At 68.2% G+C, this 112217-nt stretch carries 107 protein-coding genes, 3 tRNA genes and 2 pseudogenes (2 of these 112 running past the window's edge); 68 read left to right on the top strand and 44 right to left on the bottom strand.

What is annotated here, in order from left to right:
* Positions 1-446, top strand: partial view of an ABC transporter permease gene (locus SL003B_RS02210; RefSeq protein WP_013651200.1) — the 3' end only. It extends 2134 nt beyond the left edge of the window; 446 of the gene's 2580 nt are visible here — the last part of the coding sequence; the start codon falls outside the window, past its left edge; it ends in the stop codon at positions 444-446.
* A 178-nt stretch (positions 447-624) separates the two neighbouring features.
* Positions 625-1377, top strand: a complete 753-nt coding sequence (locus SL003B_RS02205) for a Bax inhibitor-1/YccA family protein (RefSeq protein ID WP_013651199.1) — start codon at positions 625-627, stop codon at positions 1375-1377.
* Positions 1378-1455: 78 nt separating this feature from the next.
* Here the strand turns inward: SL003B_RS02205 and SL003B_RS02200 are convergent, their stop codons facing one another.
* On the bottom strand, positions 1456-1857 hold the full coding sequence (locus SL003B_RS02200) for a DUF2794 domain-containing protein (protein ID WP_013651198.1): 402 nt from the start codon (positions 1855-1857) through the stop codon (positions 1456-1458).
* Positions 1858-2268: 411 nt separating this feature from the next.
* Between SL003B_RS02200 and SL003B_RS02195 the strand changes: the two genes are divergently transcribed.
* Complete coding sequence (locus tag SL003B_RS02195) at positions 2269-2787, top strand: GNAT family N-acetyltransferase (protein ID WP_013651197.1); 519 nt, start codon at positions 2269-2271, stop codon at positions 2785-2787.
* Positions 2788-2810: 23 nt separating this feature from the next.
* Here the strand turns inward: SL003B_RS02195 and SL003B_RS02190 are convergent, their stop codons facing one another.
* Positions 2811-3371 (bottom strand): hypothetical protein, encoded by a 561-nt coding sequence (locus SL003B_RS02190; RefSeq protein ID WP_013651196.1) that lies wholly within the window; start codon positions 3369-3371, stop codon positions 2811-2813.
* Positions 3372-3508: 137 nt separating this feature from the next.
* Between SL003B_RS02190 and ppa the strand changes: the two genes are divergently transcribed.
* The gene (ppa, locus tag SL003B_RS02185; protein WP_013651195.1) at positions 3509-4048 is read left to right on the top strand and encodes an inorganic diphosphatase; all 540 of its coding nucleotides are present in this window, start codon (positions 3509-3511) and stop codon (positions 4046-4048) included.
* Between the two features lie 36 nt (positions 4049-4084).
* Here ppa and SL003B_RS02180 read toward each other — a convergent pair whose 3' ends face one another.
* Genes SL003B_RS02180 through SL003B_RS02165 form a run of 4 tightly spaced genes read right to left on the bottom strand, consistent with a single transcriptional unit; the run spans position 4085 to position 5954 of the window.
* The gene (locus SL003B_RS02180) at positions 4085-4543 is read right to left on the bottom strand and encodes a metallopeptidase family protein (protein ID WP_013651194.1); all 459 of its coding nucleotides are present in this window, start codon (positions 4541-4543) and stop codon (positions 4085-4087) included.
* A gap of 40 nt (positions 4544-4583) precedes the next feature.
* The gene (locus SL003B_RS02175) at positions 4584-4841 is read right to left on the bottom strand and encodes a hypothetical protein (protein ID WP_013651193.1); all 258 of its coding nucleotides are present in this window, start codon (positions 4839-4841) and stop codon (positions 4584-4586) included.
* An 18-nt stretch (positions 4842-4859) separates the two neighbouring features.
* Positions 4860-5360 (bottom strand): disulfide bond formation protein B, encoded by a 501-nt coding sequence (locus SL003B_RS02170; protein ID WP_013651192.1) that lies wholly within the window; start codon positions 5358-5360, stop codon positions 4860-4862.
* A gap of 15 nt (positions 5361-5375) precedes the next feature.
* A complete protein-coding gene (locus SL003B_RS02165) occupies positions 5376-5954 on the bottom strand; it encodes a YqaA family protein (RefSeq protein ID WP_013651191.1) in 579 nt (192 codons plus the stop codon).
* 152 nt (positions 5955-6106) lie between these two features.
* Between SL003B_RS02165 and SL003B_RS02160 the strand changes: the two genes are divergently transcribed.
* From SL003B_RS02160 to SL003B_RS02150, 3 genes are all read left to right on the top strand, one after another.
* Positions 6107-6193: transfer RNA gene (locus SL003B_RS02160), tRNA-Leu, on the top strand.
* 219 nt (positions 6194-6412) lie between these two features.
* Positions 6413-6910: a cupin domain-containing protein gene (locus tag SL003B_RS02155; protein WP_013651190.1), complete on the top strand. Its 498-nt coding sequence runs from the start codon at positions 6413-6415 to the stop codon at positions 6908-6910.
* A 79-nt stretch (positions 6911-6989) separates the two neighbouring features.
* Positions 6990-8549, top strand: coding sequence for a CYTH and CHAD domain-containing protein (locus SL003B_RS02150; RefSeq protein ID WP_013651189.1), 1560 nt, complete (start codon positions 6990-6992; stop codon positions 8547-8549).
* Between the two features lie 15 nt (positions 8550-8564).
* Here SL003B_RS02150 and phnF read toward each other — a convergent pair whose 3' ends face one another.
* Positions 8565-9299: a phosphonate metabolism transcriptional regulator PhnF gene (gene phnF, locus SL003B_RS02145; RefSeq protein WP_013651188.1), complete on the bottom strand. Its 735-nt coding sequence runs from the start codon at positions 9297-9299 to the stop codon at positions 8565-8567.
* A gap of 120 nt (positions 9300-9419) precedes the next feature.
* Between phnF and phnG the strand changes: the two genes are divergently transcribed.
* From phnG to phnN, 9 genes are all read left to right on the top strand, one after another.
* Positions 9420-9902 (top strand): phosphonate C-P lyase system protein PhnG, encoded by a 483-nt coding sequence (gene phnG, locus SL003B_RS02140; RefSeq protein WP_013651187.1) that lies wholly within the window; start codon positions 9420-9422, stop codon positions 9900-9902.
* Positions 9902-10528 carry a phosphonate C-P lyase system protein PhnH gene (gene phnH / locus SL003B_RS02135; RefSeq protein WP_013651186.1) on the top strand — a complete coding sequence of 209 codons (627 nt, stop codon included), beginning with the start codon at positions 9902-9904 and terminating at the stop codon, positions 10526-10528. The genes phnG and phnH overlap by 1 nt, the downstream gene beginning before the upstream one ends.
* A gap of 3 nt (positions 10529-10531) precedes the next feature.
* A complete protein-coding gene (locus SL003B_RS02130; protein ID WP_013651185.1) occupies positions 10532-11650 on the top strand; it encodes a carbon-phosphorus lyase complex subunit in 1119 nt (372 codons plus the stop codon).
* The gene (locus SL003B_RS02125) at positions 11647-12588 is read left to right on the top strand and encodes an alpha-D-ribose 1-methylphosphonate 5-phosphate C-P-lyase PhnJ (RefSeq protein WP_013651184.1); all 942 of its coding nucleotides are present in this window, start codon (positions 11647-11649) and stop codon (positions 12586-12588) included. The genes SL003B_RS02130 and SL003B_RS02125 overlap by 4 nt, the downstream gene beginning before the upstream one ends.
* On the top strand, positions 12585-13397 hold the full coding sequence (phnK, locus tag SL003B_RS02120) for a phosphonate C-P lyase system protein PhnK (protein WP_013651183.1): 813 nt from the start codon (positions 12585-12587) through the stop codon (positions 13395-13397). Before SL003B_RS02125 ends, phnK begins: the two co-directional genes overlap by 4 nt.
* Positions 13398-13406: 9 nt before the next feature.
* Entirely contained in the window at positions 13407-14111 is a 705-nt protein-coding gene (phnL, locus tag SL003B_RS02115) for a phosphonate C-P lyase system protein PhnL (protein WP_013651182.1), read from the top strand.
* A gap of 111 nt (positions 14112-14222) precedes the next feature.
* On the top strand, positions 14223-14942 hold the full coding sequence (locus SL003B_RS02110) for a DUF1045 domain-containing protein (protein ID WP_013651181.1): 720 nt from the start codon (positions 14223-14225) through the stop codon (positions 14940-14942).
* A gap of 10 nt (positions 14943-14952) precedes the next feature.
* The gene (locus tag SL003B_RS02105; protein ID WP_013651180.1) at positions 14953-16095 is read left to right on the top strand and encodes an alpha-D-ribose 1-methylphosphonate 5-triphosphate diphosphatase; all 1143 of its coding nucleotides are present in this window, start codon (positions 14953-14955) and stop codon (positions 16093-16095) included.
* A gap of 34 nt (positions 16096-16129) precedes the next feature.
* Positions 16130-16723 (top strand): phosphonate metabolism protein/1,5-bisphosphokinase (PRPP-forming) PhnN, encoded by a 594-nt coding sequence (gene phnN / locus SL003B_RS02100; protein WP_013651179.1) that lies wholly within the window; start codon positions 16130-16132, stop codon positions 16721-16723.
* A 23-nt stretch (positions 16724-16746) separates the two neighbouring features.
* Here phnN and SL003B_RS23060 read toward each other — a convergent pair whose 3' ends face one another.
* Complete coding sequence (locus tag SL003B_RS23060; RefSeq protein ID WP_013651178.1) at positions 16747-17886, bottom strand: AsmA-like C-terminal region-containing protein; 1140 nt, start codon at positions 17884-17886, stop codon at positions 16747-16749.
* A 5-nt stretch (positions 17887-17891) separates the two neighbouring features.
* On the opposite strand from SL003B_RS23060, the gene SL003B_RS23490 reads away from it, so the two are divergent.
* On the top strand, positions 17892-18710 hold the full coding sequence (locus tag SL003B_RS23490) for a hypothetical protein (protein ID WP_158306618.1): 819 nt from the start codon (positions 17892-17894) through the stop codon (positions 18708-18710).
* 24 nt (positions 18711-18734) lie between these two features.
* Positions 18735-19049 carry a hypothetical protein gene (locus SL003B_RS23485; protein ID WP_041375321.1) on the top strand — a complete coding sequence of 105 codons (315 nt, stop codon included), beginning with the start codon at positions 18735-18737 and terminating at the stop codon, positions 19047-19049.
* Between the two features lie 251 nt (positions 19050-19300).
* Here the strand turns inward: SL003B_RS23485 and SL003B_RS24085 are convergent.
* From SL003B_RS24085 to urtA, 6 genes and pseudogenes are all read right to left on the bottom strand, one after another.
* Positions 19301-19618, bottom strand: a pseudogene (locus SL003B_RS24085) (AsmA family protein); the annotation flags it as partial.
* A gap of 93 nt (positions 19619-19711) precedes the next feature.
* Positions 19712-20413 carry an urea ABC transporter ATP-binding subunit UrtE gene (gene urtE / locus SL003B_RS02075; RefSeq protein WP_013651176.1) on the bottom strand — a complete coding sequence of 234 codons (702 nt, stop codon included), beginning with the start codon at positions 20411-20413 and terminating at the stop codon, positions 19712-19714.
* Between the two features lie 5 nt (positions 20414-20418).
* Positions 20419-21165, bottom strand: a complete 747-nt coding sequence (urtD, locus tag SL003B_RS02070) for an urea ABC transporter ATP-binding protein UrtD (protein WP_013651175.1) — start codon at positions 21163-21165, stop codon at positions 20419-20421.
* Between the two features lie 3 nt (positions 21166-21168).
* Positions 21169-22407 (bottom strand): urea ABC transporter permease subunit UrtC, encoded by a 1239-nt coding sequence (gene urtC / locus SL003B_RS02065; protein ID WP_013651174.1) that lies wholly within the window; start codon positions 22405-22407, stop codon positions 21169-21171.
* Entirely contained in the window at positions 22407-24038 is a 1632-nt protein-coding gene (urtB, locus tag SL003B_RS02060) for an urea ABC transporter permease subunit UrtB (protein WP_013651173.1), read from the bottom strand. The genes urtC and urtB overlap by 1 nt, the downstream gene beginning before the upstream one ends.
* Before the next feature lie 173 nt (positions 24039-24211).
* Positions 24212-25510 carry an urea ABC transporter substrate-binding protein gene (urtA, locus tag SL003B_RS02055; RefSeq protein ID WP_013651172.1) on the bottom strand — a complete coding sequence of 433 codons (1299 nt, stop codon included), beginning with the start codon at positions 25508-25510 and terminating at the stop codon, positions 24212-24214.
* Positions 25511-25862: 352 nt separating this feature from the next.
* On the opposite strand from urtA, the gene SL003B_RS02050 reads away from it, so the two are divergent.
* Positions 25863-29285, top strand: a complete 3423-nt coding sequence (locus SL003B_RS02050; RefSeq protein WP_013651170.1) for a hybrid sensor histidine kinase/response regulator — start codon at positions 25863-25865, stop codon at positions 29283-29285.
* A complete protein-coding gene (locus SL003B_RS02045; protein WP_013651169.1) occupies positions 29266-30183 on the top strand; it encodes a response regulator transcription factor in 918 nt (305 codons plus the stop codon). The genes SL003B_RS02050 and SL003B_RS02045 overlap by 20 nt, the downstream gene beginning before the upstream one ends.
* A 30-nt stretch (positions 30184-30213) precedes the next feature.
* Here the strand turns inward: SL003B_RS02045 and SL003B_RS02040 are convergent, their stop codons facing one another.
* From SL003B_RS02040 to SL003B_RS02025, 4 genes are all read right to left on the bottom strand, one after another.
* Positions 30214-31371, bottom strand: coding sequence for a DUF1513 domain-containing protein (locus SL003B_RS02040; RefSeq protein ID WP_013651168.1), 1158 nt, complete (start codon positions 31369-31371; stop codon positions 30214-30216).
* Positions 31352-32428: an imelysin family protein gene (locus tag SL003B_RS02035; RefSeq protein WP_013651167.1), complete on the bottom strand. Its 1077-nt coding sequence runs from the start codon at positions 32426-32428 to the stop codon at positions 31352-31354. The genes SL003B_RS02040 and SL003B_RS02035 overlap by 20 nt, the downstream gene beginning before the upstream one ends.
* Positions 32428-33945, bottom strand: coding sequence for a di-heme oxidoreductase family protein (locus SL003B_RS02030; protein WP_041375319.1), 1518 nt, complete (start codon positions 33943-33945; stop codon positions 32428-32430). Before SL003B_RS02030 ends, SL003B_RS02035 begins: the two co-directional genes overlap by 1 nt.
* 123 nt (positions 33946-34068) lie before the next feature.
* Complete coding sequence (locus SL003B_RS02025; RefSeq protein ID WP_041375748.1) at positions 34069-35352, bottom strand: imelysin family protein; 1284 nt, start codon at positions 35350-35352, stop codon at positions 34069-34071.
* A 307-nt stretch (positions 35353-35659) separates the two neighbouring features.
* On the opposite strand from SL003B_RS02025, the gene SL003B_RS02020 reads away from it, so the two are divergent.
* The 3 genes from SL003B_RS02020 (at position 35660) to SL003B_RS02010 (ending at position 38305) form a co-directional block, all read left to right on the top strand.
* On the top strand, positions 35660-36124 hold the full coding sequence (locus tag SL003B_RS02020; RefSeq protein WP_013651164.1) for a tellurite resistance TerB family protein: 465 nt from the start codon (positions 35660-35662) through the stop codon (positions 36122-36124).
* A gap of 55 nt (positions 36125-36179) precedes the next feature.
* Entirely contained in the window at positions 36180-36935 is a 756-nt protein-coding gene (locus SL003B_RS02015; RefSeq protein ID WP_013651163.1) for a glutamine amidotransferase, read from the top strand.
* A 230-nt stretch (positions 36936-37165) separates the two neighbouring features.
* Complete coding sequence (locus tag SL003B_RS02010; RefSeq protein ID WP_013651162.1) at positions 37166-38305, top strand: Fic family protein; 1140 nt, start codon at positions 37166-37168, stop codon at positions 38303-38305.
* Positions 38306-38337: 32 nt separating this feature from the next.
* Here SL003B_RS02010 and pyc read toward each other — a convergent pair whose 3' ends face one another.
* Together pyc and SL003B_RS02000 are read right to left on the bottom strand one after the other, a co-directional pair.
* On the bottom strand, positions 38338-41781 hold the full coding sequence (gene pyc / locus SL003B_RS02005; protein WP_013651161.1) for a pyruvate carboxylase: 3444 nt from the start codon (positions 41779-41781) through the stop codon (positions 38338-38340).
* Between the two features lie 74 nt (positions 41782-41855).
* Complete coding sequence (locus tag SL003B_RS02000) at positions 41856-42575, bottom strand: helix-turn-helix transcriptional regulator (RefSeq protein ID WP_013651160.1); 720 nt, start codon at positions 42573-42575, stop codon at positions 41856-41858.
* A 719-nt stretch (positions 42576-43294) separates the two neighbouring features.
* Between SL003B_RS02000 and SL003B_RS01995 the strand changes: the two genes are divergently transcribed.
* The 5 genes from SL003B_RS01995 (at position 43295) to SL003B_RS01975 (ending at position 49360) form a co-directional block, all read left to right on the top strand.
* Positions 43295-46342: a helicase-related protein gene (locus SL003B_RS01995; RefSeq protein WP_041375318.1), complete on the top strand. Its 3048-nt coding sequence runs from the start codon at positions 43295-43297 to the stop codon at positions 46340-46342.
* Positions 46342-46761: an RNA-binding S4 domain-containing protein gene (locus tag SL003B_RS01990; protein ID WP_041375317.1), complete on the top strand. Its 420-nt coding sequence runs from the start codon at positions 46342-46344 to the stop codon at positions 46759-46761. The genes SL003B_RS01995 and SL003B_RS01990 overlap by 1 nt, the downstream gene beginning before the upstream one ends.
* A 169-nt stretch (positions 46762-46930) precedes the next feature.
* The gene (gene fdxA, locus SL003B_RS01985) at positions 46931-47269 is read left to right on the top strand and encodes a ferredoxin FdxA (RefSeq protein WP_013651156.1); all 339 of its coding nucleotides are present in this window, start codon (positions 46931-46933) and stop codon (positions 47267-47269) included.
* 402 nt (positions 47270-47671) lie between these two features.
* Positions 47672-48250 carry a CarD family transcriptional regulator gene (locus tag SL003B_RS01980; protein ID WP_013651155.1) on the top strand — a complete coding sequence of 193 codons (579 nt, stop codon included), beginning with the start codon at positions 47672-47674 and terminating at the stop codon, positions 48248-48250.
* A gap of 240 nt (positions 48251-48490) precedes the next feature.
* Positions 48491-49360, top strand: coding sequence for an RNA polymerase factor sigma-32 (locus SL003B_RS01975; protein ID WP_013651154.1), 870 nt, complete (start codon positions 48491-48493; stop codon positions 49358-49360).
* A gap of 57 nt (positions 49361-49417) precedes the next feature.
* On the opposite strand, the gene SL003B_RS01970 is transcribed toward SL003B_RS01975, so the two are convergent.
* Positions 49418-50878 (bottom strand): M48 family metalloprotease, encoded by a 1461-nt coding sequence (locus tag SL003B_RS01970; RefSeq protein ID WP_013651153.1) that lies wholly within the window; start codon positions 50876-50878, stop codon positions 49418-49420.
* Positions 50879-50922: 44 nt separating this feature from the next.
* On the bottom strand, positions 50923-51801 hold the full coding sequence (locus SL003B_RS01965; RefSeq protein WP_148259227.1) for a thermonuclease family protein: 879 nt from the start codon (positions 51799-51801) through the stop codon (positions 50923-50925).
* Between the two features lie 73 nt (positions 51802-51874).
* Between SL003B_RS01965 and SL003B_RS01960 the strand changes: the two genes are divergently transcribed.
* Positions 51875-51951, top strand: a tRNA-Arg gene (locus tag SL003B_RS01960).
* Between the two features lie 46 nt (positions 51952-51997).
* Here SL003B_RS01960 and SL003B_RS01955 read toward each other — a convergent pair.
* Positions 51998-52717, bottom strand: coding sequence for a hypothetical protein (locus SL003B_RS01955; protein ID WP_013651151.1), 720 nt, complete (start codon positions 52715-52717; stop codon positions 51998-52000).
* Between the two features lie 38 nt (positions 52718-52755).
* A protein-coding gene (locus SL003B_RS01950; RefSeq protein ID WP_085997565.1) for an IS630 family transposase occupies positions 52756-53705 on the bottom strand; the annotation gives its coding sequence in 2 pieces (ribosomal slippage) (positions 52756-53366 and positions 53366-53705; 951 coding nt in all).
* 498 nt (positions 53706-54203) lie between these two features.
* Here SL003B_RS01950 and acuI point away from each other — a divergent pair.
* Complete coding sequence (acuI, locus tag SL003B_RS01940) at positions 54204-55196, top strand: acryloyl-CoA reductase (RefSeq protein ID WP_013651148.1); 993 nt, start codon at positions 54204-54206, stop codon at positions 55194-55196.
* A 76-nt stretch (positions 55197-55272) separates the two neighbouring features.
* Here the strand turns inward: acuI and SL003B_RS01935 are convergent, their stop codons facing one another.
* Together SL003B_RS01935 and ppk2 are read right to left on the bottom strand one after the other, a co-directional pair.
* Positions 55273-56289 carry a Gfo/Idh/MocA family protein gene (locus SL003B_RS01935; RefSeq protein WP_013651147.1) on the bottom strand — a complete coding sequence of 339 codons (1017 nt, stop codon included), beginning with the start codon at positions 56287-56289 and terminating at the stop codon, positions 55273-55275.
* Positions 56290-56368: 79 nt separating this feature from the next.
* Complete coding sequence (ppk2, locus tag SL003B_RS01930) at positions 56369-57277, bottom strand: polyphosphate kinase 2 (protein WP_013651146.1); 909 nt, start codon at positions 57275-57277, stop codon at positions 56369-56371.
* Here ppk2 and SL003B_RS24045 point away from each other — a divergent pair.
* Positions 57165-57680, top strand: a pseudogene (locus SL003B_RS24045) (GIY-YIG nuclease family protein); the annotation flags it as partial. The gene ppk2 and the pseudogene SL003B_RS24045 overlap by 113 nt on opposite strands.
* Here SL003B_RS24045 and SL003B_RS23945 read toward each other — a convergent pair.
* The gene (locus SL003B_RS23945; protein WP_277914633.1) at positions 57665-57799 is read right to left on the bottom strand and encodes a hypothetical protein; all 135 of its coding nucleotides are present in this window, start codon (positions 57797-57799) and stop codon (positions 57665-57667) included. The pseudogene SL003B_RS24045 and the gene SL003B_RS23945 overlap by 16 nt on opposite strands.
* A 99-nt stretch (positions 57800-57898) precedes the next feature.
* Between SL003B_RS23945 and SL003B_RS01925 the strand changes: the two genes are divergently transcribed.
* From SL003B_RS01925 to SL003B_RS01900, 6 genes are read left to right on the top strand one after another with little or no spacing between them, the layout of a single operon-like run.
* On the top strand, positions 57899-58516 hold the full coding sequence (locus SL003B_RS01925; RefSeq protein WP_013651145.1) for a TetR/AcrR family transcriptional regulator: 618 nt from the start codon (positions 57899-57901) through the stop codon (positions 58514-58516).
* Position 58517: 1 nt separating this feature from the next.
* The gene (locus tag SL003B_RS01920; RefSeq protein ID WP_013651144.1) at positions 58518-60125 is read left to right on the top strand and encodes a carboxyl transferase domain-containing protein; all 1608 of its coding nucleotides are present in this window, start codon (positions 58518-58520) and stop codon (positions 60123-60125) included.
* Between the two features lie 10 nt (positions 60126-60135).
* Positions 60136-62127 carry an acetyl/propionyl/methylcrotonyl-CoA carboxylase subunit alpha gene (locus tag SL003B_RS01915; protein WP_013651143.1) on the top strand — a complete coding sequence of 664 codons (1992 nt, stop codon included), beginning with the start codon at positions 60136-60138 and terminating at the stop codon, positions 62125-62127.
* A complete protein-coding gene (locus SL003B_RS01910) occupies positions 62117-63754 on the top strand; it encodes an acyl-CoA synthetase (RefSeq protein ID WP_013651142.1) in 1638 nt (545 codons plus the stop codon). The genes SL003B_RS01915 and SL003B_RS01910 overlap by 11 nt, the downstream gene beginning before the upstream one ends.
* A gap of 3 nt (positions 63755-63757) precedes the next feature.
* Positions 63758-64615: a hydroxymethylglutaryl-CoA lyase gene (locus tag SL003B_RS01905; protein WP_013651141.1), complete on the top strand. Its 858-nt coding sequence runs from the start codon at positions 63758-63760 to the stop codon at positions 64613-64615.
* 3 nt (positions 64616-64618) lie between these two features.
* Entirely contained in the window at positions 64619-65407 is a 789-nt protein-coding gene (locus tag SL003B_RS01900; protein WP_013651140.1) for a crotonase/enoyl-CoA hydratase family protein, read from the top strand.
* A 3-nt stretch (positions 65408-65410) separates the two neighbouring features.
* Here the strand turns inward: SL003B_RS01900 and SL003B_RS01895 are convergent, their stop codons facing one another.
* From SL003B_RS01895 to hemC, 7 genes are all read right to left on the bottom strand, one after another.
* The gene (locus SL003B_RS01895; protein WP_013651139.1) at positions 65411-67186 is read right to left on the bottom strand and encodes an SLC13 family permease; all 1776 of its coding nucleotides are present in this window, start codon (positions 67184-67186) and stop codon (positions 65411-65413) included.
* A gap of 161 nt (positions 67187-67347) precedes the next feature.
* Positions 67348-68124, bottom strand: coding sequence for a hypothetical protein (locus SL003B_RS01890; RefSeq protein ID WP_013651138.1), 777 nt, complete (start codon positions 68122-68124; stop codon positions 67348-67350).
* A gap of 198 nt (positions 68125-68322) precedes the next feature.
* Positions 68323-68398, bottom strand: a tRNA-Thr gene (locus tag SL003B_RS01885).
* 188 nt (positions 68399-68586) lie between these two features.
* Positions 68587-70380: a heme biosynthesis protein HemY gene (locus SL003B_RS01880; RefSeq protein WP_013651137.1), complete on the bottom strand. Its 1794-nt coding sequence runs from the start codon at positions 70378-70380 to the stop codon at positions 68587-68589.
* 27 nt (positions 70381-70407) lie between these two features.
* Positions 70408-72123, bottom strand: a complete 1716-nt coding sequence (locus tag SL003B_RS01875) for a COG4223 family protein (protein ID WP_013651136.1) — start codon at positions 72121-72123, stop codon at positions 70408-70410.
* Positions 72124-72257: 134 nt separating this feature from the next.
* Positions 72258-72959: a uroporphyrinogen-III synthase gene (locus tag SL003B_RS01870; RefSeq protein WP_013651135.1), complete on the bottom strand. Its 702-nt coding sequence runs from the start codon at positions 72957-72959 to the stop codon at positions 72258-72260.
* A gap of 15 nt (positions 72960-72974) precedes the next feature.
* Positions 72975-73898 carry a hydroxymethylbilane synthase gene (hemC, locus tag SL003B_RS01865; protein ID WP_041375316.1) on the bottom strand — a complete coding sequence of 308 codons (924 nt, stop codon included), beginning with the start codon at positions 73896-73898 and terminating at the stop codon, positions 72975-72977.
* A 94-nt stretch (positions 73899-73992) separates the two neighbouring features.
* Between hemC and tsaD the strand changes: the two genes are divergently transcribed.
* The 18 genes from tsaD to pqqE all read left to right on the top strand — a co-directional run bounded on the left by tsaD (position 73993) and on the right by pqqE (position 90122).
* Complete coding sequence (gene tsaD, locus SL003B_RS01860) at positions 73993-75093, top strand: tRNA (adenosine(37)-N6)-threonylcarbamoyltransferase complex transferase subunit TsaD (protein ID WP_013651133.1); 1101 nt, start codon at positions 73993-73995, stop codon at positions 75091-75093.
* 79 nt (positions 75094-75172) lie between these two features.
* A complete protein-coding gene (locus SL003B_RS01855; protein WP_013651132.1) occupies positions 75173-75640 on the top strand; it encodes an NUDIX hydrolase in 468 nt (155 codons plus the stop codon).
* Positions 75637-76644, top strand: a complete 1008-nt coding sequence (locus SL003B_RS01850; protein WP_013651131.1) for an NAD(P)H-dependent glycerol-3-phosphate dehydrogenase — start codon at positions 75637-75639, stop codon at positions 76642-76644. Before SL003B_RS01855 ends, SL003B_RS01850 begins: the two co-directional genes overlap by 4 nt.
* 61 nt (positions 76645-76705) lie before the next feature.
* The gene (locus SL003B_RS01845) at positions 76706-76996 is read left to right on the top strand and encodes a YciI-like protein (RefSeq protein WP_013651130.1); all 291 of its coding nucleotides are present in this window, start codon (positions 76706-76708) and stop codon (positions 76994-76996) included.
* Positions 76997-77422: an EVE domain-containing protein gene (locus SL003B_RS01840; protein WP_013651129.1), complete on the top strand. Its 426-nt coding sequence runs from the start codon at positions 76997-76999 to the stop codon at positions 77420-77422.
* Complete coding sequence (locus SL003B_RS01835; protein WP_083812022.1) at positions 77377-78126, top strand: class I SAM-dependent methyltransferase; 750 nt, start codon at positions 77377-77379, stop codon at positions 78124-78126. Before SL003B_RS01840 ends, SL003B_RS01835 begins: the two co-directional genes overlap by 46 nt.
* A gap of 111 nt (positions 78127-78237) precedes the next feature.
* Positions 78238-79410: a M20 aminoacylase family protein gene (locus tag SL003B_RS01830; protein ID WP_013651127.1), complete on the top strand. Its 1173-nt coding sequence runs from the start codon at positions 78238-78240 to the stop codon at positions 79408-79410.
* Between the two features lie 219 nt (positions 79411-79629).
* Positions 79630-81516, top strand: coding sequence for a bifunctional diguanylate cyclase/phosphodiesterase (locus tag SL003B_RS01825; protein ID WP_148259226.1), 1887 nt, complete (start codon positions 79630-79632; stop codon positions 81514-81516).
* Between the two features lie 124 nt (positions 81517-81640).
* The gene (locus SL003B_RS01820) at positions 81641-82417 is read left to right on the top strand and encodes a sulfite exporter TauE/SafE family protein (protein ID WP_013651125.1); all 777 of its coding nucleotides are present in this window, start codon (positions 81641-81643) and stop codon (positions 82415-82417) included.
* Positions 82418-82610: 193 nt separating this feature from the next.
* Positions 82611-83723 carry a 3-isopropylmalate dehydrogenase gene (leuB, locus tag SL003B_RS01815; RefSeq protein ID WP_013651124.1) on the top strand — a complete coding sequence of 371 codons (1113 nt, stop codon included), beginning with the start codon at positions 82611-82613 and terminating at the stop codon, positions 83721-83723.
* Positions 83724-83798: 75 nt separating this feature from the next.
* Positions 83799-84215 (top strand): hypothetical protein, encoded by a 417-nt coding sequence (locus SL003B_RS01810; RefSeq protein WP_013651123.1) that lies wholly within the window; start codon positions 83799-83801, stop codon positions 84213-84215.
* A 328-nt stretch (positions 84216-84543) separates the two neighbouring features.
* A complete protein-coding gene (locus SL003B_RS01805; RefSeq protein ID WP_013651122.1) occupies positions 84544-85578 on the top strand; it encodes an aspartate-semialdehyde dehydrogenase in 1035 nt (344 codons plus the stop codon).
* Positions 85579-85702: 124 nt separating this feature from the next.
* A complete protein-coding gene (locus tag SL003B_RS01800; RefSeq protein WP_013651121.1) occupies positions 85703-86596 on the top strand; it encodes a DMT family transporter in 894 nt (297 codons plus the stop codon).
* A 228-nt stretch (positions 86597-86824) separates the two neighbouring features.
* Complete coding sequence (pqqA, locus tag SL003B_RS01795; protein ID WP_041375315.1) at positions 86825-86926, top strand: pyrroloquinoline quinone precursor peptide PqqA; 102 nt, start codon at positions 86825-86827, stop codon at positions 86924-86926.
* A 27-nt stretch (positions 86927-86953) separates the two neighbouring features.
* Positions 86954-87889, top strand: a complete 936-nt coding sequence (gene pqqB, locus SL003B_RS01790) for a pyrroloquinoline quinone biosynthesis protein PqqB (protein WP_013651120.1) — start codon at positions 86954-86956, stop codon at positions 87887-87889.
* Positions 87886-88725 carry a pyrroloquinoline-quinone synthase PqqC gene (gene pqqC / locus SL003B_RS01785; protein ID WP_339325435.1) on the top strand — a complete coding sequence of 280 codons (840 nt, stop codon included), beginning with the start codon at positions 87886-87888 and terminating at the stop codon, positions 88723-88725. Before pqqB ends, pqqC begins: the two co-directional genes overlap by 4 nt.
* Positions 88726-88728: 3 nt before the next feature.
* Positions 88729-89040: a pyrroloquinoline quinone biosynthesis peptide chaperone PqqD gene (pqqD, locus tag SL003B_RS01780; RefSeq protein WP_013651118.1), complete on the top strand. Its 312-nt coding sequence runs from the start codon at positions 88729-88731 to the stop codon at positions 89038-89040.
* Positions 89037-90122: a pyrroloquinoline quinone biosynthesis protein PqqE gene (gene pqqE / locus SL003B_RS01775; protein ID WP_013651117.1), complete on the top strand. Its 1086-nt coding sequence runs from the start codon at positions 89037-89039 to the stop codon at positions 90120-90122. Before pqqD ends, pqqE begins: the two co-directional genes overlap by 4 nt.
* A gap of 13 nt (positions 90123-90135) precedes the next feature.
* On the opposite strand, the gene SL003B_RS01770 is transcribed toward pqqE, so the two are convergent.
* On the bottom strand, positions 90136-92118 hold the full coding sequence (locus SL003B_RS01770) for a protein meaA (protein ID WP_013651116.1): 1983 nt from the start codon (positions 92116-92118) through the stop codon (positions 90136-90138).
* Between the two features lie 347 nt (positions 92119-92465).
* Between SL003B_RS01770 and ccrA the strand changes: the two genes are divergently transcribed.
* Positions 92466-93761 (top strand): crotonyl-CoA carboxylase/reductase, encoded by a 1296-nt coding sequence (gene ccrA / locus SL003B_RS01765; protein ID WP_013651114.1) that lies wholly within the window; start codon positions 92466-92468, stop codon positions 93759-93761.
* Positions 93762-93816: 55 nt separating this feature from the next.
* Here ccrA and SL003B_RS01760 read toward each other — a convergent pair whose 3' ends face one another.
* Complete coding sequence (locus tag SL003B_RS01760) at positions 93817-94617, bottom strand: response regulator (protein ID WP_277914615.1); 801 nt, start codon at positions 94615-94617, stop codon at positions 93817-93819.
* Between the two features lie 239 nt (positions 94618-94856).
* Here SL003B_RS01760 and SL003B_RS01755 point away from each other — a divergent pair, with 239 nt between their 5' ends.
* Entirely contained in the window at positions 94857-95399 is a 543-nt protein-coding gene (locus SL003B_RS01755) for a CAP domain-containing protein (RefSeq protein WP_148259224.1), read from the top strand.
* A gap of 33 nt (positions 95400-95432) precedes the next feature.
* Here the strand turns inward: SL003B_RS01755 and SL003B_RS01750 are convergent, their stop codons facing one another.
* The 3 genes from SL003B_RS01750 to SL003B_RS01740 all read right to left on the bottom strand — a co-directional run bounded on the left by SL003B_RS01750 (position 95433) and on the right by SL003B_RS01740 (position 97538).
* A complete protein-coding gene (locus SL003B_RS01750) occupies positions 95433-96095 on the bottom strand; it encodes a carbonic anhydrase (protein WP_013651111.1) in 663 nt (220 codons plus the stop codon).
* 127 nt (positions 96096-96222) lie between these two features.
* Complete coding sequence (locus SL003B_RS01745; RefSeq protein WP_013651110.1) at positions 96223-96534, bottom strand: P-II family nitrogen regulator; 312 nt, start codon at positions 96532-96534, stop codon at positions 96223-96225.
* Positions 96535-96536: 2 nt separating this feature from the next.
* The gene (locus SL003B_RS01740) at positions 96537-97538 is read right to left on the bottom strand and encodes a sodium-dependent bicarbonate transport family permease (RefSeq protein WP_013651109.1); all 1002 of its coding nucleotides are present in this window, start codon (positions 97536-97538) and stop codon (positions 96537-96539) included.
* A 212-nt stretch (positions 97539-97750) separates the two neighbouring features.
* On the opposite strand from SL003B_RS01740, the gene SL003B_RS01735 reads away from it, so the two are divergent.
* Positions 97751-98803: a MaoC family dehydratase gene (locus SL003B_RS01735; protein ID WP_013651108.1), complete on the top strand. Its 1053-nt coding sequence runs from the start codon at positions 97751-97753 to the stop codon at positions 98801-98803.
* A gap of 31 nt (positions 98804-98834) precedes the next feature.
* On the opposite strand, the gene SL003B_RS01730 is transcribed toward SL003B_RS01735, so the two are convergent.
* On the bottom strand, positions 98835-99761 hold the full coding sequence (locus SL003B_RS01730) for a site-specific tyrosine recombinase XerD (protein ID WP_013651107.1): 927 nt from the start codon (positions 99759-99761) through the stop codon (positions 98835-98837).
* A gap of 10 nt (positions 99762-99771) precedes the next feature.
* The gene (locus tag SL003B_RS23605; protein WP_169313677.1) at positions 99772-99915 is read right to left on the bottom strand and encodes a hypothetical protein; all 144 of its coding nucleotides are present in this window, start codon (positions 99913-99915) and stop codon (positions 99772-99774) included.
* Between the two features lie 157 nt (positions 99916-100072).
* Here SL003B_RS23605 and SL003B_RS01725 point away from each other — a divergent pair, with 157 nt between their 5' ends.
* From SL003B_RS01725 to SL003B_RS01715, 3 genes are read left to right on the top strand one after another with little or no spacing between them, the layout of a single operon-like run.
* Positions 100073-100702, top strand: a complete 630-nt coding sequence (locus SL003B_RS01725; protein ID WP_013651106.1) for a shikimate kinase — start codon at positions 100073-100075, stop codon at positions 100700-100702.
* Positions 100686-101822, top strand: coding sequence for a 3-dehydroquinate synthase (gene aroB, locus SL003B_RS01720; RefSeq protein WP_041375314.1), 1137 nt, complete (start codon positions 100686-100688; stop codon positions 101820-101822). Before SL003B_RS01725 ends, aroB begins: the two co-directional genes overlap by 17 nt.
* A complete protein-coding gene (locus SL003B_RS01715; protein WP_013651104.1) occupies positions 101819-103132 on the top strand; it encodes an HlyC/CorC family transporter in 1314 nt (437 codons plus the stop codon). Before aroB ends, SL003B_RS01715 begins: the two co-directional genes overlap by 4 nt.
* A 13-nt stretch (positions 103133-103145) precedes the next feature.
* Here SL003B_RS01715 and SL003B_RS01710 read toward each other — a convergent pair whose 3' ends face one another.
* A complete protein-coding gene (locus tag SL003B_RS01710) occupies positions 103146-103439 on the bottom strand; it encodes a BolA family protein (protein WP_013651103.1) in 294 nt (97 codons plus the stop codon).
* Between the two features lie 41 nt (positions 103440-103480).
* Here SL003B_RS01710 and SL003B_RS01705 point away from each other — a divergent pair, with 41 nt between their 5' ends.
* From SL003B_RS01705 to SL003B_RS01690, 4 genes are all read left to right on the top strand, one after another.
* Positions 103481-104182: a J domain-containing protein gene (locus tag SL003B_RS01705; protein ID WP_242390312.1), complete on the top strand. Its 702-nt coding sequence runs from the start codon at positions 103481-103483 to the stop codon at positions 104180-104182.
* A 67-nt stretch (positions 104183-104249) separates the two neighbouring features.
* On the top strand, positions 104250-105236 hold the full coding sequence (gene cobS / locus SL003B_RS01700; protein WP_013651101.1) for a cobaltochelatase subunit CobS: 987 nt from the start codon (positions 104250-104252) through the stop codon (positions 105234-105236).
* A gap of 6 nt (positions 105237-105242) precedes the next feature.
* Positions 105243-107147 carry a cobaltochelatase subunit CobT gene (gene cobT, locus SL003B_RS01695; protein WP_013651100.1) on the top strand — a complete coding sequence of 635 codons (1905 nt, stop codon included), beginning with the start codon at positions 105243-105245 and terminating at the stop codon, positions 107145-107147.
* Positions 107144-108181, top strand: a complete 1038-nt coding sequence (locus tag SL003B_RS01690; protein ID WP_013651099.1) for an esterase-like activity of phytase family protein — start codon at positions 107144-107146, stop codon at positions 108179-108181. The genes cobT and SL003B_RS01690 overlap by 4 nt, the downstream gene beginning before the upstream one ends.
* Before the next feature lie 72 nt (positions 108182-108253).
* Here the strand turns inward: SL003B_RS01690 and SL003B_RS01685 are convergent, their stop codons facing one another.
* Together SL003B_RS01685 and rpmB are read right to left on the bottom strand one after the other, a co-directional pair.
* On the bottom strand, positions 108254-108907 hold the full coding sequence (locus SL003B_RS01685; protein WP_049792537.1) for a queuosine precursor transporter: 654 nt from the start codon (positions 108905-108907) through the stop codon (positions 108254-108256).
* Positions 108908-108929: 22 nt separating this feature from the next.
* Positions 108930-109220, bottom strand: a complete 291-nt coding sequence (gene rpmB, locus SL003B_RS01680) for a 50S ribosomal protein L28 (RefSeq protein WP_013651097.1) — start codon at positions 109218-109220, stop codon at positions 108930-108932.
* 319 nt (positions 109221-109539) lie between these two features.
* Between rpmB and SL003B_RS01675 the strand changes: the two genes are divergently transcribed.
* From SL003B_RS01675 to SL003B_RS01665, 3 genes are all read left to right on the top strand, one after another.
* Entirely contained in the window at positions 109540-110370 is an 831-nt protein-coding gene (locus SL003B_RS01675; protein WP_013651096.1) for a DUF3108 domain-containing protein, read from the top strand.
* A gap of 170 nt (positions 110371-110540) precedes the next feature.
* On the top strand, positions 110541-111494 hold the full coding sequence (locus tag SL003B_RS01670; protein WP_013651095.1) for an acetyl-CoA carboxylase carboxyltransferase subunit alpha: 954 nt from the start codon (positions 110541-110543) through the stop codon (positions 111492-111494).
* A gap of 183 nt (positions 111495-111677) precedes the next feature.
* Positions 111678-112217, top strand: partial view of a L,D-transpeptidase family protein gene (locus SL003B_RS01665; RefSeq protein ID WP_013651094.1) — the 5' portion only. It continues 819 nt past the right edge of the window; the window shows 540 of its 1359 coding nt (coding positions 1-540); the start codon lies at positions 111678-111680; the stop codon falls past the right edge of the window.

The following is a 112217-nucleotide window of genomic DNA, read 5'->3' as shown; positions in this document are numbered from 1 at the left end:
CCGTCACCGCGGTACGCGTGAAGGATGCCATCGCCCAGGTCAACGCCCTGGTCGAACAGCTCGCCTGGGCGGTCCGCGGCGCGTCCTCGGTGACGCTGATCGCCAGCGTGCTGGTTCTGGCCGGCGCACTCGCCGCCGGGCATCGCAACCGGATCTACGACGCCGTCATCCTCAAGACGCTCGGCGCAACACGGGGGCGGCTTATCCGGGCCTATGCCTGCGAATACGCCCTGCTCGGCCTGGCCACCGCCCTGTTCGGGCTGATTGCCGGCGGCCTGGCGGCCTGGTTCGTGATCACACAGGTGATGAACGGCAGTTTCGCGCTTATGCCGATGACCGCCGTCGCCGCGGCCGGCGTGGCGCTCGTCCTGACGGTGGGCTTCGGCCTGATCGGCACCTGGAAGGTGCTCGGAGAAAAGCCTGCGCCCGTGCTGCGCAACCTGTGACCGGACCGGAGGCGGAACCGGCGCTGACCGGGCCGGCCAGGACCGCCCAACATGAACGAACCGTAATGGTTTTTTCGCGCGGCTTGTCTTGTTCTGGAAACCTCTTTCTCCCATATTCTGGGCGACGTCTGTCCAGCGAGCGTATGCTCCAGCGAAAACCGACAAAGGGGAATAACGAATGTCGACTTTCGACCGCAACAACCAGGTGCCTTACGCCACGGCCGGAAGCTACGCCGATGCCGGGATCGATCAGGGCCTGCGTGCCTACATGCTCGGCGTCTACAACTATATGACGCTGGGGCTTGCCATCACCGGCCTGGTCGCCATGGCGACGGTCTATTTCGCCATCGACACCGCCACCGGCGGCCTGACCACCTTCGGCCTGGCAATCTATGCCAGCCCGCTGAAGTGGGTGATCATGCTCGCGCCGCTGGCGATGGTGTTCTTCTTGAGCTTCCGCATCCAGTCGATGAGTGCGTCCGCGGCCCAGACGACGTTCTGGATCTACGCCGCGCTGATGGGCGCCTCGCTGTCGTCGATCTTCCTGGTCTATACCGGCGGATCGATCGCCCGCGTGTTCTTCATCACCGCAGCCTCCTTCGGTGCGCTCAGCCTGTTCGGCTACACCACCAAGAAGGACCTGTCGGCCTGGGGCTCGTTCCTGTTCATGGGCCTGATCGGCATCGTGCTGGCCTCGCTGGTGAACATCTTCCTCGCCTCCTCGGCCCTGCAGTTCGCCGTCTCGGTGATCGGCGTGCTGGTGTTCGCCGGCCTGACCGCCTACGACACCCAGCAGATCAAGGAAATGTACTACGAGGGCGACGGCCACGAGGCCACCACCAAGAAGTCCGTCATGGGCGCCCTGCGGCTCTATCTGGACTTCATCAACATGTTCCTGATGCTGCTGCAGCTGTTCGGCAACCGCGAATAAGCGACGCCGAAAGGATCAAAGACGAAAGCCCGGCCACCGCGCCGGGCTTTTTGCTGCGGACGCGGCACAGCATTCCTTTCAGGCGTCGACCAGACGCAGGTGCCTCTTCTTTTCCAGCACCCTGAGCACGCTCGCCAGTTCGTGGCCGCGCTTGAGAATCAGGCCGCCGGCGGCGACGACGCTGTAGGCGCCCTGGCGACGGGCAAGCTTGGGATCCTTCTCGATCCGGTACATCGGCATTTCGCTGGTGCGCCGGAAGACGGAGAACACCGCCTTGTCCTTCAACAGATCGATAGCATAGTCGCGCCATTCTCCATCGGCGACCATGCGGCCGTAGAGCCTGAGGATCTGGTCGAGTTCGCGTCGGTCGAACGAGACAACAGGACGAGGCGCCCCCGCGGCAGGGGCGTCGGGAGCGAGCGCAGCGACCGGAGCCCCTCCGACGCTGCGCTCGGACGCGTTTTCGTCAGTCTCGCTCATGGCGCCTCCTGGTTCGTTTGCCGAGCCAGCCCGGCACCGGGCCGGCAATGCGGCTTCGTCATCTGATTGTCATGATGCTCCGGTCCCGCCCAGCTTGGCAAGGCCGAAGGGGCAGGCAGGCCCCTGATACCATCGTCAAGCGGTGCGAAAAATCACCGTTTTGCCTCATTCCAGCCCTTGGAAGGCCGTTTTGACCCTCCATATAATCATCAACCCCGTTCGGTTCGACCGGGACTGGCCTTCGGAACGCATTAGCCCCCCAGCCCCCCGGGGATCAGGCCGGTTCGGACCCTTTGTTTGCGTAACGATAGAACGGGGCACCTGAAGGGCCGGCATTGTTGCCGGCCCTTTTCATGTCCGCTCCGCAGAAGCTTCTTTCGAACCGCGCCGCTCGTCCTGTATCATCCGGTCATGACGACGCATCTCACCGAAGTGCGGCCGGCCCGCCCCGAAGACGCCGAAGCCCTCAGCGGCATCCACGCCGCAGCCTGGCGCGGTGCCTACCGCGGCCTTCTGGACGGCATCGACCTGGAGCGTCTGGTGTCGCGGCGAACGCCTTCATGGTGGTGCGATGCCCTCACCAAGGGCGTTCTCATCGAAGTTCTCGAGATCGGCGGCGAGGCCGCCGGCTATGCCTCCTACGGCTCCTGCCGGATGCCCGCCCTGCGCTGCGACGGCGAGATCTACGAAATCTACCTGAAGCCCGAGTGCCAAGGCCTCGGCTTCGGCCGTCAGTTATTCGAGACCGCCCGCAAGGCCCTCCAGAGCCGGGGGCTGAACGGCCTCGCGGTCCGCGTGCTGAGCGACAACGGACCGGCCTGCGCCTTCTACCGGGCGCTCGGCGGGCGACTGGCGGCCAGGACCTGGCACGAGACCGGCGGCAGGCGCCTGGAACTGTCGGTCTTCGTCTGGGCCGCCCGGCGGGTCTGAGAGAGCCCGAGGAAGGGCCGGAATCAGTAGTTCAGCACGCCCGGCAGGCCGATCACCCGTGCCGGCTGGCTGCAGTCGTGCAAGCCGGCGAGGTCGTCCGCCGCCTGGCGCGCCAGGTCGTTGGCCCTGGCGTTGGCACGCGCGTCGACATAGGCGACATGGCAGACCGCGCCCGGCACCAGTTGCGTCACCACCAACACCTCGTCCCGCAGCCCGGCCGCCTCGTTGTCCAGGAACCAGCGCAGGATGGTGGCGAACGGCCGGCCGCCGCGCAGGCGCCATTCGAGGGTCTCGTTGAGGGTGTTGAAGGCCGGAAAGGTCTGCATCGCCGCCGGCTCGTCCGGCGCGCCGGGGCCGAAGGACACGAACATCCTCAGGTCGCCCTCGGCCACGTGAACATCGATGCCCTGATGGCCCCTGCACGTCCAGGCGCCGCCGAAGGTGCCCTCCTCTGCCGCCGGCTCGACAAGACGGCACCGATCGAGATCGATCTTGGTATAGGCGCTGGTTTCGGCGGCTCGGGCCGGGGCCGCGCCGCCAGCGGCCAGCGTCGCGGCAAGGAGGATTGCGACGGATCGGGACATTCAAGCGTTCCTCGGCATCGACCGGTGTCACCGCGGAGCGACGCGCCTCATCATTTCGCTGCAATGCAAAATTTGACCCTTGCACTGGCTCCGCCAGACTGTAATAGACCTCGCAACGACCAACAGGAGTCAAGCCCATGCGTATCGATGCGGTGCCGATCGGCAAGAACCCGCCCGAGGACATCAACGTCATTATCGAGGTCTCGGTCGGCGGCGAGCCGATCAAGTACGAGATGGACAAGGCTGCCGGCGCCATGTACGTCGACCGCTTCCTCTACACGCCGATGCGTTATCCGGGCAATTACGGCTTCGTGCCGCATACCCTGTGCGGCGACGGCGATCCGATCGACGTAGTCGTGGTCAACCAGCGTCCGGTCGTGCCAGGCGCGATCATGAACTGCCGCCCGATCGGCGTGCTGCTGATGGAAGACGAGTCCGGGCAGGATGAGAAGATCATCGCCGTGCCGAGCCACAAGCTGACCAAGCGCTACGACCGGATCAACTCGGTCGCCGACCTGCCGGAAATAACCATGAGCCAGGTCAAGCACTTCTTCGAGCACTACAAGGACCTGGAACCCGGCAAGTGGGTCAAGATCCTCGGCGTCGAGGGACCTGACTTTGCCCGCAAGCTGATCGTGGACTCGATCGAGCGCGCCCGCGCCGAAGCGGCCGAATAGGCGTCCATACGATCCGATGACGGAGGCCGCGCCGGCTCAGCCGGCCGCGGCCTCTATGGTTTCCATGTCCTCGTCGGAAAGGCCGAAGTGGTGGCCGATCTCGTGGATCAGGACATGGGAGATGACGGCCCCGAGGCTCTCCTCGTAGGCGGCCCAGTAGTCGAGGATCGGACGGCGGAACAGCCAGATCCGGTTCGGCCGCTGGCCGGTCGCCAGATCGGCCCCGCCCTGCGCGAAGCCGATGCCCTCGAACAGGCCGAGCAGGTCGAAGGGGTCCTCCGCCTCCACGCTGTCCAGCATGTCGTCGCTCGGGAACTCGTCCACCGTGATCACGAGATCGGCGCACAGGCTGCGGAAGGCCTCCGGCAGCGCCGCGAACGCCTCCGTCGCCAGGGCCTCGAATGTCTCCAGATCCGGAGCCGTGCTATTTCGCCACCGACCGAGGAGATCGTCCGGTCGCGCCCGATCCGCCGCGTCGTTCATGCGATCCGCCATGTCTTTTCCGCGCCGTCCCTATGGGTGTCGAAAGCCGCTATCACAGGAGATAGGTCCACACGAGGTGGATGACGAGACCGATGGCGAACACCAGGCCGGCCGCTCGCCCGATGCGCGATCCCCACACCTCGGCGGCATCTGACTTCTCCTTGTCGGCGGCGGAAAAATGCGTCTGCGCCTTGTTCGCCATGCGCACGAAGGTCGAGCCCAGCAGCGTCTCGCTCTCGGCCTCGACCCTCTTCAGCGCGCGGCGGGCCTCTTCCTCGCGTTCCCGGGCGCGTTCCTCATGGCCCGCCATTGCCGTCGCTCCTTCTCCTCAGCTCTTGCGGGAGAAGTAGGCCCCGATCAGGGCGACGAGGGCAAGCCCTACCGACGCAACGACGTTCCAGCCGGCGAAGGACAGCCCGAACATCCGCCAGCTCGCCTCGGTGCAGCTGACCACGCGGGTCGCCTTCAGCGCGGACAGCATGTCGGCGGCCGAAGCCGGCCCCGCTCCGCCGCCGCCGCAGTCGGTCGGCCCGGCCCAGAAGCCCCACTCCGCGCCCGCCTGGTAGGTGCCCAGGCCGGCGCCGTAGACGAAGACGGCCGCGACCGCGAGGAGCAGGACCGCCCTCAGCCAGGGCCGAGACGGAACGAGCAGGGCGATCAGGACGAGCGGCAGTCCGGCGTAATAGGGAATCCGCTGCTCCAGGCACAGCTTGCAGGGAAGATAGCCGCCGATCAGCTGAAACCCCCAGGCGGTCGCGATCACCGCCAGGCCGCCGAGCAGGACGACAAGGGTGGCCAGTTTCGCCTTGGCGGCATCGGTCATGGTCATGGTCTGGCTCACGGTTCAGAGCAGCTTGATCAGCGCGAAGCCGCCGAACAGGAGCACCACGAACAGGGTGAACATCAACGCCAGGCGCTGTTCGATGAAATCGCGGATCGGCGGGCCGAAAAGATACAGCAATCCGGCGACGACGAAAAACCGGATACCGCGCGACACGACGCTCGCGACCAGAAATACCGGCATGCTGAGGCCGGTCGCGCCCGCGGCGATGGTGATCACCTTGTAGGGGAACGGCGTCAAGCCGGCGAAGAAGACGAACCACCAGCCCCAGGCGTTGAAGATCTCGCTGAACTGCTCGAACTTGTCCATGTAGCCGTAGAAGGCAAGGATCGGCTCAGCCACCTGCACGAACAGGAAGGCGCCGATGAAATAGCCGAGCAGGCCGCCGAGCACGGACGTGACCGTGCACAGGGAGGCGTACCACCAGGCCTGTTCCCGGCGGGCGATGACCATCGGGATGAGCAGGAGATCCGGCGGGATCGGGAATACCGAACTCTCGATGAACGAGACGGTGCCGAGCGCGGTCGGGGCGCGGGGTCCGGCGGCGAGGGACAGGGTCCAGTCGTATAAGCGGCGCAGCATGGCCCTTCCATAGCCGTCGCCCGCATTTTTGTCACGCCTTCCGTAAAGCCTCTCGCGGGATGGCGCGCGCGGGCCGGATCCTTCTGGAGATCGGCCCGAAGAAGGATTGACGACGCCCAGCGCCCCGCTATGATCGCGCCACCTTTGACGCTGCCCCTGTGGCGGAACTGGTAGACGCGACGGATTCAAAATCCGTTTCCCGTGAGGGAGTGCCCGTTCGATTCGGGCCAGGGGCACCACCAACCGCTCGGCAGTCAACCGGGCCCGTCGCATTCTGTCGCCGGGCAGGCCGGGTCGTGGTCGTTTACCATCCGTTCACCCTGCCCACACCTTGCCGGTTGCCCGACGACACACGGCCGACCCGAACCGTGGCATAAACGGAGTTGCAACCCGGCACGGCGTATGACTCCCCGGAGACGCCGGCACGCGCCGGACCCGGCCCGACAGCGGAGGACACCGTGGCTATCGTTTCAAGGAATCTTGCCGGCCTGTTCGTCGGACTCGGCTTCACTCCGGTGGCCGAAGACGTCGACGCGTCGGCGCAGGCGTCCCGGTTCCCGTTCACCGAACTCGACAAGGCGAAGCTGAAGCCCGCACCGATCCGGCCGGAATGGATCCTCGAAGGGGAGCCGCAGGCGCGCGCCGCCTCCCTGTCGGTCGGCACCAACGGCTGGGCCGGCACGGATCACTGGGACTGCACCGCAGGACGTTTCCGCTGGCATTTCGGCTGGGACGAGACGGTCCTCTTCCTCGAAGGCTGCGTGGTCATTACCGGCGACGATGGCACCGTCTACCAAGGCAAGCCCGGCGTCAGCATACTGTTTCCGGCAGGAACGCGGGCGACCTGGCACGTCCCGACCTATGTCCGCAAGATCGCGTTCAATCGCCGGCCCATGCCCAAGCTCGTATCCCTAGCCCTGAAAGTTCAAAGCCGGCTCGACCGCCTGCGGGGCTGATCCGGACACAAGATCGCACCCTAGGCGCACTGATTGCGTGTCCGTGGACAAGTCATGCCGGCTTGGATAAAACGGCTGCATGGCCAAGCCCAACCAGGAAATCGAGTTGAAGCTCGAGCTCTCTGCAGAAGATTGTCCTGCTGTCGCGACAGCCGGGACGCCGCATGGCTTCACCGCCGGCAGGCCGACCACGCGGCTCCTTCGATCGATCTATTTTGATACGCCCGACCAGGCGCTGCGCAGGGCCGGGCTGTCGGCGCGGGTGCGCAAGGACGGCAGGAACTGGATCCAGACCATCAAGCTGGGCACCCACGTGTCGGCCGGCTTGTCGACGCCGAAGGAAGCGGAATGCCGAGTCGCCGGTCCGGCCCTGGACCTTGGCCTCGTCGACGCGCCGGCCGCCGTCGAGGCCCTGACGGCTGCGCTCGGCGGACAGGCGCTCGAACCTGCATTCGAAACCGTCCTGCGCCGCAAGACGCGCGAATTCGCCGCTGACGACGGCACCCGCATCGAGATGGCCCTCGATTCGGGAGAGATCGTTGCCGGCGACCGCCGCGTGCCGCTGCACGAACTCGAACTCGAACTGAAGGCCGGCCCGATCGGCGCCCTGTTCCAGGTCGCCCGGAACCTCGTCGGCACGACACCCTTCCGCTTCTCGCCCTGCAGCAAGGCCGAGCGAGGCTACCGGATCGCTGCAGGCGACGTGGCGGACCCGGTTCGGCCCGCAACCGCCGATCCAATCCTCCTGTCGGGCTCGGAAACCGCCGAACAGGCTCTGCACGCCGTGCTGCGCTCGTGCCTGGACCAGATCGCCCACAATCGCGTCTCGACCTTGCTCGGCGAGGACCCGGAAGGCCCGCACCAGTTGCGGGTCGGCCTGCGCCGCCTGCGCAGCGCCTTGCGCCTGTTCCGGCCGCTGATCGGGCGGGCGTCGACTGCGTCCCTCGACGCAGCCTCACGTCAACTCGCCGCCGAGGTCGGCGAACTGCGCGATCTCGACGTGCTCGCCGACGAGATCGTCGCGCCGCTTGCCGCCAATGCGCCGGAGGGAATCGGCATCGCCGCCCTGCTCGACCACCTGCACGACACGCGCAGGACCGTCCGGACCGACCTGGCGACCGCTCTGGCCGGAGCGGACGTGAATGCACTGGTATTCGATCTCGGCGCCTTTGCGGAAACGCGCGGCTGGCTCGATCCCGGCGACTTTGGCCAGTCGGCGCTGCTGGCCACGCCCGTGACCGAGTTCTCCCGCCAGGCGCTCGACCGGCAGTGGAAGAAGGTCGCGCGATACGGCCGCAAGCTGGACGAACTGACCGTCGCCGAGCGCCATGACATGCGCAAGGCGCTGAAGAAGCTGCGCTACGGCATCGAGTTCTTCGCCAGCCTCTATCCGGACAGCGATCTCAAGCCGTTCCTGAAGCGGATGAAGGGCCTTCAGGACGTCTTCGGCTATCTGAACGACGTCGCCACCGCACACAAGCTTCTTGACCTGCCGGCGGTATCCGGAGATGACCCGGCCGGACTGGCGCGCGCCGCCGGTTTCGTCATCGGCTGGCACGAGGCCAAGGCCGTCCATGCCTGGGAACGGGCCCGGGATTGCTGGGACGAGGCCGCCAGGGCGCCGAAATTCTGGCGCTGACGGCAGCGGGGCGGGTCAGTTCTCGACGACGAGCTGGACACGGTCGGCGGCAACCCGGCCACGCGTATACTGAACCGGACGGCCGTCCGGATCGAGGTTGACGCTTTCGACCACCAGGACCGGCTGCCCGGCTGCCACCTCCAGCAGGCGCGCGTCCTCGGCATCGACGAGTTCGGCGGCAATGCGCGTCTCCTTGCGCCGGTAGTCAGCAAGGCCGGCCCGCTCCAGCGCGGCGGTGAACGAGCCCGTCTCGGCATAGTCCTTGACCAGCGAGGGAAAGCGCGCCTGCTCGAACCAGCTGGTCCCGACCAGGATCGGCACGCCATCCGCGACCCGCAGTGTTTCGATCCGCAGCAGCAACGTGCCCACCGGCACGTCCAGCCATGCCGCCAGCAGCGCGTCGGCCTCTTCCGTGCCCGATCCGATCAGCCGGCCGCTCGGCGCGCGCGCCTGATTGGCGACGATGTCGGAAAAGCGCGTCCGCGCGGAAATCGGGTAGGAGATCGGCGCGGCCGCGACGAAGGTACCGCGCCCCTGATCCGCACGCAGGAGTCCGTCGGCTGCGAGCGCCGCAATTGCCCGGCGCACGGTGTGGCGGTTGACGCCGAAGCGCGCTGCAATCTCGGCTTCCGTCGGCAGGCGGCTGCCCGGTTCGAAGTGGCCCGCGCCGACCTCCGCACGCAGCCATTCTGCGATCTGACGCCAGATCGCGATCCCCGCACCCCGGTCAATGTTCACCCGCTTTGTCATGCACCCGTCATCAAAGTTCGATACCCGTCGAGCACGGAGATTATTTGTCTACACAAATAGACAAATATAACCTACATGTCCAGAGACACCGCCGCCCTCAGATCGACCGGGACACCGAGGATGACAGACCTTTCGGCCCAAGCGGGCCCCGACCAGTCAGCGCAGACCGCGAGAAGACAGCACGTCATCGCACTCCTTGCCGCCGCCGCCCCCGAACGGCTTTCGCAGGCCTACGAGGCATTCGGTGCCAGCATCGAACACGATCTCGTCCGTCCGCCCGAGACCGGCCTCGTGATGGTGCGCGGGCGCATGGGCGGCACCGGCGCGCCGTTCAACCTCGGCGAGGTCACCGTCACCCGTTGCGTCGTTCGGCTTGCCTCCGGCATCGCCGGCTACTCCTACGTGCTCGGCCGGGACAAGCGGAAGGCTCTCCATGCAGCCGTCTTCGACGCCCTGTGGCAGTCGCCGGAGCATGAGGCCCGTGTCGAATCGGAGGTGATCGCGCCCCTGCAGGCCGCGGAAGCCTCCGATGACGCGACCGTCCGCGCGGAAACCGCCGCGACGCGGGTCGATTTCTTCACCATGGTCAGGGGAGAGGACTGATGACCACCGGCACCCTTGCCGCCCGGACGGCCCCGAGACCCGGCTTCGCCGATCCCGTCCACGACGCCCAGCGCGTGTTCCGAACCGTCATGACCGCCCTGTCGCGACCCGGCCTGATCCGGAGCCTGGACAGCGCCGGCCTGCAGCCGCCGGCGCCGCTGACGCCGACCGCGGCCGCCCTCGCCCTGACCCTGCTCGACTACGACACGCCGCTGTGGCTCGACGGCCCGCTGGCCCGCAGCCGCGATGTCTGCGCCTGGCTGAAGTTCCACACCGGGGCGCCGGTGGTGGCCCAGCCGCTCGAGGCCGCCTTCGCGCTTGTGTCCGATCCCGAGCATATGCCCGGCCTCGGCAACTTTCCCGCCGGAACGGCGGAATACCCCGACCGCTCCGCAACCCTGATCCTCCAGGTCAGGCAGATCGCGGACCGCCCCGGCGTCATTCTCTCGGGTCCCGGCATTGCCTCCGAACAGCCGTTCTCAGCTGCGCCCCTGTCGCCACTGTTCTGGGACCAGGCGCGCGAGAACCGCCGCCTGTTCCCGCGCGGCGCCGACATCCTGTTCGCCGCCGATGGCCGCATCGCCGGGTTGCCGCGCTCCACGACGATCTGCAAGCAGGAGGCCTGAGCCATGTATGTTGCCGTCAAGGGCGGGGAAAAGGCGATCCGCAACGCCCATCGCCTGCTCGCGCACCGGCGCCGCGGCGACCGAAGCGTGCCGACGCTGACGCTCGACCAGATCGCCGGCCAACTCGCCATCGCCGTTTCCCGGGTCATGGGCGAAGGCTCGCTCTACGACGAGACGCTAGCCGCCCTGGCGATCCGCCAGGCGCGCGGCGACCTGATCGAGGCCATCTTCCTGCTGCGCGCCTACCGCACGACCCTGCCGCGCTTCGGTTACAGCCAGCCTGTCGATACCGCCCGCATGCTGGTCGAGCGACGCATCTCGGCGACCTTCAAGGACCTGCCCGGCGGTCAGTTGCTCGGCCCGACCTTCGACTACACGCATCGGCTGCTCGATTTCGTCGAAGCCGCCGATGCTGACCTTCCCGAGCCGGTCCGCGCCGAGACGCACGACGAGCGGATGCCGCGCGTCACCGACCTGCTCGGCGACGAGGGGCTGATGGAACCGGACGCCCCGTGTGCCGCGGACGGCGCCGTCGGCGACCTGACCCGCGAGCCGCTGGCCTTTCCGGCCGACCGCGACCTGCGCCTGCAGAACCTCGCCCGCGGCGACGAGGGCTTCCTGCTGGCGCTGGCCTATTCGACTCAGCGCGGCTACGGCCGCACCCACCCCTTTGCCGGCGAGATCCGCTACGGCGCGGTCGAGGTCGAGTTCTTCGCCGAGGAACTCGGCTTTGCCGTCACCCTCGGCCGCATCAAGGTCACAGAGTGCCAGATGGTCAACCAGTTCAAGGGTTCGGCCAAGGCACCGCCACAGTTCACGCGCGGCTACGGTCTCGTCTTCGGCCAGCTCGAGCGCAAGGCCATGTCCATGGCGCTGGTCGACCGTTCGCTGCGCGCCGGAGAACTGGGCGAGGACCGGGTCGCGCCGGCGCAGGACGAGGAATTCGTCCTGTCGCATTCCGACAACGTCCAGGCGACCGGCTTCGTCGAACACCTCAAGCTGCCGCATTACGTCGATTTCCAGGCCGAACTCGACCTCGTCCGGCGCATGCGCGACGAATGGCAGCGCCGCCGCGCGGCCGACGCCGCCGAGGCCGCAACCCGCAAGGAGGCCGCCGAATGACCACCCCGCTCCCCGCTCCCGATGCTGCAGACTACAACTTCGCCTATCTCGACGAACAGACCAAGCGCATGATTCGACGGGCGATTTTGAAGGCGATTGCGATTCCCGGCTACCAGGTGCCGTTCGCCTCGCGCGAGATGCCGATGCCCTACGGCTGGGGCACGGGCGGCGTCCAGGTGACCGCCGCCGTGCTTGGCCGAGACGATGTCCTCAAGGTCATCGACCAGGGTTCCGACGACACCACCAACGCGGTCGCGATCCGCGGCTTCTTCGAGAAGACGGCCCGGGTCAGGACCACGACCGTGACCGCCGAGGCGAGCGTGATCCAGACCCGACACCGGATTCCCGAGCGGGAACTGACGGAGGATCAGATCCTCGTCTTCCAGGTGCCTATTCCCGAGCCGCTGCGCTTCCTGGAGCCGCGCGAGACTGAGACCCGCAAGATGCATGCCCTTGAAGAATATGGGCTCATGCACGTGAAGCTGTACGAGGACATCGCCCGCCACGGCCATATCGCGACGACTTATGCCTATCCGGTCAAGGTCGAGGGACGCTATGTCATGGACCCCTCGCCGACGCCGAAGTTCGACAACCCGAAGCTCGACAACATGAAGGCGCTGCAGCTCTACGGCGCCGGCCGCGAGAAGCGCATCTATGCCGTGCCGCCCTATACCCGGGTCGTCAGTCTTGACTTCGAGGACTATCCTTTCGAGGTGCAACGCTTTGAAAAACCTTGCGCCTTGTGCGGCGCGGAGGGTGTCTACCTGGACGAGGTCGTGCTCGACGACCGCGGCGGACGCATGTTCGTCTGCTCAGACAGCGACCATTGCGAGGAGCGCCGCGCGGCCGGCCACCGCGGCGAGATGGCGGCCGATCCGGCCTTTGCGAACGAGTCCGAGAATCCTCCCACTTCCGTCCTGAAGGAGTCCGGAGAATGACCGACCACCCGATCGCCCGCCCGCTCGCCTCCCTGTCCGACGAGCCTCTGCTGCGCGCCAGCGGCGTCACCCGCTTCTACGGCGACCGCATCGGCTGCCGGAACGTCTCCTTCGAGCTGTGGCCCGGCGAGGTGCTCGCCATCGTCGGCGAGAGCGGCTCAGGCAAGACCACCCTGCTCAACTGCCTGGCGACCCGCCTGGCGCCGACCGCCGGCGTCGTCGAGTACCGCATGCGCGACGGCGCCATGCGCGACCTCTATCAGCTGACCGAGGCCGAACGCCGGCTGCTGATGCGCACCGACTGGGGTTTCGTGCACCAGAACGCCGCCGACGGCCTGCGCATGACGGTCTCGGCCGGCGCCAACGTCGGCGAGCGGCTGATGGCCGTCGGCGCGCGCCACTACGGCGACATCCGCGCCAGGGCCTCCGACTGGCTGGAGCGCGTCGAGATCGAGACCGGGCGCATCGACGACGACCCGCGCGCCTTCTCCGGCGGCATGCGCCAGCGGCTGCAGATCGCCCGCAACCTGGTTACCCATCCGCGCCTGGTGTTCATGGACGAGCCGACCGGCGGGCTGGACGTGTCGGTGCAGGCGCGCCTGCTCGACCTGCTGCGCGGGCTGGTCGCCGACCTCGGCCTCTCGGTGGTGATCGTCACCCACGACCTCGCGGTCGCCCGGCTGCTGTCGCACCGCATGATGGTCATGCGCCACGGCGAGGTGATCGAGACCGGCCTGACCGACCAGGTCCTCGACGACCCGCAGGCGCCCTACACCCAGCTTCTCGTCTCGTCCATCCTGCAGGTCTGAGGAACTCCCATGCGCACCCGCCTGTGTCTCAACGACGTTGCCAAGAACTTCACGATGCACCTGCAGGACGGCATCCGTATCCCGGTCGTCGCCGGCGTCGACTTCGCCGTCGAGGCCGGCGAATGCGTCGTCCTCGGCGGTCCGTCCGGCGCCGGCAAGAGCTCGATCCTGAAGATGATCTACGGCAACTACCGCTGCGAGCGCGGCCAGATCCTGGTCACCGAGGGCGAGACCATCGTCAACGTCGCCAGGGCTGAGCCGCGCCGGATCCTGCAGCTGCGCAAGTCGACGATCGGCTATGTCAGCCAGTTCCTGCGCGTCATCCCGCGCGTGCCGGCGGTCGCCGTGGTCGCCGAACCGCTCGTCGCCCAGGGCACGCCGGAGGACGCAGCCCTCGCCATAGCGCGCGACCTGCTCGCCCGGCTGAACGTGCCCGAGGCGCTGTGGCGCCTGCCGCCGGCGACCTTCTCCGGCGGCGAGCAGCAGCGCGTCAACATCGCGCGCGGCTTCATCGCGCACTACCCGCTGCTGCTTCTGGACGAGCCGACCGCCTCGCTCGACGCCGCCAACCGCGCCGTGGTGGTGGATCTGGTCAGGGAGAAGAAGCGCGCCGGCGTCGCCATGCTCGGTATCCTGCACGACACTGACGTGCGCGAGCGCATCGCCGACCGCATCGTCGACGTCACAGCCTTCTCGGCGGCCGCGGCGGCCTGAACGCAGCCTGAGCGCGGCGGACGACGTCGCCGCTGTCACAGGAAAGACACTTCCCGCGCTTACTTCGGACACCTGTCCGGTGATTCTGCCTCGACCCGTCCGACCCAGACCATGCGCTACGCCCTCTACTACACCGCCCCGCACGATGACGGCCTGACCCGGTCCGGCGCCGCCTGGCTCGGCCGCGACGCCGTTTCGGGCGTAGCCCTGCCCCTGCCGCCGATCCACGGCCTGACCGCCGACCGCGTCGCGGAACTGACCGCCGAGCCGCGCCGCTACGGCTTCCACGCCACGCTGAAACCGCCGTTTGCGCTGGCCGAAGGCAGCACGGAGGCACAGTTGCGGCAGGCCTTCGCATCCTTTGCCGCCCGCACGGCGCCGTTCGAGATCCCCGGCCTCGCCGTCTCCCGGCTCGGCAGCTTCCTGGCCTTGACGCCCGTCGCCTCCGCGCCGGCGCTGGACGCGCTGGCGGCCGGCTGCGTGCGCGCCTTCGAACCGTTCCGCGCACCGCTTTCGGACGCCGACATCGCCCGTCGCCGCGCCTCGGGCCTGAGCCCGCGCCAGGACGATTACCTGCGTGCCTGGGGATACCCTTACGTGTTCGAGGACTTCCGCTTCCACATGACCCTGAGCGGCCGGCTCGAAGACCCCGGCGAGGCGGCTGTGCTCCACGTCGCCGCCGACCGCCATTTTGCCGCCCTGACTGGCCGACCGAGGACGATCGACAGTCTCGGCCTGTTCGTCGAACCCGAGCGCGGCGCACCGTTCCGGGTCCTCGAAATCCTGTCCCTGACCGGCAGCGCCGACGCGCCGGTTGACTCCAATGCCTGAAGGACCATCAATGAGCGACCTGTCCTCCGTCTTCCGGAATGCCCGCCTGGTGCTTCCCGACGCCGTCGTGGACGGCAGCCTCTCGGTCCGCAACGGGCGCATCGAGACCATCGCCGAAGGACCCTCCGCCCTCGGCCACGACTGCGAGGGCGACTACCTGTTGCCCGGTCTGGTCGAGTTGCATACCGACCACCTGGAGACCCACTATGCGCCGCGGCCGCGCGTGCGCTGGAACCCGGTCTCCTCAGTCCAGGCCCACGACGCCCAGATCGCCTGTTCGGGCATCACCACCGTGTTCGACGCCCTGCGCATCGGCATGGACGAGGACGCCGACCTCAAGGCCGACGACATGCGCGCCCTGGCCGACGCAATCGAGACCAGCCAGCGCGAGAACCGGCTGCGCGCCGACCATTACATCCACCTGCGCTGCGAGGTGTCGGCGCCCGACGTCATGGACGGCTACGAGGTGTTCGCCGACGACGATCGCGTGCGGCTGATCTCGCTGATGGACCATACGCCCGGCCAGCGCCAGTTCGTCTCGCTGGACGCCTACAAGGTCTATTACCAGTCGAAGAAGGGCTTTTCCGACGAGGAGATGGCCGCCTTCATCGCCAAGCGCCGGGCCCGTGCCGACGACATCGCGCCGCGCCACCGCAGGCTGCTGGCGGATGCCGCCCGCGCACGCGGCATCATCGTCGCCAGCCACGACGACGCCACCGAGGCCCATGTCGACGAGGCCATCGCGCTCGATACCCGCATCGCCGAGTTCCCGACCACGATCGAGGCCGCCCGCGCCTCGCACGCCGCCGGCATGGGCGTGCTGATGGGCGGACCGAACGTGGTGCGCGGCGGCTCGCATTCGGGCAACGTCTCCGCCCGCGAACTCGCCGAGGCCGGCGTCCTCGATATCCTGTCTTCGGACTACGTTCCCGTGTCGCTGATCCAGGCCGCGTTCCAGCTCGCCGAGGAGATCGAGACGGTCTCCCTGCCGCAAGCGGTCGCCATGGTCACCAGCACGCCCGCCGCCCTGGTCGGCCTGACCGACCGCGGGCAGATCGCCGACGGCCGGCGCGCCGACCTCGTCCAGGTCCGCCTCGTCGGCAACGTGCCGATCATCCGCGGCGTCTGGCGCGAAGGCCGGCGCGTGGCGTAAGCCCGACATCCTCGAAAAGGGGCCCAGGAAAGCCATGACCGACAGCGCGACAGATCATCGGCGGGTGCCAGCCGCGGACGGACGGATCGGTCCGGGCCGGCTGGTGCTCGTCGTCGGCCCGAGCGGCGCCGGCAAGGACACGCTGATGACCGCGCTGCGCGCGCATCTCGCCGGCGATCCGCGTTACATGTTCGCCCGCCGGCTCATCACCCGCACGCCCGACGCTGCCGCCGAGGACCACGACACCCTGTCGTCCGAGGACTTCGAGCGCCTGGTCGCCGCCGGCGACGTCGGCCTCGCCTGGCGCGCGCATGGGCTCGGCTACGTCCTGCCGCGGACCATCGACGCGACGATCCTGGCCGGCGGCACCGTGATCGCCAACGGCTCGCGCGGCGTGCTGTCGCAGGCCTTCACCAAATACGCCGACGTGCGCGTGCTGCTGGTCACCGCGCCGCGGTCGGTGCTGGCCGAACGCCTCGCCGCCCGCGGCCGCGAGAGCCGCGAGGAGATCGAACGCCGGCTCGACCGCGCAGATCTCGACCTTCCCGACGTGCCCCATGTGGCGCGCGTGGACAACACCGGCACGATCGCCGACGGCGTCGCCCGCATGATCGCCGCGCTCGACTGAACAGGCGGCGGCTCCTGCCGGCCTCAGTCCTTCTTCTTGCCGAGGCCGAAGGAGCCAAGCAGTCCCTGCGGCAGGCCGAAGCCTTCCTCTACCGCCTTCAACACGTCCTGGTCGTTGACCTCGCCCTCGAGCACCTTCTGCACGTCGATCTGCGTCCTGCCGCCGGTCGCCTGCTCGATCGCCTTGCCGGCGGCGGTGGCGAGCGCCTCGTCCGGCTTGGCCTTGAGGATCTTGACGAGATCGCCGCCGATCGCCTCCAGCTTCCTGTAGGCCGCTTCGGGGTTGTCCAGGATGCCCTCGATGTCGGGATAGATCGCCGGGTTCGCCCACGACCCCCGGATCACGATCGGCACGCCGAGCCCGGCGAGGTCGCGCGTCTCGCCCTTCTTGCGCGGGGCCGGCGCCTGGCCTTCGAGCGTCGGCACCACTTCCGGCTCGACGCGCCAGTCGAGCGTGCGCGCCGGCATGTCGGTGGTGCCGCGCCCACTCATGCGCACCAGCGGCCCGGCGAGCGCCAGGTCGGTGGTCTCGGCGATGCCGTTGCGGATGCGGAACGAAGCGCCGAGCGAGCTGAAGTCGGTCTTTTCCACCTCGACGCTGTGCCAGCCGAGCAGCGTCTCGATCGACAGGCCGCGCACCATCTTCGGGATGTTGATGCCGCGGATCGCGCCGTCGGCGAAGTCGAGCCGCGCCGTGCCGTCGAGCGCGCCGATCATCTGCGCCTGCGAGGCGCCGGCCGTGGTCAGGTCGAGGTCCGCAGCGGCGACACCTTCCAGCCACTTGAAGTCCGCCGCATCGGTCAGGAACGGATGGGCGTCGAGGCCCGACAAGCGGAAACCGGCCTTGACCGCCGGCACCGCGCCGGCCGCATCGATCTCGACGCTGCCGCTGCCCGAGCCGCCGTAGAGCGCCATGCGGGAGAGATCCGCCTTCAGCACGCCGCCGGCGAGGGTCACCGCGAGCGCGCTGTCGCCGACCTGGATGCGGTCCCAGCGGGCCGTCCGGGCGGTCAGCGACAGGTCCGCGTTGATCGTCTTGAGGCCCGACAGGTCGATGGGATCGGTGCTCCAGCCCGCGCCGCCGACCCCGCCCCGGGCCGGCCCGCCGCCACCCGCGCCGCCGGCCGCCGGCCCAGAGCCGCCGCCGAGATAGGGGTCGAGCACCAGGGGTGTCGAGCGCCAGACGCGCGCTCAGCGCGGGCACCGCGCCGAGGGCCAGCCGGCCCTCGCCCCTGCCCTTGATGCCGTCGAGCGAAAACGTGGTGTCGCTGAAGGCGAAGGCACCGGTCTCCGCCGAGAAGACGCCGGATGCCGAGAAGGCCTTCAGCCCGTCGCCGGGCGGCAGCGGCCGGCCGAGCCAGGCGAGCAGGCCGCGCAGGTCCGCCGTCTCCACCGTCACGCCACCGTCGAGCGTCCCGGCGGTGTCGGCGCGGCCGTCGAAGCCGACGGCGACGCGCGTCCCCGACAGGCGCACCATCACCGGTGCGGCCAGTCCGGCGAGCATCGGCGCGGGCGTGGCGCTGCCGGCGACGGCGAACCGCTCGCCGCGCCAGGCCAGCCGGCCGTCGAGCGCAACCGGCTTGTCCAGACTGTCGAACGTCAGCGCGAGGTCGAGGTCTTCGATCCGGTCCGCTGCCGGATCGCCGCCGATCGCCGCCGCAAGCCCGAGACCGGCGACCGACCCACCGGTAAGCGCGACGCGCCCCGAAAGCGTCAGCGAGGCAAGCAGCGCCGGCGCATCCGTGCCGCTGGCCGCGAAGGACACGTCGCCGCCGAGCGTGCCCGACGCCGGCAGCGGTCGGCTGGCCAGCGCCAGCAGGTCCTCCAACCGGCCGCCCGTCGACGCGAGGCGCCCCGTCAGCCGCGGCCGCTCGCCGGCGAGGTCCGCCTTCGCCTCGCCGGTCAGCACGAGGCCGCCGAGGCGCGCGTCGAGAGCGGACACTGTGACCGCCGTCTCGTCTGCCGCGATTCGCGCCGACAGCACGTAAGCGCCGGGATCCCTAGGCAGCGCCATGCCGGCCAGCGCCGCCAGCGAAGCCAGCGACGCCCCCTCGCCGGAGACCGCGAGGTCGGCGCGCGCCGGTATGGCCGCCGCCGTGCCCGAAACGATCAACTTCTCCGTGCCGCTTCCGATCTCGGCCTCGATCCGGCCGGCCTCGCCGCGGGCGAGCGCCAGCGGGCTGTCGAGGCGCGCGACCAGCGCGACCGGCACGCCACGCCAGGAAAAATCGCCCTCCAGCCGGGCGGCGGCGTCGAGCGCGGGCACGGACAGGCGGGCTTTGAGCGCTGTGACTTCATGGCGGACGCCGCCGGCGCGGTCGGCGTAGACCACCCGGCCGTCGACTATGCGCAGGTCGTCGACGCCGATCCGGGTCAACACGGCGAGGTTGCGCGGGACAGCGGCGCCGGCAGGGTCGCGCGCCAAGTCGCGCTCTGGCGCCGGAGCCGGCCGTACAGGCGCGGCGGCAGCATCGAACTGGTCGAAGACGCTGTCGATGCGCGCCAGCGGCCGGCGCGGCGCCCAGCTGGTGCGCCCGGCGCCATCAGTTTCGAGCAGGATCTCCGGGCCTTCCAGGGTCAGGCCGGTGACCCGCACGGCGCCGCCGAACAGCGCGTCCCAGGCGAGCGAGAAATCGACGCGGCGCGCCCTGGCGAATTCCACGCCGTCCGCCCCTGCCTCGCCGGACAGGCCGACGTCCTGCGTTTCCAGGCGGAAGTCGGGCAGCAGGGCGATCGACACCGGCCCGTCGAGACGCAGCCGCCAGCCGGTCGCCGCCTCGACCTCTTCGACCACGCGCGCCTTGATCGCGTCCCTGGGCAGCAGGAGCGGCACGACGAAGGCCGTCGTGGCGACGACGAGCGCGATGGCGCCCAGTCCGACCAGCAGTCGCTTCATCCTGTCCTCCGCGGCTCGAATCGACCCCAGTTTAGGACAAAGCGTGTCAACACCGTGACCCGGAAATGACCCTGCGTGCGACGCCGGCGCGGCTCAGACGGTCAGGTGGCGGCGTATCTCGACCTCGGCGGCGGCCATGTCCGCGCGCTCGCCGGTCATCACCACCTCGCCGCGGTCCATCACGGCGAAGCGGTCGGCGAGGTCGCGGGCGAACTCGAAATACTGCTCGACCAGCACGATCGCCATGGTGCCCTGGTCGCGCAGCCACTCGATCGCCCGGCCGATGTCCTTGATGATCGACGGCTGGATGCCTTCCGTCGGCTCGTCGAGGACGAGCAGCTTCGGGCGGGTGACAAGCGCGCGGGCGATGGCCAGTTGCTGCTGCTGCCCGCCGGACAGGTCGCCGCCGCGCCGGCCGAGCATGTCCTTCAGCACCGGGAACAGCTCGAACACGGCCTCGGGCACGAAGCGGTCCCGACGTGCGACCGGCGCGTAGCCGGTCTCCAGGTTCTCCCTCACGCTCAGCAGCGGGAAGATCTCGCGCCCCTGCGGCACCACGGCGATGCCGCGCCGGGCGCGCGCGTGCGGCGCCAGCCGCGACACGTCCTCGCCGTTCCAGACGATCCGGCCGCGGCTGACCGGATGCTGGCCGACGATGGCGCGCAGGGTCGAGGTCTTGCCGACGCCGTTGCGGCCCATCAGGCAGGTCACTTTGCCGGTCTCGGCCGTCAGCGACACGCCCTTCAGCGCCTGCGCGGCGCCGTAGTGCAGATCGATTTCCTCAACGCTCAGCATGATTTTCACCGTCCCAGATAGACCTCGACCACGCGCTCGTCGGCCGAGACGTGGTCGAGCGAGCCTTCGGCGAGCACGGCCCCCTCGTGCAGCACGGTGACCTTGACGCCGAGCGCGCGCACGAAGGTCATGTCGTGCTCGACGACCACGACCGAATGGGTCCTGTTGATGTCCTTCAGCAGGTCCGCCGTCTCCGCCGTCTCGGCGTCGGTCATGCCGGCGGCCGGCTCGTCGACCAGGAGCAGCTTAGGGTCCTGGGCGAGCAGCATGCCGATCTCCAGCCACTGCTTCTGGCCGTGGCTGAGGTTCGCGGCCAGGTCGTCGCGCCGGGCCGACAGCCGGATCAGCGCCAGCAGGTCCTCGATCCGCGCCCGTTCGGCGCGCGACACTACATGGAACAGGGTCGAGAACGGTCCGCGCGGGCCCTTGAGCGCCAGTTCCAGGTTATCCCACACGGTGTGGCTCTCGAACACCGTCGGCTTCTGGAACTTGCGGCCGATGCCGAGTTCGGCGATGTCGGCCTCGTCGCGGGCGGTCAGGTCGATCTCGCCGCCGAAATAGACCTCGCCGGCGTCGGGCCGGGTCTTGCCGGTGATGACGTCCATCATGGTCGTCTTGCCGGCCCCGTTCGGTCCGATGATGGCACGCATCTCGCCGGGTGCGATCACCAGCGACAGGCCGTTGAGGGCGCGGAAGCCGTCGAAGGACACCGAGACGCCGTCGAGATAGAGCAGGCTGGACTGGCGGGCCATGGCTTACTCCGCGGGCTGGGGTTCGGCCCCGGCGGGGACCTTGACCGGCGTCGGGCCGGCCGGCTTCGGCGCGGCGGTCGCCGCGGGGCTGTTCGGCGGCAGCGACGGCGGCTCGTCCGCACCGGCTTCCGCAGCGGCCGAGGCCCTGCGCTGGCGCAGCGCGCTCCAGCCCTGGCCGAGCGTGCCGACGATGCCTCTGGGCAGGAACAGCGTGACCACCACGAACAGCCCACCGAGCGCGAACAGCCAGACGTCCGGCAGCGCGGCGGTGAACCAGGTCTTGCCGAAATTGACCGCCACGGCGCCGATCACCGGCCCGACCAGCGTGCCGCGCCCGCCGACGGCGACCCAGATGACGGCCTCGATGGAATTGGCCGGGGCGAATTCGCCCGGGTTGATGATGCCGACCTGCGGCACGTAGAGCGCGCCGGCAAGGCCGGCCATCATCGCCGACAGGGTCCACACGAACAGCTTGTAGTGTTCGACCCGGTAGCCGAGGAAGCGGGCGCGGCTTTCCGCGTCGCGCACCGCGACCAGCACCTTGCCAAGCTTGGAACGCGTCACCGCCCTGCAGACCAGGAAGCAGAGCATCAGCGCGATGCCGGAGGCGGCAAACAGGCCGGCGCGGGTCGTGTCGGCCTGGATGCTGAAGCCGAGGATGTCCTTGAAGTCGGTCAGGCCGTTGTTGCCGCCGAAGCCCATGTCGTTGCGGAAGAAGGCGAGCAGCAGGGCGTAGGTCAGCGCCTGGGTGATGATCGACAGATAGACGCCGGTGACGCGGGATCGGAACGCGAACCAGCCAAACACGAAGGCGAGCACACCCGGCACGACCAGCACCATGAGCGCGGCGAACCAGAACATGTCGAAGCCGTGCCAGTACCAGGGCAGTTCCTTCCAGTTCAGGAACACCATGAAGTCGGGCAGGAGCGGATCGCCGTACACCCCGCGGCTGCCGATCTGGCGCATCAGGTACATGCCCATGGCGTAGCCGCCGAGCGCGAAGAAGGCGCCGTGGCCGAGCGAGAGGATGCCGCAGTAGCCCCAGACCAGGTCGACCGACAGCGCCAGCAGCGCATAGGTCAGGTACTTGCCCATCAGCGTGACCGCATAGGTCGGCACGTGGAACGGGCTCGACGGCGGCACCAGCAGGTTGAGCGCCGGCACGGCGATCGTGATCGCCAGCAGGACGGCGAGGAACAGGCCCGCCCGCCTGTCCAGGGCACGGAACAGGAATGAGGTCATCATGCTTCCACTGCCCGGCCCTTGAGGGCGAACAGCCCGCGCGGACGCTTCTGGATGAACAGGATGATGAAGACGAGCACCAGGATCTTGCCGAGCACGGCGCCGGCATAGGGCTCGAGGAACTTGTTCACCACCCCGAGCGTTATGGCGCCGACCAGCGTGCCCCACAGGTTGCCGACGCCGCCGAACACCACGACCATGAAGCTGTCGATGATGTAGCCCTGGCCGAGGTTGGGCGAGACGTTGTCGATCTGGGACAGCGCCACGCCGGCAATGCCTGCAATGCCGGAGCCGAGGCCGAAGGTGAAGGCGTCGATCCACGGCGTGCGGATGCCCATGGACGCCGCCATGCGCCGGTTCTGCGTCACCGCCCGCATGGAGAGGCCGAAGGACGTCTTCTTCAGCACCAGGATCAGCCCGGCGAACACCACCAGCGCGAAGACGACGATCCACATCCGGTTGTAGGTGATGGTCAGCTGGCCGATATCGAAGGCCCCCGACATGAAGGAAGGGTTGCCGACCTCGCGGTTGGTCGGCCCGAACAGCGACCGCACCGCCTGTTGCAGGATCAGCGACAGGCCCCAGGTGGCGAGCAGCGTCTCCAGCGGCCGGCCGTAGAGAAAGCGGATGATGCCGCGCTCGATGCCGATGCCGACCGCGCCGGCGACCAGGAAGGCCAGCGGCAGGGCGATGAGCAGCGAATAGTCGAACAAGCCCGGCGCCGAGCCGCGGATGACCTCCTGGACCACGAAGGTGACATAGGCGCCGATCATCACCATCTCGCCGTGCGCCATGTTGATCACGCCCATGACGCCGAAGGTGATGGCGAGGCCGATGGCAGCGAGCAACAGCACCGAGCCGAGCGACAGCCCGTACCAGACGTTCTGCGCCGCGTCCCACATGACCAGCGACTTGTTGATGCGCGTCACCGCCGTGTCGGCCGCATCGCGCAACGCTCCCTCCGCCGAGGCGGACAGGCCGATCAGCAGCGACAGCGCGTCGCGGTCGCCGCGCGCCGCCAGCACGTCGACGGCAGCGCGCTTCTCGTCCTCGGCCCGGTCGGAGGCCAGCACCGCGGCCGCCCGCGCCTGCTCCATCAGCCGGCGCACGCCGGCGTCGGTCTCCGCGGCGATGGCCTCGTCCAGCGCCTCGACCGCCTCCGCATCGCGGGCCTTGAACACCGCCTCGGCCGCCTGCCGGCGCACCGCCGGATCCTTCGCCATCAGCGTCAGGGCGCCGAGTGCGGAGCGGATAACCCGGCGCAGGCTGTTGTTGACCTTGATCTTGGCGAGGTCCCGGCTTGCCGCCTCGCCCAGCGCCGCGCCGCTCAGCGGGTCGGTAAGCGCCATATCCCGGGCCATGTCCCTGCCGGCCTTGACGGCGATGACGACGGCACCGTCGGACTTGCGCTCGTAGAGATTGCCCTCGGCCAGCGCCTCGAGCGCCGGCGCCACCGCCGGGTTGCCGGTCGCCGCCAGCGCGCCGACCTGGGCCTCCGTCTCCTTGAAGCCGCCCCTGGCGAGCGCGTCGATCAGCGGGCGCAGGCCCGCAAGGTCGCCCTGGGCCTGCACGGGAGCGAGCGCAGGAAGGAGACTTCCAAGAATGAAAATCAAGGTTCTGAGAAGCGGCATGGCTTGCTTCCGGTTCCGTGGGGCCCTCGTCAAGCCGATTTCAAACCGGCACCCCATCCGGAGAAAAAGGCTGTTCCCTTGTTGTCGTCCCGGATCGCGTTCCGCTCGTCCGGGACGACAAGTGGGAAAGAGGAGGCGGGCCGATCCAGCCGCCTCCCCGATGGTCCGCGTGCTTACGACCCCGAGCCGCCGCACTTGCCGGTCTTGACGTTGAAGTTCCCGCACGACAGCGGCGCGCGCCAGTCGGCGATCAGGTCCTTGGAGCCGTCCAGGTAGTCGGACCATTCGTCGCCGACGACGAGGCCGGTGGTCTCCCAGACGGTCTCGAACTGGCCGTCTTCCTGGATCTCGCCGATCAGCACCGGCTTGGTGATGTGGTGGTTCGGCATCATGGCCGAGTAACCGCCGGTCAGGTTGGGCACGCTGACGCCGATGAGCGCGTCGATGACCGCGTCCGTATCCGTGGTGCCAGCCTTCTCGACCGCCTTCACCCACATGTTGAAGCCGATGAAATGGGCCTCCATCGGATCGTTGGTGACGCGCTTGTCGTCCTTGATGAAGGCGCGCCAGGTGTCGATGAACTCGGCATTGATCTCGGTGTCGGCGGACTGGAAGTAGTTCCAGGCGGCGAGGTGGCCGACCAGCGGCGCGGTGTCGAGGCCGGCGAGTTCCTCCTCGCCGACGGAGAAGGCGACCACCGGGATGTCCTCGGCCTTGATGCCGGCGTTGCCCAGTTCCTTGTAGAACGGCACGTTGGCGTCGCCGTTGATGGTCGAGACCACGGCGGTCTTCTTGCCGGCCGAACCGAAAGCCTTGATGTCGGACACGATCGTCTGCCAGTCGGAATGCCCGAACGGCGTGTAGTTGATCATGATGTCCTCTTCGGCCACGCCCTTGGACTTCAGGTAGGCCTCGAGGATCTTGTTGGTCGTGCGCGGATAGACGTAGTCGGTGCCGGCCAGCACCCAGCGCTCGACTCCTTCCTCGTTCATCAGGTAGTCGACCGCCGGGATCGCCTGTTGGTTGGGCGCCGCGCCGGTGTAGAACACGTTGCGCTGGCTCTCCTCGCCCTCGTACTGGACCGGATAGAACAGGATCGAGTTCAGTTCCTCGAACACCGGCAGGACGGACTTGCGCGACACCGAGGTCCAGCAGCCGAACACGGCCGAGACCTTGTTGACCGAGATCAGCTCGCGCGCCTTCTCCGCGAACAGCGGCCAGTCGGAGGCCGGGTCGACGACCACGGCCTCGAGCTTCTTGCCGAGCAGGCCGCCCTTCTTGTTCTGCTCCTCGATGAGCATCAGCATGACGTCCTTGAGGGTCGTCTCGGAGATCGCCATCGTGCCCGACAGCGAATGCAGGATGCCGACCTTGATGGTGTCCTCCTGCGCCATGGCACCGGTCATGATCGTCGACGCCATCAGGCTAGCCAGAACCAGGCCCGCCGAGCGGGCCGCCAGCTTGTTGTTCATGATGTTCCCCTTTCCCTGGACCGTGCGGTCGGTCTGCGGCCTGCCGTCGGGCGGCCGTCGCAGGGATCGTCGGACGGAATGCTGCACCGCCATATACGTCGATTGACGTAAGCCGCCTGCGCCATTCGCGCAGACGACGCCGCCATCGTCCGCCGCGCAGGTCGCGGCTGGGCAAGAAACCGGCACGATCCGTGCAAAACGACCGGCAAGCGATCCGGCAAGCGATCCGGCACAAAGGTGGCGAAGCGGGCCGGGAGGCGGCGGTGGCTTGAGGTTTTCCTCTGCGGCGCGTCGAGCGCCGCCGGGCGCCTGATCGCAATTTAGGCAGTTGCCTAGGAACAAGGCGGTTTGAATGACGGCGCGTCAGCGCATCCTGCCGGTGCGGCGACAGTACAACCAGTGGGTCAACAACCAGACCCTGGAGGACTATGCGCTGCGCTTCACCGCCAAGAGCGCGCGCCGCTTCTCCTCCGCCCGCATCTCGCAGACCGCCATCGGCGCCATCTCCTTCCTCGCGCTGGAGGCCATCGGCGGCGCCATCACGCTGTCCTACGGCACGGCCAACGCCTTCGTCGCCATCCTCGCCGGCAGCCTCGTGCTGCTCGTCGTCGGCCTGCCGATCGCGCGCACCGCCATGCGCCACGGCGTCGACATCGACCTGCTCACCCGCGGCGCCGGCTTCGGCTACATCGGCTCGACCGTCACCTCGCTGATCTATGCCAGCTTCACCTTCATCCTGTTCGCCATCGAGGCCTCGATCATGTCGAGCGCGCTCGAATACGCCTTCGGCCTGCCGCTGTGGATCGGCTACATCGTCAGCGCGCTGGCCGTCATCCCGCTGGTCACCCACGGCATCGCGCTGATCAGCCGGTTCCAGCTGGTCACCCAGCCGTTCTGGATCGTGCTCAACATCGCCCCCTTCGCCTTCATCGCCGCCGCCGACTGGCAGGCCTTCGGCGCCTGGCTCGACTTCGCCGGCATCGACCCGGCAACCGGCACGCTCCGACCGGAGGGCAGCAACCCCATCGACCTGCTGCAGTTCGGCGCCGCCGCCGCAGTGATCCTGGCGCTGATGGCGCAGATCGGCGAACAGGTCGACTTCCTGCGCTTCCTGCCCGAGCAGGAACCGTTGCGCAGGCGTCATCGGCTGGCGCTGTTCCTCGCCGGCCCGGGCTGGGTCGTGCTCGGCGCGCCGAAGATGCTCGCCGGCTCGTTCCTCGCCGTGCTCGTGCTGTCCGCCGGCATCCCGGTCGAGCATGCCGACGAGCCCTCGCGCATGTTCGCCGTCGCCTTCGGCTACATGCTGCCGTCCGAGCAGGCCGCACTGCTGCTGATGGCCGCCTTCGTGGTGGTGTCGCAGCTCAAGATCAACGTCATGAACGCCTATGCCGGCTCGCTCGCCTGGTCGAACTTCTTCTCCCGCCTGACCCACAGCCATCCGGGCCGGGTCGTCTGGCTGGTGTTCAATGTCGGCATCGCACTGCTGCTGATGGAACTCGGCATCTACCGGCTGCTGGAGGAGACGCTCGGCGTCTTCTCAATCGTCGCCATGGCCTGGCTGTCGGCGATCTCGGCGGACCTGTTCGTCAACAAGCCGCTCGGCCTGTCGCCGCCGGGCATCGAGTTCAAGCGCGCCCATCTCCATGACGTCAACCCGGTCGGCACCGGCGCCATGGTGCTGGCCGCGACGGTCGCCCTCGTCGCCCATTACGGCTGGTTCGGCCGCGAGGCGGCCGCGCTTGCCACCTTCCTCGCCATGGCGATCGCCTTTCTTGCCGCGCCGGCCATCGCCGCGCTGACCAGGGGCCGCTACTACCTCGCGCGCAAGCCGCGCCGGCACTGGCAGTCAAAGCTGGCGATCACCTGCTCGATCTGCGAGAACCCGTTCGAGCCAGAGGACATGGCCTACTGCCCCGCCTACCAAGCGCCGATCTGCTCGTTGTGCTGCTCGCTCGACGCCCGCTGCCACGACCTGTGCAAGCCGAAGGCGCGCGTCGCCCACCAGGTCGGCAGCCTGGCCGAGCGCGTGCTGCCGGCGCCGGTGCTCGCCCGTCTGCGCACCCGCCTCGGCCGCTATCTCGTCACCTCGACGCTGGCCATCGCCGCGATCGGTCTCGCCCTGCTGGTCATCTACCATCAGGCCGCCGTCTATCGGCCCGACGACAGCGGCGTCGTCGGCCAGACCGTCGCGCTGATCTTCTTCGTCTTCGCCATCTTGGCCGGCATCGCCGCCTGGTTCCTGGTGCTCGCCCACGACACCCGCCACGTGGCGGAGGAGGAATCGGCGCGCCAGACGGCGCTGCTGCTGAAGGAGATCGAGGCCCACCGGCGGACCGATGCCGCGCTGCAGAAGGCGAAGGAAGCCGCCGAGGCAGCGAACCTCGCCAAGAGCCGCTACGTCGTCGGCCTGTCGCACGAACTGCGCACGCCGCTCAACGCCGTGCTCGGCTATGCCCAGGTATTGGAGCGCGACGAAGCGATCCCGCGCGAGCGCAAGGCCTCGATCAACGTCATCCGCCGCTCGGCCGAGCATCTCTCCGGCCTGATCGACGGCCTGCTCGACATCTCGCGCATCGAGGCCGGCCGGCTGCAGGTCTATTCCAACGAGATCAACATCCACGACTTCCTCGACCAGATCGTCGCCATGTTCCGCCTGCAGGCCCAGGCCAAGGGCCTCGGCTTCTCCTTCGCGCGTGCCGACAACCTGCCTGCCGTCGTGCGCACCGACGAGAAGCGGCTGCGCCAGATCCTGGTCAACCTGTTGTCAAACGCGCTGAAATTCACCGACACCGGCGCGATCGGCCTGGAGGTCGGCTACCGCTCGCAGGTGGCGACCTTCCGCGTCACCGACACCGGCCGCGGCATCGCCCCGGTCGACCTGCCGCGCATCTTCGAGGCCTTCGGCCGCGGCGAGGAGGACCGGCTGAAGAAGACCCCCGGCCTCGGCCTCGGCCTGACCATCACCAAGCTCCTGGCCGAGACGCTCGGCGGCGCCATACGGGTCGACAGCGCACCGGGCTGCGGCAGTACCTTCGAGGTGCGCCTGATGCTTGCCGCCGTCGCCGACCCGAAGCCGGCCGCGGCGCTGGAGCGCCGGCCGACCGGATACGCAGGACCGCGCCGCACGGTGCTGGTCGTCGACGACAACCTCGACCACCGCGAGCTGATGACCGAGATCCTCGCCCCGCTCGGCTTCGTCGTGCTCACCGCCGAGGACGGCCCGCGCTGCCTCGCCCTTGTCGCCGAGGTCGTCCCGGACCTGTTCCTGGTCGACATTTCCATGCCCGGCATGACCGGCTGGGAGCTTGTCGCCCGCCTGCGGGCGGTCGGTCATGCGGCGCCGGTGATCATGCTGTCGGCCAACATCGGCGACGGTGCCTCGCGGCCAACCGGCGAGGCGCTGCACAACGACACGCTGGCCAAGCCCTTCGACCTGCGCCAGCTGCTCGACAAGCTGGAGAAACACCTCGGCCTGGAATGGACCTTCACGAACGCCGCCGATGGCAAGGTCGACGCCGCGCCCGCGCCGGCGGTTGCTGCCGGCGGCGCGCCGATCCGCTTCAAGAGCCCGGGCGCCGCCCATGTGCGCGACCTGATCAGCCTCGGCGAGATCGGCTATGTTCACGGCATTGAGGCCAAGCTCAGCCAACTGGCCGAGGAGCCGGACAATGCCGCCGTGGTCGCCGCCTTGCGCGGCCACATCGAGAAGTTCGACTTCGCCGGCTACCGGGCGGTGCTGAAAGGATTGGGCGAGGATGACCAACGGGGTTCCTGAGCGCGACATCGTGCTCGTCGTCGACGACAGCCCGGAGACGCTCGGCTTCCTGACCCAGGCGCTGGAACGCTCCGGCGTCACCGTGCTGGTCGCCACCAGCGGCCAGGCCGCGCTGTCCGTCGCCGAGCGGGTGACGCCCGACATGGTGCTGATGGACGCGGTGATGCCCGAGATGGACGGCTTCGAGACCTGCCGGCGCATCAAGACCCGGCCGGCCCTGCAGCACGTGCCGGTGATCTTCATGACTGGCCTGAGCGAGACCGAGCATGTCGTCCATGCGCTGGAGTCTGGCGGAGTGGACTTCCTGACCAAGCCGATCAACATCGACGAGTTACAGGCGCGCATCCGCGTGCATCTTGCCAACGCCCGCCAGGTGCAGAGCGCGCGCATCGCGCTCGACGCCGCCGGCCGCCACCTGATCGCCGTCTCTGCCGCCGGCCTGCCGGTCTGGTCGACCCCGCAGACCCGCCAGGCGCTGGACGCGGCTCTCGCCCAGACCGGCGGCGAGACCCTGCTGACCGCCCGCCTCGCCTCCTGGCTGGCTACCGACGCGCCGGCCCCGCGCGCTGCCTCCTTCGCGCTCGACCTCGCGCCCGGCGTCGCCTTGCAGATGCACTATCTCGGACCGATCGGGCCGGACGAATTTCTGTTCCGTCTGACCACCGCCGACCATCCCAATCAGGACGAGACCCTGCGCCGACATTTCGGTCTCACCGCGCGCGAGGCGGAGGTTCTGCTGTGGATCGCCAAGGGCAAGGCCAATCGCGACATAGGCGACATTCTCGGTCTCAGCCCCCGCACGGTGAACAAGCACCTGGAACAGATCTACGCCAAGCTCGGCGTCGAGAACCGCGCCTCCGCCGCCGTGCGCGCCGCCCAGGTGCTGCACGAGTTGTAAGGCCCGCAAGGGTCGCGTCCTGGGACGGGCCTACAGCGCCGCCATGTGGTTGTCCCAGGCGACGCCGGCCGGGCGGCCGAGGACTTCCGGCCGGGCGGTCGGGTCGGGCACGTAGCTGAGCGCGCCGAAACCATCCGAAACGAGGAAGCCAGTCTCGTCGATCGGGGCGAGGCCGCAGCCGTCGGCGATATCCTGCGCGCCGAGCAGCGCGCCGCTCGCTGCGTCCCAGTAGAGCACGCGCCCGCCGCGCGGGCAGGAAGTGGCGACCACGTCGCCGGCCACGTTGACTGCGACCGACCCGACGTAGTTGTGCAGGCTGCGCGCGACCGCCGCCGGCGCCCCGAGCACGAGCGGCGCCTCGTCCCGCGCAAGGCGGGCGACCAGCGGCGGCGTCAGGCCCGGATCGCCCTCGAACTGGCCGCCGACCCAGACGCGCCCTCGCGCGTCGAGGCCCATGTGGCGCAGCGACAGTTGGTGCAGATCGTCCGACAACCTGTGCTCGGCGAGCAGCGTGCCACTCGCGGCGTCGAGGAACACGACGGAGGGCCGCATGGTGTCGAGGTTGAGCTTGTCGCGCCCGTGGTCCGGATGGGTTTCGATGCCGCCGTTGGCGACGACCAGCGTCCGGCCGCCGTCGGCGAACAGCAGGTCGTGCGGACCGACGCCAAAGGTGTCGATCTCCCCCAGCCGGCGCACCGCCGGCCCGCTGACGTCGTAGAGGCCGACGACGCCGCGCGCCGCTTCGAAGTCGTTTTCCACCGCAAGGACCAGCCGCCCGTCGGGCGAGAAGGCACCGTGGCCGTAGAAATGCCGGCCCGCCGGCGAGGCGATCACCTGCGGCGCGCTCCGCCCGTCGCGGTCGAACAACACGGCGAACGTGCCCGGCCGGCGCGCGAAGGCCATCAGCCGGCGCCGGTCCGGCGACACCGCAATGCCGTGACCGCGGCCGGGCAGCGGCACCTCGATCAGGTCGCGACCGTCCGCCGTCATGACCGCGACGGCATGCCGGCCATCGGCGTTGCGGCGCGCGCTGGCGAACAGCGGCTCCTCGGGATCGGCCCCAATCAGCAGCTCGACGGCATAAGCCGTGCGGGGGTCGAGCGCCAATGCACCGGCCGTGGCCCCGCCCAGGGCGGCCAGAAAGCCGCGTCGGTCGAGGCGTGTGCGCTCAGTCGCCGTCCAGCGCATTGAACCCTCCGGTCATGCCGAGCGAGCCTGCAAGGTTAAGCGCCATCATGTCCCGCAGGCTGTTCAGGACAAGGACGAGATAGGCGAGCCTGTCATAGGTCGCGGGATCGGCCATCGACCGGCGCACCGGGGCGGGGACGCCGGCGAGCGCCTTCAGCGCGTTGGCGAATTCAAAGGCGAGCGAGGCCGGGATCCAGGCGCCTTCGGCGTCGAGGTCGCGCTCGTAGCCGGCGGCCAGCCAGGCGTCGTGCAAGCCCTCGATCTCCGCCGTCAGATAGGCGACGCCGTCGCCGCTGCGCGAGAACGGGATGCGGTTCGCCCTGGCGCTGTCGACGCCCTTGCCGAGCGCCGGCAGAAGGTCCTGGTCCTTGACCACGATGAGCCCGGTCACCAGCGCGTTGAAGATCTGTTCGGCCGCATCCTTCGGCGAGCGCAGCACGGGCGCATCGGGCGCCGGCTCAAGCAGCGTCCGGCTGTAGCCGGCCGGATCCGCCCAGCCCGAGGCCACCTCCGCGCCGATGCGCCCGACGTTGTCCGTGATCGCTGCCGCATAGCCGCACAGGAAGGCGGCCTCCTCGCCGTCGCCGCCGAGCACAACCGCTCCGGCGTCGTCGAAGGCAACAATCTGCAGCGCGGTCAGTCCCTGCACGGCGACGCTCTTGGCCGCGAGCTGGGCGGTATCGAGCGCGGAAGGATCGCGGTCGGCGACCAGCTTACGGATCTGGCGCTGGCCGATGCCGCGCGGATCGGGCAGGAAGGCGAGCCGTTCCAGCCGGTGACTCTCGGCCAGCGGCCCGAAACGCAGGAAACCGATGCGACCGAGCGCGCGGATGGTGGCGGAATTGACCTCGGCGAAGGTCCGGCGTGTCGTCTCCGATGGTGCCGCGCAGACGCTTCGCACCGCCGGCGCCAGATCGGCCGCTGTGTCCGCGAAGGCCTGCGTCGCCGGGCGGATAAAGCCCGTAAGCCCGGCCTCGACGAAACCCGCGTAGTCGACTGCAGCGGCCGGCCCGACAAGCCCCGCAAGCAGTCCGAAGGCGGCGAGCAGGCGGCGCATCACAGCGACTCCAGGAAGCGGATCAGGGCGGCGCGCTGCTCCGGTTCCAGCGCGACGACGGCCTCGCGCGCGGCCTGCGCTTCGCCGCCGTGCCACAGCACCGCCTCCAGGAGGTTGCGCGCGCGCCCGTCGTGCAGGAAGCGGGTGTGGCCGCTGACCGTCTCGGTCAGGCCGATGCCCCACAGCGGCGCGGTGCGCCATTCCGTGCCCGAGGCATCGCCGACCGGACGATGGTCGGCCAGCCCCTCGCCCATGTCGTGCAGCAGCAGGTCGGTATAGGGCCAGATCAGCTGGAACCGGTGCGCTTCGGTGTCGGCGTCGCGGCGGGTCACGTAGGTCGGCCGGTGGCAGGAGGCGCAGCCGATCGCGTGGAAGATCTCCTTGCCGGCGAGCACGGTCGGGTCGTCGGCATTGCGCCGTGCCGGTACGGCGAGGTTCTGCGAGTAGAAGGTGACCAGATCCATCACCGGATCGGGCGCTTCCGTGTCGCCGAGTCGTTCCTGCACACCGGTCGGCATCGCCCGGCAGGCGGTCTGGGCGGCGGTGCAGTCGCCATAGGGGTCGGGATGGCCAGGCGTCGAGATGCCGATATCGCCGGAAAAGGCGCCGGCGCTCTGCTCGCGCACGCTCGGCGTCGAGGCCTTCCAGCCGAAGCGGCCGAGCACGACCGCGCCCGTGTCCGGATCGCGCACGAAGCTCGGTCGGCCGGAGATGCCGTCGCCGTCGGCGTCCTCCGGGTCGGCCATGGCGAGGATGTCGCCGGAATGGATCGCCTCCAGCAGGCCGAGACCGATCATCTGCGGCGCGACGCGCGGCGAAATCATCGTCTCCGGGTCCATCGGGCCGTAGCCGAGCGAGTGGATCCGGTAGACCGGTTTCTGCAGCACCGCGGTCTCGCCACCGGCGAGCGCCACCTCGATCTCCTCGACCTCGATGTCGAAGCGGCCTTCGCCGGCAAGCCCCGGCACGCCGAACAGTTGCAGCTGGGTGCCGTAGGTCGGCTCGGGGATATGAGACAGCCGACGCTCTGCCAGTGCTTGACGCTCGGCCTCGCTGCGCGGCGGCACCGACAGGCGCAGAAACATGGACACTGCGTCTGCGCCCGGCGCCGGCGGGCTTCCGCGGCCGTCCTTCAGGTGGCAGCCTTGGCAGGAGCGAGCGTTGTAGAGCGGGCCGAGCCCGTCGGAGGCCTGGGTCGAGGACGGCGCCGACACCCACATCTTGCGGAAGATGCCGTTGCCGACCCGGAAGGTCTGCTGCTGCTCGAAGCTAAGATTGGCGGACGGGTGGGAAAACGCGTCGCGGTTGATCCGCTTGCGCGAGGTTGCCGCGCCGCCGCTCATCGCCTCGAACGGCTCGGCCTTTGAGTAGTCGACCGGCGGCGCCAGCACCGCCTCGACCCTGGCGCGGTCGGCCTGCGTGAGATCGTCGCGGTGGGCGAGCGGTTCGCCCGCGGCGGACGGCAGGGCGACCATCGCGCCCAGCAGCGCGGGCGCGAGCAATCGGGACAGCTTCATGTTCACGCAGACCACCTGTTTCGCGTCCGTGGCTCCTGCGGCAGGCGCCCCAAGCCTGTCGTCTTGTCGGGCAGGGAGCCCGGGGCCGCTCTCCGTCCGCGGCTCCAGGCAATCGTCATCGTCTTACTGGAACACCGCCGAGGGATTGTCGAGGCTGTCGGACCCCTCGAAGGCGATCGCCTCCAGGCCGAGTACGGCGACCACCCGCTCGATCGAGCGGGTCTGGTCGACCAGCGCGTCGACGGCCGCCTGCACCACTGCGTTCCCCTCGGCGTTGCCCTCGCCGATCATCTGGTCGTAGGCCTCGACCGTCTCGGCGCGCGTCTTCAGCGCCTCGAAGGCGGCCAGCGTGGCGTCGAGCCTGGCCTTCATCTCCTCGGCCAGCGCCGGGTCCCGCGCGGCGACCATGTCGGCCAGCGATGCGCCTTCGACCTTGCTACCGTCGACGCGGGCGTATTCGCCGAAATAGACGTTCCGGATGCCGACGACATCGTAGTAGTGCGACAGGTGCGTGTTGTCGGAGAAGCAGTCGTGCTCCTCCTCCGGATCGTGCAGCATCAGACCGAGCTTCATGCGCTCGCCGGCCAGTTCGCCGTAGGACAGCGAGCCCATGCCGGTGAGGATGGTGGCCAGCCCGCCGCCCTCGCCCTTGGCGGCCAGTTCCGCGCGCGCCGCCCCGCCCGGCGCCCAGGCCACGGCCATCTCCTCCAGGTCGGCGATCAGCAGGTCGGTCACCGCCCGCAGATAGGCGATGCGGCGGTCGCAGTTGCCGCCGGTGCAGTTGGCGGTGTCGTAGTCGCTTGCCGGACGCGCGCCCGCGCCCGCGTCGGTGCCGTTCAGGTCCTGGCCCCAGAGCAGGAACTCGATGGCGTGGTAGCCGGTCGCCACGTTGGCCTCGATCTCGCCGGCCTCCTGCAGCGTCTCGGACAGCAGCGCCGGGGTGATCTCGCTGGCGTCGATCTCCTCGCCGGCGACCGTCAGCTTCGGGTTGGCGATGACGTTGGCGGCGTAGAACGGATTCTCCTCGGAGCTGTCGCCGTAGGCAGTGTCGACATAGTCGATCAGGCCCTCGTCCAGCGGCCAGGCGTTCACCTTGCCCTCCCAATCGTCGACGATGGCGTTGCCGAAGCGGAACGCCTCGGTCTGCTGGTAGGGAACGCGCGCCGCCAGCCAGGCCTGGCGGGCAGCCGCCAGCGTGTCGTCCGACGGACTGGCGACCAGCGCCTCGACGGCCGCCTTGAGCGCACGAGCCGTCGCCAGGCTGTCCTCGTAGCCGGCCTGGGCGACGTCGCCGTAGGTCGCCAGCACGTCGGCTGGCTTCGGGGCATCGGCCAGAGCCGACCCGGTCACAACGGCCCCGGCCACGATGGCCGTGGCGGCCAGGAGCATCAGTCTGAGAGAGCGCATGTCCGACACCTCGTTCGGTTGGCAGTCAAGGGCCATGGACCCCGTTCGGGGCGGACGGCAGCAGCCCCGGGCGCTCGGGCTTGCCGGCGGATCCCGCGCCATTCGCAGGCAAACAACATTTCATGAGGCCATTTGTCAAGTTATAAATCTTGATAAATCAATATATTAGAAGAATTCAAAACTGAAACATGCCGCCAGGCAGGTCGGACATGGCCGGGATTTCGCGGATCTGCCCGCATCGGGCATTGCCCGGCACTGCCCGATTGCATACCCTGAACCCTTCCAAGGCAGGAACCGGACCGACCGCATGCTCACGGCCTTCAAGCGCTTCATCAGGGACGTCACTTTCGGAGAGAGCGAGAAGCTGACCTTTGCCGCCGACGATCACCGCCTCGCAGCGGCAGCCCTGCTGTTCCATGTCACCGGTGTCGACGGCGTGGTCGACGAGGCCGAGAGCCGCAAGCTGCGCGCCATCCTGCAGAGCCACTATGGCCTGTCCGACGCCGATACCGATGAGCTGATCAAGCTGGCCGGCGACCGCGACAACGAGGCAGTCGACCTCTACGGCTTCACCTCGGTGCTCAAGCGCAAGACCGACGCCGAGGAGCGGCTGAAGATCGTCGAGATGATGTGGGAGATCGTCTACGCCGACGGCCATGTCCACGAATTCGAGGACAACACCATCTGGCGTGTCGCCGAACTGCTCGGCGTATCCTCGCGCGACCGCCTCGCGCTGCGCCAGAAAGTGGCGCGGGATCAGGCCGAAAGCTGATTTTTCTGCACTGCGAAGGCTCGACCGCGCTCGCTGCGCCGGTTATCCTTTGCCCATGAGATTCCAGAGCCTGGAGCAGCCGGCCCGGCCGCGCGTGCTCGTCGTCCTGCATCAGGAGAATTCCTCGCCCGGACGCGTCGGGCAGGAACTGGTCAAGCGCGGCTTCGCCCTCGACATCCGCAAGCCACGCTTCGGCGACAGCCTGCCCCGCACGCTGGCCGATCACGCCGGCGCCGTCATCTTCGGCGGACCGATGAGCGCCAACGACAGCGACGCCTTCGTTCAGCGCGAGATCGACTGGATCGGCGTGCCGCTGAAGGAGAAGAAGCCATTTCTCGGCATCTGCCTCGGCGCCCAGATGATGGTGCGCTACCTCGGCGGCAAGGTCTGCTGCCACAACGACGGTCTGGTCGAGATCGGCTATTACCCCCTTCGCCCGACCGACAGCGGCAGGGCGCTGATGAAATGGCCGGGGCGGGTCTACCAGTGGCACCGCGAGGGCTTCGACCTGCCCGCCGGCTGCGAGTTGCTGGCCGAGGGCGAAACCTACCGCAACCAGGCAATCCGCTACGGCCCGGCCGCCTACGGCATCCAGTTCCACCCCGAGCTGACCCACGCCATGATGGTGCGCTGGACCACCAAGGGCGCACCGCGCATGGCCCTGCCCGGCGCCCAGCAGCGCCACGATCATTTCGCCGGGCGCTACATCTTCGATGGCGCCGTCCGTGCCTGGCTGCACGAATTTCTGGACCTGTGGATCGGCCACGCCGACGACCACCGCCAGACCTGCCTCGCCGCAGCGGCCGAATAGCAGGGGGAAGCCGACGGCCGCGGCCTTCGGGTCGCCAGCCCCCGATGCAGCCCGGGTTTGTCTCTCGGATCACGCCGATCTGCGCCACGAAAGACCTTGCGTGTCATCTGTGCGAGTCAAACGCATTTGTGTCGCATGAAACGCGAAATATGAGAGACAAATGCTCTTGTCTCGCATAAGTTCACATCGAGTGGCGTTGCGTATCACTTTCTGCGAAATATGAGAGACAAATGATCCAAGGTATGGACGACTTGGCGGCCGATGGTGCGGTCACCTATCACTATGGGCGATTCCCGCCCGAAAGTCTCGACTATGCCGCCTTGATCAAGCCGTTGGCGAGGGCATCCGCTGCGCTCGCTCGCTATGACCAGATGCTGAAGAACATGCACAACAGCCAGATCCTTCTGGCTCCGCTCAGAAGGCAGGAGGCCGTGGTCTCGTCGAGAATCGAGGGGACGGTTAGCACGCTCGACGAGGTGCTCCGCTACGAGGCCGACCAGGAAGGGGATGACGGTCACGACGACGCCCGATACCGAAGCGAGGCGATAGAGGTCTTTCTCTACTCCAGAGCCCTCAGGCAGGCACAAAACAGTCTCGAAGACGGCGCACCGCTCTCCAAATGGCTCATACGATCGGCGCACAAGGTTCTGCTCGGTTTCGGCCGGGGTGCGCAGCTGTCGCCCGGCGAATTCAAGAAGGAGCAGAATTACCTCGTCGACAGGACCAAAAAGAAGATAATGTTCATACCCATTTCTCCGGAACAGCTGGAATCCGGACTGGACACCCTCTTCGGATATATCGAATCCGACCCATCTGAAGAACTTATCAAGACCGCGATCGCCCATCTGGAATTCGAAGCCCTCCATCCCTTCAAGGATGGCAACGGGCGAATTGGCCGGATGCTGATCACCTTGATGCTGTGGAAGAGCAGCCTGATCTCCGCACCGCATTTCTATATCAGCGGCTACTTCGAGAAAAATCGCGACGACTATATCGACAAGATGCGCGCGGTATCCGGCAGTGACGAATGGACGTCATGGATACTGTTCTTCCTCGACGCCCTTGAACAACAGGCTCAGGAGAATCTGCTGATCGCGGAGCAAATCCGAACGCTTTACGAAGAGATGAAGGATCGCTTCAGGCTCACACTGTCTTCGCAGTGGAGCACCACTGCTCTCGACTTCGTCTTTTCACGGCCGATCTTCAGGAACAACGTCTTCACCAGCAAGTCCGGTATTCCTTCCCCAACGGCGCAACGGTTCACCAGAGCCCTGGTCGATGCCGGTTTGCTCCAGACGCTGGAATCGCCTGCCGGGCGGCGCTCGGGCCTGTACGCCTTCGAACCCCTGCTGTCGCTGGTCAGGGCCTGAGACCGGACGCCCGGCGCGCAGGCGTTCGCGGACTATGCCTGGAACACCACCAGCAGGTCCTTGGCGTCGATCTGGCTGCCCGGCGTCACCAGCACCTCGGCGATGGTGCCGTCGCGTTCGGCGTGCAGCGCCGTCTCCATCTTCATCGCCTCGATCGACACCAGCACGTCGCCGGCCTTGACCGCCTGGCCGGCGCTGACCGCGACGCCCGAGACGACCCCCGGCATCGGCGCGCCGACATGGGTCTCGTTGCCGCTCTCCGCCTTGCGCCGCACCGCCGTGCCCGCCGCGCCGTGGGCACGGTCCGGCACCTTGACGATGCGCGGCTGGCCGTTCAGCTCGAAGAACACCTTCTTCTCGCCCCGCTCGTCCGTCTCGCCGAACGCCTGGCAGCGCACCACCAGGGTCTTGCCGGGTTCCAGGTCGACCAGGATCTCCTCGCCCGGCTCCAGGCCGTAGAAATAGACCGGCGTCGGCAGCACCGAGGTCGGACCGTATTGCGCCTGGGCCCTGGCGAAGTCGGTGAACACCTTCGGATACATGAGATAGGACGCGAGCGCGGCATCGTCGATCGCAAGCCCGGTCTTCTCCGCCGCCTCGGCGCGCCGCGCCTCCAGGTTCTCCTCCGCGAGCAGCGAGCCCGGCCGCACCGTGATCGGCGCCATCGCCTTCAGCACCTTCTCCTGCAGTGCCGCAGGCCAGCCGCCCGGCGGCTGGCCGAGGTCGCCGCGCAGCATCTGCAGGACGGAGTCCGGGAAGGCCACGTCCTTGTCCGGGTTCTCCACGTCCGCCACGGTCAGCCCCTGGCTCACCATCATCAGCGCCATGTCGCCGACCACCTTGGACGACGGCGTCACCTTGACGATGTCGCCGAACATCATGTTCGCGTCGGCATAGGCCTGGGCGACCTCATGCCAACGCGTCTCCAGCCCGAGCGAGCGCGCCTGTTCCTTGAGGTTGGTGAACTGGCCACCCGGCATCTCGTGCAGGTAGACCTCGGAGGCGCCGGCCCGCAGGTCGCTCTCGAAGGCGCGGTATTGCGTGCGCACCGCTTCCCAGTAGAACGAGATCCGGCGGATCGCCTGCGGATCGAGGCCGGGGTCGCGGTCGCCGCCGCGCAACGCCTCGACGACCGAGCCGAGGCAGGGCTGCGACGTCAGGCCCGACAGCGCGTCCATGGCCGCGTCGACCGCATCCGCGCCGGCTTCCACGGCGGCAAGCACGCTGGCCGCCGAGAGGCCCGAGGTGTCGTGGGTGTGGAAGTGGATCGGCAGGCCGGTCTCCTCCTTCAGCGCCCGGACCAGCAGGCGCGCGGCCGCCGGCTTGAGCAGACCGGCCATGTCCTTGATGCCGAGGATGTGTGCGCCGGCAGCCTCCAGTTCGCGGGCGAGGCCGACATAATATTTCAGGTCGTATTTCGGCCGGGCGCTGTCGGTGAGGTCGCCGGTGTAGCACAGCGCGCCCTCGCACAGCTTGCCGGCTTCCTGCACCGCGTCCATGGCGACGCGCATGTTGTCGACCCAGTTCAGGCAGTCGAACACGCGGAACAGGTCGACGCCGGTGTCGGCCGCCTGCTTGACGAAGAATCGCACCACGTTGTCGGGATAGTTGGTGTAGCCGACGCCGTTCGAGCCGCGCAGCAGCATCTGCAAAAGGATGTTGGGCGCCTTGTGCCGGATCAGCCGAAGCCGCTCCCACGGATCCTCGGTGAGGAAGCGCATGGCGACGTCGAAGGTCGCCCCGCCCCAGCATTCCAGCGACAACAGCTGCGGCAGGGCGGCCGCGTAGGCGTCGGCAATCGCCACAATGTCGTGGCTGCGCATGCGGGTGGCAAGCAGCGACTGATGCGCGTCGCGCATCGTCGTGTCGGTCACCAGAACCTGCTTCTGCGCCTTCATCCAGTCGGCGAAGCCCTTCGGACTGAGTTCCTGCAGCAACTGTCGCGTTCCCGCCGGCTTGACGGTGCCGAAGTCCGGCGCCTCGGGACGCGGCGCGTCCTGCGGCGGGCGGATGCGCGCGCGGGTCTCCGGATGGCCGTTGACGGAGACGTCGGCGATGTAGGTCAAGAGCTTGGTCGCCCGGTCCTGGCGCCTGACCTGGGCGAACAGCTCCGGTGTCTCGTCGATGAAGCGGGTCGTGTAGTCGTTGGCGCGGAAGCTCGGGTGGCCAACGATGTTCTCCAGGAACGCCAGGTTGGTCGCCACGCCACGGATGCGGAACTCGCGCAGCGCCCGGTCCATGCGCCGGCAGGCCTCCTCTGCCGTCGGCGCCCAGGCCGTGACCTTCTCCAGCAGCGGATCGTAGTAGCGGGTGATCACCGCGCCGGAATAGGCCGTTCCGCCGTCGAGGCGGATGCCGAAGCCGGTCGCGCCCCGGTAGGCCGTGATGCGGCCATAGTCGGGGATGAAGGCCTGTTCCGGATCCTCCGTCGTAATCCGGCACTGCAGGGCGTGGCCGTTGAGGCGGATGTCGTCCTGGACCGGCACGCCGCTGTCCGGGCTGCCGATCCGCGCCCCGCCGGCAATGCGGATCTGCGCCTTGACGATGTCGATGCCGGTGACTTCCTCGGTCACCGTGTGCTCGACCTGGATGCGCGGGTTGACCTCGATGAAGTAGATGGCGCCGGTGTCGGCATCCATCAGGAACTCGACCGTGCCGGCGCCGCGGTAGCTTACCGATTCGCAGATCGCCAGCGCATATCCGGCGAGTTTCCGGCGGTCCTCCGGCACCAGATAGGGGGCCGGCGCGCGCTCCACCACCTTCTGGTGACGACGCTGGATCGAGCAGTCGCGCTCGTAGAGATGGACGAGGTTTCCATGGCCGTCGCCGAGGATCTGGACCTCGACGTGGCGGGCGCGCTCGACCAGCTTTTCCAGGTAGATCTCGTCCTTGCCGAACGCTGCCCTGGCCTCGCGCTTGGCGGCAACCACTTCTTTCAGAAGGGATTTCTCGTCTGGGATGACGCGCATGCCGCGCCCGCCGCCGCCCCAGGATGCCTTCAGCATGAGCGGATAGCCGATCGCCGCCGCCTGCGCGGCGATCTCCGGCAACGCGTCCGGCAGCGGTTCCGTCGCCGGCATTACCGGCACGCCGGCCTCGATCGCCAGGTTGCGCGCCGCCACCTTGTTGCCGAGCCGGCGCATGGTGTCCGGCCTGGGGCCGATGAAGACGATCCCCTCCCGTTCGCAAGCCTCTGCAAATTCAGGACTTTCCGACAAGAATCCGTAGCCGGGATGGATCGCGTCGACCTCCGCCAGGCGGGCCACGCGCAGGATCTCGTCGATCGACAGATAGGCCTCGATCGGCCCCAGCCCCCGGCCGACCTGATAGGCCTCGTCCGCCTTGAACCGGTGCAAGGCGAGCTTGTCCTGCTCGGCAAACACCGCCACCGTGCGCAGGCCCAGCTCATTGGCGGCCCGGAACACCCGGATGGCGATTTCGGAGCGGTTGGCAACGAGAATCTTGCGAATGGCCAAGGACGAGCCCTCCGGAGGAATGACAAGAAACGTTCTAGCCGGCGCCGTAGCGTAAGGAAAGCCGGCCGGCAGCCTCAGCCGATCATCGCGCGGCGAAATGCCTCGGCGACCGCATGGGTTCGGTTGGCCGCGCCGAGCTTGCGCACCGCTTCGGCCAGATACCAGTCAGCTGTATGGCGGGAAATGCCGAGAACCTGACTGATTTCCCAACTCGTCTTGCCCGCCGCGACCCATTTCAGGCATTCCAGTTCGCGCGGCGTCAGAGTGCCCGCCGACCAGGCCGGATCGCCCTGGCTGAGCGCGCGCACATGGTCGTAGGCGTAGAGCCCGACCAGATGCAGGGCCTTAAGCTCCTCGGCGCCGACGTCGACGCGTTCGCCGCCGAGCGAAAGGCCACCCTCCAGACCTTTCGGCCCGTAGACCGGGATGAAGACGCCGTCGCAGAGGCGGAACGCGCGCGCCTCGTCGAAGACGCGCACGCCCCTCGGCGTCACCCAGGGCTCGTTGAGGGCGTCCGACCACCTGAACGGCATGGATGCAAGCGTCGCGCGCACCACCACCGGATCGTCGACCGCATACTGGTTGACCAGATAGCGCTCCTGCCATTCTTGCGCCCAGCCGGCCGCCAGGATTCGGGGTTCGGCCACCGTGCCGGGGCCCTGGAAGCTGGCAAGCACATGGGCATGGAACCCATAGTCGCGCGCAAGTGCCCCGAGGCGCGCCGAGACATCCTGCGCTGTTTCGAGGCGGCCGATCTGCTCGGCAAGGTCGAGCGCTTCGGTGAGGCGACTCATACGATCCTTTGGCGATTCTCTGGCGAGTGGCTGCGTCTGCCGGGCGGGCGTTCCCATAACGCACGGCTTTCGCTCCCGTTTCAATATGGCGGTGACGATATTCCTGCTCCGATTTGGCACACAGGCCTTAACCGCCGGATCACACCGCCTGGAGGAGACGGCCAGCATCAAGCGAGATGTTGTGCCTGCCAGGTTTGCATGCACCATATCCGGCATGAACAGAACGGAAACCCGCCTCGACAAGTGATTCGTGCCCGCTGCGTTCGCCGCTGTTCCGCAATCTTGCCGATGCGGGTGCGAAATTCGATGCACACGTTAACCGCTTCTCGACGATTGCTGCGGAACGCACCAAGTTCCGCGCCGACGCCGGATCCAGGCTAAATATTTGGCGCGATTCAGGATTTTGTGGCTTCAAAGACCCAGGAGACTAGATCTCGTACAGAACGAATCCTGAATCGTGCCGAGTCAGCGATTCGGTCGGCCTTTGTTCCAGAGTCGTTCTTTTACGCCTCGAATCTTAGGACCAATCCGCATGGCATCACGCCCGACCGGCTTTCCTTTTTCCGTCTTGCGGGGCGCGCCCGACCCCGCTTGCGGCGGGAAAAAGATGCGGGACAGAGCGGAGCGGCCTGTGCTAGACAGCCAGCCGAGAGAACCCGGGCCCGTTCACCAGCAAGGCTGCAACGAAGCTTTCCTCCGCGATGCCTCCACGACAGAACATGCCGCTCCCGCCTGCGGCACGGTCGAAGACCGTGACCGCGGTTCTGGGCCCGACCAACACCGGCAAGACCCATCTGGCGATCGAACGCATGATCGCCCAGCCGTCGGGTCTCATCGGCCTGCCGCTGCGCCTGCTCGCACGCGAGGTCTATGGCCGGCTGGTGGCGCGGGCGGGCGAGGCCGCCGTCGCCCTGATCACCGGCGAGGAGAAGATTATTCCGGCGGCGCCGCGGTTCTGGGTCTCCACCGTCGAGGCGATGCCGCTCGACCTCGATACCGAGTTCGTTGCCATCGACGAGGTGCAACTGGCCGGCGATCTGGAGCGCGGCCATGTCTTCACGAACCGTATCCTGAACCTGCGCGGACGCTCCGAAACATTGCTGTTGGGTGCCGCGACGGCGCGGCCGCTGCTGGAGAAGCTGATCCCCGGCCTCAACGTCGTCACCCGGCCGCGCATGTCGGTGCTGAGCTATTCCGGCTCGAAGAAGATTTCCCGCCTGCCGACCCGCTCCGCGGTTGTCGCCTTCTCGTCCGGAGAGGTCTATGCCATTGCCGAACTGATCCGGCGCCAGCGCGGCGGTGCCGCGGTCGTGCTCGGCTCGCTCAGCCCGCGTACCCGCAACGCCCAGGTGGAGCTGTTCCAGAATGGCGACGTCGACTATCTGGTTGCAACCGACGCCATCGGCATGGGGCTCAACCTCGACGTCGACCACATCGCCTTCGCGGGCAACCGCAAGTTCGACGGCTATCAGTACCGGGCACTGTCGCCCGCCGAGATGGGCCAGATCGCCGGCCGTGCCGGCCGCCATACGCGCGACGGCAGCTTCGGCGTCACCGGCCGGGTCGACCCGCTGGCTGACGACCTGGTCGAGACCATCGAAAGCCACCGCTTCGATGCCCTGAAAGTATTCCAGTGGCGGAACAGCCTGCTGGACTTTTCGTCCCTGGCCGCGCTGCGAAACGCGCTCGACTTGCCACCGCGCGAGGATGGCCTGACCCGCGCCCCGCCCGGCGACGACATCATGGCGCTCGACCATGCCGCCCGTGACGACGAGATCCGCGCACTGGCGACGACGCCGGCACGGATCGAATTGCTGTGGGACGTCTGCCAGGTTCCGGACTATCGCAAGATTGCGCCGGCGAACCACGCGGATCTGCTGACGCATCTCTACACCCATCTCGTCCGCCACGGCGCCATCGACGAGGACTGGTTTCAGCGTCAATTGGCTTTCGCGGACCGCACAGATGGTGATATCGACACTCTGGCGAACCGGATCGCCCATATTCGTACCTGGACGTTCGTCGCCAATCGGGCCGACTGGCTGAAGGATCCCGCCCATTGGCAGGGTGTCACCCGCGGGATCGAAGACAAGTTGTCGGACGCCCTGCACGACCGGTTGACCCAACGGTTCGTCGACAGACGGACCAGCGTTTTGATGCGACGTTTGAGAGAGAACGCCATGCTGGAAGCGGAAATCACGCCGAGTGGAGACGTCCTCGTCGAGGGACAGCACATTGGCCACCTCCAGGGTTTCCGCTTCGCGCCCGACGCGGCTGCGGACGGACCGGAAGGCAAGGCCGTGCGCGCTGCCGCCCAGAAGGCGCTGGCAAGCGAGATCGAAAGCCGTGCCGACCGGCTGTCGCGCGCCGGCAACGAGGACTTCATCCTGGCCACCGACGGCACCCTGCGCTGGCAGGGCGAGCCGGTCGCGCGCCTGACCGCCGGCGACACCGCGCTCACGCCGCACTTCCTGCTGCTCGCCGACGACCAGTTGACCGGGCCGGCGCGTGAGAAGGTCCAGGCCCGCATCGACTTGTGGATCAAGGCACATGTCGGCACGCTGCTCAAACCGCTTGAGGACCTGCGCCAGGCCGAGGGACTGGAAGGCCTCGCCCGCGGCGTTGCCTACCGCATCTACGAACAGCTCGGCATCCTGGAGCGGCAGGAGGCGGCCAACGAGGTCCGTCAGCTCGACCAGGGCATGCGCGCCTCGCTGCGCAAGCTGGGCGTCCGCTTCGGCGCCTACAACATCTATATCCCGGCCCTGTTGAAGCCCGCGCCGAGCCAGCTGCTCGCCCAGTTGTGGGCGCTCAAGCATGGCACGCCGGACATGCCTGGTCTGGCCGAACTGCCGCAGCTTTCGGCCTCGGGCCGCACGTCGATCCCGGTCGACCCGCAGATCGACAAGGCGCTCTACAAGGTGGTTGGATTCCGGGTCTGCGGCCCGCGCGCCGTGCGCATCGATATCCTCGAACGCCTTGCAGACCTGATCAGACCTCTGATTGCCTGGAAGCCGCTCGACAAGGAGGTCGCGCCTCCGGACGGCGCCATCGCGCAGGGCGGCGGCTTCACCGTGACCGTCGCCATGACGTCGCTGCTCGGCTGCGCCGGCGAGGATTTCTCCGCGATCCTCAAGTCGCTCGGCTACCGGCTGGAGCGGCGCGAAGTGGATCTTCCGCCCGCGCCCGCTGTTGTGCCTGTCGCCGAGGCGGGCGCCGCAGGCGAAAGCGGCACGGAGGCCGCCCCGGCCACGGACGACGCACCCGCTCCGACACAAGCGGATGCGGATGCCGGCACGGCGAAGACAGAGGCGCAAGCTGCCACCGAGCCAGCAGCCGACTTGGCTGACGCATCCGAGTTGGCCGCCGCGGACGAGCCAACCGCATCCGGACAACCTGAGCCCCAGGCGCAGGGCGAAACGGAAGCCAGCACAACCGTCGTCATCGAGATCTGGCGCCCCGGCCGTCCCGAGCGGCCTGGCCGGTCGCAGGGCGACGGCGAGCAGCGCGGCGAGCGCAAGGGTCGCGGCGACAAGCGTCCGCACGGCCCACGCCGCGGCAAGGACACCCAGGGCGGCGAGCACCGCAAGGAGGCCGACCAACGCCACAAGAGCAGCGGACCGGATCGGCGGGAAGAGCGCCGGAACGCCGGCAAGCCGGCTGGCCAGCGCGACAAGGCGCCCCGGCGCGACAAGCCGGTCGACCCGGATTCGCCCTTCGCCGCCCTGATGGCACTCAAGGCCTCGATGGAGAAAGGCGAGAAGTAATTTCCGGGACGGCACCCGCAGCGCCGGGGCAAGCTACCCAGCGCATCGACAAATGGCTCTGGTTCGCCCGGGTGGCGAAATCGCGCACTCTCGCCCAGAAGCTTGCGCTTGCCGGACAAGTCCGGCTCAACCGGGAGAAGATCGCCTCTGCCAGCAAGGCGGTCCGGATCGGCGATGTGCTGACGATCACGCTCGACCGGAAGGTCCTGGTCCTGAAGATCGCCGCGCTCGGATCCCGGCGCGGGCCTGCTCCCGAGGCCAGGGCCCTGTACGAGGACCTGTCTCCTCCCCCGCCGGACAACCCAGTGCCCGGCGACCTGCCGCAAGGCCAGCGCGAACAGGGGTCGGGACGGCCGACCAAGCGGGAACGGCGACAATTGGACGCCCTTCGACAGCAGGATGGAAAGAACGGCTACTGAGGGCCGATTTCCCGAACAGGCATTCCTGTTTCGCGGCCCTGCGCTGCCTGAGCGTGCTTGCTTCGCACCGTCAAAAGGGCTACCCAACGGCGTTGGAACGGGACGCCAAATCCCAGAACGCCGCAAGGTCTCCCGGCGGCTTCGGAAGGCTGCCATCAAGAGGATCGCAATGACCTACGTCGTCACTGACAATTGCATCAAGTGCAAGTACACGGACTGCGTCGAAGTCTGTCCCGTCGACTGCTTCTACGAAGGCGAGAACATGCTCGTCATCAATCCGGACGAATGCATCGACTGCGGCGTATGCGAACCCGAATGCCCTGCCGAAGCGATTCTCCCCGATACCGAGCCCGGCCTGGAGAAGTGGATCGAGATCAACGCCGAGTATGCCGCAAAATGGCCGAACATCACGGTCAAGAAGGATCCCCTGCCCGAGGCGGCGGAGTTCGACGGCAAGGCAGGCAAGTTTGAACAGTACTTCTCGCCGAACGGACCGGACGGGAAATGAGGCCGGACTGACCTGTACGGAACGCTCGTCTGTACCCTCGGAGCATTCGCGCCGGCCGGTGCCTGTGCCCGGCGGCGGTTTCTTTGTGCTTTGGTTTTTTTAGTTTTTATGCTATCTTAAAAAAGTAGTCGTCGTTTCCTTCGGTTCACCCCCTCCCAATGGAGGTTTTTTTATGGCCGCAGTCCGAAGCTGGATTGTGCGTGAGTCCTTTGCGCTCCGCCCGATTGACATGGCTCTGCAAGTGACCTTCGGCGACTGACCATCCATAGACGCATGGCATCGATCGGCGCTCTGTCGGGCCGCCGGAAGCAGCATGTGAGTCTCAACAGGAACAAGGCGTCGCCGCCCGGCGCCGCCAAGCGGTCCATCCGGACCCGCAACTGCGCAGGAGTTACGAAGCGTATGGCAACGATCACAAAGAAGGCCGCGCAGCGTCAAGGTTTCAAGACCGGCGAACATATCGTTTACCCCTCTCACGGCGTCGGACAGATCACCGCGATCGAGGAGCAGAGCGTCGCGGGACATTCCCTGGAACTGCTGGTCATCAGCTTCGAGAAGGACAAGATGACGCTGCGCGTCCCCGTCGCGAAGATCGCCACAGTCGGCATGCGCAAGCTCGCCGATGCGCCGACGGTCAAGAAAGCGCTCGAGACCGTGCGTGGTCGTCCGCGCATCAAGCGCACGATGTGGAGCCGGCGGGCGCAGGAATACGAGGCCAAGATCAACTCCGGCGACCTGATCTCGATTTCGGAAGTCGTCCGCGACCTGTACCGCTCCGACACGCAGCCCGAGCAATCCTATTCCGAACGCCAGCTCTACGAGGCCGCCCTCGACCGGATGGCGCGTGAAATTGCCGCAGTCAACAAGTGCTCGGAGACCGAAGCGGTCAAGCAGATCGAGCAGAACCTCGCCAGGACGCCGAACCGCGCTAAGGACGCCGAAGCGGGCGACGACGAGGGCGAGCAGGAAGAAGCCGCCTGAAACCCAGGCGGCGGCATCCGTTCGCGTCGGATCGGCGCAGGAAGAATCGAAGCCCGGCAGGTCGCTGCCGGGCTTTTTCCGTTTCGTGCCAGCAGTTCATGACGCACGTTCACGCGCATGTGTTCCGTCGCGGCGCGCGAAGGGCCTACGATGCGGCACCGGCTCTGATCCGCCATCGGACGGATTGCGTACCATAGCCAAAGCGGTATCAGGCCAGAGCGATAGTGGAGCGATGCCACCATGACGACTTCGATGAGCACCCGGCGGCAGTTGGTCAAGGCGGCGATGAACGCCCCCTACCTGACGCGCGAGGAGGAACTCGAACTCGCAACCAGGTGGCGGCAGGACAAGGATGTCGCCGCCCTCGAACGCCTGTCGCTTGCCCACATGCGGCTCGTCATCGCCGTCGCCTCCCGGTTCCGGAATTTCGGCCTGCCGATGAACGACCTGATCCAGGAAGGCCATGTCGGCCTGCTGGAAGCGGCGGCCCGGTTCGAGCCGGAGCGGGAGGTTCGCTTTTCCACTTACGCGACCTGGTGGATCCGCGCCTCGATCCAGGACTACATCCTGCGCAACTGGTCGATCGTTCGCGGCGGCACCTCCTCCACCCAGAAGGCGCTGTTCTTCAACCTGCGCCGGCTGCGGGCCAAGCTGTCCAGCAACCGGGTCGACCTCCCCGAAACCGAACTGCACCGGCAGATCGCCGAGGCGATCGGCGTGAAAACCGCTGACGTCGACCTGATGAACGCCCGCCTGTCCGGACCGGACACATCTCTCAACGCGCCAATCATCGATTCCGACGGCTCGAGCGCCGACCGGCAGGACTTCCTCATCTCCGACGCGCCCCTTCCGGACGAGACCGTTTCCGAGAACATCGATTCGGAACGCCAGCGCCGCTGGCTGAGGTCGGCCATGAACGTCCTGACCGAACGCGAGCGCAAGATCGTAAGCGAACGCCGCCTCACCGAGGAGGGAGCAACCCTTGAGGCGCTGGGGGCTAAGATGGGCATTTCCAAGGAACGGGTTCGCCAGATCGAGAACCGCGCCCTGGAAAAGCTTCGAGAAGCCCTGCTGAAGGCCCAGCCGGATCGGCTCGCTCTCACCCGCTGAGCCGACGGCCCGTGAGCAGGAGAGGCTCCGGTCGCTCGCGAGCTTGGCAAGCGGGCGTCAGTCGATGACCAGCTTAACCGACGTACCGGCAGGAATTTCCTCGTCGGCAGAGAACCCGTTCAAGATCGAGAAGAATTCCAGCCGCCGCGACGGTTCGACGCCGCTCATGCCGATCGCCAGACGGCGCGGCGTGTCGCCCGGCTGGGTCTGGACGATCTTGATGCGCAGAGACTGCAGTCGGGCGCGCTCGGTCGGCGTCAGTTGGCGGAAGCTTTCGATGGTGCGCTCGTAGTCGCGCGTGAAGGCGGGGTTCGGATCCCGGCTGGCGAAAATGAAGCGATAGCCGTTGCGTCCGATCCGCACCACCGCGATACGGAAAGACCAGCCCTGCGTGATCGCCGAGCCGACCACGGCGGCCAGGCCGTTGATGGTCGTCTCGCGCACGCTGTCCGGGATCAGACCGTTGATCCAGCCCGCGGTCATGTAGTCGCCGAGCTTGTCGTAGTTGGTCAGGTCCGCTCCATCGAAGCGCATCGCCGTACCCGAGCCGTTGCTCGCAAGCACGGCTTCCGACGAGTTCTCGAGCACGTATCCTTCCGGCACGGTGAAGCCGATGCCGAGCGCCTTGTGCAGGAAATCGCGTCCGCGCACGAAGCCCTCGAGCGGATCGTCGCCGTAGAGCATGCCGTCGATATTGGCGAGATAGGCGCTGCGGTCGCGCTCGCCGACGCCGGGAGCGCCCACCTGCCGGGCGGCCTGCACCGCCAGGTTGACCCGTTCGGGCGTGGTCGGATGCGAGGACAGGAAATCCGGCGCGCTGGAACCGTCGTTGCGGGCGCTCTGGAAGGCGGCAAAGGCCGCCATGGAGTTGAGGAACCGGGCCGCGGCGAAGGGATCGAAACCGGCCTTCGACAGGGTCTTCACGCCGACGAGGTCGGCCTGCAGTTCCTGTACTTGAGAGAACCGGGCGAAGGACAGCTGCGTGGAGATCATCGCCTGGCGGATGCGGTCCGGGTCGCGAACGACATTGCTCACGACCCGGTTGGCGAGTTCGGTCGCTTCCGCCTTCTGCTGGCGCTCAATGGCGTGGTTGGCGGTTACGTGGGCCATTTCATGCGCCAGCACCGCTGCCACTTCGGAGGTGTCATTGGCGAGAGCGAGCAGGCCGCGCGTTACGTAGAGATAGCCACCCGGAAGCGCGAAAGCGTTTACAGCCGGGGAATTCAGGATCGTGATCTTGTAGCTCTGGGACGGATCCTCGGACGCCTCCACCAGCCGGCCGACGACGCGCGCAATGGCCCGCTCGGCACCCGGATTCTCGTAGACGCCGCCGTAGGTCGCGACCACGCGGGGATGCTCGCGCGCACCGATGTCAGCCGCAAGGCCCGGACGCAGCGTGCCTGGCGTGACGACGCCGACGGACGGCGACTTGGATCCGAGGAGCTGACAGCCACTCAACAGCGCGAAGGCAACGGCGACGACCGCGATGCGGCGCGTCCGACGCAACACGCACGGCATGCGCGTCTCCAAGGGCGCCAAGCGGGGAGAAACCGAAATCAGGCTCACTGCGCAATCTGCTCCATCGGCAGCCGTTCGAGCTGCGCCGGATGTGTCAACTCGATATGGGGTCCGTCCTGCGCCTGAACAACGCCCCGGATCCGCACCCGTGCACCATTCAGGTCGTCAAGCGCCAATCCCCGAGCCGTCAGGTCCGCTTCGACCCGCGTATCGACGGTAGCCGTGAAATCCGATGCCCAATGACGGCCAAAGTTCAGATAGCGATATCTGCGGGTTTTTCCAAGGGAATGAATGCGTCCTTCGACAACGGCGAAATGCCCGGTGCGGGCCAGCAGCAGGTCCGGCTGGTCGGCGCGCAGGACCGGTGCAACCCGCCAAAGCCCGACGTCCCGATGGCGGGCCGCGTCCTCTGCGGCCAGCAGCGGCTGCAGGCAGGACAGGCCGCCAGTCTCCGGGTCGACCACGGCAAGGCCGCGCTCCAGCAGATCCGCCTGCAGCCAGACGGCTCCGTGCGGGCCCTGTGCGAGCACATGTGCCGGCAGCTGCCCCCAGCGGTCCTGCGCTCCGGTGACGACGATCAACGCCCTGCCCTCGACCGCCATGCCGACCTCGTCCGCGAGCCGGATCTCGGCCAGCCGCAGCCTGCGCCCGTCGGCCAGGAGCACCGCGCCGAACGGCTCGCCGGCGACGATCTCCACCGCCTCGGGCTGCACGTCCTGCGCAAAGCAGGCCTGCGGAATTGGCGCCTGCGCGCCGGCAGGCACCGATGGCAGCAGCGCGGCGAGAGCACAGGCCGTCCCACGCCCAATCCGCTGCGCACAACGGGGCAGCGGCGGGCACCGCACGAAGGACCGGCGAGGGAAGAGGCTCAGTGCGTTCATCCTGTCGCACAGTACGCGTTTCTGCGGCGCAATTGCGGCCATCGACCGCTCTGGCCCGGATACATCGCCCGCAAGGCTCGCACCCGCGAAAATTTCATGCTATGCGCTGTCGCGGGGCCCCGTAGCTCAGCAGGATAGAGCATCAGATTCCTAATCTGAGGGTCACAGGTTCGAATCCTGTCGGGGTCGCCACTTCCTACGTGTTGCGCTGCCGCAAAGGGTGGCGCACCCCCGGCCATCAGGCCGCATAGGTTGCGACAAGCGTCTCCGTTTCCTCGGCCTTGTAGAAGAACGCATGCACCGGGTCCGAATAGAACCGGCGCAGGACGGGCTCCGGCAGCCGGAAGCGCGCTCTGAACTCGGCATAGGCGGGATCGGCATTTTCCCGTTCGCGCCGGTTCTCGAAACCGGGATCGATCCGGCTGCGGATGAATTGCGCGACGACGTCGGTCCGATCCGCGCGATAGAACACCAGCGTCGCCCGCCCCTTCGTCTGGATGCACACTCCGTTTTCGGCGCGGGCGCCGGTCATGCCAAGTCCCGTCGCCGCCTCGAGGATGCGCCGCGGCTCCTCGAAGGAATAGTTCTTCCAGGGCATCTTGAGGTCGAGAGCGGACGGTACGTCCACCGTCAGATCGTCGGTCATCGGCAATCCGAACTGGCCGGCCAGGCTCAGATACCATGCGACCACCTCCCGATAGCCGCAGAAGAAAAACGCCGGCCGCCTCGACGTGGCCTGGCGGGCCTCGATCAGCCTGAGCAGGCCGACGCCGTGGCGGCGCAGGATAGCGCCGTTCGCGAAGGCGTCGTGCGTGGTCAGGTCGTTGTGGGCGTGCAGGACCTTGTGCCCGAGCCGCTCGAAGCCGCGCTGGATCGACGTGGTTGCGCACTTGGGCGGAGAGATGACAAAAATATCAATATCGGCAATCTCGTTGATCGGCCCGATGTCCGGATTCACGAAGCTGTTTTCGCGGATTATTCTAGAGCAGATTCCCATCATTCTGGTTCATACCCGGCAGCGGTGAAGAATCCTCGGCAATCGTCCGTGGTGACGGCGTCGATGGCGTCACGGATGGCGTCCCAGAGGCTGGTGACGGTCCGCGCGGCCGTCTTCTTCAGGAGAGCCTTGACCTTCGAGAAGGCCATTTCGATCGGGTTGAAGTCCGGACTGTAGGGCGGCAGGAAGCAGAGTTCCGCGCCTGCTCGCTCGATCGCCGCGCGGATCGCCGGCGGCTTGTGGGCCGGCAGGTTGTCCATCACCACGATGTCGCCGGGCCGCAGGGTCGGGACCAGGACCTGGTCGACATAGGCGAGGAAGGCGGCGCCGCTCATGGCACCGTCCAGGGTCATCGGCGCGGTCATGCCGGACAGGCGGAGGGCTCCGACGAAGGTGGTCGTCTTCCAGTGACCGTGGGGAACCGGCGCCCGGCACCGCTCGCCGCGGGCCGCACGGCCATACATCCGGGCCATCTTGGTCGAGGTCCCGCACTCGTCGATGAACACCAGTCGCTCCGGGTCGAGATCGGGCTGCCTCTCGAACCAGGCGAGGCGGCGCCGGGCTACGTCGGCACGCGCTTGCTCGGCGGCGTGCGCAGTCTTTTTTTCCGCGTCACGCCGTGACGCTGGAAGAACCGGCAGACGATGCTCGGCGTCGGACGATAGGCCACGGCCGCATCCAGCCGCTCGGCGATCTCCGCCAAGGTCAGATCCGGCGTCTGATCGATCCATTCCAGGATCAGGCCGCGGTGCGCGTCGATCCGGTGAGAGCGATGATTGCCGCCCCGCTTGTCGGCTTCGACGTGCCCGCGCGTCCGCGCGCGCTCGACCCACCGGATCGCCGACGACACGCCAACCCCGAACCGAGCCGCCGCAGCTCGGCGCGACGCACCGGCTTCTACGGCTTCGACAACACGGCGGCGCAGATCAACGGACAAGGATTTGGCCATGAGGGCTGGCCTCCTTCACCAGCCCTCATCTTGAATCACGATCCCGCAAATTTGGGAATCCCTCTTGATTCCGAAACCACACAAAACGCTCTAACTGTTTCCGCGATTTCGGATTTTTTTCGACGCTTGCAGAACATTTCCGGAGGCCAAGAATCACAGATTCGACTCGATTTCGGCAGGTCTGTACATCAAAGGACAACTGGTCGACTATATCGTTTATTTTTTCGCAATTTAAATAAATATGATCTAACGACACAATCGAAAATGGGTTTCGGGGTCGAGACATCGCGTCGCAGGGTCGGTCCGCGCTCGATGCGGCGGCAGCCTTTCTCTGTGTAGCGAACCTCAGCAAGGCTGTGCTGGGGGGCATCCGAAAGCGCTCTGGCACATTGTCCGATTCCCGCTAGCATGACCCGGAACACAGCGTCGCAGGGCGCGCAGGGCGTTCCGGGACGCTCTGGAGCGCACGGGCGGACACGAGTACGGGAGGAGAACATCATGACTTTCAAGGCTTTGGTCGTCGACAAGCTGGATGACGGAAGCACCTCGGCGAGTGTCCGCAGCCTCGACGACAGCCAGTTGCCCGATGGCGACGTGACGGTCGCGGTCGAGTATTCGACCCTCAACTACAAGGACGGGCTCTGCCTGGGTCCAGGCGGCGGACTGGTGAAGACCTATCCGCATGTGCCGGGCATCGATTTCGCCGGCACGGTCGAGGCGTCGCGCGACGCTCGCTACAGGCCCGGGGACAGGGTCGTGCTGACCGGCTGGCGCGTCGGCGAGACCTGGTGGGGCGGCTATGCCCAGAAGGCCTGCGTCAAGGCCGACTGGCTGGTGCCGCTGCCCGACGGCCTGACCAGCCGCGACGCCATGGCCGTCGGTACCGCCGGCCTGACCGCCATGCTGGCGGTGATGGCGTTGGAGGACCACGGCCTGAAACCCGGCGCCGGCCCGGTTCTGGTCACCGGCGCCGCCGGCGGCGTCGGCTCGGTCGCGACCGCGATCCTCGCCCGCCTCGGCCACGAGGTAGCGGCCGTCACCGGCCGCCCCGAAACTGCCAACTACCTGGAATCACTGGGCGCAAGCCGCATCGTCGCCCGCGAGGAACTGGCCGAGACGGTCAAGCGTCCGCTGGAGAGCGAGACCTGGGCCGGCTGCGTCGACGCCGTCGGCGGCGCCATGCTGGCCCGCGTGCTCGGACAGATGAAATACGGCGCCTCGGTCGCCGCCGTCGGCCTCGCCGGCGGTGCGACGCTGCCGGCGACGGTCATTCCCTTCATCCTGCGCGGCGTCAACCTGCTCGGCATCGACAGCGTCATGCGGTCCTACGAGGATCGCCTGCGCGCCTGGCGGCGGATCGCTTCGGATCTGCCGATGGACACGCTGCACGCCATGGTGCAGCCGGCAACCCTGGCCGACCTGCCCGACCTCGGCAAGGCGATCCTGAAGGGCGAGGTCCGCGGCCGCGTAGTGGTCGACGTCAACGCCTGACCCCCCAGGACCTGCCGGAGATCTGCCGGATGTGCGCCGGAGACCCGCCGGTGTCTTGTCACTTTCTATCAGGCCGTCAGCCGGCGAGCGACACCCAGCCGCCACTCGCCTCGGAAGCGAACAGGGCGTCGAGCACGGCCATGTTCTTCACCGCGTCCTCCGCCCCGAAGGGCAGCTCCGCCTCGCCGAGCACCGCGCGGCCGAAACAGTCGGCGAGCTCGGCATACTGGTCGGCGGCGGCGATGATCTCGAAGGTCGCCGACGCGTCGCCAAGCCGACTGCCGTCGTCGACCACGATGCGGGTTTCCCCACCCTGGGGGGCGTTGTAGGGGATGACGATCTCGAGCCGCTTTCGGGTGCCGAACAGCTGCAAGCGCTGGTAGGGCACGAGCTGGGTCGAGACGGTGAAGTCGAGCCGCCGCCCGCCGCCGAAGTCGATCAGGGCGCTCGACAGCCGGTCGGTGCCGAAGGCGGGGTCGCGCTCGACCAGCGACAGGACGCGCTCCGGCTCGGCCTCGAAGAAATAGCGGCCGGCAACCATCGGGTAGCAGCCGATGTCGAGCAGCGCGCCGCCGCCGATGTCGGCCCGGTTGCGGATATTGCCGGGGTCGTCGTTGAAGTAGCTGAAGACGGACTGGATGGCGCGCAGCTCGCCGAGCGCGCCGGAGCGCACGATCTCGCGCGCGCGCAGCCACTGCGGATGGCAGCGCACCATGAAGCCCTCGGCGACCAGCTTGTCCCTCGGCAGCCGGGTCAGCAGGCGCGCCTCGTCGGCATCGAGCGCGATCGGCTTCTCGCACAGCACGTGCTTGCCGGCCTCGACCGCCTTGAGGGTCAGCGGCACGTGCAGGTGGTTCGGCAGCGGATTGTACACCGCGTCGATCTCCGGATCGGCCAGCAGCGCCTCGTAGGAGCCGTAGGCGCGCGCAATGCCGAGGTCGGCCGCCGCCCTTTCGGCGCGGGCGGCGTCGCGCGAGGCGATGGCGACGACCGTGCCGGTCGTGGAGCGGCCGATGCCGGGTATGACCTTCTCGACGCCGATCTTCGCCGTCGACAGGATGCCCCAGCGGATCGTCTTTCCCGTGCCGGCCATGGCTGCCTCCCGTTGTCCCGATCCGCCGCAGGGCGGACGGGCGGTCAGCCTAGCGCGCCGGCGCAGCGGCCGGCAAGACTCAGTAGCGCGTGGGCACGTAGAGCTCGTCGGGCAGCGTCTTGCGCTCGTAGTCGGGGTTGAACACGCGCTCGGGCAGCGCGATCGGCTCGTGCGGGACCTCTTCGTAGGGCACCAGGCTGAGCAGGTGACTGATGCAGTTGAGCCGCGCCGCCTTCTTGTCGTTGCCCTCGACGATAAACCAGGGCGCCTCGGGAATGTTGGTGCGCTCGAAGGTCTCCTCCTTGGCCTTGGTATAGGCCTCCCAGCGCACGCGCGATTCCAGATCCATGGGCGACAGCTTCCACTGCTTGAGCGGATCGTGGATGCGCATGAGGAAGCGCAGCTGCTGCTCCTGGTCGGTGATAGAGAACCAGTACTTGACCAGCTTGATGCCGGAGCGCGCCAGCATGCGCTCGAATTCCGGCACGTCGTTGAAGAACTCCTCGACCTGCTCGGGCGTGGCGAAGCCCATCACCCGCTCGACGCCGGAGCGGTTGTACCAGGAACGATCGAACAGCACGATCTCGCCGGCCGCCGGCAGGTGCGGCACGTAGCGCTGGAAGTACCATTGCGACTTCTCGCGCTCGGTCGGCGCCGGCAGCGCGACGACGCGGCAGATGCGCGGGTTGAGGCGCTGGGTGATGCGCTTGATGACGCCGCCCTTGCCGGCCGCGTCGCGCCCCTCGAACAGCACGACGAGCTTGTAGCCGGTGTGCTGGACCCAGTCCTGCAGCTTGACCAGCTCGGCCTGCAGGCGCAGCAACTCGTGGAAATAGACCTGCCGCTCGACCGTGGAGGCATGCTTGAGGTCGGAAATGAAGGCGAGATCCCGGGCGACCAGCTGGTCGTCGATCTCCATCTCGAGTTCCTCGTCGAGGCTGTCCAGCCATTCCGCCTCGACCCAGCTCTGCCCGCGCTTCTCGTCCATCACCCTCGTCCCTGCCTCGGCGCCTGACCGCCGCCCACACCGGTTCCGGCACCCTACACGCGCTTTGCGACAGATTGCCGAAGACCCCCCCGATGATGTGGGGCCGGCGGGCGCAAAGGCAATGCGGGACGAGCCGGCCGTCGCCGGCGCGGGGTGGCGGCCGGGGCGGGAGGGTCATGCCGGGGAGCTTGGGCCAGGGCGGGCACCGCTCGGCTGTCCGAGCACGCAGCAAGACCGCATGGCGTTCTTCGTCTATATCCTCGCCAGCAAGCCCTACGGGACGTTCTACACGGGCGTCACCAACGACCTCGTCCGGCGGGTTTTCGAACACAGGGAGAAGACCGACAGCATCTTCACCCGCCGTTACGACGTGACACGCCTCGTCTACTACGAGAGCTTCAACGAGCCAGATGCGGCGATCGCCCGCGAGAAGCGCCTGAAGCGGTGGCCTCGGGCCTGGAAGATCGAGGCCATCACCCGCTTCAACCTCGACTGGGCGACCTCTACGAGGACCTCAACCACTAGCGAATCCTTGTCGCGCGGCCGGACGGCAGGCGGGGCGAACGGACGCTTGAAATTGAATGATCGTTCATTTAATTTGATCGACGGGAGGACGGCATCTTGGCGAGACCGGCGGGCACGAAGGGCAGCGATACCGCGGAGCGGGTGCGCCGAGCGGCGCTTTCCCTGTTCGCACGCCACGGCTATGCGGCGGTGTCCATGCGCCAGATCGCGGCCGAGGTCGGCGTCCAGCCGGGCGCGCTCTACAATCATTTCCCGACCAAGCAGGACCTGCTCAAGGACCTGCTCGTCAACCACATGCGCGCGCTGATCGCCGCCTGGCAGGCGCAGGCCGTCGCCGGCGAGGCGCCGGATGCTGCGCTTGAGCGCTTCACCCGCTTCCACATCCGCTATCATCTGGAGCGCACCGAGGAGGTGTTCATCTCCTACATGGAGCTGCGCAACCTGGAGCCGGAGAACTTCGACGCGGTCGAGCGCCTGCGCCGCGCCTACGAGGACGTGCTGACCGCGATCCTGGAGGCGGGCGCGGCCGCCGGACTGTTCGAGGTCCGCCAGCCGCGCGTGACCACCCGCGCGCTGATCGCCATGCTGACCGGTGTCGGCACCTGGTACCGGCCGGGCGGGCCGCTGAGCAAGGCCGAGATCGAGGACATCTACCTGACCCTGGTGACCAGGAGCGTCACCGCGGGACCAACACCACCGGGAGGGACCGACTGACATGGGCGTCCTGAAATCCAACGCCGCCACGCGCGGCGACACCTTCACCGCCAACCGGGCAGCCCACGAGAAGGCGCTCGACCAGGTGCGCGAGGCCGCTCGCCTCGCCTTCGACGGCGGCGGCGAAACGGCCCGCACGCGCCACGTGGCGCGCGGCAAGATCCTGCCACGCGAGCGCGTCTCGCGCCTGCTCGATCCCGGGTCGCCGTTCCTGGAGGTCGGCCTGTTCGCCGCCCACGACATGTACGACGGCGCAGCCCCGTCCGCCGGCATGATCGCCGGCATCGGCCGGGTCGAGGGACGCGAGGTGATGGTGGTCGCCAACGACGCCACGGTGAAGGGCGGCACCTATTATCCGATGACGGTGAAGAAGCACCTGCGCGCCCAGGAGATCGCCGCCGAGAACAACCTGCCCTGCGTCTACCTGGTCGATTCGGGCGGCGCCAACCTGCCGAACCAGGACGAGGTGTTCCCCGACCGCGACCACTTCGGCCGCATCTTCTTCAACCAGGCGACCATGTCGGCGAAGGGCATCGCCCAGATCGCCGTGGTGATGGGCTCGTGCACCGCAGGCGGCGCCTATGTACCGGCGATGAGCGACGAGACCATCATCGTCAAAAACCAGGGCACCATCTTCCTGGCCGGACCGCCGCTGGTGAAGGCGGCGACCGGCGAGGAGGTCACGGCCGAGGACCTCGGCGGCGGCGACGTCCACACCCGCCTGTCCGGCGTCGCCGACCACCTCGCCCGCGACGACGCCCATGCGCTGGCACTTGCCCGCCGCGCGGTCGCCGACCTCAACCGGGTCAAGCGCGTCGACCTCGACCTGCGCACGCCGGAGGATCCGCTCTACGATCCCGACGAGATCCTCGGCGTCGTGCCAGCCGACCTGAAGACGCCCTACGACATCCGCGAGGTCATCGCCCGCGTCGTCGACGGCTCGCGCTTCGACGAGTTCAAGTCGCGCTATGGCACCACGCTGGTGTGCGGCTTCGCCCATATCCACGGCATGCCGGTCGGCATCGTCGCCAACAACGGCGTGCTGTTCTCCGAGAGCGCGGTCAAGGGCGCCCATTTCGTCGAGCTGTGCTCGCAGCGCAAGGTGCCGCTGGTGTTCCTGCAGAACATCACCGGTTTCATGGTCGGCCGCAAGTACGAGGCGGGCGGCATCGCCAAGGACGGCGCCAAGCTGGTGACGGCGGTGGCGACCACCTCGGTGCCGAAGATCACCATGCTGGTCGGCGGCTCCTTCGGCGCCGGCAACTACGGCATGTGCGGGCGCGCCTATTCGCCGCGCTTCCTGTGGACCTGGCCGAACTCGCGCATCTCGGTGATGGGCGGCGAACAGGCCGCCGGCGTGCTCGCCACCGTGCGCCGCGAGGGTATCGAGCGGAAGGGCGGCAGCTGGAGCGCCGAGGAAGAGACGGCGTTCAAGCAGCCGATCGTCGACCAGTTCGAGGCCCAGGGCCACCCGCTCTACGCCTCGGCGCGGCTGTGGGACGACGGCATCGTCGATCCGAGGAAGACCCGCGACATCCTCGCCCTGTCGCTGTCGGCGGCGCTGAACGCGCCGATCGGCGACACCCGCTTCGGCCTGTTCAGGATGTGAGGACAAAGCCATGTTCAAGAAGATCCTGATCGCCAACCGCGGCGAGATCGCCTGCCGGGTCATCAAGACCGCCAAGCGCCTCGGCATCCGCACCGTCGCCGTCCATTCCGACGCCGACGCCGGCGCTCGGCACGTCGCCATGGCCGACGAGGCCTTCCGCCTCGGGCCGGCGCCGGTCGCCGACAGCTACCTGCGCATCGACCGGATCGTCGAGATCTGCCGGCAGAGCGGCGCCGAGGCGGTACATCCGGGCTACGGCTTCCTGTCGGAGAACCCCGCCTTCGTCGAGGCGCTGGAGGTGGCCGGCATCGCCTTCATCGGCCCCAGCGCAGCGGCGATCCGCGCCATGGGGCTGAAGGACGCCGCCAAGGCGCTGATGGAGAAGGCCGGCGTGCCGGTCGTGCCCGGCTATCACGGCGACAGCCAGGATCCCGACGCCCTGCAGGAACAGGCCGACCGGATCGGCTATCCGGTGCTGATCAAGGCGCGTGCCGGCGGCGGCGGTAAGGGCATGCGCCGGGTCGACCGGGCGCAGGATTTCAAGACCGCGCTTGAGGGTGCGGCGCGCGAGGGCCAGACGAGCTTTGGCGACCCGCGCGTGCTGATCGAGAAATACCTGACCCGGCCGCGCCACATCGAGATCCAGGTCTTCGGCGACAGCCACGGCAACGTCGTGCACCTGTTCGAGCGCGACTGCTCGCTGCAACGCCGCCACCAGAAGGTGATCGAGGAGGCCCCCGCGCCGGGCATGAGCGTATCGATGCGCGCCCGCATGGGCGAGGCGGCGGTGCGCGCGGCCCGGGCGATCGCCTATTGCGGAGCCGGCACCATCGAGTTCATCGCCGACGTGTCGGACGGCCTCGACGAGGATCGCTTCTACTTCATGGAGATGAACACCCGCCTGCAGGTCGAGCATCCCGTCACAGAACTCGTTACCGGCCAGGATCTGGTCGAGTGGCAGCTGCGGGTGGCGAGCGGCGAGCCGCTGCCGCTCAGGCAGGACGAGCTGACGCTCGACGGCTGGGCCTTCGAGGCCCGCCTCTATGCCGAGGACGCGACCAGGGGCTTCCTGCCGGCGACCGGAACGCTGACCCACCTCGCCCTGCCCGAGGGCCTCGCGCGGGTCGATTCGGGCGTGCGCGCGGGCGACGAGATCACGCCCTGGTACGATCCGATGATCGCCAAGATCATCGTCCACGGCGCGACGCGCGACACCGCGCTCGCCCGCCTGCTGGCCGCGCTGGAGGCGACCGAGGTGGCCGGCTCGGTGACCAACGCCGCCTTCCTCGCCGCCCTGTGCCGTCACGCCGCCTTCGCCCGCGGCGACGTCGACACCGGCCTGATCGACCGCGATCTGGCCGCGCTGATCGCCGACGAACCGGTGCCCGAGGCGGCGCTGGCGCTGGCCGCGCTCGCCGCCCTCGGGCTGACCGCGCCGAAGACGGGCACCGATCCCTGGGACCGGCTTGCCGGCTGGCGGATGTGGAGCGCGGCGCGCCAGTACGCCCTGCTGGAAAGCCGCGGCGAGCGGATCGAGGTCGAGGTGCACACGCTCGGCGACCGGCGCTTCCAGGTGCATCTGGCGCCGGCCCCGGCGGTCGTCGAACTGGCCGCGATCGACGCCGACGGCATCACCTTCGACATCGCCGGCCACCGCCAGCGCGCGCGCGTGGTGCAGGACGCCAAGGCGCTGACCGTGTTCCTCGCCGGCCGGGCCCACGACTTCGTCCTGCCCGACCGGCTGTCGGCCGAGGAGGAGAACGAGGCCGCCGGCGACCGGCTGGTGGCGCCCATGCCGGGCTTGGTCAAGGTGTTGTCGGCGGCCGCCGGCGATGCGGTCAGCCGCGGCCAGCGACTGGTCATCCTCGAGGCGATGAAGATGGAACACACGCTCGTCGCCCCGCGCGACGGCACCGTCGCCGAGGTCTTCGTCGCCGCCGGCGAGCAGGTGCAGGACGGCGCCGTGCTGCTGCGGCTGGAGGAGGAGCCCCATGCTTCCTGACGCGTCCAACTACGCCGACCTGCGGGCGCGTTTCCGCTGGGACGTGCCGGAGACGTTCAACATCGCCGTCGCGGTCTGCGACCGCTGGGCCGAGGCCGAGCCTGCGCGCGAGGCGCTGGTGTTTGCCGAGGAAAACGGCCCGGTTCGCAGCTATAGCTACGGCGAGCTCAGGGCGCTGTCGAACCGGCTCGCCAACCTCTACGTCGCCCGCGGCCTCAAGCGCGGCGACCGCGTCGGCGTGCTGCTGCCGCAGAGCCCGGAGACGGCCGTCGCCCACATCGCGGCGCTGAAGGCCGGCGCGATCAGCATCCCGCTGTTCACCCTGTTCGGCGCGGAGGCGCTGGAGTACCGGCTCGGCGATTCAGGCACCGGGATCGTCGTCACCGACCGCACCGGCGCGGCCAGGATCGCAACGATCCGCGACCGCCTACCAGCGCTCGAAACGGTGCTGTGCACCGACGGTCCGGCGGAGGGCGCGGAAGACCTGCACGCGCTGATGGCCGATCAGCCGGACCTCTTCCGGCCGGTCGCCACCCGCGCCGACGATCCGGCACTGATCATCTACACCTCGGGCACCACCGGCCAGCCCAAGGGCGCCCTGCACGCGCACCGCGTGCTGCTCGGTCACCTGCCGGGGGTGGAGATGAGCCACGACTTCCTGCCGCAGCCCGGCGACCGGTTCTGGACGCCGGCCGACTGGGCCTGGATCGGCGGCCTGCTCGACGTGCTGATGCCGGCGCTCTACCACGGCATCCCGGTCGTCGCCTGCCGGTTCCGCAAGTTCACCGGCGAGGCGGCGTTCCAGCTGCTGCAGGACCACAAGATCCGCAACGCCTTCCTGCCGCCGACGGCGCTGAAGATGATGCGCCAGGTACAGGCCCCGGAGACCCGTTGGACCTTCTCCCTGAGGTCAGTCGCTTCCGGCGGCGAGACGCTCGGCAGCGAGCTGATCGACTGGGGCCGCAAGACCTTCGGCCTGACCATCAACGAGTTCTACGGCCAGACCGAGTGCAACATGATCGTGTCGAGCTGCGCGGCGGTGATGCCGGCGCGACCTGGCATCATGGGCCGGCCGGTGCCGGGCCACGCGGTCGACGTGGTCGACGCCTCGGGCGCCGTGGTGCCCGACGAGACGCTCGGCATCATCGCGGTGAAGCGACCCGACCCGGTCATGTTCCTCGGCTACTGGAACAACCCGGCGGCGACGGCGGCGAAATTCGCTGGCGACTGGCTGCTGACCGGCGACACCGGCATGCGCGACGCCGACGGCTGGATCCGCTTCGTCGGCCGCGACGACGACGTCATCACCTCGTCCGGCTATCGCATCGGCCCGGGCGAGATCGAGGACTGCCTGCTGAAGCACCCGGCGGTCGCGCTCGCCGGCGTGATCGGCAAGCCCGACCCGCAGCGCACCGAGATCGTCAAAGCCTATGTGGTGCTCAAGGACGGCGTGGCGGCGAGCGACGCACTCGCCACCGAGATCGCGCAGTTCGTCAGGGACAGGCTTGCCGCGCACGAGTATCCGCGCGAGATCGCCTTCGTCGACGCCCTACCGATGACCACCACCGGCAAAGTGATCCGCCGGGAGCTGCGCCGGCGCGCGATCGAAGAACTCCAGGAGAGCTGACCCATGTCCGATTTCGTTACCCTGTTCGAGATGGGCCCGCGCGACGGCCTGCAGAACGAGAAGCGGCTGATCCCGGCAGCCGACAAGATCCGCCTGGTCGACATGCTGTCGGACTGCGGTTTCGCCAAGATCGAAGTGACCAGCTTCGTCAGCCCGAAATGGGTGCCGCAGATGGCCGATGCCGCCGAGGTGATGGCCGGCATCCGCCGCCGGCCGGGCGTCGCCTACACCGCGCTCACCCCCAACATGAAGGGCTACGAGGCCGCCCGCGCGGCGCGCGCCGACGAGGTGGCGGTATTCGGCTCGGCCTCAGAGGGCTTTTCGCAGAAGAACATCAATTGCTCGATCGCCGAGAGCATCGAGCGCTTCCGCCCTGTCATCGAGGCCGCGCTCGCCGACGGCATCCCGGTGCGCGGTTATGTCTCCTGCGTCACCGACTGCCCCTATGACGGCGCCGTACCGCCGGAGGCCGTCGCGCGGGTCGCCCGCAGCCTGTTCGAGCTCGGCTGCTACGAGGTCTCGCTCGGCGACACCATCGGCGCCGGCACGCCGGAGACCATCGCGCGCATGCTCGACGCGGTCCTTGCCGCCGTGCCGGCCGACCGGCTCGCCGGCCACTACCACGATACCCGCGGCCGGGCGCTGGAGAACATCGCCGTCAGCCTGGACAAGGGGCTGAGGACCTTCGACGCCGCCGTCGGCGGCCTCGGCGGCTGCCCCTATGCACCCGGCGCCAAGGGCAACGTCGCCACTGAGGCGGTGGCCCGCCTGCTCGCCGACCGCGGTTTCGACACCGGCCTCGACCTAGACCGGCTGACCGACGCCGCCGCCTATGCCCGCACGCTCCGGGAGGACCGCTGAGCCATGTTCGAGACCATCGCGCTTTCCACCGACGCACGCGGCGTCGCCACGCTGACCCTGTCGCGCGAAGACAAGCACAATTCCATGTCGGCGCAGATGATCGACGACCTGACCGAGGCCGCCCGCCAGCTCGCCGCCGACCGCAGCGTGCGCGTCGTCGTGCTGACCGGCGCGGGCACGAGCTTCTGCGCCGGCGGCGACCTCGCCTGGATGCGCGCCCAGTTCGACGCCGACCGGGCGACCCGCATCGCCGAGGCGCGCAAGCTGGCGCTGATGCTGCAGGCGTTGAACGAGTTGCCCAAGCCGCTGATCGGCCGCATCCAGGGCCAGGCCTTCGGCGGCGGCATCGGCCTGATGAGCGTGTGCGACGTGGCGCTCGCCGGCGCCTGGGCGAAGTTCGGCCTGACCGAGACCCGCCTCGGCCTGATCCCGGCGACCATCAGCCCCTATGTGCTTGCCCGCATGGGCGAGGGCAACGCCCGGCGTGTGTTCATGTCGGCGCGGATCTTCTCCGCCGAGGAGGCGCGCGAGCTCGGCCTCGTGTCCCGCGTCGTCGAGGCCGACGAGCTGGACGAGGCGGTCGAGCGGGAAGTGAAACCCTATCTCACCGCCGCCCCCGGCGCGGTCGCCGCCGCCAAGGCGCTCGCCCGTTCGCTCGGCCCGGCGATCTCCGACGCGGTCATCGCCGAGACGGTCGAGAAGCTCGCCGACTGCTGGGAGGCGCCGGAAGCGCGCGAGGGCATCGCTGCCTTCTTCGACCGGCGCAAGCCAGCCTGGGCGATCGATGCCTGAGCCTCAGAACGGGAAGAACAGCGGCAACACCGCGACCGCGAGGATCGCGAACAGGACGTTCAGCGGCAGGCCGACAACCAGGAAGTCGCGGAACCGGTAGCCCCCGGCGCTGTAGACGAAGGTGTTAGTCTGATAGCCGATCGGCGTGGCGAAGCTGGCGCTGGCCGCGAACATGACGGCCATGATGAAGGGCCGCGGATCGTAGCCGAGCTGCACCGCGAGCGCGATGACGATCGGACCGATCAGCACCGCGACGGCATTGTTGCTGACCATTTCGGTCAGGACGGAAGTCAGCACATAGACCGTCGCCAGGACCGCGAGCGGGCCGAGCCCGTCGAGCAGCCCGACCACGATCTCCACGATCAGGCGCACGGCGCCGGTCTTTTCCAGGCCGAGACTGAGCCCGAGCATGCCGAAGATGAGGAACAGGATGCGCCAGTCGATGGCCTCGAAGGCGGCGGCAGGATCGACGCAGCGCGTAACCATGACCACCACCGCGCCGATCACCGCCAGGGCCTCGATCGGCATGACCCCGAGCGCCGCCAGCCCCATCACGCCCAGGATGGTGGCGATCGCGATCGGCGCCTTCTCCCGCCGCACCGGCCGCTCCTGCGGCGCCGACAGATTGATGATGCCGCCGTCCTGCATTAGCCGGCGCAGGCCTTCCGGCGGTCCCTCGAGCAGCAGCGTGTCGGCGAAATGCAGCCGCAGGGTGTCGATGTCGTCGCTGATGTTGCGGTCGTTGCGATGCACGGCCATGACATAGACGCCGTAGCTGCGCCGCAGGTTGAGTTCGCCGAGCGGCCGTCCGATCAGATGCGACTTGGGCCCGACGCTGGCCTCCATCAGCACCGACTGTTCGGCCGCGACCGGCTCGAAGCCCTGGTCGGAGATATCGCGGAACTGGACCTGGCCGTTTTCCTTCAGGCCCAGGATCTCGCCGGTTCCGGTGCGGATCACGATCCGGTCGCCTGCCTCAAGCGACAGGCCGTCCATGGCCTTGCGCAGGGAGGCCTCGCCCCGGATCACGTCGAGGATCCGGCTCTGCCCGCCAGTGAACGGCAGGTCGGCGAGCGGGCGCCCGAGATAGCGCGATCCGGCCGGGATGAGCAGCCGTGCGATGAACTGCCGGCGCCCGCCGTCGCCGATCAGGCTGGCGAGCGAATGGCGCTCGGGCAGCAGGAAGCGACCGGCAAGGAGCATGTAGGCCATGCCGACGGCGGCGAAGACCAAGCCCGGCAGGGTCATCTCGAACATGGTCACGGCCGGCTGGCCGGCGGTCGCCGCCACGCCGCTCATGAGGATGTTGGTCGAGGTGCCGACCAGGGTCAGCGTACCGCCGAAGATCGCGGAGAACGACAGCGGGATGAGGAACTTCGACGGCGCGATCTGCAGGCTCGCGGCCACCGAGATCATCACCGGGGTGAGCAGGATCACCACCGGCGTGTTGTTCATGAAGGCAGACGCCGCGATGGTGGCGACCATCATGTAGAGCAGGGCGCGCAGCGCGGAGCCGCGGGCGGACTTGCGCAGCCAGTCGCCGAGCAGCTGGAGCACGCCGGTGCTCTCCAGTCCGGCGCTGATGATAAACATCATCGCGATCGTGATCGGCGCCCCGGAACTGAAGACCTGCAGGAACTCCCGGGACTCGAGGATGCCCACGGCGAGCAGCACCGCGGACGCGGCGAGCGCGGTCACCTCCGGCGGGTAGACCTCCTTCAGGAAACTGAGGAACACAAGTCCGACCAGAACGAAGACAACGAGCTGATCCAGTGTCATGGCGTCCCCTGCCGTTGGCGGCGCCGCGCCAAGGGCGGCCCTGCTCCATCAGTAGCACCGCGGCGCGGCGCCCCGAAAGGGACAAATGTGCGGTGCAGCAGCGCGCCGAAAAACCGAATGCTCGCGGCAGGCCAGCTTCGGGAACCGGCTTTTCCGCCCGCTCAGCCGCGCTGGAACGGCGAGCGGGCCGGCGGCAGCGGCTCCTCGACCTTGCCGTAGCGCTTCTCGCGCACCTTGCGGATCGACTTTCGCCCGCGCTCCGACAGGCCGGCGGGCAGGTCGATGCCGGCCCGGTCCATGTCGACCAGGACGCGTTCGAGGTCGGGGATGACCTCCGAGGAGATGACGAATACGGAGCCGTCCCTGCGCGTGAACACCAGCGTCTTGGAACTGCGCGCGCCGCTGTGGAAGGCGATGCCGTCGGGCCGGCCAAGGGCGCCGACCAGCCAGGCGATGCCGCCCGGCAGGGTCCACAGGCGGATACGCACCGAGGCGAGATCGGCGTAGCGCACGCGGTGGCTGCGGCCGAATTCGGTCGCCTCGAAGCCGTTGCCGAAGAAGCGGATCCAGGACGTCGCCTGGCGCGCGCCGATGACGAAGATGACGAAGGCGAGCGCGGCCGGGATCAGGAACAGCAGCAACAGCAGCGATCCACCGCCCGGGGTGAGCGCTGCGCCGAGCAGGGCGAGCGAGACCAGCGGCACGCCGACGGCGAAGCCGATCAGGTCGGAGACGAGCAGGGACGGCCGCCAGTCCGGCTGCACCGCGCCGGTCGGAGGCTTGGGCTTCGGCAGGGCGGCATAGAGCGCGACCGCCGCAGCCAGGCACAGCAGCCCGGTGACGGGGGAGAGGAAGCTCAGCCCGCCTGCGACGCCGAGCACGGCAAGGCCCAGCGCGCCGAGGCGCCGTACCAGTTCGACCATGCCCGTCTCGCCCAAGGCCGTTCCTCCGGCAGTTGCGTGTTCTTGAGGGGCCGACGCCGAGTCGGCCCCATTGGAAGACGAGTTGAATCGCGTTCGGACGCCGGGTCAAGAGCGGGGCGAGAACAACCCAAAGGAAGGATGAACGGGTCGGGGGAAGGAGACGGAAACAGGGTTCGCCAGGACCGCCCGTTTGTGTCGTGTCCTGAAAGGAACTGGTGCCGCTGAAGGGACTCGAACCCCCGACCCCATCATTACGAATGACGTGCTCTACCAACTGAGCTACAGCGGCGAATCCGGGTGGCAGCGGCGCGTGGCCGCCGAGCGGATCGTGGGCCGCTAGATAGCGGAGGCGGGCGGCGGATGCAAGCGCTTTCGCCCGGTTCCGGGGATGTCACAGCGACCGCTCCCGCCGCAGACCGCCGCGACGCAGGCGGGGCGGATACGCGCAACCGGCGGGCGGGTCGCCGCCAAGACACCTCAGTTGAAGAAGCGCGGGCCCGGTGGCTTGGGCTGGTCGTCCTCCTCGTCCGTGCCGGGGTCGTCGGGCATGCGGCCGAGCGGCAGGGTGATCGGCTGGTCGGCGCCGTTGACGCCGGCCTCGGAGGCTGCCTTGCCGCCCGTCCTGTCGCCAGCCTTCTCGGCCGTCGCCGGCTGGACAGGGAGGGCCGCGGACGGCACGGACGCCGCCGGTGGTGTCGCGGCAGCGGGAACTGCTGCAGGCTCCACGGCGGTGGCTGCGCCGCCACTCGATGCCCTGTCCGCCGCCGGGCCGACGGGGGGGCTGGCGACGGAACTGGCGGACGCGGCAACGTCCGGCTCCGGCTCGGCCGCCGGCACGGACACGGCGGCGTCGGCAGCGGGTTCCGGCGCCGCCCCGGCGGCGGGCGGCACCTCCGCAGGCGTGTCGAATTTCGGCGCGGCCGGCCGGACGGTCAGCGCCGGCGCCTCGAACAGCGCGTCGTCGAGCGCCTCGACCAGCGGCGTCTCGGGCAGGCCGGTCGGCGTTGTCCATTCGAAAGCATCGAGCCGGCCGGTGACCGGCGATACCGGCGCCCAAGCCTCGCGCACCACACCATCGGCGACCCAGGCCTTGTCGAGCGGCGCACGCACCGCCCGGGCCAGCCATTCGCGGACGCGACCCCGATCGCCGTGCTCGGCCTCCTCCAGCTCGGCCATCAGCACGAACGCGCCGCGGGTCGGCTCGGAGCGCAGCACGCGCTTGAGTTGCTCGCGCGCCTCGCCGAACTCGCGCGCCTCCAGCGCGGCGCGGGCGACCGCCAGCGCGCCTTCGGCGGTGTGGGCGCGCTGCGCGGCGAGCGTCCTGACGCGGGCCAGCCGGTCGAGCGCGGCGTCCCCGATGCGGGCGTGGGCATAGGCATCGGCAAGGTCCGGATGCGGAGAAAGCCGCCAGGTCGCTTCCACGATCTTGGCCGCCTTGCGCACGTCGCCCTTGCGGGTGGCGAGCCGCGCGGCGACGACCGCCGCCGGCACCAGGTCGAGCGCCAGGCCGTGCGCCTCCTTGGCGAGCGTCAGCGCGGTTTCGGGATCGCCGTCCTCCAGTTCCAGGGCGCGCGCGGCCAGCAGCACGGCGCGGTGGCGGCGATAGGTCTTCTTGTCGACCAGCCTGGCGGCGTAATTGCGCTCCAGGGTGGCGATCGCCGCCTCCCAGTCGCCAGCGACCGCCTGGTAGCCGAGAACGGCCCTGCCGGCCCAGTCGAGGCCCGGCACGGCGCGCGCGGCTTCCTCGGCGTAGTGGCGCGCGGCGATCGGCTCGTTCTGGCGCTCGGCCTCGATGAACAGGCCGTGCAGGCCAAGCGCGCGCGTCTCGGGATCCTTCAGCATCGCCTCGAAGCGCTGGCGGGCCTCGTCGTGCTGGCCGGACATCTGCGCCGCCTGGGCGAGCAGCAGCCTGGCCGCCGACTCGCCGCGCAGCAGCTTGTCCGCGTCCTGGCCGTAGCGGCGGGCGCGTTTCGCGTTGCCGGTGCCGAGCGCGATCAGCCCGTGCGACAGCGCCTCGTAGCCCTTGTCGCGCCGTCGGCGGCGCAAGAAGCGCCGGGCGATCCTCGGCGAGCGCAGGATGGCCCCGACCAGCCAGAACGCCAGCAGCACCAGCACCAGCGCGAGGCCGATCAGCACGGCGGCGACCACCGGCGGCTGTTCCCACACGTAGCCCTGCCAGCTGACCGAGACGACGCCCGGCAGGTCGGCCATCCAGGCGAAGCCGAACGCCACGGCAAACAGGACGGCGAAGAAGACGAGGGCGCGGATCATGCCGGTCGTTCCCTTGAAGATGCGTAATCAGCTGCCCCTGCGGGCGAGCGAGGACAGGACGGCGGCGGCGGTCTGTTCGGTCAGCCGGTCGACGCCGACGCGCGCCTCGGCCGACGCCGCCCAGCCGGCGCCGGCGGCACGCGCGGCCTCCGGCAGATCAGCATAGGCGGCGAGCGCGGCGGCGAGGTCCCCCGTGGCGACCGCATCCTCCATGCGCCGCAGCGCGGCCTCGGGGCCGGTGCCTGAGGCGTCGCCCGGCCCGCGCACGGCGACAAGCGAGCGCGCGCCCGCGAGCAGGTTGTCGAGCAAGTCGCCGTCGGCCGACGGACGCTCGAACGTCGCGTGGATGGCGCGCGCGGCAGCCGGGAACTCGGCGATCAGCTTCGGCGCCGGCGCGATGCCGGTCGCGGCGTGAGACTCGAGCAACGACAGGTCCGCCGCCTGCTGCGGCAGCGACGCCTTGACGGCGGCGAGTTCGGTCGCAAACGGCTTGCCGGCATCGACGGCAGCCTTCAGCGCGGCGACGGAAAGCGCCCGGGCGGCCAGTTCGCGCGCGGTCGCGTCGCCCATGGTCGCCTCGACCGCGTCGAGGCGCGCGGCGACGGCGGCAAGCTCGGTCTTCAACTCGTCGACGGCGGCAGCGCTCGCCGCGCCCGCCGCGCTCAGCCCGGCCGACAGCTCGGCGACGCTGGCGGCGGTGCGCTGCTGGGCGTCGGCCAGCGTCTTCAGCGAGGATTCGGTCGTCGCAATCGCCGCCTGGGCCGCAGCGGCGGCGGTCTCCGCGCTCCTGGCGCCGGTCTCGACGGCGGCAAGGCCGGTACTGACGTCCGACAGCGCCTCGCGCAGCTGCGCGATCTCGCCCGCGCCCGCCGGTTCCGCACCGGCAGAGCCAAGCGACGCGACGGTTGCCCTGACCTCGTCTAGGCCCTGTTTCAGCGCCGCGATCTCGGGCGCCGGATCGGCTCCGGCGGCGGCCTCGCCCGCTGCGGCGACGCGCGCGTCCAGATCGGCCAGGCGACCGGACAAGCGCTCGAGATCGGCACGACCGATCTCCGCGGCCGGTCGGCCGGCAAGCTCGGCCAGGCGCTGCTCAAGCGTGTCGATACGCGCCTGCGCGGCGGCCAGCGCCTCGCCATCGCCGGAAGCTCCGGCGAGCGGCAGGTAACCGGCGCGGTTGAGGCCGTAGGCACCTCCGAGGAGCACGACCCCGACCAGCAGGGCGGCAGCGAGTACGACGCCGAGGCCCGGGCGCTCCGCCACGACCGGCGGCGCCATCGTGGACGCCTTTTCGGGCTCGGACGGCTTGGGCTCGGGAGATTTCGAGCCTGGGGAGGAGCCGGCGGCCGTCGCCGCGGACGCACCTGACGGCTTGGACTCCGATACGGCCTCTGCCGGCTTTGCGGTCTCAGCTTTCGCGGTCTCGGTCTTCGCCGCAGTCGCCGGAGCCTCGGGTTTCTGCGCCTCGGGTTTCTGCGCCTCGGGCCTGGCCGGCCCGGTCTTGGTCGCCTCTGCCGCGCCTGCCGTGGCGCCGCCCGGCTTCGACGCCGGCGCAGCGGGCTTGTCCGGGGATGTGTCGGACTTGCCGGATGTCGCGGTTCCAGCCGCAGCCGAGGACGGCGGCGTGCGCGGCTCCACCTTCTCGGCCTTCAGGTCGATGGTCACCGGGCGCCGCCCGGTCGTGCCGGACGATCCGGAGCTGCCGGCGGAGGCTGTCGTGCCGGGCTTGTCCTTGTCGGATACCATTGCCTGTCCTCCTCTCCCGCGCACGTCCCTGCACCGGGACGGACCTGCTCAACTATACACGGTCGCCGCCGGGGCGGAACCGCAACGAAAGGGCGAAATGCCGCAACGCGGCATCCACGACGCGCCAGCCGCAGTTAACAGGCGCTTAAGGCCCGCGCGATCAGCGCCGCCTCGTCGGGCCGGTCCGCAGCCTCGACATCGGCCAGGGCGTCGAGCGGTGCGCCGGCCGCCGCGGAGATCGCCACCACGCGCGGCCTTCGAGCGGCCGGACCGGCCCGTGCCAGGAGCGCGGCCAGTGCCCCGGCGGTGCGCGCGGAATAGACCAGCACCGCGTCGAAGGCCTCGGCGGCGAGCGCGGCCGCGACGGCGTCGGGCAGCGCGTCGACCGGTTCGCTGCGGTAGACCTCGACCGTCCGGCAGGCGACGCCGCGGGCGGCGAGCAGGCCTTCCAGATCGCCGGCCCGCTCGCGCGCAGCGGGATAGAGCACCGTCTGTCGAACGCCATCGGCGGCGATGCGTTCCGCCAGGGCGGCGACGTCACCGCCGGCCGCGATCACCGTGGCAAAGCCGAGCGCCCTGGCGCGTTCCGCGGTGCGATCGCCGACGGCGTAGAGCGGCAGGCCGACGAGGACGTCCTGCTGGCGATGGCCGGCGAGGACGGCCAGGGCACGCCCGCTGGTTACCGCCAGCGCGCCGACGCCGGAGAGGTCGAAGCTTTCGGGCGGCGTCTCGACGATGGCGAGCAGCGGCGCCTCGACCGCCTCGTGGCCCAGCGCCCGCAGCCGCTGTGCCGTGCGGGCGCAGTCGGGCTGGGGTCGGGTGACCAGGAAGCGCATGGCGCGACGGCCTCCTCAGGCCGCGAAGAAACCGGGCCCGCCGGCGGCCTTGAGCGTGCGGCCGGCCTCGCGGCCGATCGCCTCGGCGTCGGCGACGGCGCCCTCGCGGGCGATCTCGTGCGCCTCGCTGCCGTCGGGACGCAGGATGATGCCGGCCAGCGACAGGCGGTCGCCGTCGATCCGCGCCAGACCGCCGATCGGCGTGCGGCAGGAACCGTCCAGTTCGGCCAGGAAGGCCCGTTCGGCGGTCAGCCGGATCTCCGTCTCGCGGTCGTGGATGGCGGCGAGCAGGCCGAGTGTGGCAGCATCCTCCACCCGGCTCTCGATGCAGATGGCGCCTTGTCCGACAGCCGGCAGGAAGGCGTCGGTGTCGAGCAGGCTGGTGACCACGTCGGCAAGTCCGAGGCGCCTCAGGCCGGCATAGGCGAGCAGCGTCGCGTCGACCGCACCGTCTTCCAGTTTCTGCAGCCGGGTCTGCACGTTGCCGCGGTACATGACGACCTCGATGTCGGGACGCAGGCGCTTGATCATCGCCTGGCGGCGCAGCGACGACGAGCCGACGACCGCACCCTGCGGCAGGTCCATGAGCATCTTCGCCTTCGGCGAGACGAAGGCGTCGCGTACGTCCTCGCGCGGCAGGAAGGCGGTCAGTGCCAGGCCATCGGGCAGGAGCGTCGGCATGTCCTTGGAGGAATGCACGGCAAGGTCTATGCGGTCATCGAGCAGCGCCTCCTCGATCTCCTTCGTGAACAGGCCCTTGCCGCCGACCTCCGACAGCGGCCGGTCGAGGATGCGGTCGCCGGAGGTCTTGATGACGACGATCTCGAACGCGTCCTCGGCAAGGCCGTGGGCGGCCATCAGCCGCGCACGGGTCTCATGGGCCTGGGCGAGGGCGAGGGCGCTGCCGCGCGTTCCGATGCGCAAAGGTTTTGATTGCAAGGATCACGATCCCGGTGTTAGGGGCAGGACTGGTTTTCACACAATAGGTCCTGTAGCCCCATTGGCCAATGCGGCACAATCCCGGAATTCGGCGATGACACCGGCTGACCGCGCCGGTCGCGACCTGACCGTGCTCGGCATCGAGACCAGTTGCGACGAGACGGCCGCCGCCGTGGTGCGCGGGCCGGGGCACCCGCAGATCCTGTCCGACGTCATCCGCTCGCAGATCGACGAGCACACGGACTTCGGCGGCGTCGTGCCCGAGATTGCCGCGCGCGCCCATATCGCCGTCCTGGACAGGATCGTCGCCGAGGCGATGCAAGAGGCGGACGTCGGCTTCGACGACATCGACGCGGTGGCCGCCACGGCGGGACCGGGTCTGATCGGCGGCGTCATCGTCGGGCTGATGACCGCCAAGGCGATCGCCATGGCGGCCGGCAAGCCGCTGGTCGCGGTCAACCACCTGGAAGGCCATGCGCTGACCGCGCGGCTGACCGACGGTCTCGACTTCCCCTACCTGCTGCTGCTGGTGTCCGGCGGCCACAGCCAATTCCTACTGGTCACCGGCGTCGGCGCCTACGAGCGGCTCGGCACGACGATCGACGATGCCGTCGGCGAGGCCTTCGACAAGACCGCCAAGCTGCTCGGCCTGCCCTATCCGGGCGGCCCAGCGGTGGAGCGCATGGCCCGCGCCGGCGATCCGGACCGCTTCGCCATGCCCCGACCGCTGCTCGACCGCCCAGGTCTCGACATGTCCTTCGCCGGACTGAAGACAGCCCTGAGGACGCAGGCTCAGAAACTGGAGCCGGTCGACGAGCAGACGGTCGCCGATCTGTGCGCCGGCTTCCAGCGCGCCGTTGCCGAGGTACTCGCGGCGCGCACGCGCACGGCGCTCACCCTGTTTCGCGACCGCTTTCCCGACGCGCCGCCCGTCATCGTGGTCGCCGGCGGCGTCGCCGCCAACGCCGAGATTCGCGCCGCCTTGACGGCGGCGGCGACCGACGCCGGTGCCCGATTCGTCGCCCCGCCGGCGCGCCTGTGCACCGACAATGCAGCGATGATCGCCTGGGCCGGCATAGAGCATCTGGCGCAAGGCCCGGTCGACGACATGGCGGTGTCGCCGCGCCCGCGCTGGCCGCTCGACGAGACGGCTGCCGGCAAGCTCGGCTCTGGCAGGAAGGGCGCCAAGGCGTGACGGGGCGCTGGCGTCATCGGCAGTTCACCGACGCGCCCGACTTTGCTAGGACAGAGCCGGCTCGAGCGGCGGGAATCGGATGCGCGTCTATCACAAGGCCTATGTCTATCTGACCTGCGGGTCGCGCCTGCTGGTATTCAGCCAGCCGGACGAACCGCATATCGGTCTTCAGGTGCCCGGCGGCACGCTCGATCCGGGCGAAAGCTACCTGCAGGGTGCCCGGCGCGAGTTCCACGAGGAGACCGGCCTCATGCCCGAATGGGCCTTCGACCATCTCGCCGACCAGGACCAGATCTTCCATCGCGAGGACGGCAGCCTGCACGGCCTGCACCGGCGCCGCCACTTCCACGCCCGGATCGCGACGCCGCCGCGCGAAGACTGGGAACACTACGAGATGACACCAAGCAGCGGCGGCGCGCCGATCCGCTTCCGCCTGTTCTGGCTCGACCTGTTCGGCCCCACCGCGCACGATGCAGGCGCCTTCTTTCAGGGCTTCCATGTCCCTCTCGACACCCTGCGCGCACGGATCGGAGAACTGGCCGCATGAGCGGATACCGAACCATCGTCGTCCTCGGTGGCGGCTCCTGGGGCACCGCGCTGGCGCTGACCGCGGCGCGCGCCGGACGCGAGGCAATTTTGTGGGCGCGCGATGCCGACGTGGTCGCCGCCATCCGCTCGCGCCAGCAGAATCCCGCCTACCTGCCGAGCATCACCTTCGACGAGGTGCTGGAAGCGACGACCGACCTTGCCGCGGTCTCAAGGGCCGATGCCGTGCTGCTGGTCACGCCGGCGCAGACCACGCGCTCGATGCTTGCCGCCATCCGCCCGCACCTGAAGCCCGGCACGCCGGTCGTCCTGTGCGCCAAGGGCATCGAGCGCGGCACCGGCAAGCTGCTGACCGAGATCCTGGAGGACGAACTGCCGCAGGCGCATCCGGCCGTGCTGTCGGGTCCGAGCTTCGCCGAGGACGTGGCCCGCGGCCTGCCGACGGCGGTGACCGTCGCCGCCCGCGACGGGGCGGTCGCGGACGCCCTCGCCCAGGCGCTGGCCGCGCCGAGCTTCCGCCCCTACGCCTCCACCGACCTGGTCGGCGTGCAGGTCGGTGGCGCGCTGAAGAACGTGCTCGCAATCGCCTGCGGCGCCGTGGTCGGGCGCCGGCTCGGCGCCAGCGCGCAGGCGGCGCTGACCGCGCGCGGCTTCGCCGAACTCTCGCGCCTCGGCGCCGCCATGGGAGCAAGGCCGGAGACCCTGACCGGCCTGTCCGGCCTCGGCGACCTGGTGCTGACCTGTTCCTCGCCGCAGTCGCGCAACTTCAGCTTCGGCCTGCACCTGGGCGAGGGCCGTCCGGTCGGCGACCTGGTCACGCTCGGCGGCAAGCTCGCCGAGGGCGTCCATACCGCGCGCATCGCCGTCGAGCTCGGCCGCCGCCACAAGGTGTCGCTGCCGATCTGCGAGACCGTCGCCGCCGTGCTCGACGGCACGCTGACCGTCGACGACGCGCTGACCGCCCTGATGTCCCGCCCGTTGAAGCGGGAGGCTGAGCAAAGCTGAACGCCCCTCATTGAGTTCCCCGCCGCGCCTTTCTAAGGTCGCCGGACAAGGAGACACGACCATGCTCTATGCCCTCATCTGCACCGACAAGCCGCATTCGCTACAGCTCAGGCTGGACACCCGGCCCGAGCACGTCGCCTTCCTCAACAGCCTGGGCGACCGGCTGAAGGCCGCCGGTCCGTTCCTCGACGACGCCGGCACCATGACCGGCTCGCTGGTGGTGATCGAGGCGTCGAACCGCGACGAGGCGCTTGCCGTGTCGCAGGAAGACCCCTATGCCCGCGCCGGCCTGTTCGAGAGCGTCGAGATCCGCCCCTGGACCTGGGCGATCAAGAATCCGGAGGCGAAATAGGTGCGCTACTGGCTGTTCAAGTCCGAACCGTTCAAGTGGTCCTGGGAGATGCAGAAGGCAAAGGGCGCCGCCGGCCAGGAATGGGACGGCGTGCGCAACTACCAGGCACGCAACAACATGCGCACCATGCAGATCGGCGACCGCGGCTTCTTCTACCACTCCAACGAGGGCAAGGAGATCGTCGGCATCGTCGAGGTCTGCGAGTTGGCGCATCCCGACAGCACGACCGACGACCCGCGCTGGGAGTGCGTCGATATCCGGGCCCTGCGCGACCTGCCGAGGCCGGTAACGCTGGCCGAGGTCAAGGCCGAGCCGCGGCTGGCCGACATGTCGCTGGTCACCTCCATGCGCCTGTCGGTGCAGCCGGTGACCGAGGAGGAATGGCGGATCGTCTGCGCCATGGGCGGCCTGCCGGAAGGCGCCTGACCGGCGCGCAGCAGAAGGACACCCGCCGCGTGGCAGGCATTTCCGATCCGGTCCGCTTCATCCGCGACAACACCGTCGCCCGGCCGGTGCCGCATGCGGCCGAGATCCGTCTGCAGCTTGCCGACGAAGCGATGGAGCTGTGGCAGAAGACGGAGGACGAACTCGGGGCGCTCGGCCTGCCGCCACCGTTCTGGGCCTTTGCCTGGGCGGGTGGCCAGGCGCTCGCCCGCTACCTGCTCGACCATCCGGAGCGGGTCGCGGGCCGCAGCGTGCTCGACTTCGCCGCCGGATCGGGCATCGTCGGCATCGCCGCCAAAGTCGCCGGCGCCCGGCGCGTGGTTGCGGCCGACATAGACGCCTTCGCCATCGCTGCGATCGGCGTCAACGCCGACCTCAACGGCGTCGAGATCGAGACCGTGCTCGGCGACCTGACCGGCGCCGCCCCGCCCGACGCCGACCTGCTGGTCTGCGGCGACGTGTTCTACGAGCTGCCGATGTCGCGCAAGGTGCTCGCCTGGCTCGACCGGGCGCTGGAGCAGGGCATCGAGGTGCTGGTCGGCGATCCGGGCCGGTCCTATCTGCCCAAGGACCGGCTGGCGCATCTGGCCACCTACACGGTGCCGGTAGTCGGCGCGCTGGAGGATTCGGAAACCAAGAAGACCAGCGTCTACCGCCTCGTCGTCGCACACGGCGCCGGCGCCTGAACGCCGGATTGCGCCGCAACAACGGGCTTGCGCTTTGCCCGCGCCGTCCGTCAGATAGAGGCAAGTGCCCACGCGCGCGCCGCGCCCGCCCCATCCCGCAGGAGCCTTCCGATGCCGATCGTCAACCGCATTGCCGATCTTGCCGACGAAATCGCCGCCTGGCGTCGCGATTTCCACGAGAACCCGGAAATCCTCTACGAGACGGTGCGCACCGCCGGGCGGGTGGCGGAGCTGCTGCGCAGCTTCGGCCTCGACGAGGTCACCACCGGCATCGGCAGGACCGGCGTCGTCGGCGTCATCCGGGGCCGCAACGGCGGCGCCGGCAAGACCATCGGCCTGCGCGCCGACATGGACGCGCTGCCGATCGAGGAGGCGACCGGCCTGCCCTACGCCTCCAAAACGCCGGGCAAGATGCACGCCTGCGGCCACGACGGCCACACCTCGATGCTGCTCGGTGCGGCCAAGTATCTGGCCGAAACCCGCAACTTCGACGGCACGGTGGTGGTCATCTTCCAGCCGGCCGAAGAAGGCGGCGCCGGCGCCAAGGCGATGATCGACGACGGGCTGATGATCCGCTGGCCGATCGACGAGGTCTACGGCATGCACAACATGCCCGGCTTGCCGGTCGGCGAGTTCGCCATCCGCTCCGGTCCGATCATGGCCGCGACCGACGAGTTCGGCATCACCGTTACCGGCCGCGGCGGCCATGCGGCCAAGCCGCACGAGACCATCGACCCGGTGGTGATCGGCGCGCAGATTGTCAGCGCGCTGCAGACCATCGCCAGCCGCTCCGCCGACCCGCTCGACTCCGTCGTCGTATCGGTGACCGTATTCCGCGCCGGAGAGGCCTTCAACGTGATCCCGCAAACCGCCCAGTTGCGCGGCACGATCCGCACCCTGACGCCGGCGATGCGCGACCTCGCCGAGACCCGCCTGCGCACGCTCGTCGCCTCGATCGCCGAGGGCTTCGGCGCCAGCGCGGAAGTCAGCTTCCGTCGCGGCTATCCGGTCACCGTCAACCACGAGGACCAGACAGACTTCGCTGCCTCGATCGCCGAAGGCATTTCGGGTCCCGGAAAGGTCAACCGCAAGGTGTCGCCGATGATGGGCGGCGAGGACTTCTCCTACATGCTGGAGCAGCGGCCGGGCGCCTTCATCTTCGCCGGCAACGGCAACAGCGCCGGCCTGCACCACCCGCGCTACGACTTCAACGACGACCTCATTCCCGTCGGCTGTTCCTACTGGGTCAAGCTGGTCGAGACCGCGCTGCCGGCCGCCGCCTGAACCTCAGCCGACGTGCCCCCCCCTGGAAATCCCGGGAAGACGCTGCGGCAGATGGTGTCCGAGGCCTGACTACACGCAAAGGACGCGCTGCGACCCTTGCCTTTCATAAGAGATTTGCTAACCAAATCAAAATATTAGACACGCAACTGTCACACAAATCGTGTCGTCTGGCGCTATCGTCTCGCCCTGGGGTTGACCTTGTTCAAGGACGGGCTGGACGTGAACGCAATCAATCAGGAATGGACCGGGGCGTTGCGGCTGGACAGAAATCCGCAAATCTTCCTGACCAACGCGGCCGCCGTCCTCGACTACGCCCTGCAGCCGATCGTCGACACCCACACGGGCGACGTCTATGGCTACGAGGCGCTGCTGCGCAACGTCGACCAGCTCGACTGCGCGACGCCCGGCGCCGTCTTTGACCTAGCCCATGACCTGGGCTGCCTGGCGCCGCTGGAACTGCTGCTGCGGCGCATGGCGATCGAGAAATACGCCGGCATCCGCGAGCGCAAGGCGACGCGGCTGTTCCTTAACGTCGATCTCCGTCTGCTCGAGACGCCGGGCTTCCTGCTGCAGGATACGGCCACACTCCTGTCGCAGCACAGGCTAGCGCCATCCAGCGTCTGCCTGGAGATCTCCGAGACCAACGACACCTCTACGCTGTCTCGCCTCGGCGACTTCGTCGGCAAGGCGCGCGCGCTCGATTTCGCGATTGCCATCGACGATTTCGGCAAGGGCTATTCGCAGTTGAAAAGCCTCTACGATATCGAGCCGGACATCCTGAAGGTCGACCGTTTCTTCGTCCAGGCGATCCAGAACGACGCGCGCAAGCGCCTGCTGGTGACATCCATGGTCGATCTGGCCCATGTGCTCGGCATGCGCGTGGTCGCGGAGGGCGTCGAGACGGAGGCGGAGCTCGCCGTCTGCCGCCAGATCGGCTGCGACCTGTTCCAGGGCTACCTGGTTTCCCGGCCGTTCACCTGCCTCGACGAGGCGCGGCCGCGCTACGAGCAGTTCGCCGCGACGCAGGCCAGCCACCACCGCAGCCTCAAGTCCGACGAACAGCTGATCCGGCGCGAGATCCGCCCGCTGGTGGCGCTGCGCGACACCGCGCGCATGGACGATGTGCTCGCCCTGCTGCGGGCCGGGCGCGCCCATCCGTTCATCCCGGTCATCAACGCCGCCGGCGAACCGCGCGGCCTGATCCAGGAATCGGACATCAAGAACCTGATCTATCTGCCATTCGGCCAGGATCTGCTGCGCAACAAGTCGGTCAACAACCAGCTCCGCAACTTCCTGCACCGCTGTCCCGTCGCCGACCTGCATTCCCGCCTCGACCACCTGATCGGCATGACCGCGACCGACGACGACAAGACCGCCGGCGTGATCATCACGAAGAACGGCAAGTACTACGGCTTCCTGACCACCAGCTCGCTGCTGAAGATCGCCAACGAGATCCGCATGCGGGCGGCGGAAGACCAGAACCCGCTGACCAAGCTGCCCGGCAACCTGTCGGTGACCGCCTTCGTGTTCGAGGAGGCCTCGGCCTCGGCCGCCGACCGCAGCTTCTGCTACATCGACCTCGACAACTTCAAGCCGTTCAACGACACCTACGGCTTCCGCACCGGCGACCGGGCCCTGCTGCTGTTCTCCGAACTGATCAAGCGCCTCGCCGGCCCGTCGCGCGCCTTCGCCGGCCATGTCGGCGGCGACGACTTCTTCATCGGCCTGAAGAACCGCGACGTGGCCGCCGTGGTGCAGATGATGGCCGGCCTGCGCGACGAGTTCCGCCACCAGGCCGAAAGCTTCTACGATGCGGAGCATCGCGAGACCGGCTTCATCACCGCGCGTGACCGCTCCGGCCTGGAACGCCGCTTTCCGCTGCTGAGCTGTTCCGTGGCCATCCTGCATCTGCCGCAGGGCGTCGCGATCGAGAACCACGACCTGCTGGTTCGCCAGATCGCCCGACTCAAGACCGACGCCAAGGCGGCGCCCGACGGCGTCATCGCCGCGACATTCGGCCCGAGCCTCGCCGATGCGGCGACCGAATCCGGCGTGGCGGAAAAGGCCGCGCGCACCGTTCGTATCTGCACCGGTCCCGCCTGTTGAGACGCGCCGCCGACGGCCGCTTCCCGAAGTGGCGCAAGGTCATTGGATACATGAGTATACAATGATTGCATTCCGGCGGCGGCTGGGCGAGACTTGCCGGATCCCACCGGATCCGGATCCCACCATGGACTCCCTTCTCGCCCTTCTGCTGCCGGACAGCCTGTCCACGTTCACTTCCGCTGTGCTGATCGCGGCAAGTTTCGTCACCTCAGCGATCACCGCCGCGCTCGGCCTCGGCGGCGGAATCGCCCTGCTGGCGGTGATGGCCAACGTCATGCCGGCGGCGGCCCTCATTCCGGTGCACGGCGTCGTCCAACTCGGCTCGAATGCCGGCCGGGCCCTGGTGCTGCTGAAGCACGTCCACTGGGACATCATGCTCTGGTTCACGCTCGGCGCGGTGTTCGGCGCCGCCATCGGCGGCAGCATCGTCGTCACCCTGCCCTCCGCCATCCTGCGGCTCGGCGTCGGCCTGTTCGTGCTGTGGTCGGTGTGGGGCCGGCCGCCGCGCTTCAACGGCGAGGCGGCCCGCCCGGCGATGGCCGCGGCCGGATTCGCTGCCACCCTGCTGAGCATGTTCTTCGGCGCTGCCGGCCCGATCGGCGCCGCGGTGCTGTCAACCCTCGGCCTCGACCGCCACGGCTTCGTCGCCAACCAGGCGGCGACCGCACTGACCATGCATGTGCTCAAGTTCGCCGCCTTCGGCGTGCTCGGCTTTGCCTTCGCCCCCTGGGCCGGGCTCATCGTGGCGATGGTCCTGTCCGGATTCGGCGGCACCGTGGTCGGCTCGCGGCTGCTGGGCAGGATGGACGAGAAAACCTTCAAGAAAGGCTTCAAGCTGGTGATGACCCTTCTCGCGGCGAATCTGCTCTGGCGCGCGGCGCGCGATCTTCTCGGCCTGTGACCGGCGGGGTCGACCGGGTCGGATCGGGTCGCTTTCCGCGCGCCCTCGCATGACTGCCGCCAGCCGGCGGTCAGTTGACCTTTCATGCCCCGGCGCTTGAGTTCTTCGCGCCGGCTGCTTCTTGCCAAGCGGCCGGTGACCGGCTACCCAACGCGGACGGATTTTGCTGACACAAAGCGGGGCGGACACACCCATGGCGACACACAAGCTGCTTCTTCTTCCCGGCGACGGCATCGGCCCGGAAATCATGACCGAGGTGAAGAAGATCATCTCCTGGTTCAACGCCCGCGGCGGCGACAGCTTCGAGACCGAGGACGGCCTGGTCGGCGGCTGCGCCTACGACGCCCACGGCAAGTCGATCTCCGAGGAGGACATGGCCAGGGCGATGGCCGCCGACGCGGTCATCTTCGGCGCCGTCGGCGGCCCCAAGTGGGACGGCGTGCCCTATGACGTGCGGCCCGAGGCCGGCCTGCTGCGACTCCGCAAGGACATGGAACTGTTCGCCAACCTGCGCCCGGCGATCTGCTATCCGGCGCTCGCCGACGCTTCCTCGCTGAAGCGCGAGGTGATTGAAGGCCTCGACATCCTGATCCTGCGCGAATTGACCGGCGGCGTCTATTTCGGCGAGCCGAAAACCATCACCGACCTCGGCAACGGCCAGAAGCGCGCCATCGATACCCAGGTCTACGACACCTACGAGATCGAGCGCATCGCCAGGGCCGCCTTCGAGCTGGCCCGCACGCGGGGCAACAAGGTCACGTCGATGGAAAAGCGCAACGTGATGAAGTCGGGCGTGCTGTGGCACGAGGTGGTCACCGCCACCCACAAGAACGGCTACGAGGATGTCCAGCTCGAGCACATGCTGGCCGACGCCGGCGGCATGCAGCTGGTGCGCTGGCCCAAGCAGTTCGACGTCATCGTCACCGACAACCTGTTCGGCGACATGCTGTCCGACGTCGCCGCCATGCTGACCGGCTCGCTCGGCATGCTGCCCTCCGCCTCGCTCGGCGCGCCCGATGCCCGCACCGGCAAGCGCAAGGCGCTCTATGAGCCGGTGCATGGCTCCGCCCCGGACATCGCCGGCACGGGTGCCGCCAACCCGATCGCCATGATCGCCTCCTTCGCCATGGCGCTGCGCTATTCGTTCGAGAAGGGCGCCGACGCCGATCTGCTCGACAGGGCGATCGCCGGCACGCTGGACAAGGGCCTGCGGACGAAGGACATCGCCTCGCCGGGCACGACCGTGGTCGGCACCGCAGCCATGGGCGACGCCATCGTCGCCGAACTCGACGCGCTCAGCGCCTGAAGGTCCGATGCAGAGTGCGGCCGCCTCCTGCGCCCTCGGCCGGGAGGCGGCCGCAGCCGTTCCCGGAGTTTCGTCATGACCGACACGCTCGCCCCCTTCCTTGGCACCTGGATCCTCGACGTCGAAGAAAGCGACTTCCAGCACGGCGAGCCGCCGCGGAGCGCGACGCTCAGGATCGAGGACGAGTTCGGCATGGTCCGGTTCACCATGAGCCAGGTGACGTCGGACGGCGAAACCGTCACCGACAGCTTTTCCGCCCTCCCTGACGGTCCCGAGACCCCACTCGGCAAGAGCGGCCTCGTCGACGCCATGCGCCTCGTGTTCCAGGGACCGCGCAACCTGGTCTCGGAGGCACGCCGCGGCGGGGTGACGCTGATGAAGGCGGACCGCGAGCTGTCCGAGGATGGCCGGACCCTGACCGTGACCCAGACCGTGCACGTGCCGGACGTCGCCAGCTACACCAACGTCTCGCTCTACCGGCGCGCGCACTGACCTTGCGGCGCCGGCAAGCTGCCCGCCAAATCGGTTGACTTTGCGCCCGTTCCGCGCCAAGAACACGCCGGTTCGTGTGACAAGGATGGCAGACCATGGCGCGGCGCCTCGCCGACATCGCAGCAAGGACGACGACGGCCTCGGCCGGCGGAGCCTTTGCGCGCGCCCGGACTGCGACCACCGCCAAACTCACCAAGACGACGACCAAAACCACCGCTTGACGGAGCCTCTCGTCCCGCGCTCCCCCGGGATGGTGGGCGCCGAAGAGCCAGACGGTCGTCAGTGCGCGGCTGCCCGGCATGCGGGGAGACGGACGAGAGAGGATACGATGGGCTACAAGATCGCCATCGCGGGCGCCACAGGCAACGTGGGCCGCGAGATACTGGACATCCTGGACGAACGCGGCTTCCCCGCCGACGAGGTCGTTGCGCTGGCCTCGCGCCGCTCGCAGGGCACCGAAGTCTCCTTCGGCGACAAGACGCTGAAGGTGCAGGCTCTGGAAAACTACGACTTCTCAGACACCGACATCTGCCTGATGTCTGCCGGCGGCAGCGTGTCGAAGGACTGGGCGCCGAAGATCGGCGCCAAGGGCTGCGTCGTAATCGACAATTCCTCGGCCTGGCGCTACGACGCCGACGTGCCGCTGATCGTGCCGGAAGTCAATGCCGACGCCATCATCGGCTTTTCCAAGAAGAACATCATCGCGAACCCAAACTGCTCGACCGCCCAGCTCGTCGTGGCGCTGAAGCCGCTGCATGACGCGGCGACGATCAAGCGCGTCGTCGTCTCCACCTACCAGTCCGTTTCCGGCGCCGGCAAGGACGCGATGGAGGAGCTGTTCAACCAGACCCGCGCCGTCTTCGTGAACGACCCGGTCGAGGCACACAAGTTCACCAAGCGCATTGCCTTCAACGTCATCCCGCACATCGACGTCTTCATGGAGGACGGCTACACCAAGGAAGAGTGGAAGGTGCTGGCCGAGACCAAGAAGATGCTCGACCCGAAGATCAAGGTGACCTGCACCGCCGTGCGCGTGCCGGTGTTCATCGGCCATTCGGAATCGGTCAACATCGAATTCGAGAAGCCGATCTCGGCCGATGAAGCGCGCGACATCCTGCGCGAGGCGCCGGGCTGCCTGGTCATCGACAAGCGCGAGGACGGCGGCTACATCACACCCTACGAGAGCGCCGGCGAGGACGCCACCTACATCAGCCGCATCCGCGAGGACGCAACGGTGGAGAACGGCCTCAATCTGTGGGTCGTCGCCGACAACCTCAGGAAGGGCGCCGCTCTCAACGCGGTGCAGATCGCCGAGGTGCTGGTCAACCGCCGCCTGATACAGCCCAAGAAGCGGGCCGCCTGACCGGCTCCGTGCCGGCCGCCGGCGCGGTCGGCGGCCTCTCTCCCCGTTAACGGCCCGGCGCCCCGCGTCGGGCCGGTTTCCTTTGGCGCCTCGCCGCAGGACGGCGGCGCCGGATCACCGGATCATGTTCGTCCACGAACTCGCCGCCGTTGCCGCCGCCGCCCTGTGGGCCTTCACGGGCATCCTGGCCGCGGCACCGTCCCAGCACCTCGGTGCCATCGCCTTCAACCGCATGCGCATGGTCATGGTGTTCGCCCTGCTCGGCGTGTGGGTCGGCTTCGCCGGCACATGGGACACGCTGCGGTCCGACATGATCGGCCCGCTGGTGCTGTCCGGGTTCATCGGCATCTTCCTCGGCGACACGGCGCTGTTCCTGACCATGAACCGGCTCGGCCCGCGCCGCACGGCGATCCTGTTCTCGCTCAACGCCCCGATGTCCGTCGTGCTCGGCTGGCTCGTGCTCGGCGAGGCCCTGTCGACGCGCACCCTGGCGGGCGTGGCGATCACGCTCGCCGGCGTCGTCCTCGCCATCGCCTTCGGCAAGCGCCGCTCGCAGTTGCACGTCTGGGAAAGCGTCAAGGGGCCGCTCTGGCTCGGCCTGCTGCTCGGGCTGGCCGCCGCCCTCGCCCAGTCGGTCGGCTCGCTGATCGCCCGGCCGGTGATGGAGACCGGCGTCGATCCGGTCGCCGCCTCGATGCTGCGCATCGGCGTCGCCGCTGCAGGGCTGACCCTGCTGATGCAGCTTCCCGTGCAGCGATTCCAGGCCGCCAATCCGGCGACCGCCGGCATCGCCTTCCAGGTGTTGCTCACCGGCCTGCTCGGCATGGGCGTCGGCATGACACTCGTGCTCTTTGCCCTCTCGGGAGGCAAGGTCGGCATCGTCTCGACCCTGTCGGCGACCACGCCGGCCCTGCAATTGCCGCTGCTGTGGCTGCGCACCGGCGAGATGCCCGCCCCCGCCGCCTGGCTGGGCGCGGTGCTGGTCGTCGCCGGCGGTGCCCTCCTGTTCGGCCTCTGACCGGCGCAGCCGCTCTCAGGATTCTCAGACACGTTCTTAAGATTCTCATGGCGTTCCGGCTCTCAACTGCCTGCCTCGCGGCTGCATCAATGGATGAAAGGTGAGCAAGATCAATGACTTGGTAGGGTTGCAAGATCCCCCTTACCACAACCCGACCAACGTGCCGTGGCCGTCCTCCCCGCATGACGCTACGATAGGAAGCCTTCAACACAGCAAGGAGGGAATGCCATGAAAACCTGGACCAAACCGGCCATGACCAGCGTCGAAGCCGGCTTCGAAGTGACCCGCTACATGCCGGCCGAGATCGGCACCTGCGGTCGCAAGAAGTAAGTGGAAGATGCGCACGGGAGGCCCCCGGTGAAGATCAGGGTCCTCGGCTCGGCCGCAGGCGGCGGGTTCCCGCAATGGAACTGCAACGCCCCTCTGAGCCGGGCGGTGCGCGAACAAAGGCCCGGCTTTCTCGCCCGCACCCAGTCGAGCGTGGCTGCCAGCGCGGACGGGACGAGCTGGGCCATCTTCAACGCCTCGCCCGACATCCGCCAGCAGATCGCCGCGACGCCGGACCTCAATCCGCGTCCGGACGGCCCCTTGCGCCATTCGCCCATCAAGGCGGTAGTGCTGACCAATGCCGACGTCGACCACATCGCCGGCCTGCTGTCGCTGCGCGAAGGCACACCCTTCGTGATCTATGCCAGCGAGCGGGTGCTGGCGACGCTTGCCGCCAATTCGGTCTTCAACGTGCTGACCCCGGCGGTGGTGGAGCGCCGCGTACTGCCGCTCGACGGCGTGACCGATCTGGAAGGGCCCGACGGTCCACTCGGCCTGTCGGTCGAGACCTTCCCGGTGCCGGGCAAAGTGGCCCTGTTCCTGGAGGACGAAGGCGCCGCAGACGGCCGCTTCGGCTCCGCGCCCGGCGACACCATCGGCCTCGCCCTGCGCTCAGGCGGAGCGCCGCAGACGATCTTCTACATCCCCGGCTGTGCCGCCGTTCCCGATGCCCTGAAGGCCCGGCTTGCCGGAGCCGCCTGCCTGCTGTTCGACGGCACGGTCTATACCGACACGGAAATGCCCGACGCCGGCGTCGGCAGCAAGACCGGCACGCGCATGGGCCACATGGCGATCAGCGGTCCGGCCGGCTCGCTCGCTGCCCTTGCCGGCATTGATGTCGGCCGGAAGATCTACGTCCACATCAACAACACCAATCCGATCCTCATGCCGGGGTCCGCGGCCGAGCGCGCGGTAACCGCCTCCGGCTGGGAGATCGGCTACGACGGCATGGAGCTGGAGCTATGAACGCGCCCCTCGCCACCCCCGGACCGATGCCCTCCGACCGGCCGGTCGCCGCGCTGTCGGCAGCCGACTTCATGGCCGCAACCGACCGTCTGCTCACGCCGGCCGAACTGGAAGCCGCGCTGCGCCGGGTCGGCGCCGAGCGCTACCACATGCACCATCCCTTCCACCGGCTGATGAACGCCGGCGGACTGACCCGCGGCCAGATGCAGGCCTGGGCGCTCAACCGCTACTGCTATCAGGCCGCCATCCCGCGCAAGGACGCGATCATCCTGTCGCGCTCGGACGACCCGGCCTTCCGCCGCGAATGGCGCAAGCGCATCGTCGATCACGACGGTCCTGCGGACGGCGAGCACGGCGGCGAGAAGGACGGCGGCATCAAGCGCTGGCTGAAGCTCGCAGAGGGCGTCGGGCTCGACGTCGACAGGGTCGTGTCGCAACGCTATGCCCTGCCGGCGACGCGCTTCGCCGTCGGCGCCTATCTCGATCTGGTCGCCTCGTCCTCGATGCTGGTCGCCGTGGCCTCGTCGCTGACCGAGCTGTTCTCGCCGATCGCCATCGGCGAGCGCGTGCCAGCCATGCTGGCCCGCTACGACTACATCACCGAGGAGACGCTGTCCTATTTCACCCCGCGCCTGCACCAGGCGCCGCGCGACGCCGAGCACGCCCTGGCGCTGGTCACCGCCTGGGCCGACACACCGGATAAGCAGCGCGACGCCATCGGCGCCCTGATCACCAAATGCGACATCCTGTGGGCGATGCTCGATGCCCTGCATTTCGCCTATGTCGAGCCCGGTCTGGTTCCCCCGGGCGCCTTCCGTCCAGCCGGGACGGACTGAGCCATGGCCGCGCCGCGCCGCCGCATTGAGGTTACCCGCGACAGCCGGCCGGCGCTGCCGCGCCACGTGCGCCTCCACTTCGATCCGCTGCGTGCGCGCTGGGTCGTGCTGGCGCCGGAAAAGGTGCTGTGGCCCGACGCGATCAGCGCCGACATCCTCGGCCGCTGCGACGGGCGGCGGACGGTTGCCGAGATCGTCGACGCGCTGGCGCAGGACTATGCCGCGCCGAAAGAACAGATCGAGCCGGACGTCGTCGCCTTCCTGCAGCAATGGTCCGACCGCCTGCTGGTGCGGTGCGCGGAGGACCGGCCATGACCGCCGCCGGGCCACCGCTCGGCCTGCTGGCCGAATTGACCCACCGCTGCCCGCTGCAATGCGGCTATTGCTCCAATCCGCTCGAACTGATGAAGGCCGACCGCGAACTGTCGACAGACGCGTGGCGCGACGCCTTCGCCCAGGCCGCCGATCTCGGCATCCTGCAGGTGCACCTGTCCGGCGGCGAACCGACGCTCAGGCCCGACCTCGACGCGCTGATCGCCGTCCTGTCCGCGCGCGGCGTCTACACCAACCTCATCACCGCTGCCGTCACGCTGAGCCGGGGGAAGCTCGAAGCCTATGCCGATGCCGGCCTCGACCACGTCCAGGTCAGTTTCCAGGGCGCGCGGCCGGAGACGACCGAACTGGTCGGTCGCTATCGCGGCGGTCACGAGAAGAAGCGCGCCGCCGCGCGCCTGGTGCGCGATCTCGGCCTGCCGCTGACCATCAATGCGCCGATCCACCGGCTCAACATCGACGAGGTGCCCGAGTTCGTCGCACTTGCGCTGGAACTCGGCGCGGAGAGGCTGGAGATCGCAAACGTCCAGTACTACGGCTGGGCCTGGCTCAACCGCTCGGCGCTGCTGCCCGACTACAACGCGGTCATGCGCCAGGTCGACTATGTCGAACGGATCCGCGACGAACTCGCCGGCGTGCTCAACATCGATTTCGTCACGCCGGACTATTATGCCGACTATCCCAAGCCCTGCATGGGCGGCTGGGCGGCCGACGCCTTCGTGATCGTGCCGGATGGCACCGTCATGCCCTGCCACGCGGCGCATACCATCGCCTCGATGACCTTCGACAAGGTCACCGAGCGACCGCTGAAGGCGATCTGGGAGAACTCCGAGGCCTTCAACCGTTTCCGCGGCACCGCCTGGATGCCCGAACCCTGCCGCTCCTGCGCGCGCAAGGAGATCGACTTCGGCGGCTGCCGCTGTCAGGCCTTCGCGCTCACCGGCGACGCCGCCGCAACCGATCCGGCCTGCGTCCGCTCACCCCACCACGACCGGCTGCGCCACCTGCCGCCGGGCGAGCCGATCCGCCCGCGCGTCATCGGCCGCGCTGCCGAGCCGGCCTGAGACGGCCCGCGCCTCACGCCGCCTTTTCGGTTCCCGCCGCAACGATCCGGACCACATCGGCCATGATGTCGGTGAGCTGGAAGTTCTTCGGCGTGTAGACGGCAGCGACGCCCATGGCCTTGAGCGCCCGGGCATCCTCGTCGGGGATGATGCCGCCAACGACCACCGGCACGTCGTCGATCCCGGCGGCGCGCAGCCGCTCCATCACGTCGCGCACCAGAGCGAGATGCGAGCCGGACAGGATCGACAGGCCGATCACGTGCACCCCCTCTTCCAGCGCTGCGTTGACGATCTGAGCCGGGGTCAGGCGGATGCCCTCGTAGACCACTTCCATGCCACAGTCGCGGGCGCGCACGGCGATCTGCTCGGCGCCGTTGGAATGGCCGTCGAGACCCGGCTTGCCGACCAGGAACTTCAGCCGCCGGCCGAGCGTCTTCGACACCGCCTCGACGCTGTCGCGCACGGACGCGAGATCGCCAGCGTCATCGCGCGCGGCGCGACCGACGCCGGTCGGCGCGCGGTACTCGCCGAACACCTCGCGCAGCGCTCTGCCCCATTCACCGGTGGTCACGCCCGCCCTGGCGGCGGCGATCGACGGCTCCATGATGTTGCGGCCCTCACGCGCAGCGGCACGCAGGTCCTCCAGCGCTCTTTCGGCGGCGGCCGTGTCGCGGGCCTCGCGCCAGGCCCGGATCTTCTCGATCGCCTCGGCCTCGACATGTTCGGGCACGGTCAGGATCGCGCCGTCGCCGACAGCCAGCGGCGACGGCTCGCTCTCGGTCCAGCGGTTGACGCCGACGACGATCTGTTCACCGGACTCGATGGCGGCCAAGCGGCGCGAGTTCGATTCCACCAGCTTCTGCTTCATGTAGCTGGATTCGACCGCCGCCACCGCGCCGCCCATGGCGTCGATGCGCGCCAGTTCCTCGCGCGCCTCGGCCTTGAGCTGCTCGACCCGGGCGGTGATCTCGGTCGATCCGTCGAAGATGTCGCCGTATTCCAGCAGGTCGGTCTCGTAGGCGACGATCTGCTGCATCCTGAGCGACCACTGCTGGTCGAACGGGCGCGGCAGCCCGAGCGCCTCGTTCCAGGCCGGCAATTGCACGGCGCGCGCGCGCGCGTTCTTCGACAGAACCACCGCCAGCATCTCGATCAGGATGCGGTAGACGTTGTTTTCCGGCTGCTGTTCGGTAAGCCCGAGCGAATTGACCTGCACGCCGTAGCGAAAGCGCCGGTAGCGCTCGTCCTCGATGCCGTAGCGCTCTCGGCAGATCTCGTCCCACAGCTCGGTGAACGCCCGCATCTTGCACATTTCGGTGATGAAGCGCATGCCAGCGTTGACGAAAAAAGAGATCCTGCCGACCGCCTGCGGGAAATCGGCCTCGGGAATCGCCCCCGACACCTTCATGCCGTCGAGGATGGCGATGGCCGTGGCGAGTGCGAAGGACAGCTCCTGCACCGGCGTCGCGCCCGCTTCCTGCAGGTGGTAGGAGCAGACGTTCATCGGGTTCCACTTGGGCATGTTGGAATAGGTCCAGGCGATCACGTCACCGGTCAGCCGCAGCGACGGCGCCGGCGGGAACACGTAGGTGCCGCGCGAGAGATATTCCTTGATGATGTCGTTCTGCGTCGTGCCGTTGAGCAATTTGCGGTCCGCGCCCTGCTCATCGGCGGCGGCGACATAGAGCGCCAGCAGCCATGGGGCCGTGGCGTTGATCGTCATCGACGTGTTCATGCGCTCCAGCGGGATGTCGTGGAACAGCGCGCGCATGTCGCCGAGATGGGCGACCGGCACCCCGACCTTGCCGACCTCGCCGCGCGCCAGCACGTCATCCGGGTCGTACCCGGTCTGGGTCGGCAGGTCGAAGGCGACCGACAGGCCGGTCTGCCCCTTGGCGAGGTTGCTGCGATAGAGCCGGTTGGACTCCGCCGCCGTCGAATGGCCGGCATAGGTCCGGAAGATCCAGGGCTTGTCGCGCTCGCCCGCTGTCGTCATGTCGCATTCCTCCTGCATGGTCCGGCCGGCCTTCGCGCCGGCACGCGCACCTGCGGCGGTCCACTGACCCCGTCCGCCCGGTCCGCGTCCATTCGACTTTTGGTCAGTCGGATATGTGCAATGCAAAATCGGGCTTGGATGCAAACGCAAGTTACGCAATAGTCGTATAGATCGGAAGTTTTTTTCGAAGGATAGTTGCGCAAACGGGGCCGAAACGGTCCTTCGGCCTGCTGCGTTGCGAAAGGCCAGCAACCATTAGCCGGGTCACTCCCGGCCGAAACAAGAAGCCTGTACAGGCACATAACCGTCCGGAACGGGAGCAGCCGGACATGCGGGAAGGACAACGAATGAACTCCGCCGTTCAAGCCAACGACAATCGCACGCCGGAGGCGGCACCCGTGAAGGACCTTTACGAAATCGGCGAAATCCCGCCACTGGGCCATGTCCCCAAGAACATGTACGCCTGGTCGATCCGCCAGGATCGCCATGGTCCGCCGGAAACGGCGATGAAGATCGAAGTGGTGCCGACCTGGGAACTGGACAGCCACGAGGTGCTGGTGTTCGTCATGGCCGCCGGCGTCAACTACAACGGCATCTGGGCCGCACTCGGCGAGCCGATCTCGGTGTTCGGCAGCCACAAGAGCCCCTACCACATCGCCGGCTCCGACGCCTCGGGCATCGTCTGGGCGGTCGGTTCGAAAGTGAAGCGCTGGAAGGTCGGCGACGAGGTCGTCATCCACTGCAACCAGGACGACGGCGACGACGAGGAGTGCAACGGCGGAGACCCGATGTTCTCGCCGACCCAGCGGATCTGGGGCTACGAGACGCCGGACGGCTCCTTCGCCCAGTTCTGCCGCGTGCAGTCGCAGCAGCTGATGCCACGGCCGCAGCACCTGACCTGGGAGGAGGCGGCCTGCTACACGCTGACGCTGGCAACCGCCTACCGCATGCTGTTCGGTCACGCGCCGCACCAGTTGCGCCCGGGCCAGAACGTGCTGGTCTGGGGCGCGTCGGGCGGCCTCGGCGTGTTCGGCGTGCAGCTTGCAGCCGCCGCCGGCGCCAATGCCATCGGCGTGATTTCCGACGAGGACAAGCGCGACTACGTCATGAGCCTCGGCGCCAAGGGCGTCATCAACCGCAAGGACTTCAACTGCTGGGGCCAGCTGCCCAAGGTCAACTCGCCGGAGTTCGAGGCCTGGACCAAGGAAGCGCGCAAGTTCGGCAAGGCGATCTGGGATATCACCGGCAAGGGCAACGATGTCGACATGGTGTTCGAGCATCCTGGCGAAGCCACCTTCCCGGTCTCGGCGCTGGTGGTCAAGCGCGGCGGCATGGTGGTGTTCTGCGCCGGCACGACCGGCTTCAACATCACCTTCGACGCGCGCTACGTCTGGATGCGGCAGAAACGCATCCAGGGCTCGCATTTCGCCCACCTGAAGCAGGCGTCGGAGGCGAACAAGTTCGTCATCGACCGCCGCATCGACCCGTGCATGTCGGAGGTGTTCCCTTGGAACCTGATCCCGCAGGCGCATACGAAGATGTGGAAGAACCAGCACGCGCCCGGCAACATGGCGGTGCTCGTCGGCGCCCCGACCACCGGGCTGCGCTCCTTCGAGGACACGCTGGAAGCCGCCAAGCGGTGATGCCGAGGGCCAAGGGACGGGACGCTCGCGACCGGAGCGACCCGTTTCCCGCGGCTCACGTCATGGCGAACAGGCGCACCTGCTTGCTGAAGCGCGAATGCCTCAGGTTGAACAGGTGGTGCAGGATGCTGTCGACGTCCTCCGGGTAGAACGGTTTGCGCAGGAAGGCTCTGGCGTTGACCTGTTCCGCGGCCTGATCGAGTTCCGTGCTGTATTCGGTCGACATCAGGATGACATCCGAGCCGCGCGCAAGAGTGGACAGCTTCCGGGCAAGCTCGATGCCGCTCATGTTCGGCATGTTGAAGTCGGTGAAGATGACCCGAAAGGGCTTCTGGCTGACGCAGGCGATCGCAGCTGCTCCGTCCGCCGCCTCGACGATGTCGAGCTTGAAGATCGACCGCTCCAGCACCTTGCGCACGATCCGCCGGACCGTGGTCGAATCGTCCACCACAAGGACATCGAACGGCGTGTTGATGGCCTCGTAGACCTCGACGATCTGGCGGATCTGGCCGGCACTGAACGGCTTGGTCAGGAAGTCGTAGGCGCCGAAGGCCTTCAGCTTCTGTTCGGCTTCCTCGTTGAGACCGTCCGACATGGATACGGCGAAGGTCTTGGCGCCCATGACGTGAATGGCGGCCATCACCTCGACGCCGCTCAGCTGCGGCATGTTGATATCGAGGAAGGCGATGTCGAAGGCCTGCTGGCTGAGCTTCTGGACGGCATCCCGACCGTTCTCGGCCATGGTGATGTCGAACGCCCTTGCAGTCGCAAGCAAGGCCTTCTCGATGAACTTCCTGACGGTGGCGGAATCGTCTGCGATAATGACTTTGATCCGTTCTTCGCCTACTCCCAGCATCACATCCAAAAACCTCGACATAAATGACAATATGGAACGAAAATCATACTCCCTCCAAGTAAATTTTTGAAAAATTATCTCGTCGAGCTTTAAGCTCCGCAGAGGAAAGAGGATGCAGGGGGAGGGGTAACGCCCGGTAGGGTCGGGCAATGCGCCACGCTTGGCGATGTCGACCGAACCGACCTATTGTTGCGCCGTGATTCGCTGGGCGTGGGGCGCTGCGCGTGAGGTCGACGACGATGATGAGTGACAAGGCGAAACTACGCCGGGACAGGATCGGGGTGGCGTTCGGACTGGCCATAGCCATGCTGGCGCTTGCCGGTTGCCGGAGCGGCGAACCGGTGGAGGTTCCACCCTTCTACAGGGACCTCGCGCGCGTCGACACCAGCGTCGACCAGGCGACGGCAGCGCAGATGATTTCCCAGTACCGCATGAACAGCGGCAAGGGCAGTCTGGCCATCGACCCGGCGCTGACCGCGATCGCCCAGGCGCAGGCGCAGGCGATCGCATCGGCCGACAACGTGCGCGCGTCGCTCGAACCGCGGAACCAGCTCAAGACCCGCCTGGCATCGGTCGGCGAGACCAAGACCTATGCGGTGGAGAACGTGTCCGCCGGCTACCGGACTCTCGCCGAGGCCTTCTCGGGCTGGCGGGATTCGCCCAACCACAACGCCGTCATGCTCGACGACAAGGTGACGCGCATGGGCATCGCCACCGCCTATGCATCCGGCTCCAAGTACAAGGTATTCTGGTCGCTGGTGCTGGCCTCGCCCAAGCCCTGACGCAGGCGGCCGGCGCGGCACGGACGCCGTCGATCAGGTGTCGTCGGCTCCCGCCGCCAGGCAAGGCTCGAACTTCTCCGTTTCAGGATCCATGACCCGTAATTCGCCGGAGCCGATGTCGAACCAGGCACCATGGACTTTCAGTGCGCCGGCAGATACGGCGGCGTCGACGAAGGGAAAGGTCCTGAGGTTTTTCAGCGACTGGCGCACGCCGGCGTATTCCATCGCCAGTTGCGGGTCGTCCAGCTTGTCGACAGGCATGCAAGCCATGGCGATGGCGGCCGGCTCCAGCAGCTTGATCCAGCGACCGATAAATTCGCCCGTCACCAGCGGCGCGTTGGCCGTCTCGCGGAAGGCGCGCACGCCACCGCACTGGGCATGACCCATGACGACGATGTGCTTCACCTTCAGCACCTTGACCGCATATTCGATCGCCGCGCTGGTGCCGTGCTGACCCTCTGTCTCCTCGTAGGGCGGCACCAGGTTGGCGACGTTGCGCACCACGAACAGCTCGCCCGGCCCGACGTGGAACACGCCTTCCGGCGTGACCCGGCTGTCGCAGCACGAGATAACCATCACCTCCGGGCGCTGGCCGTAGATCGCCAGCCGCTCCTGCGCCTCGCGGAAGCGCACGTAGCCCTTCTGCAGGTAGCGGCCGTAACCGGCCGCGAGATCTTCGGGGAAGTCTGTCGCCATCGCGCGTCCCTCTCGCCCCGCGCCGGGGCCGGGCCTGCATGGCCCCTGTTGCCGTCCGCTTGCTTCGGAGCGCCGTTATAGAGAAGCGACGGTCCCTTGCCCACCCCTGCTGCGGGCGGATCCCGCCTCAGAACCGCTCGGCCCGCAAAACCTGGCAGTCGGTCACGCTGACCACGCCGATATGGCGCTCGACCAGAGGGAACGCCGCCTGCAGCAGCGCCTCCAGCCGGTCCTCGCGCAGGATGCAGATCACCGCTACCATGCCGCCGGCGCGCGACACCTGACCCTCCCGGCTCCAAAGGCCCGAGCGGCCGTTGCCGCCGAGGACGGGCAGCACCGTGAAGCCGGTCACCCCGGCAGCGACCAGTGCCTCGGTGAGCCGCCGCTCCATCGGTGCCTCGATGATGATCTCGACCCGTTTCGCCTTGTGCGTCTGCATGGTCAGCCTCCTGCCGCCGTCGCCAGCGCGATGTAGATGGGAATGCCGAGGGTCAGATTGAACGGGAAGGTGATCCCGAGCGACAGGGTCAAATAGACCGACGGGTTGGCTTCGGGAAGCGCCACGCGCATGGCCGCGGGCACGGCGATGTAGGACGCCGATGCGGCAAGCGTCATCATCAGCACGATGCCGCCGGACGAAAGGCCGAGCACGAGCCCCGCGCCAAGTCCGAACAACGCACCGCATAGCGGCATGAGCAGGCCGAATCCGACCAACCCCGCGCTCAGCACGCCGCGGCTCGCGCGCAGGCCGCGGCCGGCGACCAGACCCATGTCGAGCAAGAACAGGCACAGCAGGCCCTTGAACGGCGCCACGATCAGATCCTCGATATCCGCCAGCCCCTGCTCGCCCGTCGTCAGGCCGATCAGGAAGGCACCGACCAGGAGCACGATCGAGCCGTTGAAAAGGATTTCCCGCATCAGTCCGCCGTCCGGTCCGCCCGCATGCGAGTCGGCCGCAGGCCCGTTGTGGGATCCGAAGCGGGCGGCGAGCCAGAGTGCCGACAGGATCGCCGGTGCCTCCATTGCCGCCGCGACCGCGACCATGTAGCCCTCGCTGGCGACGCCGCGCCCCTGCAGCACGGAACTGGCTGCCACGAAGGTGACGATCGAGATCGAACCGTAATGCCCGGCCACCGCCGCGGCATCGATGGGGGACAGCCTAGTCATCGTCCGCAACAGGCCGAAAGCCAGGAAAGGCAGGACGAAGGACAGCAGCACGCCGGCGGCGAGCGACAGCAGCAGCCGCGCGTCGAGCCCGTGGGCGGCAACGCTGACGCCGCCCTTGAAGCCGATCGAGAACAGCAGATAGATCGACAGCGCCTTGGCAGCCGCCTCCGGGATCGTCAGATCCGAGCGGGCAAGCGCCGCCGCCAGGCCGAGCACGAAGGACAGGATGATCGGTGATATCAGGTTCTGGGCGGCAAGGCTCAGGAGGCTATCCATGGCGACGGTCGGACCTCGGCGGGGCGGCCGGCACCGCGCGAAGGCGGACACGACGGCGACTTCGAATGATGCGTGTTTGCCGGCATATAGAGCCGGCGTATTCGCGGCGCAACACCATGTGTCCTCCGCCAAAGGTTCCCCTTGCACCGCACTGCAGCAGGCGGCTTAATCGCGCATCGATGACGAGGACGGCAGCAAGCGGGAGGCGGGGCGTGACAAAGACCAACGCTGGCAATTTCTTCGAGGACTTCTACGTCGGCCAGGTGATCCGACACGCGACGCCGCGCACAGTTACGACGGGCGACGTCGCCCTCTACACCGCTCTCTACGGGCCCCGCTTCGCCGTGCAGTCCTCGGACGCCTACGCCCGGGCGCTCGGCTATCCGCAGGCGCCGGTCGACGACCTGCTCGTCTTCCACATCGTGTTCGGCAAGACGGTTCCGGACATCTCGCTCAACGCCGTCGCCAACCTCGGTTATGCCGGCGGGCGCTTCCTTGCTCCGGTCTATCCGGGCGACACACTGTCCGCCGTCTCCGAGGTCATTGGGCTGAAGGAGAATTCCAACGGCAAGACCGGCGTCGTCTATGTGCGCTCGACCGGCTACAAGGACGACGGTACCGAGGTGCTGGACTACGTGCGATGGGTGATGGTCAACAAGCGCGATCCGGGCGCGGCCGCGCCGGCGCCGGTCGTGCCCCGGCTGCCGGAGTGCATCGAGGCCGACGCACTCGGCGACGCCGTGCCCATGCTGGACACCATCCACTGGGACAACGACCTGGCCGGCAGCCGCTTCCGCTTTTCCGACTATGTCGCGGGCGAGCGCATCGACCATGTTGACGGCATGACCGTCGAGGAAGCCGAACACCAGCTGGCGACCCGGCTCTACCAGAACACCGCCAAGGTTCATTTCAACCAGCACACCGAGGGCAAGGGCCGTTTCGGCAAGCGACTGATCTACGGCGGCCACGTCATCAGCCTTGCCCGCGCACTGTCCTTCAACGGCCTCGGCGCGGCGTTCCATATAGCCGGCATCAACGGGGGCCGCCATGTTGCGCCGCTGTTTTCCGGCGACACCGTGTTCGCCTGGTCCGAGGTGCTGGAAACCGCCGAGATAGACGGCCGGCCGGACGTCGGCGCCCTGCGTCTGCGCCTGATCGCGACCAAGAACCGGCCCTGCGCCGACTTCCCGCTGCTCGACGCCGACGGGCGCTACGAGAACGACGTCATCCTCGACTTCGACTACTGGGCGCTGATGCCGCGGTAAGCCGCATGACGCAGCCGCCCGGATGGCTGCATCACCCCTTCGCCAGCGGGTGATGGGCCTCGACCAGCTGGCGCAGCCGCTCGTCGAGGACGTGGGTGTAGATCTGCGTCGTCGAGATGTCGGCGTGGCCGAGCAGTTGCTGCACCACCCTGAGGTCGGCGCCGTTCTGCAGCAGGTGCGAGGCGAAGGCGTGCCGGAGCACATGCGGCGACACTTTGGCCGCGTCCAGACCGACGGCCCGCGCGAGATCCTTCAGGTCGCGTGCAAAGGCCTGCCGGGTGAAATGGCCGCTCTCGCCGTGCGAGGGGAACAGCCACGGGCTGCCCTTGTAAGCGCCTTCGGCGTTCCTCCGCGCGACATAGGCGCGCATCGCCTCCTGCGCCCTGGGGCTCAGCGGCACCAGCCGTTCCTTGCCACCCTTGCCGCGGATGCCGATCAGCCGGGCGTCGCGCAGCGCCGCGCCGACCGGCAGCGCGACGAGCTCTGACACGCGCAGGCCGGTGGCGTAGAGCACTTCCAGCAACGTGTAGAGGCGTTGAGCCCTGAGCGCCCGCCCCGGCGTCTCGTGCTCGAGGGTGGCATCGAAGCACGCCGCTTCGATCAGCCGGTCGACCTCCGCCTCCGACAGGATCCTGGGCAGGCCCTGGCGCTTCTTAGGCGAGGCGAGCGTCCGCGTCGGATCGTCGCCACGCTCTCCCTCAGCATAAAGGAACTTGAAATACTGCCTGAGCGCCGACAGCCGGCGCGCCTGCGAGGAGGCTGCAAAGCCGCGTGCCGCAAGGTCGCTCAGATAGGCGGACACGTCCTCGGCGGTCGCGTCCCGCGTCGCGGTCGTGCCGAGGAACGCCGCGAAATCGTCGAGGTCGCGCCGGTAGCTGTCCAGCGTATTGTGCGCCGCTCCGCGTTCGGCAGCGAGCATTTCCAGAAAGCTTTCGCGTGTGAAGTCCGATGCCGCCATCGCAGGTCCCTCACCGGGCAAAGCCGTCCTTCTGCACGCGCACGATGATCTCCCGCTCGCGCGGTTCGACGAAATTCGCCAGCGCGTAGATGGCGCCGTAGCCGATTGCGCCGAGCACGAGCAGGGTAACGATCAGGCGGGTCAGGGTGGGCACGGAAACCGAATCCTCTGCATGGCTGGCCCGCTCTTTTTCGATCAGGAGCGGTGCGGACGCAAGTCACCGACGCCCGCCCGGCTGCACTCGGAGGCTTGCATTTCGCCGGAATATGCTAAAAGGCGCCAATGACAGGGACGACGGGGAGGCCGCAGGCGTGAATTCTGCCGCACCGGACACGCAGGAACGGGACAAGCGCGCCGCCCGCCTCGTCGAGGCCCTCGGCACGCGCTCGATCGTGCTGGTCGGCATCATGGGCTGCGGCAAGTCCAGCGTCGGCCGGCGTCTCGCCCAGCGCCTGGCGATCCCCTTCGTCGACGCCGACGCTGAGATCGAAACGGCGGCCAACATGACTGTCTCGGAGATCTTCGCCGTTCACGGCGAGACCGAGTTCCGGCGCGGCGAGGAAAAGGTCATCGCCCGGTTGCTGCGTAACGGTCCACAGGTTCTCGCGACTGGCGGTGGTGCCTATATGAGCGATGCGACCCGTGCGGCCATCGCCCGCCGCGGCGTGTCCGTCTGGCTTCGCGCCGATCTCGACACGGTCATGACACGGGTGCGCAAGCGGCCGACCCGCCCGTTGCTGCAGACACCGGACCCCGAGGCGACGATGCGCGAGTTGTTGGCCAGGCGCGAACCGGTCTATGGCCTGGCCGACATCGCGGTGTGGTCGCGCGACGTGCCGCACGAGATGGTCATGGAAGACATCATCGCGGCGCTCGAGGCCCGCCTCTGCGCGGAAACCCGGCGCCAGAAGGAACAGACGTCCGATGGAACAGCTTCTTGAACGACCCGCAGCCCCCGCGACCGTGCGGGTGGAACTCGGCGCGCGGGCCTATGACATCGTCATCGGCCGCGGCGTCCTGAACCAGGCCGGCGAGCACCTGTCGGCCCGTTTGCCCGGCGCGCGCGTCGCCATCATCACCGACGACACCGTTGCCGGCATCCACCTGCCGGCGCTCGCCGCCAGCCTCGACGCGGCGGACATCGGCCATACGGCAATCACCGTGCCGGCAGGCGAATCCAGCAAGTGCTTCGCCCAGTTCGAACGCCTGTGCGACGCCGTGCTCGCCGCCCGCATGGAGCGCGGCGACGCGCTCGTCGCCCTCGGCGGCGGCGTGGTCGGCGACCTTGCCGGATTCGTCGCGGCCTCCGTCCGCCGCGGCATGGCCTTCGTCCAGATCCCGACCACGCTGCTTGCCCAGGTCGACAGCTCGGTCGGCGGCAAAACCGGCATCAATTCGCGCCACGGCAAGAACCTGATCGGTGCCTTCTACCAGCCGACGCTCGTGCTCGCCGACACCGCCGTGCTCGACACCCTGCCCGGGCGCGATTTCCGCGCCGGCTATGCGGAAGTGGCCAAGTACGGCCTGCTCGGCGATGCCGGGTTCTTCGCCTGGCTGGAGACCAACTGGCGCGCCGTGTTCGCTGGCGGCCCGGAACGTGACGAGGCGATCGCCCGCTCCTGCCAGGCCAAGGCCGACGTGGTCGTCGAAGACGAACGTGAATCGGGCCGGCGCGCCCTGCTCAACCTCGGCCACACCTTCGGCCATGCGCTGGAATCGGCGGTCGACTATGCCACCGAGCGCCTGGTGCACGGCGAGGGCGTGGCCATCGGCATGATGCTGGCGCATGAATATTCCGCCCGTCTCGGCCTCATCGGCGCCGACGTGGTCGAGCGCGTGCGCGTCCATCTGACCGAGGTCGGCCTGCCGACGCGCATCGACCAGATTCCCGGCCAGATGCCGCCGGCGGACACGCTGATGGACATCATCGCCCAGGACAAGAAGGTCAGCCGCGGCGCGCTGACCTTCATCCTGAGCCGGGGCATCGGCGACGCCTTCGTGGAAAAGGGTGTCGAGGCGGCCGGCGTGCGCGCCTTCCTCGAGGAGAAGCTTGCCCGATGATCGAATCGACGATCTGGGTCGCCATCGGCGCGATCCTGCTCCTGATCGTGCTGTCCGGCTTCTTTTCCGGATCCGAGACGGCGCTGACCGCCGCCTCGCGCGCCCGCATGCACCAGTTGGAGAAGGCCGGCGACCAGCGCGCAGGGCTTGTCTCACGACTGATCTCCGCACGCGAACGCCTGATCGGCGCCCTGCTGCTCGGCAACAACATCGTCAACATCTTCGCCTCGGCGCTGGCGACCAGCGTCTTCCTCAGCCTGTTCGGCGAGGCCGGCGTCGCCATCGCGACGCTGGTGATGACGGTACTCGTCGTGGTGCTGGCGGAAGTCATGCCCAAGACCTGGGCGATATCCAATCCGGAGCGCTTCGCCCTGGCCGTCGCGCCGGTGGTGCGCGTCGTCGTCGCCGTCTTCGGCCCGGTCGTGATCGGCATCGAGGTGCTGGTTCGGTTGATCATGCGCATCTTCGGCATCAGGGTGGATGACAATGCCTCGATCCTCTCCGCGCATGAGGAACTGCGCGGTGCCGTAGACCTGCAACACCTGGAGGGCGGCCTCGTCAAGGCCGATCGGGACCGGCTCGGTGGTCTTCTGGACCTTGCCGAACTCGAGGTTTCCGACGTGATGGTTCACCGCACCAACATGATGGCCCTCAACGTCGACGAGGACATCTCCAAGCTGATCGATGCGGCGCTGGCCTCGCCCTACACCCGCATGCCGCTGTGGCGTGGCGAGAGCGACAACTTCGTCGGCGTCCTGCACGCCAAGGACCTGCTGCGCGCGCTCAAGGCCGCCGGCGGCGATGTCGACAAGATCGACGTGCTGAAGATCGCCAGCCAGCCCTGGTTCGTGCCCGACACCACCAGTCTGCAGGACCAGCTCAACGCCTTCCTCAAGCGCAAGTCGCACTTCGCCCTCGTCATCGACGAATACGGCGAGGTGAGAGGCCTCGTCACCCTGGAGGACATCCTGGAAGAAATCGTCGGCGAGATCGCCGACGAGCACGATGTCGAGATTTCCGGCGTCCGCCCGCAGCCGGACGGTTCGGTGATTGTCGACGGCTCCGTGCCGATCCGCGACCTCAACCGCGCGACCGACTGGAAGCTGCCGGACGACGAGGCAACCACCATCGCCGGCCTGGTCATCCACGAAGCGCGCATGATCCCCGACGAGCGTCAGATCTTCACCTTCCACGGTTTCCGCTTCACCGTGCTGCGGCGGGAAAAGAACCGCCTCACGCGGCTGCGCATCGTGCCGCTGGATTCAAAGCAGCTGCTGCTGCCCTCCGCCACACGTCCGGTGCGCGCGTAGACCGACCGCGCGTTCAGGTCGTCCGACCCGCCCGCGGATCCGGCTCGTCGGGCGCCCGCGCCTCGATCGCCAGCGCGTGAACACCGCCGACAAGCTCTGCCGCCAGCGCCTCGTTCACGGCCCGGTGCCGGGCCAGCCGGCTCATGCCGGCAAAGGCCGCCGTCACGATGCGGACGCGAAAATGCGTCTCGCCGCCCTCGCGCCATCCGCCGTGGCCCTTGTGGCGGTCCGATTCGTCGACTACATCAAGCTCAACCGGAGAAAAGGTCTCCGTCAGCTTGGCGGTGATGCTGTCTTTCATCCTCATGTGATTGTTGTGAGCGCGCTGCCCGCCTGCGTCAAGAGGACATGGACGACGCAGGGACGCGCGAACAGGCCGGCGTCTTTTCCCCACAGCGTACACAATTCGGCCGCCTGGGAACCTTGTTCCCACCCAACGCCCTCTCCATAATCGCCGCCATGAAACTGGATTCAAAGATCTTCGACCGGATCCGGGTGAAACCCGACAGGGATCGGCTCGAGGAGGACCTGCACCCCGCCTGCGAACACCCCGGCTGCACCCGGCCGGGCACGCACCGTGCGCCCAAGGGGCGCGATCACGAGGGGCAGTATTTCAATTTCTGCATCGACCACGTTCGGGACTACAACAAGTCCTACAACTATTTTGCCGGCATGAACGACGATGCGGTGCGCAGCTACCAGAAGGATTCACTGACCGGCCACCGGCCGACCTGGAAGATGGGCGTCAACCGGCAGGCGGCGGAGGGCCCCGACGGCCACGACCCGCGCGCGACCGGACGGGCCCGCAGCTACTACCGGTCGGCCGAATCGCCGCAACCGCGCGCTCCCAAGCTGCTGGCGCTTGAAAAGCGGTCGTTTGATGTGCTCAATCTTCCCGAAAGAGCGCGTGGCGACGAGATCAAGGCGCGTTATAAGGAACTGGTGAAATTGCATCATCCGGATGCCAACGGCGGTGATCGCTCGTCCGAGGATCGCCTGCGGCAGATCATTCAGGCCTACACCGTCCTGAAGAAGGCCGGCTTCTGCTAGTCTGCAACTCCCGCAGGCTTCTTCCCAACGACCCTGACCCCGGCCCGGCCGAGGCAGCGGAGGACCGATGACTGAAACCAAGACCGTGGCCGAAACCACGCCCGATACCGAAATTTCCGTCGAACAAGTGTTCGGCTTCAAGACCGACCTCAAGGTGCCGGCCTATTCGACCCCGAGCGAGCACGTGCCCGACCTCGACCCGGACTACCTGTTCGACCGGGTGACGACCCTGGCCATCCTGGCCGGCTTCGCCAAGAACCGCCGGGTCATGGTGACCGGCTATCACGGCACCGGCAAGTCGACCCACATCGAACAGGTGGCAGCGCGGCTGAACTGGCCTTGTATCCGCGTCAACCTCGACAGCCACATCTCGCGCATCGACCTGATCGGCAAGGACGCCATCGTCATCCGCGACGGCCAGCAGGTGACCGAGTTCAAGGATGGCATCTTGCCCTGGGCCTACCAGCACAACGTCGCTCTGGTGTTCGACGAATACGACGCCGGTCGCCCGGATGTGATGTTCGTCATCCAGCGCGTTCTGGAATCTTCCGGCCGTCTCACCCTGCTCGACCAGAGCCGGGTCATCCGTCCGCATCCCTATTTCCGCCTGTTCGCCACCGCCAACACCATCGGCCTCGGCGATACCTCGGGCCTCTACCACGGCACCCAGCAGATCAACCAGGCCCAGATGGACCGCTGGTCGATCGTCACCACGCTGAACTACCTGCCGCATGACAACGAGGTCGAGATCGTGCTGGCCAAGGCCAAGCACTTCCAGGGTGCGGAAGGCCGCGCGACCGTCTCCAAGATGGTCCGCCTTGCCGACATGACCCGCAACGCCTTCATCAACGGCGACCTGTCGACGGTGATGAGCCCGCGCACGGTCATCACCTGGGCCGAGAATGCCGAGATCTTCGGCGACGTAGGCTTCGCGTTCCGTCTGACCTTCCTCAACAAGTGCGACGACACCGAGCAGGGCCTCGTGTCCGAGTTCTACCAGCGCTGCTTCGGCGAGGACCTGCCGGAGTCCGTGGTCAACGTGGTGATGAGCTGACACGCCATGGCAGGGTCGGGCAGCAACAGCAATCCGGGCGGCCGCGCACAGTCGCCGACCGAGCCGTTCAAGCGGGTGGTGACCGGAACGATGCGGGCGATCGCCGGCGATCCCGAGTTGGAGGTCGTGTTCTCCGCCGACCGGCCCGGCCTCTCCGGCAACACCGCCCGTCTTCCCGAGCCGCCGCGCAAGATCTCCGAGCGCGACATCGCCGTCACCCGCGGCCTGTCCGATTCGATCGCCCTGCGTCTGGCCTGCCATGACGGCGCCGTCCATAGGCGCAACCTGCCCAAGGGACCGGACGCCCGCGCGATCTTCGAGGCGGTCGAGCAGACGCGCTGCGAAGCGGTCGGCGCGACACGCATGCAGGGCGTCGCCGGCAACCTCGCCGCCATGCTGGAGGACCGCTATCTGCGCGCCGGCAGTGCCGACATTGCCAGCCGCGAGGAAGCCCCGCTGCAGGACGCGCTGTCGCTGATGATACGCGAACGGCTGACCGGCGCGCCGCCGCCGCCGAGCGCCGAGCGTCTGGTCAATCTGTGGCGCGAATGGATCGAGCAGAAGGCAGGCACCGATCTCGACCGGCTCGTCACCCGCCTCGACGATCAGAGCGCCTTCGCCAGCCAGTTGCGCCACGTCCTCGCCGCCCTGGAGATGGCCGAGGACTATGGCGACGAGCAGGACCAGTCCGACGAGCCGGAGGAAAGTGACGACGCCGGCCGCAACGAGGACGCGGAGACCAGCGCCGAGGGCGAGGAGCAGGCCGGCGAGCAGGAGGCCGCCCCCCAGGAAATGGAGATGTCGGGCGAGGAGCAGGAGGCCGGCGAGACCGAGGCGGCCGACAGCGACATGGTCGACATGGACGAGCAGGACATGGAGCTGGACGAGGAGCAGCCGGGAGAGAGCCAGCGCCGCGATGCGCCGTTCTCCAACCGGCCGGTCTCCGACTACAAGGTGTTCACCACCGGCTTCGACGAGACAGTGACTGCCGAGGACCTGTGCGACGCCGACGAACTCGACCGGCTGCGCGGCTTCCTCGACAAGCAGCTGACCCATCTGCAGGGCGCCGTCGCGCGCCTCGCCAACCGCCTGCAGCGCAAGTTGATGGCGCAGCAGAACCGCTCCTGGGACTTCGATCTGGAGGAAGGCATCCTCGACACCGCGCGCCTGACCCGCGCCGTCACCGATCCGATGCAGCCGCTCGCCTTCAAGCAGGAGCGCGACACCACCTTCCGCGACACGGTGGTCACCCTGCTGCTGGACAATTCCGGCTCCATGCGCGGCCGGCCGATCACCGTCGCCGCCACCTGCGCCGACATCCTCGCCCGCACCCTGGAGCGCTGCGGCGTCAAGGTCGAGATCCTCGGCTTCACCACCAAGGCCTGGAAGGGCGGCCAGTCGCGCGAGGCATGGCTCGCCGCCGGCAAGCCGGCCCAGCCGGGTCGCCTCAACGACCTGCGCCACATCATCTACAAGGCCGCCGACGCGCCGTGGCGGCGCTCGCGCCGCAACCTCGGCCTGATGATGCGCGAGGGCCTGCTGAAGGAGAACATCGACGGCGAGGCGCTCGCCTGGGCGCACAGCCGCCTGCTGGCGCGCCCCGAGAACCGCCGCATCCTGATGATGATCTCCGACGGTGCACCGGTCGATGACTGCACGCTCTCCGTCAACCCGGGCAACTACCTGGAACGTCACCTGCGTTTCGTCATCGAAGAGATCGAGACCCGCTCGCCGGTGGAACTGATCGCCATCGGCATCGGTCACGACGTCACCCGCTACTACCGCCGCGCGGTGACCATCGTCGACGCGGAGGAACTCGCCGGCGCCATGACCGACCAGCTCGCCGACCTGTTCGACGACACCGTGCAGCAACAGCAACCGCAGCCGCGCCACCGGCGTCGGCACGCATGAGCGCGCCCGGCCGCGCGCGAAAAGTCCTGGCACTCGTCGGTCTTCTGCTGGCCGCCGGACCGGTTGCCGCGCCGGCGCAGGAGCTCCTGTCGGACGCGAAGCCAGTCACGGCGGCCATCCGCCCGATCGAGCGCTTCGCGACCGGCAGTGACGCCATCCGCTTCGGCGCGCTCACATACCTCGGCGGTCTGGAGATTGCTGCCGCCAACCGCGACATCGGCGGCCTGTCGGGCCTCGTGTCGCTCGACAGCGGTACCCGCCTGCTCGCCGCAACGGATAACGGCCTGTGGGTCGCCGCGACCGTCGAGCAGGACGCCGACGGTACCCCCCTCAGCCTGCGCGACATGCGCTACGCACCGATGATCGACGAGGCCGGCCGGCGCCTGCGCGACGGCTGGGCCAACGACACCGAGGCACTGACGCTGGGCACCGAAGCCGGCCGGCCCGTCCTCTACGTCTCCGTCGAACGGGTCAACCGCATCTACCGCTATCCCTGGCCGCTCGCCTCCGGCACCGAGCCGATGCTCGGCGACGTCGCCACGCCCGACGGCATCCGCGACCTGCGCGGCACCAAGGGTATGGAGGCGCTCGCCGCCGCGCCCGAGGACTCACCGCTCGCCGGCGCGCTTATCGCTATCGCCGAACGGGGGGCCAGCGACAGCCACGACCTGCCGGGGTTCATCCTGGGCGGCCCGACGCCCGGAAGCTTTACCGTCGCGCGCTCCGACCGTTACGACGCCACCGACGCCGCCTTCCTGCCCGACGGCGACCTGCTGCTGCTGGAGCGCCGCTTCAACCTGCGCGACTGGGTCGGCATGCGTCTGCGCCGCTTCGCCGCCACCGAGATCCGCCCCGGCGCCCGCCTCGTCGGCACCGTGGTGATGGAGGCCGGGCACGGCCACCAGATCGACAACATGGAAGGGCTCGCCGTCCATCAGGACGCCGAGGGACGCACGGTCCTGACGCTCATATCCGATGATAACCGCTCGATCCTGCAGCGGACCCTGCTGCTCCGCTTCCGTCTGGAGCAATGAAAAAGGCGCCTGCGGGCCAGGCGCCTTGTCGATAGGTGTCGATGATTGTCGATCGATATGCGGAACGACCGATCAGGCCGGCGCCTTCTCCGGCATCGACCGCACCACGGCGAGCAACACGCGGTAGGGTGCGAGCAGCGCCGTCGCGACCAGGATCTTGACGCAGAAGTCGCCCAGCGCCCAGGATATCCAGCGCGGCACCTCCGGTGCGAAGGCGCCGAGTAGCGGTGCAGCCTCGACCGCAAAGGCATCGTCGAAGCCGAGCACTCCGGCAGCCGCCGCCGAAAAGGCGAGCGAGAAGAACAGCAGCGTGTCGATCACCGAACCGAGCAGCGACGACACGAACGGCGCCTTCCACCAAGCCGCGCGGCGCAGGCGATCGAAAACGGTCACGTCGAGCATCTGGGCGACCAGGAAGGCGGTGCCCGAGGCGATCGCGATACGCGGTGTCGCCAACCATACCGACAGCGCCACCGCCAGCACAAATCCGGCGACGACCACACGCCGCGCCGCCGCCGGACCGAACCGCCGGTTGGTCAGGTCGGTGACCAGGAACGCTGCCGGATAGGTAAAGGCGCCGAAGGTCAGCAAATCGGTCAGGCTGACCGGGCCGAGGCTGCCGGGAACCGGGAACTGCACGAGGAAATTGGAGGCCACAACGACAATCGCCATCGCAGCGACTGCGATGGCGAGTTGGCCCACGGAGATTCTCCGGGTCGCGGTCATGATTTGTCCCTTGGGATCGCCCTCAGGCGGCGTCGGCCTGGCGACGCTTCACCTCGGCCTTGATCAGCCGCGCCTTGTTGGACAGTTCGGTGTCGGACGCCTTGAGCAGAAACGCGTCCAAACCGCCGCGGTGCTCGACCGAGCGCAGCGCATGGGCGCTGATGCGCAGCTTGTAGGTCTCGCCCAGCGCGTCGCTGATCAGCGACACGTTGCACAGGTTCGGCAGGAACCGGCGACGGGTCTTGTTGTTGGCATGGGAAACGTTGTTTCCGGACATCACGTCCTTGCCGGTAAGCTCGCAGCGGCGCGCCATGGGATCACCCTTTTAGTTCTGGCCGGGACGCGATGGGCCCGGTACGGTTGCAACCGGCTCTGGAGCGGACCGCAAGGCCCGGCGACATCATGACCGGCTTTGTTCGGAAAAGTCGCCTCCCTATAATGATCCGCCGCGCCACCGTCAAGGCTTCGCCGGCCCACAAGGCAGATTCGCTGTTTTCGAAGGCTCCGATCGGGTATCGTTAACTTGGCGGTTACCATGACACCCGACAATCCAGCGCAGTGGCCGCGGTGTGCATGGGCACCGACAGGGGCACGGGGCAGCGTAGCAAGTTCGGCTCCCAGGAGGTTTTCAGGTGTCTGGTTTCAGGTCCAAGCGGCGGCTGTTTGCCGTGCCCGCCATTGCATTTACCCTGCTGGCCGGAACTGCCGAGGCGCAGACGAACCGCATCGGTGGACTCTACGACATCACCGTCGCCGGCCTGACCATCGGCCGTGGCACGTTGTCGCTGGTCCTTCAAGGCAACGCTTATTCCGCCAAGGTCGGGCTTGAACCGGCCGGCATCGGCACCCTGTTCTCCACTGGCAAGGGCGGCGCCGAGGCCGCCGGCTGGCTGGTCGGTTCGAAGGTCATGCCGTCCAGGTACACCATGGCGTCGCGCGCAGCCAACCGCGACTTCTACGTCTCGCTGACCCAGGGCTCCGGCCACATCCGCAGCGCCGACGTGGCGCCGCAGTTCAAGCCGAACAAGGAGCGTATCGAGGTCACGAAGCAGCATCGCCAAAACGCCATGGACCCGCTCAGCGCCGCGCTGGTTCCGGTCAGCGTCGGCAAGGACGGCCTCGGTCCCGCCGCCTGCAAGCGCAAGCTTCCGGTCTTCGACGGCTGGACCCGCTTCGACATCCAGCTCAGCTTCAAGGAGACCCGCGAGGTGTCCGGGCGCGGTTACGACGGCCCGGTGGTCGTCTGCAGCGCCAAATGGATCCCTGTCGCCGGTCACCGCCCGTCGACGGACTCCGTCAAGCACATGGCCAGTTCGGACATGGAAGCATGGTTCGCGCCGATGGGCCGCAAGGACGTGCTTGTGCCCTACCGCATCACCATTCCGACCAGGACCGGCCAACTCGTGGTCGAGGCCTCCAAGCTGCGGCTGTCGGACAACGAGCGCGACCAGGCCGCGCGCTGATCTGCCCCTCGCCCCCCTGTCCCGCCGCCTCGCGACCCTTGCGCGGCGGCGCGCTGCCTGTTACAGGCCCCGCTTGACTCGGCGGGCCTTGCTGTCCAGTGTCGCGCCCACGACATAGGCTCTGGCTCCTCACGGCCGGACTTGCCGGCGTTCTCCAGGTTACCGGTTACATGCACAGCTATTTGGAATTCGAAAAACCCGTCGCGGACATCGAAGGCAAGGTTCAGGAACTGAGGGCCCTCGCCGCCAGCGGCGAAGCCGTCGATGTCGACGACGAGATCGCCCGCCTGGAGACAAAGGCTTCCCAGACCCTCGCCGATCTCTATTCCAAGCTGACGCCGTGGCAGAAGACTCTGGTCGCGCGCCACCCCGATCGGCCTCACGCCGCCCAATATATCGCCGGCCTGATCGAGGACTTCACCCCGCTCGCCGGCGACCGCGCCTATGCCGACGACCAGGCCATCATTGCCGGCTTCGGCCGCTTCCGCGGCCAGTCGGTCGCGATCCTCGCCCAGGAAAAGGGGTCCGACACCGAGAGCCGGCTGCGCCACAATTTCGGCATGGCGAAGCCAGAGGGCTACCGCAAGGCCGTGCGGATCATGGATCTCGCCGAGCGCTTCGAGATCCCGGTCCTTTCTCTGGTCGACACCGCCGGCGCCTATCCGGGCCTCGGCGCCGAGGAACGCGGCCAGGCGGAGGCGATCGCCCGCTCCACCGACAAGGCTCTCGGCCTCGGTGTGCCCAATGTCGCGCTGGTCATCGGCGAAGGCGGCTCGGGCGGCGCCATCGCCATCGCCGCGACCAGCAAGGTGCTGATGCTCGAGCACGCGATCTACAGCGTGATCTCGCCGGAAGGCGCGGCCTCGATCCTTTGGCGCGACAGCGCCCGGGCCCAGGAGGCGGCGACCAGCATGAAGATCACCGCCCAGGACCTGCTCAAGCTCGGCGTCATCGACGGCATCGTCGAGGAACCGGTCGGTGGCGCACACCGGGCCCGAGAGACGGTGATCGACCGCGCCGGCGCGGCGATCGAAGCGGCCCTCGCCTCCCTCGTCGGCCTCGGAGCAGGAGAGATCCGCCGCCAGCGGCGTGAGAAGTTCCTCGCCATCGGTCGCTCCCTGTAGACCATCCTGCCGCCGTTTTGCCGGATTTCACGGGCATGACCAAGCTTGGAACGACCGGCCGGCCTCACGATATCGGCTTTTGAAGAATGATCCGAACAGGGGTAACCTGTCGTCAACCATAAGCGTGTAGCCTCGGGCGTTGCGTTGCCGATGCACCTTGGTTCCGGGTATTTGATGATGGGCATGGCCAAACCGTTTCCTAGCCGCAACACGCGCCTGGCACGTACGCTCGGCGCCCTCCTCCTTGCCGGACTGCTCGCCGGCTGCCAGGGGGACGAATTCAGCCTCGGCAGCGGCCCCAAGCACCTGCGGCCGGTCAGCGCCGAGGTGAAGCACAAGATGACCGATCTCGGCATGGATGTGTCCTCGCCGATCATGATCCGCATCTTCAAGGAAGAATCCCAGCTCGAGGTCTGGAAGCAGGCGAAGAACGGTCGCTATGCGCTTCTGCAGACCTTCGAGATCTGCAAATGGTCCGGCGAGCTCGGCCCGAAGATCAAGGAAGGCGACCGCCAGGCGCCAGAGGGCTTCTACGAGATCACCCCGGCCCTGATGAATCCCAATTCCAGCTATCATCTGGCGTTCAACCTCGGCTATCCGAACGCCTTCGACCGATCGCATGGCCGCACCGGCTCCCACCTCATGGTCCACGGCGCCTGTTCCTCGCGCGGCTGCTATGCCATGACCGACGAGCAAGTACAGGACATCTATGCGCTCGCCCGC

Source organism: Polymorphum gilvum SL003B-26A1, assembly GCF_000192745.1.
GTDB classification, from domain to species: domain Bacteria; phylum Pseudomonadota; class Alphaproteobacteria; order Rhizobiales; family Stappiaceae; genus Polymorphum; species Polymorphum gilvum.
The sequence above is the reverse complement of the archived record's forward strand: the minus strand, read 5'-3'. Positions and strand labels throughout refer to the sequence as shown.

What these genes read in the sequence shown, in the direction of transcription:
- SL003B_RS02020 (WP_013651164.1), top strand. Translation starts at nt 35,660, where the DNA reads ATGCTCACGGCCTTCAAGCGCTTCATCAGGGACGTCACTTTCGGAGAG.
- SL003B_RS01740 (WP_013651109.1), bottom strand. Translation starts at nt 97,538, where the DNA reads ATGGATAGCCTCCTGAGCCTTGCCGCCCAGAACCTGATATCACCGATC.
- acuI (WP_013651148.1), top strand. Translation starts at nt 54,204, where the DNA reads ATGACTTTCAAGGCTTTGGTCGTCGACAAGCTGGATGACGGAAGCACC.
- SL003B_RS01935 (WP_013651147.1), bottom strand. Translation starts at nt 56,289, where the DNA reads ATGGCCGGCACGGGAAAGACGATCCGCTGGGGCATCCTGTCGACGGCG.
- phnN (WP_013651179.1), top strand. Translation starts at nt 16,130, where the DNA reads ATGACCGACAGCGCGACAGATCATCGGCGGGTGCCAGCCGCGGACGGA.
- SL003B_RS01745 (WP_013651110.1), bottom strand. Translation starts at nt 96,534, where the DNA reads ATGCAGACGCACAAGGCGAAACGGGTCGAGATCATCATCGAGGCACCG.
- SL003B_RS01975 (WP_013651154.1), top strand. Translation starts at nt 48,491, where the DNA reads ATGACGACTTCGATGAGCACCCGGCGGCAGTTGGTCAAGGCGGCGATG.
- SL003B_RS02040 (WP_013651168.1), bottom strand. Translation starts at nt 31,371, where the DNA reads ATGCGCTGGACGGCGACTGAGCGCACACGCCTCGACCGACGCGGCTTT.
- SL003B_RS02175 (WP_013651193.1), bottom strand. Translation starts at nt 4,841, where the DNA reads ATGGCGGGCCATGAGGAACGCGCCCGGGAACGCGAGGAAGAGGCCCGC.
- phnL (WP_013651182.1), top strand. Translation starts at nt 13,407, where the DNA reads ATGCGCACCCGCCTGTGTCTCAACGACGTTGCCAAGAACTTCACGATG.
- SL003B_RS02110 (WP_013651181.1), top strand. Translation starts at nt 14,223, where the DNA reads ATGCGCTACGCCCTCTACTACACCGCCCCGCACGATGACGGCCTGACC.
- SL003B_RS01670 (WP_013651095.1), top strand. Translation starts at nt 110,541, where the DNA reads ATGCACAGCTATTTGGAATTCGAAAAACCCGTCGCGGACATCGAAGGC.
- urtC (WP_013651174.1), bottom strand. Translation starts at nt 22,407, where the DNA reads ATGACCTCATTCCTGTTCCGTGCCCTGGACAGGCGGGCGGGCCTGTTC.
- SL003B_RS01895 (WP_013651139.1), bottom strand. Translation starts at nt 67,186, where the DNA reads ATGACACTGGATCAGCTCGTTGTCTTCGTTCTGGTCGGACTTGTGTTC.
- urtA (WP_013651172.1), bottom strand. Translation starts at nt 25,510, where the DNA reads ATGAACAACAAGCTGGCGGCCCGCTCGGCGGGCCTGGTTCTGGCTAGC.
- SL003B_RS01965 (WP_148259227.1), bottom strand. Translation starts at nt 51,801, where the DNA reads ATGGCCGCAATTGCGCCGCAGAAACGCGTACTGTGCGACAGGATGAAC.
- SL003B_RS01770 (WP_013651116.1), bottom strand. Translation starts at nt 92,118, where the DNA reads ATGACGACAGCGGGCGAGCGCGACAAGCCCTGGATCTTCCGGACCTAT.
- SL003B_RS02105 (WP_013651180.1), top strand. Translation starts at nt 14,953, where the DNA reads ATGAGCGACCTGTCCTCCGTCTTCCGGAATGCCCGCCTGGTGCTTCCC.
- urtE (WP_013651176.1), bottom strand. Translation starts at nt 20,413, where the DNA reads ATGCTGAGCGTTGAGGAAATCGATCTGCACTACGGCGCCGCGCAGGCG.
- SL003B_RS01855 (WP_013651132.1), top strand. Translation starts at nt 75,173, where the DNA reads ATGCGCGTCTATCACAAGGCCTATGTCTATCTGACCTGCGGGTCGCGC.
- aroB (WP_041375314.1), top strand. Translation starts at nt 100,686, where the DNA reads ATGGAACAGCTTCTTGAACGACCCGCAGCCCCCGCGACCGTGCGGGTG.
- SL003B_RS01705 (WP_242390312.1), top strand. Translation starts at nt 103,481, where the DNA reads ATGGACGACGCAGGGACGCGCGAACAGGCCGGCGTCTTTTCCCCACAG.
- phnG (WP_013651187.1), top strand. Translation starts at nt 9,420, where the DNA reads ATGACAGACCTTTCGGCCCAAGCGGGCCCCGACCAGTCAGCGCAGACC.
- SL003B_RS01730 (WP_013651107.1), bottom strand. Translation starts at nt 99,761, where the DNA reads ATGGCGGCATCGGACTTCACACGCGAAAGCTTTCTGGAAATGCTCGCT.
- SL003B_RS01820 (WP_013651125.1), top strand. Translation starts at nt 81,641, where the DNA reads ATGGACTCCCTTCTCGCCCTTCTGCTGCCGGACAGCCTGTCCACGTTC.
- SL003B_RS02030 (WP_041375319.1), bottom strand. Translation starts at nt 33,945, where the DNA reads ATGAAGCTGTCCCGATTGCTCGCGCCCGCGCTGCTGGGCGCGATGGTC.
- SL003B_RS01910 (WP_013651142.1), top strand. Translation starts at nt 62,117, where the DNA reads ATGCTTCCTGACGCGTCCAACTACGCCGACCTGCGGGCGCGTTTCCGC.
- SL003B_RS01810 (WP_013651123.1), top strand. Translation starts at nt 83,799, where the DNA reads ATGACCGACACGCTCGCCCCCTTCCTTGGCACCTGGATCCTCGACGTC.
- SL003B_RS01875 (WP_013651136.1), bottom strand. Translation starts at nt 72,123, where the DNA reads ATGGTATCCGACAAGGACAAGCCCGGCACGACAGCCTCCGCCGGCAGC.
- SL003B_RS02125 (WP_013651184.1), top strand. Translation starts at nt 11,647, where the DNA reads ATGACCACCCCGCTCCCCGCTCCCGATGCTGCAGACTACAACTTCGCC.
- SL003B_RS02010 (WP_013651162.1), top strand. Translation starts at nt 37,166, where the DNA reads ATGATCCAAGGTATGGACGACTTGGCGGCCGATGGTGCGGTCACCTAT.
- rpmB (WP_013651097.1), bottom strand. Translation starts at nt 109,220, where the DNA reads ATGGCGCGCCGCTGCGAGCTTACCGGCAAGGACGTGATGTCCGGAAAC.
- SL003B_RS01800 (WP_013651121.1), top strand. Translation starts at nt 85,703, where the DNA reads ATGTTCGTCCACGAACTCGCCGCCGTTGCCGCCGCCGCCCTGTGGGCC.
- SL003B_RS02025 (WP_041375748.1), bottom strand. Translation starts at nt 35,352, where the DNA reads ATGCGCTCTCTCAGACTGATGCTCCTGGCCGCCACGGCCATCGTGGCC.
- phnH (WP_013651186.1), top strand. Translation starts at nt 9,902, where the DNA reads ATGACCACCGGCACCCTTGCCGCCCGGACGGCCCCGAGACCCGGCTTC.
- SL003B_RS01710 (WP_013651103.1), bottom strand. Translation starts at nt 103,439, where the DNA reads ATGAGGATGAAAGACAGCATCACCGCCAAGCTGACGGAGACCTTTTCT.
- urtD (WP_013651175.1), bottom strand. Translation starts at nt 21,165, where the DNA reads ATGGCCCGCCAGTCCAGCCTGCTCTATCTCGACGGCGTCTCGGTGTCC.
- pqqA (WP_041375315.1), top strand. Translation starts at nt 86,825, where the DNA reads ATGAAAACCTGGACCAAACCGGCCATGACCAGCGTCGAAGCCGGCTTC.
- cobS (WP_013651101.1), top strand. Translation starts at nt 104,250, where the DNA reads ATGACTGAAACCAAGACCGTGGCCGAAACCACGCCCGATACCGAAATT.
- phnF (WP_013651188.1), bottom strand. Translation starts at nt 9,299, where the DNA reads ATGACAAAGCGGGTGAACATTGACCGGGGTGCGGGGATCGCGATCTGG.
- SL003B_RS02035 (WP_013651167.1), bottom strand. Translation starts at nt 32,428, where the DNA reads ATGCGCCGCCTGCTCGCCGCCTTCGGACTGCTTGCGGGGCTTGTCGGG.
- pqqD (WP_013651118.1), top strand. Translation starts at nt 88,729, where the DNA reads ATGGCCGCGCCGCGCCGCCGCATTGAGGTTACCCGCGACAGCCGGCCG.
- urtB (WP_013651173.1), bottom strand. Translation starts at nt 24,038, where the DNA reads ATGCCGCTTCTCAGAACCTTGATTTTCATTCTTGGAAGTCTCCTTCCT.
- SL003B_RS01845 (WP_013651130.1), top strand. Translation starts at nt 76,706, where the DNA reads ATGCTCTATGCCCTCATCTGCACCGACAAGCCGCATTCGCTACAGCTC.
- SL003B_RS01690 (WP_013651099.1), top strand. Translation starts at nt 107,144, where the DNA reads ATGAGCGCGCCCGGCCGCGCGCGAAAAGTCCTGGCACTCGTCGGTCTT.
- pqqC (WP_339325435.1), top strand. Translation starts at nt 87,886, where the DNA reads ATGAACGCGCCCCTCGCCACCCCCGGACCGATGCCCTCCGACCGGCCG.
- SL003B_RS01920 (WP_013651144.1), top strand. Translation starts at nt 58,518, where the DNA reads ATGGGCGTCCTGAAATCCAACGCCGCCACGCGCGGCGACACCTTCACC.
- ppk2 (WP_013651146.1), bottom strand. Translation starts at nt 57,277, where the DNA reads ATGGACGAGAAGCGCGGGCAGAGCTGGGTCGAGGCGGAATGGCTGGAC.
- SL003B_RS01980 (WP_013651155.1), top strand. Translation starts at nt 47,672, where the DNA reads ATGGCAACGATCACAAAGAAGGCCGCGCAGCGTCAAGGTTTCAAGACC.
- SL003B_RS01685 (WP_049792537.1), bottom strand. Translation starts at nt 108,907, where the DNA reads ATGACCGCGACCCGGAGAATCTCCGTGGGCCAACTCGCCATCGCAGTC.
- SL003B_RS02180 (WP_013651194.1), bottom strand. Translation starts at nt 4,543, where the DNA reads ATGGCGGATCGCATGAACGACGCGGCGGATCGGGCGCGACCGGACGAT.
- SL003B_RS01715 (WP_013651104.1), top strand. Translation starts at nt 101,819, where the DNA reads ATGATCGAATCGACGATCTGGGTCGCCATCGGCGCGATCCTGCTCCTG.
- SL003B_RS02200 (WP_013651198.1), bottom strand. Translation starts at nt 1,857, where the DNA reads ATGAGCGAGACTGACGAAAACGCGTCCGAGCGCAGCGTCGGAGGGGCT.
- SL003B_RS01830 (WP_013651127.1), top strand. Translation starts at nt 78,238, where the DNA reads ATGCCGATCGTCAACCGCATTGCCGATCTTGCCGACGAAATCGCCGCC.
- SL003B_RS01760 (WP_277914615.1), bottom strand. Translation starts at nt 94,617, where the DNA reads ATGCTGGGAGTAGGCGAAGAACGGATCAAAGTCATTATCGCAGACGAT.
- pqqE (WP_013651117.1), top strand. Translation starts at nt 89,037, where the DNA reads ATGACCGCCGCCGGGCCACCGCTCGGCCTGCTGGCCGAATTGACCCAC.
- SL003B_RS23485 (WP_041375321.1), top strand. Translation starts at nt 18,735, where the DNA reads ATGCCGGCCAGCGCCGCCAGCGAAGCCAGCGACGCCCCCTCGCCGGAG.
- cobT (WP_013651100.1), top strand. Translation starts at nt 105,243, where the DNA reads ATGGCAGGGTCGGGCAGCAACAGCAATCCGGGCGGCCGCGCACAGTCG.
- SL003B_RS02015 (WP_013651163.1), top strand. Translation starts at nt 36,180, where the DNA reads ATGAGATTCCAGAGCCTGGAGCAGCCGGCCCGGCCGCGCGTGCTCGTC.
- SL003B_RS01880 (WP_013651137.1), bottom strand. Translation starts at nt 70,380, where the DNA reads ATGATCCGCGCCCTCGTCTTCTTCGCCGTCCTGTTTGCCGTGGCGTTC.
- tsaD (WP_013651133.1), top strand. Translation starts at nt 73,993, where the DNA reads ATGACACCGGCTGACCGCGCCGGTCGCGACCTGACCGTGCTCGGCATC.
- ccrA (WP_013651114.1), top strand. Translation starts at nt 92,466, where the DNA reads ATGAACTCCGCCGTTCAAGCCAACGACAATCGCACGCCGGAGGCGGCA.
- SL003B_RS01905 (WP_013651141.1), top strand. Translation starts at nt 63,758, where the DNA reads ATGTCCGATTTCGTTACCCTGTTCGAGATGGGCCCGCGCGACGGCCTG.
- SL003B_RS02130 (WP_013651185.1), top strand. Translation starts at nt 10,532, where the DNA reads ATGTATGTTGCCGTCAAGGGCGGGGAAAAGGCGATCCGCAACGCCCAT.
- SL003B_RS02195 (WP_013651197.1), top strand. Translation starts at nt 2,269, where the DNA reads ATGACGACGCATCTCACCGAAGTGCGGCCGGCCCGCCCCGAAGACGCC.
- SL003B_RS01750 (WP_013651111.1), bottom strand. Translation starts at nt 96,095, where the DNA reads ATGGCGACAGACTTCCCCGAAGATCTCGCGGCCGGTTACGGCCGCTAC.
- phnK (WP_013651183.1), top strand. Translation starts at nt 12,585, where the DNA reads ATGACCGACCACCCGATCGCCCGCCCGCTCGCCTCCCTGTCCGACGAG.
- SL003B_RS02165 (WP_013651191.1), bottom strand. Translation starts at nt 5,954, where the DNA reads ATGCTGCGCCGCTTATACGACTGGACCCTGTCCCTCGCCGCCGGACCC.
- SL003B_RS02150 (WP_013651189.1), top strand. Translation starts at nt 6,990, where the DNA reads ATGGCCAAGCCCAACCAGGAAATCGAGTTGAAGCTCGAGCTCTCTGCA.
- SL003B_RS02000 (WP_013651160.1), bottom strand. Translation starts at nt 42,575, where the DNA reads ATGAGTCGCCTCACCGAAGCGCTCGACCTTGCCGAGCAGATCGGCCGC.
- SL003B_RS02045 (WP_013651169.1), top strand. Translation starts at nt 29,266, where the DNA reads ATGACCAACGGGGTTCCTGAGCGCGACATCGTGCTCGTCGTCGACGAC.
- SL003B_RS01870 (WP_013651135.1), bottom strand. Translation starts at nt 72,959, where the DNA reads ATGCGCTTCCTGGTCACCCGACCCCAGCCCGACTGCGCCCGCACGGCA.
- leuB (WP_013651124.1), top strand. Translation starts at nt 82,611, where the DNA reads ATGGCGACACACAAGCTGCTTCTTCTTCCCGGCGACGGCATCGGCCCG.
- SL003B_RS01755 (WP_148259224.1), top strand. Translation starts at nt 94,857, where the DNA reads ATGATGAGTGACAAGGCGAAACTACGCCGGGACAGGATCGGGGTGGCG.
- SL003B_RS02170 (WP_013651192.1), bottom strand. Translation starts at nt 5,360, where the DNA reads ATGACCATGACCGATGCCGCCAAGGCGAAACTGGCCACCCTTGTCGTC.
- SL003B_RS02205 (WP_013651199.1), top strand. Translation starts at nt 625, where the DNA reads ATGTCGACTTTCGACCGCAACAACCAGGTGCCTTACGCCACGGCCGGA.
- ppa (WP_013651195.1), top strand. Translation starts at nt 3,509, where the DNA reads ATGCGTATCGATGCGGTGCCGATCGGCAAGAACCCGCCCGAGGACATC.
- SL003B_RS01915 (WP_013651143.1), top strand. Translation starts at nt 60,136, where the DNA reads ATGTTCAAGAAGATCCTGATCGCCAACCGCGGCGAGATCGCCTGCCGG.
- SL003B_RS01970 (WP_013651153.1), bottom strand. Translation starts at nt 50,878, where the DNA reads ATGCCGTGCGTGTTGCGTCGGACGCGCCGCATCGCGGTCGTCGCCGTT.
- SL003B_RS01995 (WP_041375318.1), top strand. Translation starts at nt 43,295, where the DNA reads ATGCCGCTCCCGCCTGCGGCACGGTCGAAGACCGTGACCGCGGTTCTG.
- fdxA (WP_013651156.1), top strand. Translation starts at nt 46,931, where the DNA reads ATGACCTACGTCGTCACTGACAATTGCATCAAGTGCAAGTACACGGAC.
- SL003B_RS02190 (WP_013651196.1), bottom strand. Translation starts at nt 3,371, where the DNA reads ATGTCCCGATCCGTCGCAATCCTCCTTGCCGCGACGCTGGCCGCTGGC.
- SL003B_RS01900 (WP_013651140.1), top strand. Translation starts at nt 64,619, where the DNA reads ATGTTCGAGACCATCGCGCTTTCCACCGACGCACGCGGCGTCGCCACG.
- SL003B_RS02050 (WP_013651170.1), top strand. Translation starts at nt 25,863, where the DNA reads ATGACGGCGCGTCAGCGCATCCTGCCGGTGCGGCGACAGTACAACCAG.
- SL003B_RS01835 (WP_083812022.1), top strand. Translation starts at nt 77,377, where the DNA reads ATGGCGGATCGTCTGCGCCATGGGCGGCCTGCCGGAAGGCGCCTGACC.
- SL003B_RS01805 (WP_013651122.1), top strand. Translation starts at nt 84,544, where the DNA reads ATGGGCTACAAGATCGCCATCGCGGGCGCCACAGGCAACGTGGGCCGC.
- SL003B_RS01850 (WP_013651131.1), top strand. Translation starts at nt 75,637, where the DNA reads ATGAGCGGATACCGAACCATCGTCGTCCTCGGTGGCGGCTCCTGGGGC.